At 67.3% G+C, this 111,231-nt stretch carries 117 protein-coding genes and 1 pseudogene (2 of these 118 only partly in view); 49 read left to right on the top strand and 69 right to left on the bottom strand.

The window, feature by feature from the left end; all coding sequences use genetic code 11:
• Window positions 1–306: the beginning of a protoporphyrinogen oxidase gene (locus tag AC1U2B_RS03055; RefSeq protein WP_480215609.1), read on the bottom strand. 1,056 nt of this gene lie to the left of the window's left edge; the window shows 306 of its 1,362 coding nt (coding positions 1–306); it begins with the start codon at window positions 304–306; its stop codon lies beyond the left edge, outside the window.
• An 8-nt stretch (window positions 307–314) separates the two neighbouring features.
• On the bottom strand, window positions 315–1,364 hold the full coding sequence (gene hemE, locus AC1U2B_RS03050) for a uroporphyrinogen decarboxylase (RefSeq protein ID WP_480215608.1): 1,050 nt from the start codon (window positions 1,362–1,364) through the stop codon (window positions 315–317).
• Between the two features lie 161 nt (window positions 1,365–1,525).
• Here hemE and AC1U2B_RS03045 point away from each other — a divergent pair, with 161 nt between their 5' ends.
• A complete protein-coding gene (locus tag AC1U2B_RS03045) occupies window positions 1,526–2,062 on the top strand; it encodes a DUF3000 domain-containing protein (protein WP_231575647.1) in 537 nt (178 codons plus the stop codon).
• A gap of 4 nt (window positions 2,063–2,066) precedes the next feature.
• Entirely contained in the window at window positions 2,067–3,314 is a 1,248-nt protein-coding gene (locus AC1U2B_RS03040; protein WP_480215607.1) for an HRDC domain-containing protein, read from the top strand.
• 152 nt (window positions 3,315–3,466) lie between these two features.
• On the opposite strand, the gene AC1U2B_RS03035 is transcribed toward AC1U2B_RS03040, so the two are convergent.
• Together AC1U2B_RS03035 and AC1U2B_RS03030 are read right to left on the bottom strand one after the other, a co-directional pair.
• Window positions 3,467–3,919 carry a lipoprotein LpqH gene (locus tag AC1U2B_RS03035; protein ID WP_480215606.1) on the bottom strand — a complete coding sequence of 151 codons (453 nt, stop codon included), beginning with the start codon at window positions 3,917–3,919 and terminating at the stop codon, window positions 3,467–3,469.
• 67 nt (window positions 3,920–3,986) lie between these two features.
• On the bottom strand, window positions 3,987–4,916 hold the full coding sequence (locus tag AC1U2B_RS03030; protein WP_480215605.1) for an alpha/beta fold hydrolase: 930 nt from the start codon (window positions 4,914–4,916) through the stop codon (window positions 3,987–3,989).
• Window positions 4,917–5,024: 108 nt separating this feature from the next.
• Here AC1U2B_RS03030 and AC1U2B_RS03025 point away from each other — a divergent pair, with 108 nt between their 5' ends.
• Window positions 5,025–5,882 (top strand): hypothetical protein, encoded by an 858-nt coding sequence (locus tag AC1U2B_RS03025; RefSeq protein ID WP_480215604.1) that lies wholly within the window; start codon window positions 5,025–5,027, stop codon window positions 5,880–5,882.
• 61 nt (window positions 5,883–5,943) lie between these two features.
• Complete coding sequence (locus AC1U2B_RS03020) at window positions 5,944–6,327, top strand: hypothetical protein (protein ID WP_480215603.1); 384 nt, start codon at window positions 5,944–5,946, stop codon at window positions 6,325–6,327.
• A 166-nt stretch (window positions 6,328–6,493) separates the two neighbouring features.
• Here AC1U2B_RS03020 and dxs read toward each other — a convergent pair whose 3' ends face one another.
• The 5 genes from dxs to AC1U2B_RS02995 form a co-directional block, all read right to left on the bottom strand.
• Window positions 6,494–8,392, bottom strand: a complete 1,899-nt coding sequence (gene dxs, locus AC1U2B_RS03015) for a 1-deoxy-D-xylulose-5-phosphate synthase (protein ID WP_480215602.1) — start codon at window positions 8,390–8,392, stop codon at window positions 6,494–6,496.
• A gap of 36 nt (window positions 8,393–8,428) precedes the next feature.
• Window positions 8,429–9,712: a Na+/H+ antiporter NhaA gene (nhaA, locus tag AC1U2B_RS03010; RefSeq protein ID WP_480215601.1), complete on the bottom strand. Its 1,284-nt coding sequence runs from the start codon at window positions 9,710–9,712 to the stop codon at window positions 8,429–8,431.
• A 105-nt stretch (window positions 9,713–9,817) separates the two neighbouring features.
• Complete coding sequence (locus AC1U2B_RS03005) at window positions 9,818–10,579, bottom strand: Rv2686c family ABC transporter permease subunit (protein WP_480215600.1); 762 nt, start codon at window positions 10,577–10,579, stop codon at window positions 9,818–9,820.
• Window positions 10,579–11,289: a fluoroquinolone export ABC transporter permease subunit gene (locus AC1U2B_RS03000; protein ID WP_480215599.1), complete on the bottom strand. Its 711-nt coding sequence runs from the start codon at window positions 11,287–11,289 to the stop codon at window positions 10,579–10,581. The genes AC1U2B_RS03005 and AC1U2B_RS03000 overlap by 1 nt, the downstream gene beginning before the upstream one ends.
• The gene (locus tag AC1U2B_RS02995) at window positions 11,286–12,167 is read right to left on the bottom strand and encodes an ABC transporter ATP-binding protein (RefSeq protein WP_480215598.1); all 882 of its coding nucleotides are present in this window, start codon (window positions 12,165–12,167) and stop codon (window positions 11,286–11,288) included. Before AC1U2B_RS02995 ends, AC1U2B_RS03000 begins: the two co-directional genes overlap by 4 nt.
• Window positions 12,168–12,343: 176 nt before the next feature.
• Here AC1U2B_RS02995 and AC1U2B_RS02990 point away from each other — a divergent pair, with 176 nt between their 5' ends.
• Window positions 12,344–12,727 (top strand): GbsR/MarR family transcriptional regulator, encoded by a 384-nt coding sequence (locus tag AC1U2B_RS02990; protein WP_480215752.1) that lies wholly within the window; start codon window positions 12,344–12,346, stop codon window positions 12,725–12,727.
• Between the two features lie 66 nt (window positions 12,728–12,793).
• Here AC1U2B_RS02990 and AC1U2B_RS02985 read toward each other — a convergent pair whose 3' ends face one another.
• A complete protein-coding gene (locus tag AC1U2B_RS02985) occupies window positions 12,794–13,990 on the bottom strand; it encodes a class I SAM-dependent RNA methyltransferase (RefSeq protein ID WP_480215597.1) in 1,197 nt (398 codons plus the stop codon).
• A 13-nt stretch (window positions 13,991–14,003) separates the two neighbouring features.
• Window positions 14,004–15,998, bottom strand: a complete 1,995-nt coding sequence (locus AC1U2B_RS02980) for an APC family permease (protein WP_043393871.1) — start codon at window positions 15,996–15,998, stop codon at window positions 14,004–14,006.
• A 105-nt stretch (window positions 15,999–16,103) separates the two neighbouring features.
• On the opposite strand from AC1U2B_RS02980, the gene AC1U2B_RS02975 reads away from it, so the two are divergent.
• Together AC1U2B_RS02975 and AC1U2B_RS02970 are read left to right on the top strand one after the other, a co-directional pair.
• Window positions 16,104–16,778: a potassium channel family protein gene (locus AC1U2B_RS02975; RefSeq protein ID WP_081936621.1), complete on the top strand. Its 675-nt coding sequence runs from the start codon at window positions 16,104–16,106 to the stop codon at window positions 16,776–16,778.
• Between the two features lie 9 nt (window positions 16,779–16,787).
• On the top strand, window positions 16,788–17,447 hold the full coding sequence (locus AC1U2B_RS02970) for a potassium channel family protein (protein WP_043393866.1): 660 nt from the start codon (window positions 16,788–16,790) through the stop codon (window positions 17,445–17,447).
• Here the strand turns inward: AC1U2B_RS02970 and AC1U2B_RS02965 are convergent.
• Window positions 17,444–18,103: a DUF3159 domain-containing protein gene (locus tag AC1U2B_RS02965; protein ID WP_480215751.1), complete on the bottom strand. Its 660-nt coding sequence runs from the start codon at window positions 18,101–18,103 to the stop codon at window positions 17,444–17,446. The two genes, AC1U2B_RS02970 and AC1U2B_RS02965, sit on opposite strands and share 4 nt — an antisense overlap.
• Window positions 18,104–18,156: 53 nt before the next feature.
• Complete coding sequence (locus AC1U2B_RS02960) at window positions 18,157–18,528, bottom strand: OB-fold nucleic acid binding domain-containing protein (RefSeq protein ID WP_043393862.1); 372 nt, start codon at window positions 18,526–18,528, stop codon at window positions 18,157–18,159.
• Window positions 18,529–18,713: 185 nt separating this feature from the next.
• On the opposite strand from AC1U2B_RS02960, the gene AC1U2B_RS02955 reads away from it, so the two are divergent.
• Window positions 18,714–19,424: an alpha/beta hydrolase gene (locus AC1U2B_RS02955; protein ID WP_480215596.1), complete on the top strand. Its 711-nt coding sequence runs from the start codon at window positions 18,714–18,716 to the stop codon at window positions 19,422–19,424.
• On the opposite strand, the gene AC1U2B_RS02950 is transcribed toward AC1U2B_RS02955, so the two are convergent.
• Together AC1U2B_RS02950 and dut are read right to left on the bottom strand one after the other, a co-directional pair.
• Entirely contained in the window at window positions 19,411–20,154 is a 744-nt protein-coding gene (locus tag AC1U2B_RS02950) for a DUF3710 domain-containing protein (RefSeq protein WP_480215595.1), read from the bottom strand. The two genes, AC1U2B_RS02955 and AC1U2B_RS02950, sit on opposite strands and share 14 nt — an antisense overlap.
• Entirely contained in the window at window positions 20,154–20,618 is a 465-nt protein-coding gene (gene dut, locus AC1U2B_RS02945; protein WP_043393860.1) for a dUTP diphosphatase, read from the bottom strand. Before dut ends, AC1U2B_RS02950 begins: the two co-directional genes overlap by 1 nt.
• 25 nt (window positions 20,619–20,643) lie before the next feature.
• Here dut and AC1U2B_RS02940 point away from each other — a divergent pair, with 25 nt between their 5' ends.
• Window positions 20,644–21,135 carry a DUF3093 domain-containing protein gene (locus tag AC1U2B_RS02940; protein WP_043394059.1) on the top strand — a complete coding sequence of 164 codons (492 nt, stop codon included), beginning with the start codon at window positions 20,644–20,646 and terminating at the stop codon, window positions 21,133–21,135.
• A gap of 92 nt (window positions 21,136–21,227) precedes the next feature.
• On the opposite strand, the gene AC1U2B_RS02935 is transcribed toward AC1U2B_RS02940, so the two are convergent.
• The gene (locus AC1U2B_RS02935) at window positions 21,228–21,530 is read right to left on the bottom strand and encodes a DUF4193 domain-containing protein (protein WP_029105318.1); all 303 of its coding nucleotides are present in this window, start codon (window positions 21,528–21,530) and stop codon (window positions 21,228–21,230) included.
• Between the two features lie 162 nt (window positions 21,531–21,692).
• Between AC1U2B_RS02935 and cei the strand changes: the two genes are divergently transcribed.
• On the top strand, window positions 21,693–22,343 hold the full coding sequence (gene cei, locus AC1U2B_RS02930; protein ID WP_071285299.1) for an envelope integrity protein Cei: 651 nt from the start codon (window positions 21,693–21,695) through the stop codon (window positions 22,341–22,343).
• 10 nt (window positions 22,344–22,353) lie between these two features.
• Here cei and AC1U2B_RS02925 read toward each other — a convergent pair whose 3' ends face one another.
• Window positions 22,354–23,205, bottom strand: a complete 852-nt coding sequence (locus AC1U2B_RS02925) for an inositol monophosphatase family protein (RefSeq protein ID WP_480215594.1) — start codon at window positions 23,203–23,205, stop codon at window positions 22,354–22,356.
• A gap of 71 nt (window positions 23,206–23,276) precedes the next feature.
• Between AC1U2B_RS02925 and ppgK the strand changes: the two genes are divergently transcribed.
• The 3 genes from ppgK (at window position 23,277) to AC1U2B_RS02910 (ending at window position 26,611) form a co-directional block, all read left to right on the top strand.
• Entirely contained in the window at window positions 23,277–24,065 is a 789-nt protein-coding gene (ppgK, locus tag AC1U2B_RS02920; protein ID WP_043394057.1) for a polyphosphate--glucose phosphotransferase, read from the top strand.
• Window positions 24,066–24,256: 191 nt separating this feature from the next.
• Window positions 24,257–25,678, top strand: coding sequence for an RNA polymerase sigma factor (locus AC1U2B_RS02915; RefSeq protein ID WP_480215593.1), 1,422 nt, complete (start codon window positions 24,257–24,259; stop codon window positions 25,676–25,678).
• Between the two features lie 429 nt (window positions 25,679–26,107).
• Entirely contained in the window at window positions 26,108–26,611 is a 504-nt protein-coding gene (locus AC1U2B_RS02910; protein WP_029118277.1) for a mycothiol transferase, read from the top strand.
• A gap of 55 nt (window positions 26,612–26,666) precedes the next feature.
• Here AC1U2B_RS02910 and AC1U2B_RS02905 read toward each other — a convergent pair whose 3' ends face one another.
• Complete coding sequence (locus AC1U2B_RS02905; protein ID WP_480215592.1) at window positions 26,667–28,253, bottom strand: histidine phosphatase family protein; 1,587 nt, start codon at window positions 28,251–28,253, stop codon at window positions 26,667–26,669.
• Between the two features lie 113 nt (window positions 28,254–28,366).
• Entirely contained in the window at window positions 28,367–28,750 is a 384-nt protein-coding gene (locus tag AC1U2B_RS02900; protein WP_480215591.1) for a DUF952 domain-containing protein, read from the bottom strand.
• A gap of 154 nt (window positions 28,751–28,904) precedes the next feature.
• Here AC1U2B_RS02900 and AC1U2B_RS02895 point away from each other — a divergent pair, with 154 nt between their 5' ends.
• Window positions 28,905–29,093 (top strand): DUF7455 domain-containing protein, encoded by a 189-nt coding sequence (locus AC1U2B_RS02895; protein WP_043393852.1) that lies wholly within the window; start codon window positions 28,905–28,907, stop codon window positions 29,091–29,093.
• A 63-nt stretch (window positions 29,094–29,156) separates the two neighbouring features.
• A complete protein-coding gene (locus AC1U2B_RS02890) occupies window positions 29,157–30,119 on the top strand; it encodes a YihY/virulence factor BrkB family protein (RefSeq protein ID WP_480215590.1) in 963 nt (320 codons plus the stop codon).
• 10 nt (window positions 30,120–30,129) lie between these two features.
• On the opposite strand, the gene AC1U2B_RS02885 is transcribed toward AC1U2B_RS02890, so the two are convergent.
• Window positions 30,130–30,366 (bottom strand): DUF3039 domain-containing protein, encoded by a 237-nt coding sequence (locus AC1U2B_RS02885; protein WP_029105322.1) that lies wholly within the window; start codon window positions 30,364–30,366, stop codon window positions 30,130–30,132.
• Between the two features lie 68 nt (window positions 30,367–30,434).
• Here AC1U2B_RS02885 and AC1U2B_RS02880 point away from each other — a divergent pair, with 68 nt between their 5' ends.
• The 3 genes from AC1U2B_RS02880 to AC1U2B_RS02870 all read left to right on the top strand — a co-directional run bounded on the left by AC1U2B_RS02880 (window position 30,435) and on the right by AC1U2B_RS02870 (window position 32,818).
• Window positions 30,435–30,812, top strand: coding sequence for a DUF3099 domain-containing protein (locus tag AC1U2B_RS02880; protein ID WP_480215589.1), 378 nt, complete (start codon window positions 30,435–30,437; stop codon window positions 30,810–30,812).
• A 168-nt stretch (window positions 30,813–30,980) separates the two neighbouring features.
• Window positions 30,981–31,940 carry a sigma-70 family RNA polymerase sigma factor gene (locus AC1U2B_RS02875; RefSeq protein ID WP_043393846.1) on the top strand — a complete coding sequence of 320 codons (960 nt, stop codon included), beginning with the start codon at window positions 30,981–30,983 and terminating at the stop codon, window positions 31,938–31,940.
• 188 nt (window positions 31,941–32,128) lie between these two features.
• Entirely contained in the window at window positions 32,129–32,818 is a 690-nt protein-coding gene (locus AC1U2B_RS02870) for an iron-dependent transcriptional repressor DtxR (protein ID WP_260939393.1), read from the top strand.
• Window positions 32,819–32,856: 38 nt separating this feature from the next.
• Here the strand turns inward: AC1U2B_RS02870 and AC1U2B_RS02865 are convergent, their stop codons facing one another.
• Window positions 32,857–33,921 (bottom strand): DUF4192 domain-containing protein, encoded by a 1,065-nt coding sequence (locus tag AC1U2B_RS02865; RefSeq protein WP_480215588.1) that lies wholly within the window; start codon window positions 33,919–33,921, stop codon window positions 32,857–32,859.
• Between the two features lie 171 nt (window positions 33,922–34,092).
• Here AC1U2B_RS02865 and sthA point away from each other — a divergent pair, with 171 nt between their 5' ends.
• Window positions 34,093–35,508 carry a Si-specific NAD(P)(+) transhydrogenase gene (sthA, locus tag AC1U2B_RS02860; RefSeq protein WP_043394046.1) on the top strand — a complete coding sequence of 472 codons (1,416 nt, stop codon included), beginning with the start codon at window positions 34,093–34,095 and terminating at the stop codon, window positions 35,506–35,508.
• Here the strand turns inward: sthA and AC1U2B_RS02855 are convergent.
• Window positions 35,505–36,305, bottom strand: coding sequence for a trypsin-like serine peptidase (locus tag AC1U2B_RS02855; RefSeq protein WP_480215587.1), 801 nt, complete (start codon window positions 36,303–36,305; stop codon window positions 35,505–35,507). The two genes, sthA and AC1U2B_RS02855, sit on opposite strands and share 4 nt — an antisense overlap.
• A gap of 244 nt (window positions 36,306–36,549) precedes the next feature.
• Here AC1U2B_RS02855 and AC1U2B_RS02850 point away from each other — a divergent pair, with 244 nt between their 5' ends.
• Window positions 36,550–37,491, top strand: coding sequence for a proteasome assembly chaperone family protein (locus tag AC1U2B_RS02850; protein ID WP_260939795.1), 942 nt, complete (start codon window positions 36,550–36,552; stop codon window positions 37,489–37,491).
• 41 nt (window positions 37,492–37,532) lie between these two features.
• Window positions 37,533–38,555, top strand: coding sequence for an alpha/beta fold hydrolase (locus AC1U2B_RS02845; RefSeq protein ID WP_260939401.1), 1,023 nt, complete (start codon window positions 37,533–37,535; stop codon window positions 38,553–38,555).
• A 6-nt stretch (window positions 38,556–38,561) separates the two neighbouring features.
• Here the strand turns inward: AC1U2B_RS02845 and nrdR are convergent, their stop codons facing one another.
• Together nrdR and AC1U2B_RS02835 are read right to left on the bottom strand one after the other, a co-directional pair.
• The gene (gene nrdR / locus AC1U2B_RS02840) at window positions 38,562–39,026 is read right to left on the bottom strand and encodes a transcriptional regulator NrdR (protein WP_043393836.1); all 465 of its coding nucleotides are present in this window, start codon (window positions 39,024–39,026) and stop codon (window positions 38,562–38,564) included.
• A gap of 111 nt (window positions 39,027–39,137) precedes the next feature.
• Complete coding sequence (locus AC1U2B_RS02835) at window positions 39,138–39,611, bottom strand: LysM peptidoglycan-binding domain-containing protein (RefSeq protein WP_260939404.1); 474 nt, start codon at window positions 39,609–39,611, stop codon at window positions 39,138–39,140.
• A gap of 251 nt (window positions 39,612–39,862) precedes the next feature.
• On the opposite strand from AC1U2B_RS02835, the gene lexA reads away from it, so the two are divergent.
• Window positions 39,863–40,552 carry a transcriptional repressor LexA gene (gene lexA / locus AC1U2B_RS02830; protein WP_260939405.1) on the top strand — a complete coding sequence of 230 codons (690 nt, stop codon included), beginning with the start codon at window positions 39,863–39,865 and terminating at the stop codon, window positions 40,550–40,552.
• 66 nt (window positions 40,553–40,618) lie between these two features.
• Here the strand turns inward: lexA and AC1U2B_RS02825 are convergent, their stop codons facing one another.
• From AC1U2B_RS02825 to AC1U2B_RS02815, 3 genes are all read right to left on the bottom strand, one after another.
• Window positions 40,619–42,856 carry an LGFP repeat-containing protein gene (locus AC1U2B_RS02825; RefSeq protein ID WP_480215586.1) on the bottom strand — a complete coding sequence of 746 codons (2,238 nt, stop codon included), beginning with the start codon at window positions 42,854–42,856 and terminating at the stop codon, window positions 40,619–40,621.
• Between the two features lie 174 nt (window positions 42,857–43,030).
• Entirely contained in the window at window positions 43,031–44,188 is a 1,158-nt protein-coding gene (locus AC1U2B_RS02820; protein ID WP_480215585.1) for an acyl-CoA dehydrogenase family protein, read from the bottom strand.
• A gap of 110 nt (window positions 44,189–44,298) precedes the next feature.
• Window positions 44,299–45,678 (bottom strand): DEAD/DEAH box helicase, encoded by a 1,380-nt coding sequence (locus AC1U2B_RS02815; RefSeq protein WP_043393830.1) that lies wholly within the window; start codon window positions 45,676–45,678, stop codon window positions 44,299–44,301.
• 409 nt (window positions 45,679–46,087) lie between these two features.
• On the opposite strand from AC1U2B_RS02815, the gene AC1U2B_RS02810 reads away from it, so the two are divergent.
• Complete coding sequence (locus tag AC1U2B_RS02810; protein WP_480215584.1) at window positions 46,088–47,707, top strand: PE-PPE domain-containing protein; 1,620 nt, start codon at window positions 46,088–46,090, stop codon at window positions 47,705–47,707.
• 1 nt (window position 47,708) lies between these two features.
• On the opposite strand, the gene hflX is transcribed toward AC1U2B_RS02810, so the two are convergent.
• From hflX to AC1U2B_RS02790, 4 genes are read right to left on the bottom strand one after another with little or no spacing between them, the layout of a single operon-like run.
• Complete coding sequence (hflX, locus tag AC1U2B_RS02805; protein ID WP_480215583.1) at window positions 47,709–49,121, bottom strand: GTPase HflX; 1,413 nt, start codon at window positions 49,119–49,121, stop codon at window positions 47,709–47,711.
• A 27-nt stretch (window positions 49,122–49,148) separates the two neighbouring features.
• A complete protein-coding gene (gene dapF / locus AC1U2B_RS02800) occupies window positions 49,149–50,039 on the bottom strand; it encodes a diaminopimelate epimerase (protein WP_480215582.1) in 891 nt (296 codons plus the stop codon).
• Window positions 50,040–50,043: 4 nt separating this feature from the next.
• Window positions 50,044–50,958: a tRNA (adenosine(37)-N6)-dimethylallyltransferase MiaA gene (gene miaA, locus AC1U2B_RS02795; RefSeq protein WP_480215581.1), complete on the bottom strand. Its 915-nt coding sequence runs from the start codon at window positions 50,956–50,958 to the stop codon at window positions 50,044–50,046.
• Window positions 50,955–51,650 (bottom strand): class III extradiol ring-cleavage dioxygenase family protein, encoded by a 696-nt coding sequence (locus AC1U2B_RS02790; RefSeq protein WP_480215580.1) that lies wholly within the window; start codon window positions 51,648–51,650, stop codon window positions 50,955–50,957. The genes miaA and AC1U2B_RS02790 overlap by 4 nt, the downstream gene beginning before the upstream one ends.
• A 142-nt stretch (window positions 51,651–51,792) precedes the next feature.
• Here AC1U2B_RS02790 and AC1U2B_RS02785 point away from each other — a divergent pair, with 142 nt between their 5' ends.
• Window positions 51,793–53,121: a DUF349 domain-containing protein gene (locus AC1U2B_RS02785; RefSeq protein WP_043394036.1), complete on the top strand. Its 1,329-nt coding sequence runs from the start codon at window positions 51,793–51,795 to the stop codon at window positions 53,119–53,121.
• On the opposite strand, the gene AC1U2B_RS02780 is transcribed toward AC1U2B_RS02785, so the two are convergent.
• Together AC1U2B_RS02780 and miaB are read right to left on the bottom strand one after the other, a co-directional pair.
• Complete coding sequence (locus AC1U2B_RS02780; protein ID WP_081936617.1) at window positions 53,111–53,707, bottom strand: Rv2732c family membrane protein; 597 nt, start codon at window positions 53,705–53,707, stop codon at window positions 53,111–53,113. The genes AC1U2B_RS02785 and AC1U2B_RS02780 overlap by 11 nt on opposite strands.
• Window positions 53,695–55,245, bottom strand: coding sequence for a tRNA (N6-isopentenyl adenosine(37)-C2)-methylthiotransferase MiaB (miaB, locus tag AC1U2B_RS02775; RefSeq protein WP_480215750.1), 1,551 nt, complete (start codon window positions 55,243–55,245; stop codon window positions 53,695–53,697). Before miaB ends, AC1U2B_RS02780 begins: the two co-directional genes overlap by 13 nt.
• 162 nt (window positions 55,246–55,407) lie before the next feature.
• Between miaB and AC1U2B_RS02770 the strand changes: the two genes are divergently transcribed.
• From AC1U2B_RS02770 to AC1U2B_RS02755, 4 genes and pseudogenes are all read left to right on the top strand, one after another.
• On the top strand, window positions 55,408–56,136 hold the full coding sequence (locus tag AC1U2B_RS02770) for an amino acid ABC transporter ATP-binding protein (protein ID WP_260939801.1): 729 nt from the start codon (window positions 55,408–55,410) through the stop codon (window positions 56,134–56,136).
• Between the two features lie 29 nt (window positions 56,137–56,165).
• Window positions 56,166–56,960: pseudogene (locus tag AC1U2B_RS02765) on the top strand (glutamate ABC transporter substrate-binding protein); the annotation flags it as partial.
• A gap of 39 nt (window positions 56,961–56,999) precedes the next feature.
• On the top strand, window positions 57,000–57,674 hold the full coding sequence (locus AC1U2B_RS02760) for an amino acid ABC transporter permease (protein WP_480215749.1): 675 nt from the start codon (window positions 57,000–57,002) through the stop codon (window positions 57,672–57,674).
• Window positions 57,674–58,555, top strand: a complete 882-nt coding sequence (locus tag AC1U2B_RS02755) for an amino acid ABC transporter permease (protein WP_480215579.1) — start codon at window positions 57,674–57,676, stop codon at window positions 58,553–58,555. Before AC1U2B_RS02760 ends, AC1U2B_RS02755 begins: the two co-directional genes overlap by 1 nt.
• Here AC1U2B_RS02755 and AC1U2B_RS02750 read toward each other — a convergent pair.
• Window positions 58,522–59,142, bottom strand: a complete 621-nt coding sequence (locus tag AC1U2B_RS02750; protein WP_480215578.1) for a TetR/AcrR family transcriptional regulator — start codon at window positions 59,140–59,142, stop codon at window positions 58,522–58,524. The genes AC1U2B_RS02755 and AC1U2B_RS02750 overlap by 34 nt on opposite strands.
• 119 nt (window positions 59,143–59,261) lie before the next feature.
• On the opposite strand from AC1U2B_RS02750, the gene AC1U2B_RS02745 reads away from it, so the two are divergent.
• Complete coding sequence (locus AC1U2B_RS02745) at window positions 59,262–60,017, top strand: 3-oxoacyl-ACP reductase family protein (RefSeq protein WP_071285277.1); 756 nt, start codon at window positions 59,262–59,264, stop codon at window positions 60,015–60,017.
• Window positions 60,018–60,203: 186 nt separating this feature from the next.
• On the top strand, window positions 60,204–61,079 hold the full coding sequence (locus AC1U2B_RS02740) for a hypothetical protein (RefSeq protein WP_480215577.1): 876 nt from the start codon (window positions 60,204–60,206) through the stop codon (window positions 61,077–61,079).
• On the opposite strand, the gene recX is transcribed toward AC1U2B_RS02740, so the two are convergent.
• The 5 genes from recX to AC1U2B_RS02715 form a co-directional block, all read right to left on the bottom strand.
• The gene (gene recX, locus AC1U2B_RS02735; protein ID WP_480215576.1) at window positions 61,076–61,609 is read right to left on the bottom strand and encodes a recombination regulator RecX; all 534 of its coding nucleotides are present in this window, start codon (window positions 61,607–61,609) and stop codon (window positions 61,076–61,078) included. The two genes, AC1U2B_RS02740 and recX, sit on opposite strands and share 4 nt — an antisense overlap.
• Window positions 61,578–62,630 carry a recombinase RecA gene (gene recA / locus AC1U2B_RS02730; protein WP_043393818.1) on the bottom strand — a complete coding sequence of 351 codons (1,053 nt, stop codon included), beginning with the start codon at window positions 62,628–62,630 and terminating at the stop codon, window positions 61,578–61,580. The genes recX and recA overlap by 32 nt, the downstream gene beginning before the upstream one ends.
• Before the next feature lie 201 nt (window positions 62,631–62,831).
• On the bottom strand, window positions 62,832–63,626 hold the full coding sequence (locus AC1U2B_RS02725; protein WP_480215575.1) for an SDR family NAD(P)-dependent oxidoreductase: 795 nt from the start codon (window positions 63,624–63,626) through the stop codon (window positions 62,832–62,834).
• 127 nt (window positions 63,627–63,753) lie between these two features.
• Window positions 63,754–63,948 (bottom strand): DUF3046 domain-containing protein, encoded by a 195-nt coding sequence (locus AC1U2B_RS02720; protein WP_043393813.1) that lies wholly within the window; start codon window positions 63,946–63,948, stop codon window positions 63,754–63,756.
• A 9-nt stretch (window positions 63,949–63,957) separates the two neighbouring features.
• Entirely contained in the window at window positions 63,958–65,133 is a 1,176-nt protein-coding gene (locus tag AC1U2B_RS02715) for a glycosyltransferase (RefSeq protein ID WP_480215574.1), read from the bottom strand.
• Between the two features lie 121 nt (window positions 65,134–65,254).
• Here AC1U2B_RS02715 and AC1U2B_RS02710 point away from each other — a divergent pair, with 121 nt between their 5' ends.
• Both AC1U2B_RS02710 and AC1U2B_RS02705 read left to right on the top strand, forming a co-directional pair.
• Window positions 65,255–65,692, top strand: a complete 438-nt coding sequence (locus AC1U2B_RS02710) for a limonene-1,2-epoxide hydrolase family protein (RefSeq protein ID WP_480215573.1) — start codon at window positions 65,255–65,257, stop codon at window positions 65,690–65,692.
• Between the two features lie 21 nt (window positions 65,693–65,713).
• Entirely contained in the window at window positions 65,714–66,157 is a 444-nt protein-coding gene (locus tag AC1U2B_RS02705; RefSeq protein ID WP_260939424.1) for a DUF5313 domain-containing protein, read from the top strand.
• A 3-nt stretch (window positions 66,158–66,160) separates the two neighbouring features.
• Here AC1U2B_RS02705 and pspM read toward each other — a convergent pair whose 3' ends face one another.
• The 4 genes from pspM to pgsA form a co-directional block, all read right to left on the bottom strand.
• Window positions 66,161–66,985, bottom strand: a complete 825-nt coding sequence (gene pspM, locus AC1U2B_RS02700) for a phage shock envelope stress response protein PspM (protein WP_480215572.1) — start codon at window positions 66,983–66,985, stop codon at window positions 66,161–66,163.
• Window positions 66,986–67,009: 24 nt separating this feature from the next.
• Window positions 67,010–67,819 (bottom strand): phage shock protein PspA, encoded by an 810-nt coding sequence (gene pspA, locus AC1U2B_RS02695; protein ID WP_020101883.1) that lies wholly within the window; start codon window positions 67,817–67,819, stop codon window positions 67,010–67,012.
• A gap of 153 nt (window positions 67,820–67,972) precedes the next feature.
• A complete protein-coding gene (gene clgR, locus AC1U2B_RS02690) occupies window positions 67,973–68,296 on the bottom strand; it encodes a transcriptional regulator ClgR (RefSeq protein WP_480215571.1) in 324 nt (107 codons plus the stop codon).
• A gap of 115 nt (window positions 68,297–68,411) precedes the next feature.
• Window positions 68,412–68,996: a CDP-diacylglycerol--glycerol-3-phosphate 3-phosphatidyltransferase gene (gene pgsA, locus AC1U2B_RS02685; protein ID WP_043394027.1), complete on the bottom strand. Its 585-nt coding sequence runs from the start codon at window positions 68,994–68,996 to the stop codon at window positions 68,412–68,414.
• A 55-nt stretch (window positions 68,997–69,051) separates the two neighbouring features.
• Here pgsA and AC1U2B_RS02680 point away from each other — a divergent pair, with 55 nt between their 5' ends.
• Complete coding sequence (locus AC1U2B_RS02680; RefSeq protein WP_043988194.1) at window positions 69,052–69,573, top strand: amino-acid N-acetyltransferase; 522 nt, start codon at window positions 69,052–69,054, stop codon at window positions 69,571–69,573.
• A 34-nt stretch (window positions 69,574–69,607) separates the two neighbouring features.
• Here the strand turns inward: AC1U2B_RS02680 and AC1U2B_RS02675 are convergent, their stop codons facing one another.
• Both AC1U2B_RS02675 and AC1U2B_RS02670 read right to left on the bottom strand, forming a co-directional pair.
• Complete coding sequence (locus AC1U2B_RS02675; RefSeq protein ID WP_480215570.1) at window positions 69,608–70,114, bottom strand: DUF4282 domain-containing protein; 507 nt, start codon at window positions 70,112–70,114, stop codon at window positions 69,608–69,610.
• A gap of 109 nt (window positions 70,115–70,223) precedes the next feature.
• Complete coding sequence (locus tag AC1U2B_RS02670; protein WP_480215569.1) at window positions 70,224–72,869, bottom strand: DNA translocase FtsK; 2,646 nt, start codon at window positions 72,867–72,869, stop codon at window positions 70,224–70,226.
• A gap of 181 nt (window positions 72,870–73,050) precedes the next feature.
• On the opposite strand from AC1U2B_RS02670, the gene AC1U2B_RS02665 reads away from it, so the two are divergent.
• Window positions 73,051–73,371, top strand: a complete 321-nt coding sequence (locus AC1U2B_RS02665; RefSeq protein WP_480215568.1) for a putative quinol monooxygenase — start codon at window positions 73,051–73,053, stop codon at window positions 73,369–73,371.
• Window positions 73,372–73,373: 2 nt separating this feature from the next.
• Window positions 73,374–74,192, top strand: a complete 819-nt coding sequence (locus AC1U2B_RS02660) for a mycofactocin-coupled SDR family oxidoreductase (protein ID WP_480215567.1) — start codon at window positions 73,374–73,376, stop codon at window positions 74,190–74,192.
• 86 nt (window positions 74,193–74,278) lie between these two features.
• Here the strand turns inward: AC1U2B_RS02660 and AC1U2B_RS02655 are convergent, their stop codons facing one another.
• Complete coding sequence (locus tag AC1U2B_RS02655) at window positions 74,279–74,749, bottom strand: hypothetical protein (RefSeq protein ID WP_480215566.1); 471 nt, start codon at window positions 74,747–74,749, stop codon at window positions 74,279–74,281.
• A 236-nt stretch (window positions 74,750–74,985) separates the two neighbouring features.
• Complete coding sequence (locus tag AC1U2B_RS02650; RefSeq protein ID WP_480215565.1) at window positions 74,986–75,615, bottom strand: hypothetical protein; 630 nt, start codon at window positions 75,613–75,615, stop codon at window positions 74,986–74,988.
• 488 nt (window positions 75,616–76,103) lie between these two features.
• Between AC1U2B_RS02650 and AC1U2B_RS02645 the strand changes: the two genes are divergently transcribed.
• A complete protein-coding gene (locus tag AC1U2B_RS02645; protein ID WP_480215564.1) occupies window positions 76,104–76,589 on the top strand; it encodes a helix-turn-helix domain-containing protein in 486 nt (161 codons plus the stop codon).
• Window positions 76,590–76,601: 12 nt separating this feature from the next.
• Window positions 76,602–77,978 carry an ABC1 kinase family protein gene (locus AC1U2B_RS02640; RefSeq protein ID WP_480215563.1) on the top strand — a complete coding sequence of 459 codons (1,377 nt, stop codon included), beginning with the start codon at window positions 76,602–76,604 and terminating at the stop codon, window positions 77,976–77,978.
• On the opposite strand, the gene AC1U2B_RS02635 is transcribed toward AC1U2B_RS02640, so the two are convergent.
• The 5 genes from AC1U2B_RS02635 to AC1U2B_RS02615 all read right to left on the bottom strand — a co-directional run bounded on the left by AC1U2B_RS02635 (window position 77,964) and on the right by AC1U2B_RS02615 (window position 82,782).
• Window positions 77,964–78,569 carry a TetR/AcrR family transcriptional regulator gene (locus tag AC1U2B_RS02635; RefSeq protein WP_480215562.1) on the bottom strand — a complete coding sequence of 202 codons (606 nt, stop codon included), beginning with the start codon at window positions 78,567–78,569 and terminating at the stop codon, window positions 77,964–77,966. The two genes, AC1U2B_RS02640 and AC1U2B_RS02635, sit on opposite strands and share 15 nt — an antisense overlap.
• On the bottom strand, window positions 78,562–79,260 hold the full coding sequence (locus AC1U2B_RS02630) for a TetR/AcrR family transcriptional regulator (RefSeq protein ID WP_480215561.1): 699 nt from the start codon (window positions 79,258–79,260) through the stop codon (window positions 78,562–78,564). Before AC1U2B_RS02630 ends, AC1U2B_RS02635 begins: the two co-directional genes overlap by 8 nt.
• Before the next feature lie 103 nt (window positions 79,261–79,363).
• Window positions 79,364–81,043 (bottom strand): ribonuclease J, encoded by a 1,680-nt coding sequence (locus AC1U2B_RS02625; RefSeq protein ID WP_480215560.1) that lies wholly within the window; start codon window positions 81,041–81,043, stop codon window positions 79,364–79,366.
• Entirely contained in the window at window positions 81,040–81,888 is an 849-nt protein-coding gene (gene dapA, locus AC1U2B_RS02620) for a 4-hydroxy-tetrahydrodipicolinate synthase (protein ID WP_260939805.1), read from the bottom strand. Before dapA ends, AC1U2B_RS02625 begins: the two co-directional genes overlap by 4 nt.
• Window positions 81,889–82,014: 126 nt before the next feature.
• Window positions 82,015–82,782: a FadR/GntR family transcriptional regulator gene (locus AC1U2B_RS02615; protein ID WP_480215559.1), complete on the bottom strand. Its 768-nt coding sequence runs from the start codon at window positions 82,780–82,782 to the stop codon at window positions 82,015–82,017.
• A 105-nt stretch (window positions 82,783–82,887) separates the two neighbouring features.
• Here AC1U2B_RS02615 and AC1U2B_RS02610 point away from each other — a divergent pair, with 105 nt between their 5' ends.
• The 4 genes from AC1U2B_RS02610 to AC1U2B_RS02595 all read left to right on the top strand — a co-directional run bounded on the left by AC1U2B_RS02610 (window position 82,888) and on the right by AC1U2B_RS02595 (window position 86,270).
• Window positions 82,888–83,805, top strand: a complete 918-nt coding sequence (locus AC1U2B_RS02610; RefSeq protein ID WP_480215558.1) for a proline iminopeptidase-family hydrolase — start codon at window positions 82,888–82,890, stop codon at window positions 83,803–83,805.
• Between the two features lie 28 nt (window positions 83,806–83,833).
• On the top strand, window positions 83,834–85,243 hold the full coding sequence (locus AC1U2B_RS02605; protein ID WP_480215557.1) for an APC family permease: 1,410 nt from the start codon (window positions 83,834–83,836) through the stop codon (window positions 85,241–85,243).
• Window positions 85,244–85,265: 22 nt separating this feature from the next.
• Window positions 85,266–85,664 carry a VOC family protein gene (locus AC1U2B_RS02600; protein WP_480215556.1) on the top strand — a complete coding sequence of 133 codons (399 nt, stop codon included), beginning with the start codon at window positions 85,266–85,268 and terminating at the stop codon, window positions 85,662–85,664.
• A gap of 201 nt (window positions 85,665–85,865) precedes the next feature.
• Complete coding sequence (locus AC1U2B_RS02595; RefSeq protein WP_480215555.1) at window positions 85,866–86,270, top strand: histone-like nucleoid-structuring protein Lsr2; 405 nt, start codon at window positions 85,866–85,868, stop codon at window positions 86,268–86,270.
• A gap of 6 nt (window positions 86,271–86,276) precedes the next feature.
• Here the strand turns inward: AC1U2B_RS02595 and AC1U2B_RS02590 are convergent, their stop codons facing one another.
• Window positions 86,277–87,512 carry a winged helix-turn-helix domain-containing protein gene (locus tag AC1U2B_RS02590; RefSeq protein WP_480215554.1) on the bottom strand — a complete coding sequence of 412 codons (1,236 nt, stop codon included), beginning with the start codon at window positions 87,510–87,512 and terminating at the stop codon, window positions 86,277–86,279.
• Between the two features lie 101 nt (window positions 87,513–87,613).
• Here AC1U2B_RS02590 and AC1U2B_RS02585 point away from each other — a divergent pair, with 101 nt between their 5' ends.
• Entirely contained in the window at window positions 87,614–89,647 is a 2,034-nt protein-coding gene (locus AC1U2B_RS02585; RefSeq protein ID WP_480215553.1) for a toprim domain-containing protein, read from the top strand.
• 12 nt (window positions 89,648–89,659) lie between these two features.
• Window positions 89,660–91,801 (top strand): DNA gyrase subunit A, encoded by a 2,142-nt coding sequence (locus AC1U2B_RS02580; RefSeq protein WP_071285243.1) that lies wholly within the window; start codon window positions 89,660–89,662, stop codon window positions 91,799–91,801.
• Window positions 91,802–91,822: 21 nt separating this feature from the next.
• On the opposite strand, the gene AC1U2B_RS02575 is transcribed toward AC1U2B_RS02580, so the two are convergent.
• The 3 genes from AC1U2B_RS02575 to AC1U2B_RS02565 form a co-directional block, all read right to left on the bottom strand.
• Window positions 91,823–92,626, bottom strand: a complete 804-nt coding sequence (locus tag AC1U2B_RS02575) for a transglutaminase-like domain-containing protein (protein ID WP_071285241.1) — start codon at window positions 92,624–92,626, stop codon at window positions 91,823–91,825.
• A 37-nt stretch (window positions 92,627–92,663) separates the two neighbouring features.
• Entirely contained in the window at window positions 92,664–93,128 is a 465-nt protein-coding gene (locus AC1U2B_RS02570) for a dihydrofolate reductase (protein ID WP_480215552.1), read from the bottom strand.
• 69 nt (window positions 93,129–93,197) lie between these two features.
• The gene (locus AC1U2B_RS02565) at window positions 93,198–93,998 is read right to left on the bottom strand and encodes a thymidylate synthase (RefSeq protein WP_071285237.1); all 801 of its coding nucleotides are present in this window, start codon (window positions 93,996–93,998) and stop codon (window positions 93,198–93,200) included.
• Between the two features lie 43 nt (window positions 93,999–94,041).
• Here AC1U2B_RS02565 and AC1U2B_RS02560 point away from each other — a divergent pair, with 43 nt between their 5' ends.
• Window positions 94,042–94,782: a dienelactone hydrolase family protein gene (locus AC1U2B_RS02560; protein WP_480215551.1), complete on the top strand. Its 741-nt coding sequence runs from the start codon at window positions 94,042–94,044 to the stop codon at window positions 94,780–94,782.
• Window positions 94,783–94,826: 44 nt separating this feature from the next.
• Complete coding sequence (locus AC1U2B_RS02555; RefSeq protein ID WP_043393772.1) at window positions 94,827–95,744, top strand: HpcH/HpaI aldolase/citrate lyase family protein; 918 nt, start codon at window positions 94,827–94,829, stop codon at window positions 95,742–95,744.
• On the opposite strand, the gene AC1U2B_RS02550 is transcribed toward AC1U2B_RS02555, so the two are convergent.
• The 4 genes from AC1U2B_RS02550 to dapB all read right to left on the bottom strand — a co-directional run bounded on the left by AC1U2B_RS02550 (window position 95,738) and on the right by dapB (window position 98,022).
• The gene (locus AC1U2B_RS02550; protein WP_480215550.1) at window positions 95,738–96,217 is read right to left on the bottom strand and encodes a hypothetical protein; all 480 of its coding nucleotides are present in this window, start codon (window positions 96,215–96,217) and stop codon (window positions 95,738–95,740) included. The two genes, AC1U2B_RS02555 and AC1U2B_RS02550, sit on opposite strands and share 7 nt — an antisense overlap.
• A gap of 143 nt (window positions 96,218–96,360) precedes the next feature.
• Window positions 96,361–96,810, bottom strand: a complete 450-nt coding sequence (locus tag AC1U2B_RS02545) for a flavodoxin family protein (protein ID WP_480215549.1) — start codon at window positions 96,808–96,810, stop codon at window positions 96,361–96,363.
• Complete coding sequence (locus AC1U2B_RS02540; RefSeq protein ID WP_071285229.1) at window positions 96,807–97,277, bottom strand: tetratricopeptide repeat protein; 471 nt, start codon at window positions 97,275–97,277, stop codon at window positions 96,807–96,809. Before AC1U2B_RS02540 ends, AC1U2B_RS02545 begins: the two co-directional genes overlap by 4 nt.
• 10 nt (window positions 97,278–97,287) lie before the next feature.
• Complete coding sequence (dapB, locus tag AC1U2B_RS02535; RefSeq protein ID WP_071285226.1) at window positions 97,288–98,022, bottom strand: 4-hydroxy-tetrahydrodipicolinate reductase; 735 nt, start codon at window positions 98,020–98,022, stop codon at window positions 97,288–97,290.
• Between the two features lie 36 nt (window positions 98,023–98,058).
• On the opposite strand from dapB, the gene AC1U2B_RS02530 reads away from it, so the two are divergent.
• Window positions 98,059–98,961 (top strand): NAD-dependent epimerase/dehydratase family protein, encoded by a 903-nt coding sequence (locus tag AC1U2B_RS02530; RefSeq protein WP_480215548.1) that lies wholly within the window; start codon window positions 98,059–98,061, stop codon window positions 98,959–98,961.
• Here the strand turns inward: AC1U2B_RS02530 and aldR are convergent, their stop codons facing one another.
• The gene (aldR, locus tag AC1U2B_RS02525; RefSeq protein WP_480215547.1) at window positions 98,962–99,486 is read right to left on the bottom strand and encodes an HTH-type transcriptional regulator AldR; all 525 of its coding nucleotides are present in this window, start codon (window positions 99,484–99,486) and stop codon (window positions 98,962–98,964) included. It abuts the gene before it with no gap.
• An 89-nt stretch (window positions 99,487–99,575) separates the two neighbouring features.
• Here aldR and ald point away from each other — a divergent pair, with 89 nt between their 5' ends.
• Together ald and AC1U2B_RS02515 are read left to right on the top strand one after the other, a co-directional pair.
• Window positions 99,576–100,682 (top strand): alanine dehydrogenase, encoded by a 1,107-nt coding sequence (gene ald, locus AC1U2B_RS02520; protein ID WP_260939485.1) that lies wholly within the window; start codon window positions 99,576–99,578, stop codon window positions 100,680–100,682.
• A 121-nt stretch (window positions 100,683–100,803) separates the two neighbouring features.
• Complete coding sequence (locus AC1U2B_RS02515; RefSeq protein ID WP_480215546.1) at window positions 100,804–101,343, top strand: DUF4334 domain-containing protein; 540 nt, start codon at window positions 100,804–100,806, stop codon at window positions 101,341–101,343.
• Between the two features lie 48 nt (window positions 101,344–101,391).
• Here the strand turns inward: AC1U2B_RS02515 and AC1U2B_RS02510 are convergent, their stop codons facing one another.
• The 4 genes from AC1U2B_RS02510 to AC1U2B_RS02495 form a co-directional block, all read right to left on the bottom strand.
• A complete protein-coding gene (locus tag AC1U2B_RS02510; protein WP_260939490.1) occupies window positions 101,392–102,744 on the bottom strand; it encodes a M16 family metallopeptidase in 1,353 nt (450 codons plus the stop codon).
• The gene (locus AC1U2B_RS02505; RefSeq protein ID WP_480215545.1) at window positions 102,722–105,010 is read right to left on the bottom strand and encodes a polyribonucleotide nucleotidyltransferase; all 2,289 of its coding nucleotides are present in this window, start codon (window positions 105,008–105,010) and stop codon (window positions 102,722–102,724) included. The genes AC1U2B_RS02510 and AC1U2B_RS02505 overlap by 23 nt, the downstream gene beginning before the upstream one ends.
• Before the next feature lie 331 nt (window positions 105,011–105,341).
• Window positions 105,342–105,611 (bottom strand): 30S ribosomal protein S15, encoded by a 270-nt coding sequence (gene rpsO / locus AC1U2B_RS02500; protein WP_043393753.1) that lies wholly within the window; start codon window positions 105,609–105,611, stop codon window positions 105,342–105,344.
• 92 nt (window positions 105,612–105,703) lie between these two features.
• Window positions 105,704–106,678 carry a bifunctional riboflavin kinase/FAD synthetase gene (locus tag AC1U2B_RS02495; protein WP_043393752.1) on the bottom strand — a complete coding sequence of 325 codons (975 nt, stop codon included), beginning with the start codon at window positions 106,676–106,678 and terminating at the stop codon, window positions 105,704–105,706.
• Window positions 106,679–106,758: 80 nt separating this feature from the next.
• On the opposite strand from AC1U2B_RS02495, the gene mntR reads away from it, so the two are divergent.
• Window positions 106,759–107,475 (top strand): manganese-binding transcriptional regulator MntR, encoded by a 717-nt coding sequence (gene mntR / locus AC1U2B_RS02490; RefSeq protein ID WP_480215544.1) that lies wholly within the window; start codon window positions 106,759–106,761, stop codon window positions 107,473–107,475.
• Window positions 107,476–107,573: 98 nt separating this feature from the next.
• Here the strand turns inward: mntR and AC1U2B_RS02485 are convergent, their stop codons facing one another.
• The 4 genes in view from AC1U2B_RS02485 to AC1U2B_RS02470 are tightly spaced (at most 10 nt apart) and all read right to left on the bottom strand, a layout consistent with a single transcriptional unit that may run on beyond the window.
• Window positions 107,574–109,097: an aldehyde dehydrogenase family protein gene (locus AC1U2B_RS02485; protein ID WP_480215543.1), complete on the bottom strand. Its 1,524-nt coding sequence runs from the start codon at window positions 109,095–109,097 to the stop codon at window positions 107,574–107,576.
• Window positions 109,094–109,936, bottom strand: coding sequence for an SDR family oxidoreductase (locus tag AC1U2B_RS02480; protein ID WP_480215542.1), 843 nt, complete (start codon window positions 109,934–109,936; stop codon window positions 109,094–109,096). The genes AC1U2B_RS02485 and AC1U2B_RS02480 overlap by 4 nt, the downstream gene beginning before the upstream one ends.
• 10 nt (window positions 109,937–109,946) lie before the next feature.
• On the bottom strand, window positions 109,947–111,026 hold the full coding sequence (locus AC1U2B_RS02475; RefSeq protein ID WP_480215541.1) for a CaiB/BaiF CoA transferase family protein: 1,080 nt from the start codon (window positions 111,024–111,026) through the stop codon (window positions 109,947–109,949).
• On the bottom strand, window positions 111,023–111,231 hold the 3' end of the coding sequence (locus tag AC1U2B_RS02470) for an acyl-CoA synthetase (protein ID WP_480215540.1). It continues 1,381 nt past the right edge of the window; 209 of the gene's 1,590 nt are visible here — the last part of the coding sequence; its start codon lies beyond the right edge, outside the window; the stop codon is at window positions 111,023–111,025. The genes AC1U2B_RS02475 and AC1U2B_RS02470 overlap by 4 nt, the downstream gene beginning before the upstream one ends.

Raw genomic sequence — 111,231 nt, 5'->3', positions numbered from 1 at the left:
CATGGTGCCGTCGGGCATCGGGTGCAGGCGGCCGCCGCTGCAGATCAGCGGGCGGACACCCGTGGTACCGATCTGCCGCAGGCCCAGTTCTTGCAGCAGTGACGTGACCTCGGGCCGGCGGGCCACGAAGGCCTCGGCGCCGACGTCCATGGACTGGCCGGCGAGCCGTTCGGTGCGGAGCACACCGCCCAGCCGGTCCGCCGGATCGAAGACGGTGATGCGTGCCGCCGGATCGGCCTGGCGCAGCCGGTACGCCGCGACCAGACCCGAAATGCCGCCGCCGACAACGCAATACGTCTTGCTCATCTACAGACTCACAGCGAGTGGGCCAGCGCCACCGCTTCGGTGACCACACCGGGATCGGTCGACGGCAGCACGCCGTGACCCAGGTTGAAGATGTGCCCGGCGGCACCAGCCTCCACGGCCCGGCGCCCGTCCGCGACGACCTGGCGGACGGCGTCGTCGACCACGCGCCAGCCGGCCAGCAGCACGACCGGATCGAGGTTGCCCTGCAGCGCCTTGCCCGGGCCGACCCGGCCCGCGGCATCGACGAGGTTCGTGCGCCAGTCGACGCCGACGACCGTCGCCCCGGCCTCGCCCATGGCACCCAGCAGCTCGGCGGTGCCGACGCCGAAGTGCGTCATCGGGACGCCTTCGTCTTTCAGCGAGGCGAAGATGCGGGAGCTGTGCGGGAACACGTAGTCCCGGTAGTCGGCAAGTGACAGGGTGCCGGCCCAGGAGTCGAACAGCTGGATAGCGTCGACGCCGGCGGTCAGCTGCGCGCGCAGGAACTCGATGGTGAGGTCGGTCAGCTTCTCCATCAGGTCGTGCCACGTCGCGGATTCGCCGAGCATCATGGCCTTGGTCTTCTCGTGGTTGCGGCTCGGACCGCCCTCCACGAGGTACGAGGCCAGCGTGAACGGTGCGCCCGCGAAACCGATCAGCGGCACGTCACCCAGTTCCTTGGTGAGCAGACCGATGGCCTCCGCGACCGGCGCCACCTGATGCGGTTCGAGCGGCTTGATGCCCTCGACGTCGTCCGGGGTGCGGATCGGGTTGGCGATCACCGGGCCGACGTCCGGCACGATGTCCAGATCGATCCCGGCGGCCTTGAGCGGCACCACGATGTCCGAGAACAAGATGGCGGCGTCGACGCCGTGACGGCGCACCGGCTGCATGGTGATCTCGCAGACCAGCTCGGGGTTGAAACACGCCGAGAGCATGGTGTGGGTGGCGCGCAGGGCGCGGTACTCGGGCAGGGACCGGCCGGCCTGCCGCATCATCCACACCGGGGTCCGGTCCGGGGTGCGGCCGTTGGCGGCAGCCAGATAGGGCGATTGCGGCAGTTCACGACGGGTGCTCATCACTGCTAATGCTGCCATGCCCGGATCGATCGCTTATACCCTGTCGTGCAGCCAAATGTCGGGCTATCGGCGCGCCTGCTTACGCGACCGGCCGGATCGGGCTAGCGTCCCAGAATGTGACCTCCGCCGAGCCGGCCCAGTTCCGCACTGCTGTTGCGGCAATGAACGCCGCCACCGTGCGCCAGGAGATCGAACTCGGCCCGATCCGTCCGCCGCAGCGGCTGGCTCCCTTCAGCTACGCGCTGGGCGCAGAGGTACGTCATCCTGACGCCTCCGTCGTCCCGGAGAGCTCGGAGGGCGATGCCTTCGGACGTCTGATCCTGCTGCACGATCCCGAAGGCGCTGAAGCATGGGACGGCACCATGCGTCTCGTTGCCTACATCCAGGCCGACCTGGACTCCACCGAAGCCGTCGACCCGTTGCTGCCCGAGGTGGCGTGGAGCTGGCTGGTCGATGCGCTCGAGTCGCACGCCGACGGCGTCACCGCATTGGGCGGCACCGTCACCGCGACGACGTCGGTGCGCTACGGCGACATCTCCGGCCCGCCGCGGGCCCACCAGCTCGAGCTGCGCGCGTCGTGGACCGCGACGTCACTGGAGCTGGGACCGCACGTGCAGGCTTTCTGCGAGGTGCTCGAACACGCCGCCGGCTTGCCGCCTGCCGGCGTGACCGATCTGGGTTCGCGCACGCGCGCGTGACCGCATGACTGAACCTGATCCTGACGGGACCGTCGCCGACGAAGTTGCCGACGATCCCGACGTCACTCCCCTGCTGGCGCCCGCCGACGGTGTGCCCGCTGTTGCCATCTATGCGAGCGACATCGCCCGGGCCGGCGAACTTTTGGCGTCCGGGCACGGCGCGTTCGCCATCGACGCCGAGCGCGCTTCTGGCTTCCGGTATTCCAACCGGGCCTACCTGATCCAGATTCGCCGCGCCGGTGCGGGCACGGTGCTGATCGACCCCGTCAGCCACGGCATCGACCCACTGAAGGCGCTGGCGCCGGTGGCCGAGGTCGTGAATTCCGACGAGTGGATTCTGCACGCGGCCGACCAGGATCTGCCATGCCTGGCCGAGCTGGGCATGACGCCGCCGTCGCTGTACGACACCGAATTGGGCGGCCGGCTGGCCGGCTATGACCGAGTCAACCTGGCGGCCATGGTGCAGCGGCTTCTTGGTCTGGGCTTGAAGAAGGGCCACGGCGCCGCCGACTGGTCCAAGCGCCCGTTGCCCGCGGACTGGCTGAACTACGCAGCGCTGGACGTCGAGGTGCTGCTGGAGTTGCGCGCCGCAGTGGCTGCGGAGCTGGAGTCGCAGGGCAAGACCGGATGGGCCGCACAGGAATTCGAGCACATGCGGACCGTCGAACCCAGCCCGACCCGGCGCGACCGGTGGCGGCGGACGTCGGGCATCCACAAGGTCCGCAACGGCCAGGCGCTGGCCGCGGTGCGCGAGCTGTGGCAGACCCGCGACTTGATCGCGCAGCGGCGCGATATCGCGCCCGGCCGCATCCTGCCCGACTCGGCGATCATCTCGGCCGCCGTCGCCAATCCCGACACCATCGAAAAGCTCACGGCGCTACCGATTTTCGGTGGCTCGCGGCAGAAGCGCAGTGCACAGGTGTGGCTCGACGCGCTGGCCCGGGCCCGCGAGGCCGATCCCCCGGCTTCGGAGCCGAACAACGGGCTGCCGCCACCGGCCCGGTGGTCGCGTCGCAAACCCGAGGCGTTCGAGCGGCTGGAAGCCTGCCGCGGCGGGCTCTCCGAACTGTCCGAAAAGGTTTCGGTGCCTTCCGAGAACTTGGTGACGCCGGAGACCGTGCGGCGGCTGTGCTGGGATTGGCAGCCCGTGACTGACGTCCCTGCTGCGGTCGAGGAGTTCCTGGCCGCGGCCGGCGCGCGGCCGTGGCAGCGCGAGCTCTGTGGCCCGGTCTTGGCTACTGCGTTGGGTTAGGTGTGCGTTCGCGCTGTATCCAGGGCGCAAAAGTCCGAGTAGATTGCGCCGCTGGCTCAGGATGAACGCGGTCCCACGCCGTCCTGCCATTGATCCTGTATCTCGGGCGCAAAAGTCCGACAAGGTCGCACCCCTGGCGCAGGCTCAACCAATCACGGGGCACCGATCGCCGGGACGGTGTCATGCGGATGCGCGTCCTGGTAGCCGGGGCAGGTGGTCTGGATTTTGAACGTATGCCATTGGGACTCACCCGGATTCGGCGGCATCCGCCCGCTGACGGTGTAGGTGTCGTCGACTTTGATTCCGGTGACCTCTTGCGGGTCGGCGATGAAACCCGTCACGTCGCCGTCGCGCAAGCCCACCTTCTGCACGACGACGCGGCCGACCTGGGTGAGCTGGATCCGAACCAGCTGACCCGTCTTGCCCTGGGCCAGGATGACCAAGCCGCCGCCGGCGAGTTGCCGGGTGCAGACCACCTTGCCGGTGTCGATCGTGTGCGCCTCGCCGTCGAACACGATCGACGTGACGGTCAGCGTGCCCGCGTCGCACGCACTGATCAACAGGACAGCGAGCAGCGCCACCAGATCCGGGCGGTGGACGCGCATGTCGCAAGTGAACCAGTTGGCTCTTACGTGCGCGTGCAAAGTGCGTGTCGTCGCCCTGGACGCCGGGTCAACGGTGGTCGATCGGCCGCCACAGCATCGGGGTGACGAACTCCAGGAAGTGCTTGAGTACCGCCTCGGGTGCCTCGATCTGCGGCCAGTGCGCGATGTCGTCGGCCAGCATCACCACGTCAGGGTTCGGGATGACCACGCGGTAGCGCTTGGCCATGTGGGCACCGGAGTTCGGGTCGGACGGGCCGTCGATCAGCCGCATCGGGATCGTCGTCTCACGCATGGCACGCACCCAGCGGTTGCGGTAGGTGTAGCGATCGTTGATGAAGCGTCCGACCTGGTGCATGACCTTCTTGCCGTCGTTGTAGTCGAGGATTTCGTGGAACTTGTCCATCAGTTCCTTCGACGGTTTCGTGTTGACGCCGAACATCTCGTTGATGGTCGGGTCGGCCAGCCGCCTCGACAACGGGGTGCCCTGCAACGGACTGATGATGTCGCCCAACGGAGTTCGCGACAACGCCTTCTGCAGCAGCCGCGGGGTGTACGACTCGACGAACAGTCCGCCGTTGAGCCAGGTGATCGATTCGATGTTCAGGCTGCCGTACGACTGATCGCCGAACCGGTTGCGGGCCAGCAGCTCCTGGCACACCGAGTCCCCGATGTCATGGGCCAGGATGTGGGCGGTCTGCACGCCGAGGTGAGCCAGTAGCGCCTCGTGCATATCGGCGTGGTCGTGCACCGAGTACTGGTAAGCGGACGGCTTGGCGGAGAAGCCCATGCCGATCATGTCCGGCGCGATCACCGTGAACTTGTCGATCAGCGTCGGCCAGATCAGCGACCAGTCCCAGGAATTGAACGGGTAGCCGTGGATGAGCAGCAGCACCGGACCAGTGCCGAGCTCCAGGCCGTCTTGACGGTAGAAGATGTCGAATCCGAGATAGTCGAAATACTGGCCGGCGGACTTCCAGGCTTCGAGTTCGGCATGCATGGGTTGAGCCTAGGCGTGCGGGGATGGTGACGCCCCAGCACCGCGTCAACGAGGCAAGTTGGCCCGCCGAACTACGATTGACAGCATCAATCAGAGAAGGACATCGGGATGATTCGGCTCCTCCTACCGCTCGTGGTCGTGACAGTCATCCTCGCCGTCGTCATGGTTGTCGGAGGCGCCGCATTCGGGGCGGCCTTCACCTCTTCTGCCGACCGGAAATTGCCGGGCCGGCCATCTCGTGGCTCTGTGATGACCAAGGCCTGGCTGGTGTCTTGCGTCGTCGTGATCGCGGTCGGCATCGCGACGGAGGGCATCGCACTCGTGCCCGCCCTTGGCATCGCGGCCATCGGGTTGTTGATCACGCACATCGTGATCGGCGGTCGGGCCGGCGCTCCGACCATGCGCGAACTGTCACCACAAGAAACCGAMCACGCCCGGCTTGCCGAAGAGTTCGGGGGCGACGGTGTCGCGATGCTCGACGGCGCGCAGGCAGCCATTGATCGGATCGAGCGTTCGGAAGCCGCAACCGGCGGCTGGCTCGGCAACGACCTCGACTTCACCAGCGACCTGACGGCGATCCGCGAAAATTGCCGAGCCACAATAGAACTCAACGGTCTGATCAAAGAGCTCAGCGACCTCGCCGACCCAGGGTCAGACGACCGAGCGATGCTGGACGACGCCCGGACGAAGGCACGGCAACTGGATGCCCGGTCCCGGCACCGGGTCAGCGATCTGCGGATGTGTGCCGACAAGGCCGAGGAAATCGACCAGTCGCTGCGCGATGATCGCGCGCGGGCGCAGCTCGCCGAAAAGCGCGACGACGTCCGCAGCCGCATGGCCGCCAAGCTGTACGGCATCGAGGCAGCGCCGTCGGAGGCGCCGTCGTCGTCGGTGGACAAGATCACCGCTCTTGCCGCGGCATACGCGGAGATCAGGGGCAAGGTCGATCGCGAGGACGGGGACTAGCGCCGTCGGCGTCTGATCCCGCCGTGATGAGCGATGAGTTGCAGAGAAAGCACCATTTCGAATGACCAATGAGCCCGAACAGCCAGTCTGCGACACGCCAACTCGCCCAGGGCTTTCGCGGCAGTGGGCCTGGTTCGGGGGAATCGTGGGCGTCCTAGGAGTTGCAGGTTTCGGCGTCGCATTCCTCCTGATGCTCCCGCTGGCGATGGCTACCGACGGCTGCCACGACGGCAGCACCGACTGGGTGTGCAAGCTGTCCGCGCGCGGTCAGAATTTCCTGATCGCGATTCCATGGATTTGTCTGATTGCGGGCCTCGTCGCCGCCGTGGTGACCGCAGCGTTGGCTGCGCGTCGACGATGGACTCCATTGATCGGCATTCCCGCCGGCGTCGCTGTCGCCTGGGCATTGGTCCCGATCGGCAAAGCGATCGCCCTCCACGTGTAGGTCGAGGTCGCCGCGAGCCTGACCTGGCGGCGGAAAATCGAGCCCAAGATCGCCGTGCAGTCCGGCTCGATGAACCACGTCCCCCTCAACGCCCGCGAGTGGCCCCAAAATGCCCGCGACACACCGCAATTGCGTGTGCAGACACGCACGCTCGCGAGTGGGGGGTTTACTGAGACGAGATGTCGACGGAGCTGCCGAGGGCGGCGACCCAGCCTGTGACCTGGCGGGCGACGTCCTGATCGGTCAGGCCGATCGACGTCAAGACCTCGCTGCGGGTGGCGTGCTCCTGGAACTCCTGGGGCACGCCGACGTCGCGGCACGGCACGTCGATCTCGGCGCGGCGCAACGATGCCGACACCGCGGAACCGATGCCGCCGGCGACGCCGTTGTCCTCGAGCGTGACGACGAGTTTGTGGGCCTTGGCCAGATCGGCGATGGCCGCCGGGACCGGCAGCACCCAGCGGGGGTCGACGACGGTCACACCGATGCCCTGCTTGCGCAGCCGGTCGGCCACCACCAGCGCCATGCGCGCGAACGCGCCGACCGCGACCAGCAGCACGTCGTCGGACAGGCCGTCCGCGGGCTCGGTCAGGATGTCGACGCCATGCTGGCGGCGCACCGCCGGAATGTCGTCGCCGACAGCGCCTTTCGGGAACCGAACAGCGGTCGGGCCATCGTCGACCGCCAGGGCCTCGCCGAGTTCCTCACGCAGACGAGCGGCGTCACGCGGTGCCGCAACCTGCATGCCGGGCACGATGCCGAGCATCGACATGTCCCACACGCCGTTGTGGCTGGCGCCGTCGTTGCCGGTGACGCCCGCACGGTCGAGCACCATGGTGACGGGCAACTTGTGCAGCGCCACGTCCATCATGATCTGGTCGAACGCCCGGTTCAGGAACGTCGAGTAGATGGCGACGACGGGGTGCATACCGCCCATCGCCAGACCCGCGGCCGACGTCATCGCATGCTGCTCGGCAATACCGACGTCGAAGAATCGGTCCGGGAAACGTTGCCGGAATGCTGCCAGGCCCGTCGGTCCTGGCATGGCCGCAGTGATCGCGACGATGTCGCGCTGCTTGGTGGCCTGCTTGATCAGCTCCTCGGAGAACACCGACGTCCAGCCGAGCACCGACTCAGCGGTGGACCGCCCGGTGTGCGGGTCGATGATGCCGGTCGAGTGCATCTGCTCGGCTTCGTCGTTCTCCGCGTGCGCATAACCCATGCCCTTGCGGGTGACGACGTGCACTATCACCGGCGCGTTGAACCCGCGGGCGTGCCGCAATGCGGCCTCGACGGCGTGCTCGTCATGACCGTCGATGGGCCCGACGTACTTGAGCCCCAGATCGGTGAACAGTGCCTGCGGTGCCAGCGCGTCCTTGATGCCGGCCTTGATGCTGTGCACGCACTGGTAACAGAACTCGCCGAGGACGGGCATGCCGCGCAGCGCGTTCTTGCCCCGCTCCAGAGCCTTCTCGTAAGCGGGCTGCAGGCGCAGCGCCGCGAAGTGGTCGGCCAGGCCGCCGATGGTCGGCGCGTAGCTGCGGCCGTTGTCGTTGACGACGATGACGATGGGCCGGTTCGCGGCGGCGATGTTGTTCAGCGCCTCCCAGCACATGCCGCCGGTGAGCGCACCGTCACCGACGACGGCGACGACGTGCCGGTTGCGGTAGCCGGACAGTTCGAAGGCCTTGGCCAGCCCGTCGGCGTAGGACAGCGCGGTGCTGGCGTGGCTGGACTCGACCCAGTCGTGTTCGCTCTCGGCGCGCGACGGATAGCCGGACAGGCCGCCCTTCATGCGCAACGTCTCGAAGTCGGGGCACCGGCCAGTCAGCATCTTGTGCACGTAGGCCTGGTGGCCGGTGTCGAAGATGATCGGATCGTGCGGCGAGTCGAAGACCCGGTGCAGCGCAAGCGTCAGCTCCACGACACCCAAGTTGGGGCCGAGATGCCCGCCGGTGGCGGCAACCTTGTGGACCAGGAACTCCCGGATTTCGGCGGCGAGTTCGGTCAACTGTGGCTGCGATAGGTGCGCCAGATCAGCGGGGCCGCGGACCTGTTCAAGCATTCCGACAGTCTACGCACGCACCACGGGTACAGCCGGTCAAGGCTGATAGATGTCCGGCACACCGTCGCCGTCGTCGTCGGCGGTCTCACGTTCGTGAATGCGGCGATAGGCGGCATTGCGGGACAGCAGCACCAGTGCCGCCAGCATCCCGGCGATCACCGAACCCGCGAGCACGCCGATCTTGGCGTCTGCGCCGGCGGCGGTACCGGCGCCGAACGCCAGCTCGCCGATCAGCAGTGAGACGGTGAAACCGATCCCGGCCAGCAGCGCCACCCCGGCGACGTCGAGCCAGCCGAGTCCCTCGTCGAGCTCGGCACCGGTGAACCGCGCCAGCAGGAATGTGGTGCTGAACACACCGATGGCTTTGCCGAACACCAGCCCCAGGAGGACGCCGGCGGTCACCGGATGGGTGATCGCGTCCGTCAGACCGGGCCAACCGCCGACGCTCACCCCCGCGGCGAAGAACGCGAACACCGGCACCGCCACCCCGGCGGACAACGGCCGCAGCGCGTGCTCGAACGCCTCGGCCGACGCGTGTCGGCCCAGGACTGGCACCCCGAAACCGAGCAGCACCCCGGCCACCGTGGCGTGGATGCCGCTCGCGTGCACCAGCGCCCAGGTCGCCGCGGCCAGCGGCAGCAGCAGCCACCAGTGCCGGATGCCGCGCTGCACGGCTGCGACGAACAGCCCGCCGGGAATGACGGCCAGCGCCAACGCGGCCGGGTTGAGGTGGTCGGTGTAGAAGCAGGCGATGACGATGATGGCCAGCAGGTCGTCGACCACCGCGAGCGTCAGCAGGAACGTGCGTAGCGCGGTGGGCAGGTGCGTCGATATGACAGCAAGCACCGCCAACGCGAAGGCGATGTCCGTGGCGATCGGCACCGCCCAGCCGTCCAGATTCTCCGGGTGCCCCAGCCACAGGTTCAGGCCGACGAAGATCCCGGCGGGCGCCAGCATGCCGCCGACGGCCGCGGCGATGGGCAGCGCGGCACGTGCCGGGTCACGCAGGTCGCCGGCGACGAATTCGCGTTTGAGTTCGACACCGACCACGAAGAAGAAGATCGCCAACAGCCCGTCGGCCGCCCAGGCCGACAGGCTGAGCCGCAGATGCCAGGACTGCGGACCGACCGCGAACTCGGACAGTGCGTGATAACTCTGCGCGGCAGGCGAATTCGCCCACACCAGGGCGACACCGGCAGCGAGCAACAGCAGGATGCCGCCGACGGTCTCCTTGCGCAGAATCTCCGCAAACCGCTGCGTCTCGGGCCAGGTGGCGCGGGTCAGCAGACGCCGGCGCGGCCCCTCATTGCGGTTGATCATCACGAGTCTCCTGGGCAGCGTTGAACGGCGCCGACCAGGCTTCCCGGCACACCTGACCGCAAACTTACCGCCTGGGCCCTCGCGGGCCGGCCGGCCCATCGCAATTCACTGGCTGCTTGCGTTCCGCGACAGGAATCTGCGGAACAGCGGCCAGGCGAGCGCGACGTTGTATGCGGCGCCACCGACGACGTACGGCCACCACACTCCGTGAGAACTGGCCACCCAGAATGCCTTCGCTGCCCAGAACGGCGGCAGCACCCCGGCCAGCAGGCCCCAGTCCGAGTCGATGAACCACGGCAGGCACGGCAGGCCCGCAATCAGCATCCCCAACCCGCGCACCGCGGCCAGGCCCTGAATCTTGTTCCCAGCCATGGCCAGAATCAGCAGCAGCGTGACCACCGCCGACATCCCGGCCAACACGCCGATCGGGATCAGCGCCGGAAGCAGACCTGGCTCCAGAATTCCGCTCAGAGAGAGCGTCACGATGACGTACACGGTAGTCACCACCATCACCGTGAATGCGCGGTAGCCGAAGAACGTCGACAACCGCACGGGAGTCACCCGCAACACGGTCAAGGTCCCGGCGTCGACTTCGTCGAGAACGAGGAAGGCCGCGAGCGCGCCGGCAATGATGATGCTGGTGAGCAGCAGGAAGGCCGTGAGAATCAGCGGGTAGTACGGGATGAGATCGAAACCGTTGCGGTGCAACAACATCGCAGTCACCCGCGGTGTCAGCACCGCGACACCGGTGGTCCAGATCACCGGGGCGAAGACGATCATCACCAGCAGCGGATCTCGGTAGGCACCACGAAGATCGTTGCGGCCGAACGCAATCAGCGCACGAACCGTCGCGTTACGGGGGGCCATCACATGCCACCCGATTTCGAGACGACGTAGCGATCGAAGAGCGCCCGTGCCGCCCAGAAGAGGGCCGCGATGCACACCACCGGATATCCGACCGCGTAGCCAACCTGCCACGGCGCGAGCTCTGCCTGCCCGAACGCCGCCCCGAACAGCATCAGCGGCCCCTGGGTGGGAAGCAGGTACAGCACCGGATTCGGCCAGAGTCCCGAATAGTGCAGGATCGGCAGGTTCAGCACCGCGAGCGGGACAGTTGCAGCGAGAAACCAGTCACTGACCGAGGCGAACGGCAGCGAGCTCGTGAACCCGACGAGCAGCATGAGGAGCGTACCGAGCACCACGCCCACGAGCAGCTCGACCGAAAGGCGGCCGAGACCATGCACGATGACGGTGACTGTGATGGCCACGAACAACGAAACCGCTAGCAGCACAATCAGTTTGGCCGACAGATACTCGTGGAATCGCAGCGGGGTGGAAAGCACCGCGCCGATGGTCCGCTCCTGCTTCTCGAAGAACACGGTGCCGGCGACAAAGAAGAACCCGATGATCGAGGTGTCCCCCAACAACACGTAGGGCTCGGCGACGGGACGCAGCGTCGCGGGCATCGGGAGCAGCACGGCCAGCCAGATCAGTCCGGAGAAGACCGCTGCGTACAGGAATCGCTGCCTGATCTGGAGCAACAACTCGAGGCGCACGGCACTGCGAAAGCGCTTCACAGCAGCTGCCTTCCGGTGACTTCGACGAAGACGTCGTCAAGACTCGCCTCGCGACTGTGAATGGTCGCAACCTGCCGGTCCCGTAGCACCGCGTGAAATCCGGGATCGTCGGCGAGCCCGTCCAGGCCGAAGTCCGCAGATTCCAACAGTCCGTTGTCGCCGCGGAACTCCACCCGCACCGACCGTCGACTCCGCGCGATCTTCAGTTCCGCCGGCGTGTCCATCGCCACGATGCGGCCATCGACCACGAATGCCACCCGGTCACACAATTCGTCAGCGGTCGCCATGTTGTGCGTGGTGAGGAACACCGTGCGACCCTGCGCCTTCAGCCGCATGACGATATCGCGCACCTTGCGGGCGTTGACGGGGTCGAGCCCGGATGTCGGTTCGTCGAGAAACAGCAGCTCCGGATCATTGAGAAGCGCTCGTGCGAACGTGAGCCGCATCTGCATGCCCTTGGAGTATCGACCGACCCGCGTTCCTGCGTCGTCGGCGAGTCCTACGGCGTCGAGCAGCTCCATGGGATCAGCGGTCGGTCCCGTGTACAGCGAGGCAAAGAACCGCAGATTCTCCAGGCCGGTCAGCTTCTGATAATGGTTCGGCAGTTCGAACGAGACCCCGATACGCTCGTAATAGTCCGGTCCCCAGTCCAGCGGGTCCCTGCCCCACACCGTCGCTTCGCCCCCGTGCCCACGCAGGAGCCCGATGAGCAGCTTCTGGGTGGTGGATTTCCCGGCCCCACTCGGCCCGAGAAATCCGAAGATCTCCCCTTCGCCAACGGTGAAATCCATGCCACGCACGGCGGGGTGGTCCGCCTTCGGATAGGCATAGGTAAGCCCGCGGACGCGGATGACCTCGGCCGCTGCTGTCTCCGCCATGTACGCCGTCCCCTTCGAGCCACATGCTCAACAATGTTCTCAGTTCAATCTATACTGAACTTTCAGAGAATATTGAAACTTCATATCTGGCAAGGAGTTCCGTGGCACCGGACAAGGACCTTCAAGACGTCGCCGAGCAGCTGGCCCTGGTCTTGACCAACCTTGGGTTGCAACGCATGACAGCCAGGGTTCTGGCGACGCTGCTGTTCACCGAACACGCCGCGATGACCAGCGCCGACCTCGGCGAACAGTTGCAGGCCAGCTCGGGCGCAATCTCAGGTGCACTGAAGATGCTGACCTCGGTCGGGCTGGCCGAGCGGTTCCCGGTACCCGGCAGCCGTCGCGATCACTATCGGTTGCGCGACGACGCCTGGGCGGTGCTGTTCACGGGCCAGAACGTCACGATTTCGGCGATGCAGGCGGCCGCTGACACTGGCATCGCCTCCACCTCCGCTGACAGCCTGGCCCGCCAACGACTCACTCAGATGCGCGATTTCTACGCATTCCTGCTGGCCGAGATCCCCGCCCTGCTCGAGCGTTGGCGCCAGCAATCCAGCTGACGCTTAGCACATCGGCACTCGCGAGCAGACGCAAAACTGCCCATTTCACTTGGCAAAGTGACAGTTTTACGTCTGCTCGCGGGTCAAAAGGGCCACACACTCGACATGGTGAGTCAACGGGAACGAATCGAAGACGCGCAGGTTCGTCACCTGGTAGCCGTGTCCGCGGTACAGGCCGATATCGCGCGCGAAAGAGGCTGCCTCACAACCGATGTGGATCACCCGCGGCACCCCGGCCGCGGCCAGCTGATCGATCACCTCGTGCCCGGCGCCGGTGCGCGGCGGGTCCAGCACGGCGACGTCGGCCGCGACCCGCTGCGTGCCGAGCGCGCGGCGCACCGAATCGGTCACCACCTCGACGCAACCCAGATCTCCCAGCGCGGCCCGGGCTGCGCGCGCCGATCCGCGTGAGGTGTCCACCGTCAGCACCCGGCCCGACTCCCCCACCGAACCGGCCAGCGCCGCGGCGAAAACGCCTGCGCCGCCGTACAAATCCCACGCCGTCTGTCCTTCGGACAGCTCGGCCCATTCGGCGACCAGCGCGCTGTAGGTGGTGGCGGCGTCGCGGTGGGACTGCCAGAAGGCCGTGACCGGGACGAGCCATTCCTGATCCCCGACGCGCTGCACGGCTTCGTACTCGCCCGAGACCACTTCGGTCATGCCGGCCTTGCTCTTCTTGCCGCCGCGCGGACCGGACCGCACGACGTGCCGCTGCCCGGCGTCGTCGAGCACCACGTGCAGGTGCGCACCGGGCGGTTGCAGCGGCAGCTCGTCCAGCATCCCGGCCGGCACCTGCGCGCATGACAGGTCGGTCACCAGCTCGTCGCTGTGGTACCGGTGGAATCCGGCCCGGCCGTCCGCGCCGACCTCCAGCCGCACCCGGGTGCGCCACCCGGTCGCGCCGACGGTGCCGACTTCCGCCGCGACGAGGTCACCGGCCTCGTGGCCGCCGAGCCGGGCCAGCTGATTGGCCACGACCTCGCCCTTGAGCCGACGCGCCGCGGCCGGATCGACGAAAGCCAGGTCGCAGCAACCGGATCCCTGCGCCCCGGCGATCGCGCACAACGAATCCACCCGGTCGGGAGACGCCTCGAGTACCTCGAGCACATCGGCGTGCCAGTACGACCCGCGTTCGGAGGTCACCTCCGCGCGCACCACCTCACCCGGCAGCGCGTGCCGGACGAAGATCACGCGGCCGTCGTGCCGCGCCACGCAGCTGCCACCGTTGGCCGGCGGGCCAACGGTCACTGTTACCTCAGTCATTCAATGATGCCGGTCATTCGATGATGCCCCGTCTCGTGTCGCCCGGCGCCGAACCCGGAGTCATGGTCACCTTCACGCGCTCCGACGAAGTCAGCTGCCACGGAACGGAAGTCACCATCACGTTGGGAATGAACAGCAGGCGGCCCTTGAGCCGCAGCGCGCTCTGATTGTGCAGGATGTGCTCCCACCAGTGGCCCACCACGTACTCCGGGATGAACACCGTCACGACGGTGCGCTTCGACTCGGCCGTGATGCGCTTGACGTAATCGAGGATGGGCCTGGTGATTTCGCGGTACGGCGAGGCGATGACCTTCAGCGGGACGGACACGTCACTGTCCTCCCATTTGTGCACCAGCTCGCGCGTCTCGGCGTCGTCGACGCTGACGGTGATGGCCTCCAGCACGTCCGGGCGGGTCGCCCTGGCGTAGGCCAGGGCCCGCAGCGTCGGCAGGTGCAGATTGGACACCAGCACCACGGCGTGGTTGCGGCTGGGCAGCACCACGTCCTCGTCCGGCCCCGACTGGGCACGCAGTTCCTTGGCGACGGTGTCGTAGTGCTTGTGGATCGCCTTCATCAAGACGAACAGCAGGCTCATGGCCAGGATCGCGATCCAGGCGCCGGCCATGAACTTCGTCACGATGACCACCAGCAGCACCGCGCCCGTGCAGAGGAAGCCGATGGTGTTGACGATCCGCGCGCGCTGCATGCGGCGCCGCTCGGAGCCGTCGGTCTCGGTGCTCAGCAGCCGGTTCCAGTGCCGCACCATGCCGATCTGGCTGAGGGTGAACGACACGAACACGCCGACGATGTACAGCTGGATCAGTGCGGTGACCTCGGCGTTGAACGCCACCACGAACGCGATGGCGGCGAACGCGAGGAACAGGATGCCGTTGGAGAACGCCAGCCGGTCACCGCGGGTGTGCAGCTGCCGCGGCAGGTAGCGGTCCTGGGCCAGGATCGAACCAAGCACCGGGAAACCGTTGAAGGCGGTGTTGGCGGCCAGGACCAGGATCAGACCCGTCACGCCCGCGATCAGGTAGAGGCCCACCGGGAAGCCCTGGAACACCGCCTCGGCCAGCTGCGTGATCACGGTCTTCTGGTGATAGCCCTCGGGCGCGCCCACCAACTGGTCGACGCTGTCGGCCATCTTCAGGCCGATCTGCTTCGCCAGCACGATGATGCCCATGAACAACGACACCGCGATGGCCCCGAGCAGCAGCAGTGTGGTTGCGGCGTTGCGCGACTTGGGCTTCTGGAAGGCGGGGACGCCGTTGCTGATCGCTTCCACACCCGTCAGGGCGGCACAGCCCGACGAGAACGCTCGGGCCACCAGGAACACCATCGCGAAACCCAGCACGTCGCCGTGCTCGGACTTGATGCTGAAGCCGGCCGACTCGGCCCGCAGCGGGTGGCCCAGCACGAAGATCTGGACGAAGCCCCACGCCAACATCAGGTACATGCCGATCATGAAGGCGTAGGTCGGAATCGCGAACGCGGTACCGGACTCCCGGATGCCGCGCAGGTTCAGCGACGCCAGGATCAGGATCGCCAGTACCGAGAACAGCACCTTGTTCTGGGCGATGAACGGCACGGCCGACCCGATATTGGACATCGCCGATGCCGTCGACACCGCGACCGTCAGTACGTAGTCGACCAACAGCGCGCTGGCCACCGTCAGTCCGGCGGTATGCCCGAGGTTGGTCGTCACCACCTCGTAGTCGCCGCCACCGGATGGATACGCGTGCACGTTCTGCCGATAACTGGCGATCACGATGAGCATGACCGCGGCGACCGCGAGACCGATCCACGGCGCCATCGAATAGGCCGACAGACCGGCAACCGACAGCACCAGGAAGATTTCCTCCGGCGCGTAGGCGACGGACGACAACGCATCCGACGCGAACACCGGAAGAGCGATACGTTTGGGCAGCAACGTGTGGGCGAGCTTGTCGCTTCGGAAGGGTCGGCCGATCACCAACCGTCGCGTAGCGGTCGAAAGCTTGGACACGAGAGCCAAGGGTAAGCCCCCGGGGCTCGGGTTGTAGCGTTCGGAGGCGAGCTGAGGCATGAAATTCGCTTCGGGGCCGGTTCCTGGCCCAGAAAGGATCGGCTGGTGCGAGTAGTCGTGATGGGCTGCGGCCGGGTTGGCGCATCGCTGGCAGACGGGTTGGCCCGCATCGGCCACGAGGTCGCCGTGATCGACCGAGATAAGACGGCCTTCCATCGGCTGTCCCCGGAATTTCCGGGAGAACGCGTGCTGGGCATGGGTTTTGACCGCGACGTGCTGGAGCGGGCCGGTATCGAAGAGGCCGGCGCGTTCGCCGCCGTGTCGTCCGGCGACAACTCGAACATCATCTCTGCGCGGGTCGCGCGCGAGACCTTCGGCGTGCAGCGCGTCGTCGCGCGCATCTACGACGCCAAGCGCGCGGCGGTGTACGAGCGGCTCGGCATCCCGACCATCGCGACGGTGCCGTGGACCACCGACCGGTTGCTGAATCTGCTCACCCGCGAGACCGAGACCACCAAGTGGCGCGATCCGTCGGGCAACGTCGGCGTCACCGAACTGTCCCTGCACGAGGAGTGGGTCGGCTTCCGCGTCACCGCGCTGGAAGCCGCGACCGGTGGCCGTGTCGCCTTCCTCATCCGGTTCGGCAGCGGTGTGCTGCCGGACGCCAAGACCGTCATCCAGGCCGGCGATCAGGTGTACATGGCCGCGGTGTCCGGCCGCGTCGCCGAAGCCATCGCCATCGCCTCACTGCCGCCCGGCGACGACGTCGAAAGCCACTAGGGAGCGCACATGAAGGTCGCAATCGCGGGCGCCGGCGCCGTCGGCCGCTCCATCGCGCGGGAACTGGTCGATCACCACGAGGTGACGCTGCTGGAGCGCAATCCGGATCACATCGACGTCGACGCCGTCCCCGCCGCGCAGTGGCGTCTGGGTGACGCGTGCGAGCTGTCGCTGCTCGAGTCCGTCAAACTGCACGAGTTCGACGTCGTCATCGCCGCCACCGGCGACGACAAGGCCAACGTCGTGGTCAGCCTGCTCGCCAAGACCGAGTTCGCGGTCCCCCGCGTCGTGGCCCGGGTCAACGACCCGCGCAACGAGTGGCTGTTCGACGACAGCTGGGGCGTCGACGTCGCGGTGTCCACGCCGCGCATGCTGGCGTCACTGGTCGAAGAAGCGGTGTCGGTGGGCGACCTGGTCCGCCTGATGAGTTTCCGTAAGGGCCAGGCCAACCTGGTCGAGATCACGCTGCCCGACGACACACCGTGGGGCGGCAAGGCGGTCAAGCGGCTGCAGCTGCCGCGCGACGCGACGTTGGTGACCATCCTGCGCGGCCCGCGCGTCATCGTGCCCGAGTCCGACGAGCCTCTCGAAGGCGGGGACGAACTGCTGTTCGTCGCGGTCGCCGAGGTCGAGCAGGAGCTGCGCAACCAGGTGCTGAATCCGAGCTAGTCCTCGGTGACGTGATGCTCGGCGTCCCGGAGGGCCTTCTGGGCCGTCCGGATGGCCAGGTAGGACGCCAGCGCGGCGACCGCGGTGAGCGGCCAGCCCATGGCGATCCGCGCCACGCCGAGCAGGCCGGTCTGGTCCTGCCCGTACAGGTGGTTCTGGACCAGGAACCGCGCCGCGAACACCAGCACCCAGACCGCGGTCGCGATGTCGAACGCGAGCACCGCACGCCGGATGTCACGCCAGCTGCGGTCATGCCCGGTGACCCAGCTCCAGCCGTACCCGACCAGTGGGCGGCGGATCACGATCGAGATGGCGAACACCCCGGCGTAGATCAGCGACGACCAGATGCCAAGCAGGAAATAGCCTTTCGAGGCGCCGATCAAGTAGGCGATCAACGCGCTGATCCCCACGCCGATGAAGCCCGACACCGCGGGCTGCACCGATTCGCGGCGCGCCAGCCGCCACACCAGGACCAGACCGGCGACACCGAGCGCTGAATAGATCGCGGCAGTCAGCCCGAAGAAGCTGGAGATCGGGACGAAGACGAGAACCGGCAGGGACGAATAGATGAGGCCACTGACGCCGCCCATCTGCTCCAGTAGGACGTGCGCCGTCAGCTTGGCGTCGCGGTCGTCCTCCTGGGCCTCAGCGATAATCTCGACGTCGGCTTCGGCCTGCTCGCTGTCCGCGGTCCCCTTGTCGGGGAAAGTCACTTCTGAATCTCGTAATGCGGGTTGTAGATCGCCTTGGCCCCGCTGTCCAATTTGCCCAGCCGTCCGTGCACCCGCAGGGTCCGCCCGGACTCGATGCCAGGGATGCGCCGCTGTCCCAACCAGACCAGCGTGACCGTGTCGGTGCCGTCGAACAGCTCGGCCCGTACACCACCAGAACAGCCCTTGCCGTTGGTCTCGACACACCGCAGCGTGCCGACCATCGTCACTTCTTGTCCGCGCGTACAGTCCACCGCCCGCATGGCGCCGGTGTTGAGGGCCTCGTCGTTCAGCTCCTGGACATCACTCTGTTCGAGGTCCTCGGTAAGCCGCCGGGTGAGCCGGCGCAAATAGCCTTCCGCCGTAGCCATGGTCTCTCCTGAGACTTGCTGCGAATCCACCGTGGACCCGCTATCTAACCAACGTCACGCTAGACCTCTTGGTTCCGATTCGCCATTTCGGCGCGGGATATATCTTCGTTATCCCGCTCACTGGACCGCACTTCCGGCGCGACCCCCTTGCGAGCGCCATTTCCACCGCCGGGCACCATCGAGGGATGACGGCCAACTTGCAAGGGATGACCGCGGTACTGCTGCCCGGCACGGGATCTGACGACGACTACATCCGCCGGGCGTTCGGTGGCGCCCTGCTCGAAGCAGGTGCCGTGGTGGTCGCGCCGCGACCGCTGCCGGGTGGCCTGATCGCCGGCTACCTCGAAGCGCTCGACGCCGCCGCGCAGCAGGGCCCGATCATGGTCGGCGGGGTGTCACTGGGCGCTGCGGTGGCGACGAGCTGGGCGCTGAACCACCCCGACCGGTGCATTGCCGTCCTGGCCGCACTGCCCGCCTGGACCGGCGAATCCGACGGCGCGCCCGCCGCACAAGCCGCCCGCTACTCCGCGCAGCAGCTGCGCGAGATCGGGCTGGATGCGGCCGTCGCCGGCATGCGCGCGGGCAGCCCGGCCTGGCTCGCGGACGAACTGACACGGTCATGGACAGCGCAATGGCCGGGGCTGCCGGACGCGATGGAAGAGGCGGCGGGTTACGGCGGGCCGACGCGTGCACAACTCGCTGAGCTACAGGTGCCGATGGGCGTGGCCGGGGCCGTGGACGACGCCGTCCACCCCGTTGCGGTCGCCGCGGAATGGGCCGTGGCCGCCCCCAGGGCCGCGCTGCGGACCGTCACCCTCGAAGCGATGGGTGTAGAGCCGACGGTGCTGGGCGACGCCTGCGTGGCCGCGCTGCGGGAGGCCGTCAGCCTCCTGTGATGGTGCCCATCTGCTGGGTGCGCAGCTGCTGCATGGCCGAGCCCTGCTCGCTGCGGCGGGCGTCCGGTTCACCTTCCGGCTGCTGTTGCATGTGCTGCTGCAGCTGCTCGAGCGCCTGCTGAGCCTGCTCCATCTGCTGCTGCGCCATCTGAGCGGCCGCCGCGCGCAGCTGCTCCAGCAGCGGCTCGGACAGCTGCACCGGCAGCGGGCTGCGGACTGCCAGCGGGGTATCACCGCGGCGAACCACGGTGTCCGCCAACGAGGTTCGGGCCTCGTCGGCGATGGCGTCGATGGTCTCCTCGGAGCCGACGACGACGCAACGCACCATCCACCGGTAGCCGTCGGCCCCGATGAAGCGCATCACGACCTGCCCCTGGCCGGGCTGCGGCACCGGCAGGCCCACGACCTCGCGGCCCCAGGGTCCGTCTTCGATCCGCGCCTGCGCGTTGTCGCCCCGGAGCGACTCCGCCAGCTCGGCGGCGATCTCGCGCCACAGGCCACCGGTCTTCGGCGCCGCGTACGCCGCGACGGAGAACCGGCCGTTGGGCGTCATGATCCAGACGGCATTCGGCACGCCCTGCTCATTGACCTCGACGTTGAGCTGCGAACCGTCGGGCACCGGGACCAGCACGCCACCCAGATCCAAGCGGGCCGCCTCGGCGTCGGCCGGGTCGTCGAAGTCCTCGATGTCGAAGGGGCCGTCTTCTTCGGAGTTGAATTCGAATGCCATCACAAACTCGCATGTCCGCCGGAGGAACCGTGGCCGCCCGCGCCACGTGAGGTGTCAGCCAGTCCGGCCTCGTCGAACGACGTGACCTCGACCAGCTCGGGCAGCTCGACCCGCTGCACCAGCAGCTGAGCGATCCGGTCGCCGCGCTGGACGGTGATGGGCTCACTGGGGTCGAGGTTGATCAGCGCCACCTTGATCTCGCCGCGATACCCGGCATCGACGGTGCCAGGCGCGTTGACGATCGAAAGCCCAACGCGGATAGCCAATCCCGAGCGCGGGTGGACCAGGCCGACCATGCCGTGCGGAATGGCGACGGCGATCCCCGTCGGCACCAACTCGCGCTGGCCGGGGGCCAGTTCGAGGTCGATTGCGCTGAACAGATCGACGCCGGCATCGCCGTCGTGAGCCCGGGCCGGCATCGGCAGATCCCGGTCCAGACGAACTACCGCCAGAGAGGTGGGCACGGTGCCACAGACTACCCTTGGCCGCGTGTCAGACACGCGAGCAGCCACCCAAACGGTCCGCTACCGAGAGCGGTTGACGGTGCCTTTGTGGTGGTGGTTACCGGGTTTCGGGCTGGCGGCCCTGATCGCGCTGGAAGTGGTGCAAGGCGTGTCGGGGGTGCCGACGTGGGCGCCGTTCGCCGTGCTGCTCCCGGTCGCCGCTGCGACGCTGGTGTGGATGGGGCGCATCGAGCTGCGCGTGGTGGGCACCGGAACCGGACCGGACGCCGAGACCGAGCTGTGGGTCGGCCCGGCGCACATCCCCACGAATGTCATCTCCCGGTCGGCCGAGGTGCCGCGTTCGGCGAAGTCGGCGGCCCTGGGCCGGCAGCTGGACCCCGCCGCGTACGTCGTACACCGCGCCTGGGTCGGGCCGCTGATCCTCGTCGTCCTCGACGATCCGGATGACCCCACGCCGTACTGGCTGGTGAGCACACGTCATCCGGACCGGGTGCTGGCGGCACTGCAGGGCCGCTGACCGGCCCGCAAGACGGCGAATGGCCGGTCCACGCTCGCAACTGATTCAGCTGCGGGTGTGGACCGGCCATTCGCCGTCCTGAGTGTGAATCCCTAGGCGGCGCAGTCAGTGCAGATCATCACGCCGTTCTTCTCGCTGGCGAGACGGCTGCGGTGTTGCACCAGGAAGCAGCTCGAGCAGGTGAACTCATCGGCCTGCTTGGGCACCACTCGGACCGAGAGTTCCTCGCCCGACAGGTCAGCGCCGGGCAACTCGAAGTTTTCAGCCGAGTCGGTTTCGTCGACGTCGACGACGGCGGACTGTGCCTCGTTGCGTCGTGCTTTGAGCTCCTCCAGAGAGTCCTCGGAAACCTCATCAGTCTCTGAACGCCGCGGGGCGTCGTAATCGGTAGCCATGGTCATCCCCTCCGTTACCTTGCAGCAGAGCTTTGTACCAGCGTCGAACGCTTCTACCAAATGATTCGTGCCCAGAAAGCGCGCCGATTATATGTGATTTGCATCACATGCGCCAGGGATGGTTCGTAATCACGCTGGCTGCGGGGCATCTACAGTGCACATGTGGTCGCTCAAATCACCGAGGGCACAGCCTTCGACAAGCACGGTCGGCCGTTCCGCCGCCGCAACTACGTGCCCGGTGCGGTGCTGTTCGCAGTGCTGGCCGTCGCGACGCTGATCGCCTGGCTCGTGGTCGCCAACCAGCCCGCCGAAATCCACCAGGCGATCACCTGCAATCCCCCACCGGCGCCGAGCGAGCCGAACCAGCCGAAGCTCGGCGACGAGGTCTCGCAGTCCTCGATGGTCAACGTGGTGCCGGCCAAGCTCGCCGACACCAAGATCAAGGTGCTCAACGCCAGCGGCCAGGGCGGCCAGGCCAGCGAGGTCGCCGGCGAGCTGCGCGACCTCGGGTTCGCTCAGCCGGCGGCGAGCAACGACCCCGTGTACGCCAGCACCCGCATGGAATGCCAGGGCCAGATCCGGTTCGGCCCGGCCGGCAAGTCCGCCGCCGCCGCGCTGTGGCTGGTCGCGCCCTGCACCCAGCTGTTCCAGGACCAGCGACCCGACGACTCCGTCGACCTGGCGATCGGCACCGAGTTCAACGAGCTCGCCCACAGCGACGACATCGAAGCCATGCTGGCCAGCCTGAAGCCGGACGCGACCCAGCCCGCCGACACCTCGCTGCTGCCGAAGATCCACAGCGGGACCTGCTAGCCGGGACCGGCTAGCAGTAGCCGACGCGCGCCAGCTGACCCGCCAGCGCCGCGGACACCCCGGGTGCCGCTGCGACGACGAGGTCGTCGTCTTCCGCACCGGGCGCGGGCAGCCGCACCACCGCGCCCGCCTCCTCGGCGATCAGGGCTGCGGCAGCCCAATCCCACACGTGCACACCGGATTCGAAGTACGCGTCGAGCTGTCCGGCGGCGACCATGCACAGGTCCAGGGCGCACGACCCGACACGTCGGATGTCCCGCACCTCGGCCAGCAGCTCGGCCACCGCACCGGCCTGACGGCGCCGACGCTCGCGCTCGTAGGCGAACCCGGTCGCCACCAGCGCCATGGGCAGTTCGTCGATGACGTTGCAGCGCAGAGCCGTTGACACCCCGTCCCGGATCACCACGGACCCGTGACCGCGCGCGGCGGAGAACACCTCGCCGGTGGCCGCGTTGGCCACCGCACCAGCCACCGACACGCCGTCGATCTGCACGCCGACGGACACCGCATAGGCGCCCAGCCCGTACATGAAGTTCACGGTGCCGTCGATGGGATCGAGCACCCACACCGGCACGCCCGCCGGAGCCTGCGCCGCGCCGCCTTCCTCCTCGCCCAGGATCGCGTCGTCCGGCCGCAACGCCGCCAGGCGCTCCCGCAGCAGCCGCTCGGTCTCGGTGTCCACCACGGTCACCGGATCGGTCGGACTGCTCTTGGTGCGCACCGCGCCGTCGCCCTGCGGGGCACCGGCGAAAACCTCGGTGCGCCGCCTGCGGACGAAGCCGGCGGCCTCGGTCACCAACTGCTCGGCGAGCGCTCGCAGCGCAGCAGGTGCGGTGCCACTTTCGGGTTCGCGTGCGGTCATGACACCTATCGCAGCACACGCGGTTAGGGTGTGGGTCGCGCCCTCTTGCCCACCCCCTCCAAGGAGTGCTGATGACCGAGACGCCCACCGGACCGACTGACGGCTCGCAGCATCGAGCGCTGGGTATCGACGTCGGCGGCAGTGGCGTCAAGGGCGGCATCGTCGACCTCGACACCGGGCAGCTGATCGGCGAGCGCTTCCGGCTCCCCACCCCGCAGCCGGCCACTCCCGAAGCCGTCTCCGAAACCGTCGCCGCGGTCGTGGCCGAGTTCGGCTGGACCGGACCGCTGGGCGTGACCTACCCGGGCGTGGTGACCGAGGGCATCGTGCGCACCGCGGCCAATGTCGACAGCAGCTGGATCGGCACCAACGTGCGGGACATGTTCGCATCGCGGTTGAACGGCCAGGACGTGACCGTGCTCAACGACGCGGACGCCGCCGGGCTGGCCGAGGAGAAGTTCGGCGCGGGACGCGAGGTGAGCGGGCTGGTCGTGTTGCTGACGTTCGGCACCGGCATCGGCTCGGCAGTGATCTACGACGGTGTGCTGTTGCCCAACACCGAGTTCGGGCACATCGAGGTCGGCGGCAAGGAAGCCGAGCACCGGGCCGCGTCGTCGGTCAAGGAACGCAAGGACTGGTCGTACGAGCGCTGGACCGAGGAGGTCACGAAGGTGCTGGTAGCGGTCGAGAACGCGATCTGGCCAGACCTTTTCATCGTCGGCGGCGGGATCAGCAAGAAGGCCGACAAGTGGGTGCCGCTGCTGAAGAACCGCACGCCCGTGGTCGCCGCGACGCTGCAGAATTCGGCCGGCATCGTCGGCGCCGCGATGGCCGCCGACGGCGCTCTGCATCACCACTAGCGGCCCTCCAACGCTCCGAGCCTGCCGCTGATACGGCTTCTGGGCACTATGTCGTTACAATGGTCAACGGCGGCCGCCTGAACGGATAGCGGCGAACATCCGATCGAAGATCGACGCCAATATTCGACAGCCGACGCTTTTCGGTGGCGCACGCCCACGCCACCGATGTACGAAAGACCGAAAGGGTGGCCGTGGTAGCGACCAAAACCAGCGAGACAGCCGACGAGCCGGTGAAGCGCACCACCAAAGCCCCCGCTAAGAAGGCCGCCGCCAAGGCTGCGCCGGCCAAGCGTGCTGCGAAGGCTCCCGCGAAGAAGGCCGCCGCGAAGGCTCCCGCCAAGCGCGGCCCGCGCAAGGCCGCCGATTCGACCAAGCCGGAAGACGGCGTCGGCACCGACGACGTGACCGACGTCGACGACCTCGCCGTCGAACCCGATGAGATCGACGTCGACGAGGCCGACCTGGAACTCGACGACGACCTCGAGGCCGACGACGAGGACGAAGCCGCAGAAGGTGACGCCGAGGGTGAAGCCACCGCGGAGGGCGCCAAGGCCGCTCCCAAGGCCGCCGAAGGCGACGAGTCCGACGACACCGCGGAGCCGTCCGAGAAGGACAAGGCTTCCGGCGACTTCGTCTGGGACGAGGAAGAGTCCGAGGCGCTGCGGCAGGCCCGCAAGGACGCCGAGCTCACCGCCTCCGCCGACTCCGTGCGTGCGTACCTCAAGCAGATCGGCAAGGTCGCGCTGCTCAACGCCGAGGAGGAGGTCGAGCTCGCCAAGCGCATCGAGGCCGGCCTGTACGCCACCCAGCTGATGTCCGAGCTGCTGGAGAAGGGCGAGAAGCTGCCCGCCGCGCAGCGTCGCGACATGCAGTGGATCTGCCGCGACGGCGACCGCGCCAAGAACCACCTGCTGGAAGCCAACCTGCGTCTGGTGGTGTCGCTGGCCAAGCGCTACACCGGCCGCGGCATGGCGTTCCTGGACCTGATCCAGGAAGGCAACCTGGGCCTGATCCGCGCGGTCGAGAAGTTCGACTACACCAAGGGCTACAAGTTCTCGACGTACGCGACCTGGTGGATCCGTCAGGCCATCACCCGCGCCATGGCCGACCAGGCCCGCACCATCCGTATCCCGGTGCACATGGTCGAGGTCATCAACAAGCTCGGCCGCATCCAGCGTGAGCTGCTGCAGGACCTGGGTCGCGAACCCACGCCCGAAGAGCTGGCCAAGGAAATGGACATCACGCCGGAGAAGGTGCTGGAGATCCAGCAGTATGCGCGTGAGCCCATCTCGCTGGACCAGACCATCGGCGACGAGGGCGACAGCCAGCTCGGTGACTTCATCGAGGACAGCGAAGCCGTGGTGGCCGTGGACGCCGTGTCGTTCACGCTGCTGCAGGATCAGCTGCAGTCGGTGCTCGAGACCCTGTCCGAGCGCGAGGCCGGCGTCGTCCGGCTGCGCTTCGGCCTCACCGACGGCCAGCCGCGCACGCTGGACGAGATCGGCCAGGTCTACGGCGTGACCCGCGAGCGCATCCGCCAGATCGAGTCCAAGACCATGAGCAAGCTGCGCCACCCGTCGCGCTCGCAGGTCCTGCGCGACTACCTGGACTAGTCCCCCAGATCGAACAGCTGCCCCGAAACTTCTGGTTTCGGGGCAGTTTTCGTCTGCTCGGCGAAGTTCAGCAGGGCACGCAGCGGTACCCGTTCCAAATCCAGCCTGCGCCGCAACCGTGGTCGCCTGTTTCGCCGCGACAGTTCATCGGTTGCGCGACGACCGTCGGCTGTGGACTGAACGTCGTTGTATCGGTTGAGCTTTGTGCCGCTTGCGCGAGAGGCATCGGACCGACGGGCGCGACCAACAGCGCCGCAGCGGCAACAGCCAGAACAGTTTTGGTGTGCATGAAAGCCTCCGGCGTCGGGGTCGATTGGATACGAACCGTCAAATTTTACGCTTGCGTCAGATTACTGACCAGAGGTCAGGCTCCCCCACTGCCCAAAAACCTGAGGCGGGGAAAACCCTGCATGTGAAAGGCTTTCGCGCATGCCAACCTCGGAGCATCCACTAGGCCAAGCGATGCTGGACGTCTCGTCCGAGTGCTTCGCAGCGATGGCTGACGTCCTCACCGCGCTCGGTGACGACCTCGCCAATCGCCGGCCGGACCTGCCCGGCGCGAACAGCTGCTATGCCATCGTCAACCACTGCATCGGGGTGGTCGACTACTGGGCGGGCTCTTTCATTGCCGGACAACGGATCCCGCGGGACCGCGACAGCGAGTTCACCGCCACCGGACGGGTCGACGAGCTGCTGGAACGGCTGACGGCGCTGCAGCAGCGCCTGCCCGGCTGGGTCGAGGTGGCCGTCACCGAAGGAATCCGGGACCGCTCGCTGGCCGACGGGATACGCGGCGGCACCACGCGCGCCGCGGTGCTGGCCACGGCCAGCCCGGAGTGGACGCTGCTGCACATCCTGCACGACATCGCGCAGCACGTCGGGCATCTGGAGATCACCCGAGACCTGCTGCTCTCCACGCGAACGGAGAGCTGACGCAAGTCGGCCCCCTGCTCCGCGGAGCAGGGGGCCGATCGCTCGACGGTAACCGTCAGTCGGTGCTTCCAGCGCCAGTGCCAGCGCCGGCCTTGGCAGATTCTGCCTTGGCCTTGGCTTCGGCCTTCTTGGCCTCAGCAGCAGCCTTCTTCTCCTCGGCCTTGGCCTTGGCGGCAGCCTTCTTCTCCTCAGCCGCAGCCTTCTTGGCGTCGGACTTGGCCTTGGCAGCGGCCTTCTTCTCCTCAGCCGCAGCCTTCTTGGCGTCAGCCTTGGCCTTGGCAGCGTCAGCCTTGGCCTGACCATCGGCCTTGGCGGCGTCGGCGTCAGCCTTGCCGTCATCAGCCTTGGTGGCGTCTGCGTCAGCCTTGGGCTCGTCGGCCTTGTTGGTCGACGCCGGAACGTCGGCAACCTTGGCCGGCGAGTCGCCGGCGGCAGCCGCAGCCGCGGTCTTGGCGGCAACCGGAGCCGGAGCCTTGAACGCAGCCGGCGAAACCGCCGCACCCGAAGTCGGGCTCGTGGTCTGAGCGCCTGCCGGAGCAGGAGCCGCCGGCGGGGTCAGGCGCTCCTTCAGGTTGTCGATGGCGTTGGTGACGCCGCCGATGACCTGTGCGTTGATGGCGCGGACGAACTTGGTCGTCGAGAACAGCGCGTCGGCCGCACCGCGGTTGATCGCGTTGAGGATCTGACCCACGTCACCGGTCTTGAACGCCGTCGCGACATCCTGAACCACGCCTCCGAGCTGACGAGACAGCGTGCGGACCTGGGTCAGCACGTTCTCGATCGGACCCTTCTGCATGCCCGCGATCTTGATGCCGTTCCACTCCACCAGGTTGTAGCCGTCGGTCGGGTTGCCCTCGACCACCACAACACCGGTGTTGCCCAACGGCGCCGTCGCGAACAGGTTGAGCTTCTGCTCCGGTGACAGATTCTTGGCGTTCATCAACGTCCAGAACATGATGGTGCCGCCGTGCGCGAACACCGCCGCGTTGCGATCGCCGTTGTTGTAGATCTGCTCCAGAGAGGCATCGACCCGAGCATCGAAGTCGTTGCCGTTCAGGCTCACCGGCTGGGCCGCTCCACCCGGAATGGTCCGAGACGGGTCGGTGTAGTTCGGGTTCGCCGGATCGAGGTATCCGAAGCTGACCGCGTGGGTCACCGGATCCACGTTGATCTTCAGACCCGACCAGGCCAGCGGGAACGAGATGTAGCCCAGGCCGGCCGCGCCGCGCTCCTGTCCGTTCTCGAACATGCCGGCTTCGATCTCGTGCACACCCGGCAACACCTGGATCGGCAGACCCAGGTACTGCGACATCGGTGTCGCCGTCAGCTGCGTCCGGACCATGTCCGAGGCGTAGATGGCGTCGAAGTTCCGGTCACCGAGTTTGGCCGCGATGTCCTTGGCCTGCTGCTGACCGTCAGCGGTCAACACCGGACCCGGAACCTGCGTATCGATGCGGTTCTCCGCATTCGCTGTCGACTGACCGTGCCGAATGAACGTGATGGTCATGTTCTCGGCCGCCCATGCCGGCAGCGCCGACATGACCAGAAGGGCACTGGCCGTCAGAGCGATGCCGAGTCCCTTCAGTCTCCGTGCGCGACGGCGCTTGCCGGTCGCGACTTCAGAATTTGTGTGGTTGATCATGTCCTCACCGTCTCGGGGATATTTACGCGCGCGATCGTGCCAATCCCGTGACCGTGATTCAGGCCACATTCCCGATCAGTGGACAGATTTCTCACACTGTCGTTCATTTGCCGTTAACCAAAACCATCCGTCGGAAAATTTGCCGGCAGGGCTGCAAAGCCCCCGTCGCCGCCGGGCCGGTAGGGCACAGTGCGGGTCACCGCCGCAGCGGGGAGCGGTCCGTACAGGTGCGGGAAGAGCATCGACTCCGGATCCGTCGGCACCCCGGGCTCCCAGCGAACCGGCGACCCCAGCAGTCCGGGATCACACACCAGCAGGATCAGATCGGACTGGCCGCGGTAGAGCCGGTTGGCCGGCAGGTGCACCTGCTCGGGCGCCGACAGGTGGACGAACCCGACCTCGTCGAGCGACGGCGGCCGCAGCTCGCCATCGAACTGAGCACCCGCCCAATCCGTTTCACTACATAGATGGACCAGGACGGCGGGCGACGGGATCATCCGGCCAGCCTGCCGCGCCTGCAACTCAGACGATAGGTGAGACACGACACACCCGTGAACACTCGGGGAACAACGCTGGAATCCAAATCGTCTGAGAGAGTAGAGATGTGTAACCGGCAAAGCGCCCAGGCGGCGACGAGCAGAAGGAGGAGCCATGAACGCAACTCTGACCGGCCCGACACTGACACGGGCCGACCGCTGTGACCGGTGCGGCGCTGCCGCCCGCGTTCGCGCTACCCTGCCGTCCGGCATGGAGCTTCTGTTCTGCCAACACCACGCCAACGAGCACGAATCCAAGTTGGTCGAGTTGGCCGCTGTGCTGGAGATCAGCAGCGAGGACTGAGTGACCCGCCGGTCAACTCAAATACGGTCCTGATGGGGTCTCTTCGGTAATGCTGGTCTGGTCATGAACGACCAGACGCCGCCGATCAAGCCGACACGTCATCACGTGTTACGGGTTATCCGACGTGCGCTGGCGAAAAGCTGGGACGACTCGATCTTCTCGGAGTCGGCGCAGGCGGCGTTCTGGTCGGCGCTGTCCCTACCGCCCTTGTTGTTGGGCATGTTGGGCAGCTTGGCGTACGTGGCGCCGTTGTTCGGTCCCGAGACGCTGCCGATGATCCAGGAACAGCTGATCGGGACGGCGAAGAACTTCTTCTCGCCGAACGTGATCAACGAGATCATCCAGCCGACCGTTCGCGACATCGCGGTCGGCGCCCGCGGCGAGGTGGTGTCCCTAGGGTTCGTCATCTCGCTGTGGGCGGGCTCGTCGGCGATCTCGGCGTTCGTCGACGCGGTTGTCGAGGCCCACGACCAGACGCCGCTGCGCCATCCGGTGCGGCAGCGGTTCTATGCCCTCGGGCTGTATCTGGTGATGCTGCTGTTCGTGATCGCGACCGCCCCGGTGGTCGCCATCGGGCCGATGAAAATCGCCCAGCACATCCCCGAGACCTGGTCCAACGCAATGAAGTACGGATACTGGCCGGTGCTGCTGCTTGGCATCGTGCTGGCCGTGACGGTGCTCTACCGGGTGTCGCTGCCCAAACCGCTGCCGACCCATCGGCTGCTGTTCGGCGCGGTGCTGGCCACCGTGGTCTTCGTGGTGGCGACGGTGGGACTGCGGTTCTATCTGACCTGGATCACCGAGACCGGCTACACCTACGGCGCGCTCGCCACACCCATCGCCTTCCTGCTGTTCGCGTTCGCACTCGGCTTCGCGATCATGCTGGGCGCCGAACTCAACGCCTCGATCGAAGAAGAGTGGCCGGCGCCGGACACCCATGCCCGGCGCCTGCGCGAATGGCTCGAGGAGAAGGCCGAGACCCTCACCAACGATCAGCCCGTAGAGCAGGCCGAGCCGCCGGCCTGACCGGCTACGGCTATTTCTTCATCTGTTCGTAGATGCGCTTGCAATCCGGGCACACCGGCGAACCCGGCTTCGGTGACTTGGTCACCGGGAACACCTCGCCGCACAGCGCGACGACATGGGTGCCCATGACCGCGCTCTCGGCGATCTTGTCCTTCTTGACGTAGTGGAAGTGCTTAGGTCGGTCGTCGTCCGTACCGTCGTCGACCTGTTCATCGGAATCGGTACGTTCGAGGGTGTCGGTCTGCATGGATTCATTGTGGCACTTCAGGCGAACCGGTCGCGGCGGCACTGAGCCAGATGTGGGACAGTAGAAGGATGAAACACGGCCCTGAGCTGAGTTTCGACGACGACGGTCGGCCGGTCCTCATCACTCGCGCAGCACCCGCCTACGAGGAGCAGCACCGCGCACGCGTCCGCCGCTATCTCACCATCATGTCGTTCCGCGTGCCGGCGCTGTTGCTAGCCGCCTGGGCCTACAGCATCTGGCACAACGGCCTGATCTCGCTGGCCATCCTCATCGCATCCATCCCCCTGCCCTGGATCGCGGTGCTCATCGCCAATGACCGGCCGCCGCGCAGTGCCCAGGAGCCGCGCCGCTACGACGCCGCCCGGCGGGCACCCATGTTCCCGACCGCTGAGCGCCCCGCCATCGAGGACCGGCACCCGGTCATCGACGGCGATATCGAGCCCTGACGCATACCTGAGTTTCCTTCTTTCTCCTTTCTAAGGACATTCTCAGGTCGAAGCGGAAAAACCGCAGGTCAAAGGCCATGAGCGGAGACGGCCTCGGGAACTTCTCCTACCGCTTCGGCGTTGAAGCAAGTGACAGTTCGAGAGCTGAGCACGAGCAGGAGGCCGCAAATGGCAAAAGCCACCACACGCCGTATCGATTCCGACCTTGACGCCCAGAGTCCCGCCGCGGACCTGGTGCGCGTGTACCTGAACGGCATCGGTAAGACCGCTCTGCTCAACGCCGAGGACGAGGTGGAACTGGCCAAGCGCATCGAGGCAGGCCTCTACGCAGCCCACCTGCTGGAGACCAAGAAGCGACTCGGCGACAACCGCAAGCGTGACCTGGCGGTCATCGTCCGCGACGGCGAGGCCGCGCGCCGGCACCTGCTCGAAGCCAACCTGCGCCTCGTGGTCTCGCTGGCCAAGCGCTACACCGGCCGCGGCATGCCGCTGCTGGACCTGATCCAGGAAGGCAACCTCGGCCTGATCCGGGCGATGGAGAAGTTCGACTACGCCAAGGGCTTCAAGTTCTCGACGTACGCCACCTGGTGGATTCGCCAGGCGATCACCCGCGGCATGGCCGACCAGAGCCGGACCATCCGGCTCCCCGTCCACCTGGTCGAGCAGGTCAACAAGCTCGCACGGATCAAGCGTGAGATGCATCAGAACCTGGGTCGTGAGGCCACCGACGAGGAACTGGCCGAAGAGTCCGGTATCCCCGTCGAGAAGATCAACGACCTGCTGGAGCACAGCCGCGATCCGGTGAGCCTGGACATGCCGGTCGGCACCGACGAGGAAGCGCCGCTCGGCGACTTCATCGAGGACTCGGAGGCGATGTCGGCCGAGAACGCCGTCATCTCCGAGCTGCTGCACACCGACATCCGGCACGTGCTCGCCACCTTGGACGAGCGTGAGCAGCAGGTGATCCGGCTGCGGTTCGGCCTGGACGACGGCCAGCCCCGCACCCTGGATCAGATCGGCAAGCTGTTCGGCCTGTCCCGTGAGCGGGTCCGGCAGATCGAGCGCGAAGTCATGTCGAAGCTCCGCAACGGTGAGCGCGCTGAGCGGCTGCGGGCCTACGCCAGCTGATCGGACCACACCCACAACTGCACACCCCCTGGTGCCCGCCGGATAACCCGGCGGGCACCGTTTTTGGTGGCCGGTCCGCCCGCTGGCGGTCGCCGCAGGAATCACACGGTCGGTCGGCCGTGGTGGATGCCTGTTGACCCGGCCAAACCGGTAAGCTGAGCACCGGCGGAGGCCCTGGAGGATTTGGCATGAACGATCTGATCGATACCACCGAGATGTACCTGCGGACGATCTACGACCTCGAAGAAGAGGGCGTGGTGCCGCTGCGTGCGCGCATTGCCGAACGACTCGAGCAGAGCGGCCCCACCGTCAGCCAGACGGTGTCGCGGATGGAGCGCGACGGACTGCTGCACGTCGCCGGTGATCGCCACCTGGAACTTACCGACAAGGGCCGCTCGCTGGCGGTGTCGGTGATGCGCAAGCACCGGCTCGCCGAACGGCTGCTGGTCGACGTCATCGGCCTGCCGTGGGAGGAAGTCCACGCCGAGGCATGCCGCTGGGAGCACGTCATGAGCGAGGACGTCGAACGCCGGCTGGTCCAGGTGCTCGACAACCCGACCACCTCCCCGTTCGGCAACCCGATCCCGGGTCTCGCCGAGCTCGGCGTCATCCCGTCCGGCGACACCGACGTCAGCCTGGTCCGGCTCACCGAACTGCCCACCGGATTCCCGGTCGCGGTGCGGGTGCGCCAGCTGACCGAACACGTCCAGGGCGACATCGAGCTGATCGCCCGGCTCAAAGACGCCGGCGTCGTGCCGAACGCGCGTGTCACGGTGCAGGCCACCGAGCATGGCAGCGTCATGATCGTCATCCCCGGACACGAGCAGGTCGAGTTGCCGCACCACATGGCCCACGCGGTCCGGGTCGAGAAGGTCTGAGGACCGACTCCCCCGTCGCTCCGCCCGCCGCGAACCGCTCACGCCGATCTGCCGAAGATGCTGCGCGGCGGCATCTGCACGCCGAGGCGCTCCGCCAGTTTGTACCCCGTGAGCGCGAGTTCACGGATGCGGTCCGGGCGCATGCCGGCCTGTAGCGCCGAGTCGAGCATGCCGGCCATCCGGTGCGCGCTGTCGACCTCCAGTGCCGCCTGCAGTGCCACCCCGGCAAGCGGTCCGTCACCGCGGGCATAGGCACTGAACGCCAGCAGTACCAGCGCCTCCACGCGCCACGGTGCGGGCAGGGTGCGGGTCAGCGACGCCCACACCGACTCGGCCGCGGCGGCGTGCTCGCCGACCGCCAACGCGTACAGCGTGTCCCGCACCCGCGAGTCCGCCACCGCACAGGCCAGGCGCACCGCATCGTCGTCGGGCAATGGCGTCCCCTCCGGCGAACCGGTGGCGCAGGCCACCGCATGCTCGACGTCGGCGCGCACCTCGGCATCGGGGCGGCCGCGGTAATCGACTGCGGCAGCCCGCTTTTCGATCACCGGCCGCAACGCCTCGGCGCGCCGTGCATCGGCGACGGCGACGACCTCGACGAGGTCCGCGCGCCGGGCGTAGAGGCGCCGGCCGTCGAGCACCGCGGCCATGGTGACCGGAGACGACTCGGGATCCTCGACGACGCCGGCGTTCCCGCAACCGTCAGCGCAGTGCCAGCGGCCGCCGGCCGCCACGCGGTCGACCACGTGCACCGCGAACAGCTCGATGCCGTGATCGGACAACGCTTCGCCGAGTTCGTGGCTCACGTCGCGGTACAGGTCCGCGCACATCGGGCAGTCGACGCTCTGTTCATCGACGATCACCGCGATGGCCGCGTCGGCGTCCGCCGCGGCGGCCATGTCGGACAGATGTCCGAGGGCGTCGGGCAGCGCGCTGAAGAATCCTTCGGACAGGTCCACGCGCAGGACCGCACCCATCTCACCACCGATGATGGTGACGAGCACCAGCGACTTCTCCGGCGCAAACCCCAGGACGGCGGGCACCGCCGCGATCAGGGCGCCGGGCCGGTTCAGTTGGAAATCGAATGAGCTGAAAGTTGTCATGCCCAGAAGGTCGCAGGGCGGGCCGTCAGGAATCGCCGGTCGATGCGGCCGGGCGGACGGGTCTGTGGATGAACTCGGATCTGTGGATAACCGGCGCCGACCGAGGTGTTTCCGCAAAGTTCGCCGACGATCGGGCTGCGTGATCGCCCGCACCGTGCCAACCTGGCTGTCATGGGTTCCACGCAGGAGTTCGACCTCGTCGTCATCGGATCCGGCCCGGGTGGGCAGAAGGCCGCCATCGCCGCCGCCAAGCTGGGAAAATCCGTCGCAGTGATCGAGCGCGGGCGCATGCTCGGCGGGGTTTGCGTGAATACCGGGACCATCCCGTCCAAGACGCTGCGCGAGGCAGTCGTCTATCTGACCGGGATGAGCCAGCGCGAACTGTACGGGTCCAGCTACCGCGTGAAGGAGCGGATCACCCCCGCCGATCTGCTGCGCCGGACCACCCACGTCATCGGCCGGGAACAAGACGTGGTCCGCAACCAGCTGCTGCGCAACGGGGTCGAGCTGTTCGAAGGGCACGGCCGATTCCTCGATGCGCACACCCTGGTCATCGAGGACCCCAGCCGCGACGAGAACGTCACCATCACCGCGCGATACGTCGTCATCGCGACCGGTACCAAGCCCGTACGCCCGGCCGGGGTGAAGTTCGACGAAGAGCGTGTCCTGGACTCCGACGGAATCCTGGACCTCAAAAGCCTGCCGCAATCGATGGTGGTGGTCGGCGCCGGAGTCATCGGCATCGAGTACGCGTCCATGTTCGCCGCGCTCGGCACCAAGGTCACCGTGATCGAGAAGCGTCCGACGATGCTGGACTTCTGCGATTCCGAGATCATCGAGTCCCTCAAGTTCCACCTGCGCGACCTTGCCGTGACGTTCCGGTTCGGCGAAGAGGTGACCGCGGTGGACGTGGGTCCCGCGGGTACCTTGACCACGCTCGCCAGCGGGAAGCAGATCCCCGCCGAGACAGTGATGTATTCGGCCGGCCGGCAGGGGCAGACCGAGCACCTCGACGTCGAACAGGCCGGCCTCGAGATCGACAGCCGCGGAAGGATTTTCGTCGACGACAACTACCAGACCAAGGTCGACCACATCTACGCCGTCGGTGACGTCATCGGCTTCCCCGCGCTGGCCGCGACCTCGATGGACCAGGGCCGGCTGGCGGCCTACCACGCCTTCGGCGAACCGTGTAAGGGCATGACCGAGCTGCAGCCGATCGGCATCTACTCCATTCCCGAGGTGTCATACGTCGGCGCCACCGAGGTCGATCTCACCGACGGCTCGGTCCCCTACGAGGTCGGGGTGTCGCGCTACCGGGAACTGGCCCGCGGGCAGATCGCCGGCGACTCGTACGGGATGCTCAAACTGCTGGTGTCGACCGAGGATCTCACCCTGCTCGGCGTGCACATCTTCGGTTCCAACGCCACCGAACTGGTCCACATCGGCCAGGCCGTGATGGGCTGCGGCGGCACCGTGGAGTACCTGGTCGACGCGGTCTTCAACTACCCGACCTTCTCCGAGGCCTACAAGGTCGCCGCCCTCGACGTGATGAACAAACTGCGGGCACTGAATCAGTTCAAGACTTAGGTGCTGCAGCCGTCGTCGGGGGCGCCGGTGGCCCGGTCTGCGGGGCCACCCTCCTGGGCGCGCTGATACAGCACCTGGATCTGCACGTCGAACGGCGACGAGTACGACAGCTCGTTGCCGCTGCAGCCACCGCCCTGCAGGCCGCCGACCACTCCCCTGATCTCTGCCGCCGACACCCACGGCGAGCCGCTCGTGCCGTCGACCAACCCGGGGCAGCGCACCGCCGGGAACCCGCGGTCCGGACGCGACGTCGGCCCACTGCAACTGACCTGCGCGCCGCCGTCACCGAGCGGGTATCCCGTCACCGTGATCGGAACGTCCGGCCCCGGCGCCGCGCCGAGCACGAAGCCGCCACCAGCGGCATGTTCCAACGTGTCGGTCGTGGCCGCACCGCCGTGGCTGACCCGGGCGATCGCGAAGTCCGCGGCCGGGTCCTGGCGTCGGACCCAGCGCGGGTCGAGGTACACCGCGTCGATGTGCCAGAAGTCCCCGGGGACGCCGCTGCGGTAACCGGGCGCGAACGTCGCGTCGAACGACGCATCCAGGCAGTGTGCTGCGGTGATGATCAGATTCCCGGCCAGCGAATCGAGCACCGCGCCGCTACACGTGTGCACCGAATCGCTCCCCAGGAACACCGCACCGACGCGCGGGTCCGGGCGGGGCCCTGGGACAGCGGCCGAACCCGCGGCGACCGCACCGACGTCACCGGTACGAGGGTCGGCCTTGATCGTGGGTGGGCTGCACGCAGTGGCCAGCAGCGCGACGAATGCGCTCACGACCAGCCGGGTGCCCAACATCTGACCGATCTTGCCCGATACCAACTGTCAGAGCAGCACCTGGTGCACCATGGCGAACTGCGGGGCGGCACCGGGAACAACGCGAGAATGCGCGACACTTGTAAGGAGACACATCCAGCGCGGTGTGGCACGCAGTACGGCAAGGAGTGTGAAGGTGAGCGAGCACGACGGGAACGCGCCCGACGCGGGCGGCCAGCGGCCCGACGACCGCCAGGGCCAGCAGTACCAGCCCGAGCAGAGCGGCATGTATGAGCTGGAGTTTCCCGCACCCCAACTGTCCGCCGCCGACGGCCGCGGACCGGTGATGGTGCACGCCCTCGAAGGCTTCTCCGACGCGGGCCACGCCATCCGGCTGGCCGCCGAGCACCTGAAGAACACGCTCGACACCGAGCTGGTCGCCTCGTTCGCCATCGACGAACTGCTGGACTACCGGTCGCGCCGCCCGCTCATGACGTTCACCACCGACCACTTCACCAAGTACGACGACCCCGAGCTGAACCTGTACGCGCTGCACGACACCGCCGGGACGCCGTTCCTGCTGCTCGCCGGCATGGAGCCGGACCTGCGCTGGGAGCGTTTCATCACGGCGGTGCGGCTGCTGTCCGAACGGCTCGGTGTCCGCCAGGTCATCGGGCTGGGCGCCATCCCGATGGCGGTCCCGCACACCCGGCCCGTCACCATGACCGCTCACGCGGGCAACAAGGAGCTCATCGCCGAACACACGCCGTGGGTGGGCGAGGTGCAGGTTCCGGCCAGTGTGTCGAACCTGTTGGAGTACAGGATGATTCAGCACGGCCATGAGGCTTTGGGTTTCACCGTGCATGTGCCGCACTACCTGGCGCAGACCGCGTATCCGCCGGCCGCCGAAGCTCTGCTGGGTGAGGTGTCCCGGATCGCGTCGCTGCAGATTCCGCTGCATGCGCTGTCGGAGGCGGGCGCCGAGGTGTACACCAAGATCAGCGAGCAGGTGGAGGCCAGCTCAGAAGTCGCTCAAGTGGTCAGTGCACTGGAACAACAGTACGATTCGTTCGTCGCTGCTCAGGAGAATCGGTCGTTGCTGGCACGTGACGAGGAACTACCCAGCGGCGACGAGCTCGGCGCCCAGTTCGAACAGTTCCTCGCCGAACAGTCGGGTGACGGTTTCACCGATCCCCGCCCCGGCGACGACGGCACCGCCGGCGACTGACCCACGCGGTCGGCCCGCCGACACGATGGGAAGGAGCGACGATGCCCGACGGAAAGCCCACCCTGCATTCTGTGCGTGACGTGACACCCCGCCTGGAATTCCGCACCATCCACGGCTACCGACGGGCATTTCGGGTGGCAGGCTCCGGCCCGGCGATCCTGCTGATCCACGGGATCGGCGACAACTCCACCACGTGGGAAACCGTGCAGAAGCGCCTGGCCCAGCGGTTCACCGTCATCGCCCCGGATCTGCTGGGACACGGCCAGTCGGACAAACCGCGCGCCGACTACTCGGTGGCGGCGTACGCCAACGGCATGCGGGACCTGCTCAGCGTGCTGGACATCGAACGGGTGACGGTCATCGGGCATTCGCTGGGCGGCGGCGTGGCCATGCAATTCGCCTACCAATTCCCGCAACTGATCGATCGTCTGGTGCTGGTGGGTGCCGGCGGTGTCACCCGCGACGTGAACATCGCACTGCGGGTCGCGTCGATGCCGTTGGGTACCGAGGCCCTGGCGTTGTTGCGAATTCCGTTGGTACTGCCCGCGCTTCAGCTCGCCGGGCGTCTCGGCGGCGCGGTACTCGGGTCGACCGGACTGGGTCACGATCTACCGAACATGCTGCGGATTCTCAACGATCTGCCCGAACCCCGGGCCTCATCGGCCTTCGGTCGGACCCTGCGCGCGGTCGTCGACTGGCGCGGCCAGGTGGTCACGATGTTGGACCGATGTTATTTGACCGAAGCCATTCCGGTGCAATTGGTTTGGGGCACGCACGACGCTGTCATCCCGGCCGCCCACGGAGAACTGGCGCACGCCGCGATGCCGGGTTCCCGGCTGGAGTTCTTCGACAACTCGGGACATTTCCCATTTCATGACGACCCCGATCGATTCGTGGAGCTCGTCGAGAATTTCATCGACACGACCGCGCCGTCGGTCTACGACCGCGATGCCCTGCGCGGCCTGCTGCAGGCCGGCGTCACAACAAAGACGATGGATGCCTCGTTCGACATGAAAGCCGCGGTGTTCGACGCACTGGAGACCGACGAACGCAGCGCGACCTAGCTGCCGTCAGCCCGGCGACGTCACGCCGCGGTGTGCGCGCAGCGCCTCGATTTCGCGCTCGAAGTCCTCGGCGGACGAGAACGAGCGGTACACCGACGCGAACCGTAGATAGGCGACCTCATCGAGGTCACGCAGAGGACCGAGGATCGCCAATCCGACCTCGTGGCTCGGCACTTCGGGAGATCCGGTGGCCCGCACCGCATCTTCGACCTTCTGCGCCAGTTGGTTCAGGGCATCGTCGTCGACCTGCCGACCCTGGCAGGCGCGCCGCACACCCTTGATCACCTTGTCCCGGCTGAACGGCTCGGTGACGCCGCTTCGTTTGACCACCGCGACCACGGCGGTCTCGACCGTGGTGAACCGGCGACCGCATTCCGGGCATGACCGGCGACGCCGAATCGCCTGCCCTTCATCAGCTTCTCGTGAATCGACCACACGCGAGTTCGGATGCCGGCAGAACGGACAGTGCATCACCGCTCCTTCGCCGCACCGACAATCGACCGTTTCGAACGGTCTCGAGCCTACCCGTGCCGCTCGGGCGCGGCCGGGCGCCGTGCCGATCAGGGTGCGCACGGGCTGACCTCAGCCGACCGGGGCGATCAGCGTCTGCCCGGCGTCCAGGGCGACCGAGGGCAGCTTGTTCAGTTCCTTGATGCGGTCGACGACGGCACTGACGGGCGCGTCGGGAGCCACCCGCCGGGCGACCTGCTGAATCGACTCACCGGTCTGCACCCGGACCACGGCGAGCTGCGCGGGCACCGATGCCGTCGATGCGGTCGGCTGGACAGCCTCCCCGAACTGCGCCACCAGGCCCAGCCACACCGTGATCCCCGCCGCGACCAGGGCCAGGATCACCGTGGTCAGCGGGGTGATCGGGTTGCTCCGATGCGAGGCGCGGGAGGTCAGCACGCCGGTACCGCGGTGCCGGAACGCCGCACCCGAGGGACGGGAACCGGCCGGCCGCAGCCGGGCCTGGCGGTGCCGATTCACATCTGCGCGCCGAGGCACGGCACGGACGACGACGTCGGTCGGGTATTCGCGGGTGATGGTGGTCATGTCGGTTCCTCTCGGGAGTTCGTACATAGGTTCGATAGCTCGTATGTTCGACTATATCGCCCAAACGTTCGAACGGTAGAACATGTGATCGAACTGTTGCGAACGATACGACCACCCACCGACAAGTTGCGTTCCGCTACTTCGGCCCCGCTTTCGCCACGTCACGACCAGATCTCGGGCGCGACACGCCGACCGACCCGATCTCGAACACATGTTTGATGAATCGTGTGCACTGGGCTAGATTCGTCCCTATGAGCGACAGCACCGAAACCCCGGACGCCCAGCCAGGCGGACGGTCCAGCAGCCTCACCGAACGTCAACGGACCATCCTCGACGTCATCCGCACCTCGGTGACCACGCGCGGCTACCCGCCCAGCATCCGGGAGATCGGCGACGCGGTCGGCCTGACCTCCACTTCCTCGGTGGCTCACCAACTGCGCACGCTGGAGAAGAAGGGCTATCTCCGGCGCGACCCGAACCGCCCGCGCGCCGTGGATGTCCGGGGCACCGACGAGACGAACGGCGCCACCGTCACCACCGATGTCGCCGGTTCGGACGCGCTGCCCGAACCGACCTTCGTCCCGGTGCTCGGCCGGATCGCGGCCGGCGGTCCGATCCTCGCCGAAGAGGCCGTCGAAGACGTCTTCCCGCTGCCCCGTGAACTCGTGGGCGAAGGCTCGTTGTTCCTGCTGAAGGTGGTCGGCGAGTCCATGATCGATGCCGCGATCTGCGATGGCGACTGGGTCGTCGTGCGGCAGCAGAACGTGGCCGACAACGGCGACATCGTGGCGGCGATGATCGACGGCGAAGCCACCGTGAAGACCTTCAAGCGCACCAAGGGCCAGGTGTGGCTGATGCCGCACAACCCGGCGTTCGATCCGATCCCGGGCAACGACGCGGTCGTCCTCGGCAAGGTCGTGACCGTCATCCGCAAGATCTGACGCCTGCCAGACCTATAGGTGAGCCCCGCTGCAGTCGCTCGCAGCGGGGCTCAGCCGTCGGTGCCGTCAGCCTCGGACGAATCCGTTGGTGACCGCGAATTCCTCACTGGCGAACCAGATTTCGACGTCGGCTTCGTCGTATCCGGGAGAGCCCGGCACCCAGTACAGACCTGACTTGGTGTTGGCCTTGATGCCATAACCGTCGGGCGGCTCCGCACCGGTCGCGACGCGGAACGACATCTGCGCGGTCTCGGGCTCTTCCGCCCCCAGCGCATGGTGCCGGCCACTGGCCGGACCGGCCGCCGCGGCGTCCTCCGCAGCCCTGTCGTCGGTAAGCGTGTCGTCCGCGGACGGCTCGGCCAAAGGTTCGTCTGCCGGCTCAGGTTCGAGTACCTGTTCCTCGGGCTCGTCGGCTTGCTCTTCGGCAGCCGGCGCAGCCCACACGCGGTCGCCGGGGTTCCGAGGCCGAAGGCCCGCGAAGCCCGCCAGCCCGGCCGCCGTCAGGCCCGCCGCCGCGCCACCACGACGCAATGCGTCCGGAAGCTGCACCGAGACCGTGGGCTCGTCGGCGGGCTCGTCGTCGCCGTGCGCCTCAGGCTCCGCCACCTCGTGGACCTCGTCAGCCGGCACGTCTTCGGGGGTCTCGACCTCTTCGGCGACCTCTGCCTCTGCAGCGGTCTCGGGCTCGCCCTCGGACACCTCGTCCGCAGGCTGCTCAGCCGTGAAATCGGGGTACACCGTCGGCGCGGTGTCGATGACATCCGGGTTGCTCTGGAAGGCCGGGCCGCCGTGCGGATTGTCGAACTGCTGGTCCTCGGCCGCGAATTCGTCGGCGTACTCCCCCTCGTCGGCCGGGGCGTACTCGCTGTCGACACCGCCGTCCGCGTACTGCGGGTCGCCGTACTCCCCGTCGCCGAACTCGTGGTCGTCGTAGTCGTACGCGTCTTGCTCGTCGAAGGCTTCCTGACCGGCGCGACGCCGACGCCGCAGCAGCGTCGCGATGACGATGCCGACCACCACCAGCAACAGCGGGATGATCGCCAGCAGCCACCACCAGTGGAACTGGTACCACTTGCCGGGCTGCTCGGACTGCGCGCTCACGCCGCCCGGCACGTCGGCGCTGGGCACCTGTAGACCGCTCAACTGCGACGCCAGCTCCGCCGGTTCAGTGCTGAACGACCGGCTGGACTTGTTCCACGAGATCGAGCCGCCCGTGAACTTCTGGCTGACGACGTCGCCGCTGACGGTTTGGTCGGCGGTCGGCGCGCCGAGCTTGCCGGCCGCACCGCCCAGCTTGTCCCACGCGGCGTTCACAGCGCCGCGGACGACGAAGGCGCCGTGGTCGGGCGTCCAGAAGATCGTCGGGTTGTCCGCGGCGGCGAACGTCGCGATCCGGCTCTTCGGCGATACGCCGCCGTCGGTCTCGTTGCTCGCCGGGAATCCGAGGTCGCCCTGCGGCCCACCGGCCGCGCGGTACTTGGCCAGCACGTCGCCGGTGACCGCGTGGGCACCGGTGGCCGGCGAATAGAAGATGGTGCCGCCGGCGAAGTTCTGCGCCACCCCGTCACCGACCTTGTACTGGGCACCCTGCTCGTCGCCGAGGGGACCCTGCGGCCCGCCGGCCGCCCGGCGCGCCGCGGCGATGGCCGACGTCGCATCACCCGGCACGTCCACCCCGGTCAGCTGGCCTGCCAGGTCAGCGGGCGTGGTGGTGAACGCCTTGGTCTTGGCGTTCCAACTCACCTCACCGCCGGTGAAGGGCTGCGAGACGACGTCGCCCTGCCAGGACTCGTCGGCGGTGGGCACGCCGAGGGTTCCCGCCGATCCGCCGAGCTTGTCCCAGGCGACGTTGATCGCACCGCGAACCACCCAGGCGCCGTTGTCGGGCGTCCAGAAGATGACCGGCTTGTCGGCCGCACTGAACGTGCTGTTCCGGCTGTCGGTGGCCTTCCCCGCGCCCTCGTCGATGGTCGGGAAACCGAGATCGCTGTCCGCGGCGCCGCCGAGCGCCTGATACTTGTCGAGAATTGCGCCGTAAATCAGATGGGCGCCGGTGCCCTCGGTGAAATAGATCTTTCCGCCCGCGAAGTTCTGCGCATAGCCTGCGCCGACCTGGTAGACGTCACCGTCTTTGGCGCCCAGCTCACCTGTGTCACCGCCCGCGGCATCCCACGTGTGGGATATCGCCGTGTCTGCGGCGTCGCTTTCCGGTGTCGCGATCGCCGTCGGAGCCATGAGCAATGCCACCGCGACGGAAAGGGCACCGACACCAGCCCATCCGCCACGGGTTCGCAGCCCGGTCATCGAATTCCTCCCGCGGTTGGCAAAACTCCGGATACAAATTCCGTCAGACAAACTCTCGTGATCGAGAGATTCTGTCAACTTTGCTTCAGTTCATGCCCATCGTGCGGGATATCCGGCGTTATCTGCCTAGTGTGTCGCGGTTCGATATGCGAATAAATTCGCATCGACAATTCGTTAAACGCCCAATCCGCGGCCGATGATCTCCTTCATGATCTCGGTGGTGCCGCCGTAGATGGTCTGGATCCGCGAGTCCAGGAATGCCCGCGCAATGGGATATTCACGCATATAGCCGTAGCCGCCGTGCAGCTGCAGGCATCGGTCGACCAGGCGGACCTGCGCCTCCGTCGAATACCATTTGGCCATCGCCGCCTGGTCGATTGTGAGCTTTCGATCGAGATGCAGGCGAATGAACTCGTCGACCATGATTCGCACCGCAGTGGCCTCGGTCGCCAGTACGGCCAACACGAATCGACTGTTCTGGAAGCTGCCGATCGGCTTGCCGAACGCTTTACGCTCCTTGGCGTATTGCAATGTCGATTCCAGCACGGCCTCCATGGCGGCGGCCGCCATCACCGCGATGGAAATGCGCTCCTGAGGCAGGTTCTGCATCAGATAGACGAATCCCATGCCCTCCGCCCCGAGCAGGTTCTCGACCGGAACTCTGACGTCGGTGAACGACAATTCCGCGGTGTCCTGCGCGTCGAGGCCGATCTTGTCGAGATGACGGCCGCGTTCGAAACCCGCCATGCCGCGCTCGACCATCAGCAGGCTGAAGCCCTGCGCGCCCTTGTCGGGGTCGGTGCAGGCCACCACGATCACGAGGTCGGCGTGAATACCGTTGGTGATGAACGTCTTCGAGCCGTTGAGCACGTAGTGATCGCCGTCTTTGACGGCGCGGGTCTTGATGCCCTGCAGGTCACTGCCGGTGCCCGGCTCGGTCATGGCGATGGCACAGATCAGTTCGCCGGTGCAGAACCCGGGCAACCAGCGCTGCTTCTGCTCTTCGTTGGCCAACTCCAGCAGGTACGGCGCGATGACGTCGTTCTGCAGCGTGAAACCCAGACCGCTGTGCCGTCCCGCCGCGGTTTCTTCGCTGACGATGACGTTGTAGCGGAAGTCCGGGTTGCCACCGCCGCCGTACTCCTCCGGCACTGCCATGCCGAGAAAGCCCTGCTTACCGGCCTCGCGCCAGACCTCGCGGTCGACGATCTTGGCCTTCTCCCATTCCTCGCGGTAGGGCTCGGCGTGCCGGTCAAGGAACGCGCGGTACGACTCCCGGAACAGTTCGTGCTCGGGTTCGAACAACGTGCGGTCGTACTTGATGACACCCATGCGAGACCTCCGGTACTGGATAAGTTTGGCAACAACTTATCCCAACCGGGCGGTTGGTTGTGAGGGGGACCACACCCGGCGCGCCGCCGGGTGTGGCTGGGTAGGTGCGGCTAGCGCGACTGCGAACGTCCCGACTGCGAACGACCCGACTGCGACCGTCCCGACTGGGTACGACCCGACTGCGACTGGGCGCGCCCGGGGGCCTGCAGACCGCCCGAACTGCGGCGGCGACGCTGCGCCTGACCCGCGGTCGCGGTCTTGGCCGGCCGGTTGCCGCCGCGGGGCGCGGGAGCTTCCTTGGGTGCCGGCGCGCGGTACGGCGCGATCTCGCCGACCAGAGCCTGCACCGGCGCCGAATCAGCCACGACTTCCTGCGGCCGGGCCGTGATGCCGGCCTTGCGCAGCAGCTGCTGGGCGTCCTTGCGCTGCTCCGGCAGGACGACGGTGACGACGTCACCGGCGCTGCCGGCGCGGGCGGTACGTCCCGAGCGGTGCAGGTAGGCCTTGTGCTCGGCCGGCGGGTCGACGTGGACGACGAGCTCGACCTCGTCGACGTGCACGCCGCGGGCCGCGATGTCGGTGGCGACGAGCACCCGCGCCTCTCCAGCGCTGAACGCTGCGAGGTTGCGGTCACGCGCCGGCTGGGACAGGTTGCCGTGCAGGTCGACCGACGGCACACCGGCCTCGGTGAGCTGCCGGGCCAGCTTGCGGGCCTGGTGCTTGGTACGCATGAACAGGATGCGCCGGCCGGTGCCGGACGCCAGCCGCTGCACCAGAGCGTTCTTCTCCGCGGCACCCGAGACGTGGAACACGTGGTGGGTCATGGCCGGCGGCGGCGCGTCGATCTCGTCGACCGAGTGGGTGATCGGGTTGGACAGGAAGCGGCGCACCAGCTTGTCGACGCCGTTGTCCAGGGTCGCGGAGAACAGCATGCGCTGCCCACCGGACGGGGTCGCCGCCAGAATGCGGGTGACGCCGGGCAGGAAGCCCAGGTCGGCCATGTGGTCGGCCTCGTCCAGGACGGTGACCTGGACGGCGTCCAAGGTGACCAGCTTCTGCTTCATGAGATCTTCGAGGCGGCCCGGGCACGCGATGACGATGTCGACGCCGCCGCGCAACGCGTCGACCTGGCGGTTCTGCGAGACGCCACCGAAAATGGTGGTCACCTTCAGCCCGAAGGCGCTGGCCAGCGGCTCGACAGTCGCGGCGATCTGGGAGGCCAGCTCGCGGGTCGGGGCCAGCACCAGACCGGTGGGACGCGACGGACGCCGCGAGACGCCGCTCAGCCGGGACACCAGCGGAATGGAGAAGGCCAGGGTCTTGCCACTGCCCGTACGGCCGCGGCCGAGGACGTCCCGGCCGGCCAAAGTGTCGGGCAGGGTGCTGACCTGGATCGGGAACGGCGCGGCGATGCCGCGGCCGGCGAGGGAGGCGACGAGCGCCTCGGGGACGCCGAGTTCAGCGAACGACGACGATTGTTCTTCAGACATGGATAAAGACAGCCTTTCCGGCACGGTAGGTCGACAATGCCGGCGGCAGTATCGGTCGCCGCGAGAAATGCTGGTGCAGAGGGAACTGAAGGCTCTCAGCCGTTCCACGACGTGATCAGCGGGCGTGTCCTGCATGGATGCGCAGCTGATGTTGGTCAAAGCTTAGTGCCGAACAGGGCGTATCGCTGACCACCGCACCCCATTCGGCCGTCCCGGGATCGAAAGACCTTGCCCCACAAGAGGTATCGCGATGGTGTGATTTCACCCACCACCATCGGAGCACCGAGCACGCAAAAATCGACACACCCGACAAATTTTCGGCAAACGCCGGGTACCGGTCCGGTCGCAGTGCGACGATGCGAAACAGGAGCCGATTATCGGGGTCGGCGACGTCCGAAAGGGGGCGAGGATGCGCACTTTCGGACGCACCATCCCCGCAGCGGTGGCCGTGATGCTGACGGTGCTGAGCACGGTTCTGCTTGGCGTGGTGTCGATGGTGACGGCCGCGTTCACGCTCGCCGCGACCGCGCTGATCGTCCCGGGCACCGGCACACCCAACGCCAACATCGTGGCGGGCTACAAGGAGAACGCGGACAACTACTACATCGCGCCGTTCAACCCGTTGTGCACGCAGCCGAGCTGCACGCTGACCGGTATCGACTACCCGGCCCAGTTCTGGCCGATTCCGTTGCCCGGCTGGGGTGGCCTGTCCGGCGCCAAATGGAACGTATCGACTGGTGAGGGCATCGCCAATCTGGACGCCGCCCTGACCGCCGCATTGCCCACCGCGACGCCGGCAAACCCCGTCATCATCTTCGGCTACTCGCAGGGCGGCAACATCGTCAGCCGCGAGAAGGCCACCCTGGGCGGCCTGACCCAGGCCCAGAAGGACGCGCTGTCGTTCGTCATGATCGGCAACACCAACCGGCCCAACGGTGGGCTGTTCGAGCGGCTGGCCTTCCTCGGCACGGTGCCGATCCTGGATGTGACGTTCGGCCTGCCCGCACCCACCAATACCGGCATCAAGACCACCGACATCGCGTTCGAGTACGACGGCGTCTCCGACTTCCCGCTGTACCCGATCAACCTGCTCGCCGACCTCAACGCCATCGCCGGATTCTGGTACACCCACGGCACCTACCTGGCGCCGAACGCCAACAGCGACGTCGGCGAGATTCCCGACCTCGAATACACGCCCGCCGAGCTGAACGCGGCCCTCACCGACCCGAAGAACCAGACCGTGTACGGCGACACCACCTACATCACCATCCCGACCAAGACCCTGCCGATCGTCCGGCCGTTCCTGGAATTCGGCGGCTTCACCCACACCAGCTTCATCATCAAGCCGATCGTCGATCTGGTCGCCCCGGTGCTGCGGGTACTCATCGACACCGGCTACGACCGCAGCCTGAGCCCCGGCGTCCCGGCGCCGTTCCGGTTGATCCCGCTGATCAACCCGGTCACGCTGACGGTGGACCTGATCAACGCGGCGGGCGAGGGCGTCAAGGCCGCGGTCAGCGACATCACCGGCGGCAAGGTGCAGTTGCCGATCGCCGCGACGCCCGTGCCGGCCCCGGCGACGGTCGCGGCCCGGAACGGGTCGAGCACGCCGAAGGCGGTGTCCGCCACCCCGACCGGTGACGCCAAGCTCGCGCTCGTGACGGCCCCGAAGCTGTCGACGACGGACACGACGGATCCGAAGGGCGCCGACGCCAAAGACGCCGATACCAAGACTCCGGATGTCAAGACACCCGACACCAAGACCCCGGACACCAAGACCCCGGACACCAAGACCCCGGACACCAAGGTCACCGACCCGAAGACCACCGACACCACCGACCCGAAGCAGGATCCGAAGCCCGGCACCGATTCGACCACCAAGGGCGGCCCGGCCAAGGACGGTCAGACCACGGCGACCGACAAGGCCAAGAAGCCGAAGAAGGACAAGAAGGCCCAGACCCCCAAGGCGCCCAAGCCCGCGAAGCCGGCCGCCGAGAAGGCCGACAAGCCGGCGAAGGCTGCCGCCTGACTCAGGCGGTGACGAACTCGCCGAGGCTGGCGGCCAGCGCCATCGGTACCCAGCCTTTGATCCGGGTGCCGTCGGCGGTGTGCTCGGTGGCCTCGACGCGGCCTTCCGCGTGGACGCGGGCAACGAGGTCGCCCCGGTCGTAGGGAATGGTCACGTCGACGGCGGCGTCGGTCGGCTCGACCAGTTCGCACATGCGCAGCCGCAGCCGGTCCAGACCCTCACCGGTGTGGGCCGAGACGAACACCGCATCCGGCAGGGCCCGCCGAAGATGGGCCAACGCCAGATCGCCGGCGGCGTCGATCTTGTTGACCACCAACAACTCTCGCGGTGCCGCGACGTCGTACTCGGCCACCACCTCGCCCACCACCTTGCGCACCGCGTTGATCTGCGCCAGCGGATCGGCGTCGGCGCCGTCGACGACGTGCACCAGCAGGTCCGCGTCGACGACCTCCTCCAGCGTCGAGCGGAACGCCTCGACCAGCTGGGTCGGCAGGTGCCGCACGAACCCGACGGTGTCGGTCAGGGTGAAGGGCCGGCCGTCGTCCAACTGGCCACGGCGCGTGGTGGGTTCGAGGGTGGCGAACAGGGCGTTCTGCACCAGCACCCCGGCGCCGGTGAGCGCGTTGAGCAGGCTGGATTTGCCGGCGTTGGTGTAGCCGACGATCGCGACCGACGGGGTGTCGCTGGCCCGGCGGCTGTGCCGCTGGGTGTCGCGAATCTTCTTCATGTCCTTGATCTCGCGGCGCAGCTTCGACATGCGCTCGCGGATCCGTCGCCGGTCGGTCTCGATCTTGGTTTCACCCGGGCCACGGGTACCCACACCGCCGCCGGCACCACCGGCGCGACCACCGGCCTGCCGGGACATCGACTCACCCCAACCACGCAGCCGCGGCAGCATGTACTCCATCTGGGCCAGCGACACCTGAGCCTTGCCCTCACGGCTGGTGGCGTGCTGGGCGAAGATATCGAGGATCAGCGCGGTGCGGTCGATGACCTTGACCTTCACCACCTTCTCCAGCGAGTTCAGCTGGGCGGGGCTCAGTTCACCGTCGCAGATGACGGTATCGGCGCCAGTGGCGAGCACGGTCTCGCGCAGCTCCAGGGCTTTCCCGGAGCCGATGTAGGTCGAGGCGTCCGGTTTGTCGCGGCGCTGGATCAGGCCCTCGAGCACCTCGGAGCCCGCCGTCTCGGCGAGGGCGGCCAACTCGGCCAGGCTGTTGTCCGCGTCGGCCGACGTCCCGTCGGTCCACACGCCGACCAGCACCACGCGTTCGAGGCGCAGCTGGCGGTATTCGACTTCGGAGATGTCGGCCAGTTCGGTCGACAGGCCGGCGACGCGGCGCAGTGCCGCACGATCTTCGAGCGCCAGTTCACCGACGCTGGGGGTGTTGTCGGGATCAAAAGGATAAGTCATAAGTAGTTATCGATGGTGCCCGCAAAGTCAGCGGGCCGCATCTGAATTTCCTTCATTCTCATGCCACCACTCGGCGGCCAGTTCACCGTGCGCCAACAACACCGACGGCCCGCGCAGGAAACTGGTGCTCTCGGTGATGGTCACGCTGACCTCGCCACCGGGAATCACCACCCGCAGACTGCCGGTGTCGGCGCCGGTGTGGTTCAGCGCCGCGAGCGTCGCGGCCACGGTTCCGGTTCCGCAGGAACGGGTTTCGCCGACCCCCCGCTCGTGCACCCGCATCGCCACCAAGCCCTCGACCGGCGCGGTCAGGATCTCGACGTTGACGCCCTCGGGGAACTGCTCGGCGTCGAAGGACACCGGGGCCGCGACATCCAGCGCGTTCAGGCCGGCCACGTTCAGCGACGGGTCGACGCAGGCCAGGTGCGGGTTGCCGACGTCGACGGCCAGGCCATCGAAGGTTCGTCCGGCGACGACCGCCTTGCCGTGGCCGAACGAACGGGCCTTGCCCATCTCGACGGTGACCTCGGCGTTGACCGCGTCGGCGGCGTGCAGCACCACCGGCCGCGGCCCGGCCAGCGAGCCGACGACGAATTCGTTGCGGTGCTCCAGCCCGGACGCCCGCAGGTAATGCGCGAAGACGCGGACGCCGTTGCCGCACATCTGCGCGATGGAGCCGTCGGCGTTGCGGTAGTCCATGTACCAGTCGTCGGCGGCGACCCCGTCGGGAAGCTGGTCGAACACGCCGGCGTTCTGCGCCGCCCCGGCCTTCGTCACGCGCAGCAGGCCGTCGGCCCCCAGTCCGCGGCGCCGGTCACACAGCGCGGCGACAATGGCGGAAGTGATCGGCAGCTGTGCCTCTATGTCGGGCAGGACCACAAAGTCGTTCTGGGTGCCATGCCCTTTGGAAAACCGCACACCCTCAGCGTACGTGGCGCCAGATCCGCGCGACTTCGGCCGCGTTCCCGTCCGCGTCGCCCGCCAGCCAGGTGATGCGGTGATCGCGGCGGAACCAGGACCGCTGCCGGCGGACATAGCGGCGCGTGCCGATGAACGTCCGCTCCTGCGCCTCGGCCATCGCGGCCTCGTCGCCGCCGGCGTCCAGCGCGGTGAGCACCTGCGCGTAGCCGAGGGCCCGGGCCGCCGTCACCCCGTCGCGCAGGCCGCGGGCCTGTAGGGCCACCACCTCGTCGACGAGCCCGGAGGCGAACATCAGGTCGGTGCGGCGCTGCAGCCGGTCGTCGAGAATCTCTGTGTCCCAATCCAATCCGACGATGAGGGTGTCCCAGCGCGGGGCGCCGATCTGCGGCGCCGACGCCGCGAAGGGCCGGCCGGTGATTTCGACGACCTCCAATGCCCGCACGATCCGCCGGCCGTCGGTGTTCAGGATCGACGCGGCGGCGTCGGGATCGACCCGCGCGAGCTCGCCGTGCAGGGCCGTGACACCGATCTCGGCCAGCCGGTCCTCCCACCGGGCCCGCACCGTCGGGTCGGTCGCCGGGAACGACCACTCGTCGAGCAGCGACTGGATGTACATCATCGACCCGCCGACGATCACCGGGACGGCGCCGCACGCGGCAATGGCCTCGATGTCGGCCGCCGCGGCCGCCTGGTAGTTCGCGACGGTCGCGATGTCGGTGACCTCGAGCACGTCGAGCTGGTGATGGACGATGCCGCGCCGCTCGGGCACCGTCAGCTTGGCGGTGCCGATGTCCATGCCCCGGTAGAGCTGCATGGCGTCGGCGTTCACGATCTCGCCGCCCAACTGTTCGGCCAGATCCAGCGCCAAGGCCGACTTGCCGGTGCCGGTGGGTCCGACGACCGCGATGGGCCTCACGCGGGCACCCAGGTGCCGACGAAGTAGCCGACGCCGTACGGCGCGCCGCGGTACAGCTCGGTCGCCTTCGGGTCCGCTCCGGCCAGCCCGGCGAGCGCCTGATACGCCACCCGGCCCAGCACGCCCGACAGCCCGGCGATCGCGGCCACATCGCCCGTGGCCAGTGCGTCGTCCCAGTGTGCTTGGCGCGCAACCGAATCGGGGTCGAAACCGCCGGGCGCCGCGGCGGTCAGGGTGTTCGCGCCATCGGCGACCACCAGCACCCCCACCGGATCGGTCGCGGCGTCCAACTCCTCACGCAGCTCGCGGCCGCGCTGCAGCGCGGCCTCGGGCGCCAGGTCGTCGGCGAGCACCCGCACGTCGACCGATGCTGCCGGGCTGACGCTCCCCCGCAGCCAGCCGGCGATCAGCGCGCACAACGGCAGTGGCCGCGGCTCGCCGGACGCGTCGGGTGCGAGCGTCACCCGGACGTCGGCGCCGTATCCGGCGAAGGTGCCGACCGCGTCAGCGGGCACGCGAGCGTCCTGCGGGCCGACGCCGACCGCCACCCAACGTGACGGCAGGATCTGCGCGGCAGACCGCACCGCGGCCGTCAGGCCGGCCAGTTCGACGGCGGCGTCGGAGGCCAGCTCAGGCACCAAAACGGGAGCCGACGGGACGATCGCGATATGTGTCAGGCCGGCGCTACGCACGCGTCCACGCTAACGAGTCCGGCAAACGCCTGCGCAGACGGCGCGTCGACCTGTTTGAATAGCGTGCGAGTACCAGATGACGGCGCCGCGTCGCGCGGCAGAAGCGTGGGTCACCCTGCGCGCGGGCATGAGGAGCACGAATATGACCACCACCGAACCCGGCAACACCCCCAAACCGACTCCTCGGCCCGGTCCGCCGCGCCCCGGTCCCCGGCCCAGCCCGAGCCCCAACCATCCCCCGGCGCCTGCCGCCGCCGCGCCGCCCACCTGCGATCCGCACCGGTTCGGCCGCGTCGACGACGACGGCACGGTGTGGCTGATCACTGCCGCCGGCGAGCGCAACATCGCCTCGTGGCAGGCCGGCGACGCCGAAGCCGCGTACGTCCACTTCGGCCGCCGGTACGACGATCTGAGCACCGAGGTCGCGCTGCTGGAGCACCGGCTCGGCAGCGGTAGCGGCGACGCCCGCAAGATCAAGGCCGCCGCCGCGACGCTGCTCGAATCCGTCCCGACCGCCGCGGTGCTGGGCGATGTCGATGCCCTGACCGCCCGGCTGACCGCCGTCGTCGAGCAGGCCGGCGCCAGCGCGCAGGAGGAGCGGGCCAAGCGCGACGAGCTCCGGGCCACCCAGACCGCCCGCAAGGAAACCCTGGCCGCCGAGGCCGAGGACATCGGCGCCAACTCCACCCAGTGGAAGGCCAGCGGTGATCGGCTGCGGGCGATCCTCGACGAGTGGCGCACCATCACCGGCCTGGACCGCAAGGTCGACGACGCGCTGTGGAAGCGCTACTCGGCGGCCCGCGAGGCGTTCAACCGCCGCCGGGGCTCGCACTTCGCCGAGCTGGATCGGGAGCGGGTCGGCGTGCGGCAGGCCAAGGAGGCGCTGTGTGAGCGCGCCGAGGCACTGTCCGGCTCCACGGACTGGGGTGCCACCGCCTCGACGTTCCGCGATCTGCTGACGGAGTGGAAGGCCGCGGGCCGCGCCGCCAAGGACGTCGACGACGCGCTGTGGAAGCGGTTCAAGGCTGCGCAGGACACGTTCTTCAGCGCCCGCAACGCGATCAACGCCGAGAAGGACGCCGAGTTCAACGCCAACGCCGATGCCAAGGCCGAGCTGCTGGTCGAGGCCGAGAAGATCGACATCAGCGATGTCGACGCGGCACGTGCGGCATTCCGGGCCATCGGCGACAAGTGGGACGCCATCGGCAAGGCATCGCGCGACCGCACCGCGGAGCTGGAGCGCCGGTTGCGGGTCGTCGAGAAGAAGATCCGCGATGCCGCGGAGAGCAACTGGACCGACCCCGAGGCGCAGGCCCGGGCCGACCAGTTCCGCGAGCGGGCCGAGCAGTTCGAGCGTCAGGCCGAGAAGGCCGAGGCCGCGGGCAAGGCCAAAGATGCCGAGAAGGCGCGGGCCAGTGCGGCGCAGTGGCGTGAGTGGGCCGACGCCGCCTCAGCGGCGATCAAGAAGTAGGTGAGTCCGGGCCGTCGAGCAGCCCGCGCTTCTGCTGCTCGACGGTCGCGTCGCGGCGCTGTGCCTCGGCGGCCAGCTGCACCGCGGTGCGTGACCACACCACGCGTGCCCAGTGGAACGTCAGCAGGATGACGGCGATCCACGCGAGGTAGAGCCCGAAACCGGGTCCCGGGTACGGGTGCACGACGGTGTTGCGCGACCAGATGGCGAGCATGCCGAGGAAACACGACACGGCGGAACCGGCCAGCGCGATCCAGGCCAGGCCCCAGCGCCGGGTCAGCAGCGCCAGCATCGAGAAACCGACGCTGAACACCAGGATCAGCCAGACGAACACCCGCGACGGCAGCAGAATCTTCGCGTCGAGAGCGACCTGATCGCCGAGCAAGACGTCGAATCCCTTGACGCCGCCGGTGTGCGGCAGCACGAACGACAGCAGGATCACGAAGACGCAGATCGCCACGACCATGGCGCGGCCGCCGGGATCGATTTCGCGGGCGATGCGCTGCTCGGCGGCGTCGATGTCGTCTTTGAACTCCTCGAACTCGCCGTTGGTGCCGTTGGGCTTGGTGTCGTTCATCGTGAACATCCCTGCTCTACGGGCGTGACGGGGGGCGCGCCGATCTGCGGCATGCCCAGCCCGACGCCGGTGGTGGGTTTGCGGCCCGCGGCGTGCGCGTCGCCCGCGCGGGTGCGGCGGTGGCCGGCGATCGGCGCATCGGCGATCAGGTGGTGCGGCGCGGCACCGGTGACGGTCGTGGTGACGATGTCGCCGGGCCGGATGTCGGCGTCGCCCGGGGTGAAGTGCACCAGCCGGCCGTCGCGGGCGCGGCCCGACATTCTCTCGGTGGCGGAATCTTTGCGGCCTTCGCCGGTGGCCACCAGCAGCTCGACCTCCCGGCCGACCTGCGCCAGGTTCTCCTCCCACGAGATGCGCTCCTGAAGCTCGATGAGCCGCATATAACGTTCGGAGACAACCTCTTTGGGCAGTTGGTCAGGCAGCTCGGCGGCCGGCGTGCCGGGCCGCTTGGAGTACTGGAACGTGAAGGCGCTGGAGAAGCGGGCGCGTTCGACGACGTCGAGGGTGGCCTGGAAGTCTTCTTCGGTCTCCCCCGGGAATCCGACGATGATGTCGGTGGTGATGGCCGCGTACGGGATCGCCGCGCGCACGCGCTCGATGATGCCGAGGTACTTCTCGGCGCGGTAGGAGCGGCGCATCGCCTTGAGGATGCGATCCGAGCCCGACTGCAGCGGCATGTGCAGCGTCGGGCAGACGTTCGGGGTGGCCGCCATGGCCTCGATGACGTCGTCGGTGAACTCGGCGGGGTGCGGCGAGGTGAACCGGACCCGCTCCAGGCCCTCGATGTCGCCGCAGGCACGCAGCAGTTTGGCGAACGCGCCGCGGTCCCGTTCGATGTCGGTCCAGGCCTCCGGGTCTTCACGCAAGCGCTCATCCGAAGCAAACGAGACGCCGTAGGCGTTGACGTTCTGGCCCAGCAGCGTGATCTCCAGGACACCCTGGTCCACCAGGGACTGCACCTCGGCGAGGATGTCGCCGGGACGCCGGTCGACCTCCTTGCCGCGCAGCGACGGCACGATGCAGAACGTACAGGTGTTGTTGCAGCCCACGGAGATGGAAACCCAAGCCGCATAAGATGATTCGCGCGTCGCGGGCAGCGCCGACGGAAACTCCTGGAGCGCCTCGACGATCTCCACCTGAGCTTCGCGGTTGTGCCGGGCGCGTTCCAGCAGCACCGGCAGCGAGCCGATGTTGTGCGTACCGAACACCACGTCGACCCACGGCGCCTTGCTCAGCACCGTGTCGCGGTCCTTCTGCGCCAGGCAGCCGCCGACCGCGATCTGCATGTTCGGGTCGCTCTGCTTGCGCGGCGCCAGGTGGCTGATGTTGCCGTAGAGCTTGTTGTCGGCGTTCTCCCGGACCGCGCAGGTGTTGAAGACCACGACGTCGGCGTCGTCGCCGTCGTCGGCGCGCCGGTAGCCGGCGTCTTCCAGCAGGCCGGCGAGCCGTTCGGAGTCGTGGACGTTCATCTGGCACCCGTAGGTGCGGACCTGATAGGTGCGCCCCGCGCCGGAACCCGTAGCGGACTCCGTGGCGTCAGCTTCCACGTCCGGAGTCGCTGTCGAAATCACCTGCCAATCGTACGGGCGGCGCGGTTTATACCAAATTTGCCGAGGGGTTTCCGGGTTTCTGTGACAGACCACGGTCCGCCGCTTACCTGGGTAGGGTCTGTGAGCATGGTCACCGGCGAGACGACACCTGCCACCCCGATGATCTCGGTCAAGGGGGTCAACAAGCACTTCGGTGCACTGCATGTGCTGAAGGACATCAATCTCGAAGTCCCTCGTGGCCAAGTGGTCGTGCTGCTCGGACCGTCAGGTTCGGGCAAGTCGACCTTGTGCCGCACCATCAACCGGCTGGAGACGATCGACTCGGGCACGATCCACATCGACGGAGACCTACTGCCCGAAGAGGGCCGCAAGCTCGCGACGCTGCGGTCCGAGGTCGGCATGGTGTTCCAGTCGTTCAACCTGTTCGCGCACAAGACAATTCTCGACAACGTCACCCTGGCGCCGATGAAGGTCCGCGGCAAGGCGAAGGACGAGGCCCGGACGAAGGGGCTGGAACTGCTGGAGCGCGTCGGGGTGGCCAACCAGGCCGACAAGTACCCGGCGCAGTTGTCGGGTGGGCAGCAGCAGCGCGTCGCGATCGCCCGGTCTCTGGCCATGGGCCCGAAGGTCATGCTGTTCGACGAACCCACCAGCGCGCTGGACCCCGAGATGGTCAACGAAGTGCTGTCGGTGATGACGTCCCTGGCGACCGAGGGCATGACCATGATCGTGGTCACACACGAGATGGGCTTCGCCCGCCGGGCGTCGAACCGGGTGGTGTTCATGGCCGACGGCACCATCGTCGAGGACGCCGAGCCCGACGAGTTCTTCACCGCACCAAAGTCCAACCGGGCCCGGGACTTCCTGGGCAAGATCCTGGACCACTGATCGTGGAACGATCGATTCGGCAGAGTTCGGTGACACGGGGATACCGCCGTCTCGCCGCCGTCACCGTCCTGATCCTGGCGCTGCTGACCCTGAGCGCCTGCGGCGCCAGCAGCAAGAAGATCACCATCGGCACCAAGTTCGACCAGCCCGGTCTGGCCGCGAAGAAGCCCGACGGCACCTTGGCCGGCTTCGACATCGACGTCGCGACCTACGTGGCCGGGCAGCTCGGCTACAAGCCCGACGACATCGAGTGGAAAGAAGCCCCGTCGGGTCAGCGCGAGAACCTGATCCAGAACCACCAGGTCGACTTCATCGCCGCGACGTACTCCATCACCGACGCCCGCAAGCAGAAGGTGTCGTTCGCCGGTCCGTACCTGGTCACCGGGCAGAGCCTGCTGGTGCGCGCCGACAACAACGAGATCACCAGCGTCGAATCACTGCAGAACCACAAGAAGCTCTGCTCGGTGTCGGGTTCGACTCCGGCGCAACGCATCAAGGACAAGTACCCGGGCGTGCAGCTGCAGCAGTACGACACCTACTCGGCCTGCCTGGAGGCCGTGAAGACCGGGGCCATCGATGCGCTCAGCACCGACGAGGTGATCCTGGCCGGGTACGCCGCCCAGACCCCGGCTGCGTTCAAGCTGATCGGCAAGCCCTTCTCGGTCGAGAAGTACGGCATCGGATTGCTCAAGGGCGACAAGGAATTACGCCAGAAGATCAACGACGCCATCGAGAAGATGCAGAAGTCCGGTGAGTGGCAGGCCGCGTTCGACCGCAATCTGGGCCCGGCCGGACTGTCCGCGCCGCCACCGCCCCCGTTGGACACCAACATCTATGGCGCCGGCGGGGCGAAGCGCGTCGATCTGTGGGGCACCTACGGCGGCAAGATCCTGAAGGCGTTCTGGACCACGATCCAGCTGACGCTGCTCGCCGCGGTCGGCGCGCTGATCCTGGGCACCGTGCTGGCCGCGATGCGCCTGTCGCCGGTGCCGGTGCTGCGCTGGCTGGGCACGACGTACGTCAACGTGGTCCGCAACACCCCACTGACGCTGATCATCCTGTTCTGTTCGTTCGGTATCGGGAACACCCTGCGGGTCACGTTGGTCGATTCCCATTCGCCGACGGCCGTGGTGGACAGCAACTTTCGGCTCGCGGCCCTCGGGTTGACGGTCTACACCGCGTCATTCGTGTGCGAGACATTGCGCTCGGGCATCAACACCGTGCCGCTGGGGCAGGCCGAGGCCGCCCGCTCGCTGGGGCTGAGTTTCGGGCAGAACCTGCGGTTGATCCTGCTGCCGCAGGCTTTTCGCGCGGTGATCAACCCGCTGGGTTCAGTGCTGATCGCCTTGGTGAAGAACACCACGATCGCGTCGGCCATCGGCGTGGCCGAGGCGGCGCTGCTGATGAAGGAGATGATCGAGAACACCGCGGCGCTGCTGGCGGTCGGCTCGATCTTCGCCGCTGGTTTCGTGGTCCTGACGTTGCCGTTGGGACTGTTGTTCGGTTGGTTGGGTAAGCGATACGCGGTGGTGCGGTAATGAGTACATCGTCCGTCCTCTACGACGCCCCGGGGCCGCGGGCGCAGCGGCGCAACCTGCTGTTCGCCGCCCTCATCGTCGCGCTGATCATCGCGATGGCCGGCTGGGTGCTGTGGCAGTTCGAGTCCAAAGGCCAGCTGACCGAAGCGAAGTGGCACCCGTTCCTGACCGCGAACCTGTGGACGACGTACGTGCTGCCGGGTGCCGTCGGCACCTTGACGGCGGCGGTGGTGTCGATCGTGCTGGCGCTCGTGCTGGGTCTGGCACTGGGCATGGGGCGGTTGTCGGAGGCCCGCGCGGTGCGATGGGTGTGCTCGGTCTTCGTCGAGTTCTTCCGGGCCGTCCCGGTGCTGATCATGATGTTGTTCGCGTATTTCCTGTTCGCGCTGTACGACGTCTTCCCATCGCGTCAGCTGGCGCTGGCCGGCGTGATCACGGGACTGACGCTGTACAACGGCGCGGTCATCGCGGAGATCGTGCGGGCCGGCGTGTACGCGCTGCCCCGCGGGCAGCGTGAGGCCGCCGTGGCGCTGGGCCTGCGGCCCAGTCAGACGTTGCGGCTGATCCTGCTTCCCCAGGCCGTGACGTCGATGCTGCCGGTGCTGGTGTCGCAGATGGTGGTGGTGCTCAAGGACACCGCGATCGGCTATCAGATCACGTTCGTCGAGATGGTCCGCCAGGGTACGAACATCGGTTCGGCGTACAGCAATTACATCCCCGCGCTGATCGTGATCGCGGTGCTGATGATCAGCCTCAACTTCGCGCTGTCGGCGCTGGCGACCCGCCTGGAAGCGCGGCTGCGGCAGTCGCGGCGTACCCCGGACCCACTGCCGGTGAACACCGGCATTCAGGAGGATGCGCCGGGCACCCCGCCGGTGTGAGGCGCTCCGGGCCAGGCGCGGAGCGCCTGATCGGCCACCGCGTGCAGTTCGTCGCCCTCGACGCCGCCGTTGGCCTGGACCGCCAGGCCCTGACTGACGGCGACGATCCAGCGCGCCACCAGCTGCGCGTCCGCCCCGGGCAGTTCGCCCATCAGCTGGGCAGCCGTGAAACGTTCGGCCAGTTCAGCGATTCCGTCTTCGCGCAGCTGGGCGAGCTCAGCGTGCAACTCGGCCGCCGCGTCGCCTGCGGCCAGGGCGCTCTGCACCAGCAGGCATCCGCGCGGACCCGCCGCCCCGGAAGACCCGTCGACAGCGCCGTGCACCATGGCATACGCGGTATCCCACGCGGTGGGCAGGGCCAGCGCGCGTTCGACGTAGCTGGCGGGACCTGCCTGGTAGCGCCGCACCGCGGCGCGGAAGAGCTCGGCCTTGGAACCGTATTCGTCATAGAGGCTGCGGCGGTTGACACCGGTCGCCGCCGTGAGATCGCTGATGGACACCCCGTCATAGCCGTGCTCCCAGAACAACCGCATCGCGGTGTCCAGGACACGCTCCGGGTCGAACGTGCGCGGTCTGCCGATCGCCATCAACCCTCCTGATGTGATCCGGGCCACAGTCCGGAATGCCACCCGGCCGTAGCGGCTTGTGCTGAACGTACTTAGTAACCGATCGGTTCGAAAGAATCATTCCACGACGGGGAGAACTCATGAGCACCACTTCGGAAGCCCCACTCGCCGGGCGACGCGCACTGGTCACCGGCGGTTCCCGCGGCATCGGCGCCGCGACCGTGCGCAGGCTCGCGGCGGACGGCGCGGCAGTCGCGTTCACCTACCAATCCTCGCCTGATGCCGCACAGGACCTGGTCGACGAACTCGAGGCGGCCGGCGCCAAGGTGGCCGCCATCAAAGCCGACAGCGCCGACGCGCTCGCCGTCGCCGCCGCGGTGGACGAAGCCGTCGAGCGACTCGGCGGACTGGACATCCTGGTCAACAACGCCGGCGTCGCGCAGGGAGCACCGATCGAGTCGTTCCCGCTGGAGGACTTCGACCGGATGCTGGCGATCAATGTGAAGGCCGTGTTCGCCGCCATACAGCGCGCCGTGCCGCACCTGGGCGCCGGGGGCCGGATCATCACCATTGGCTCCGTGAATGCCGACCGGGTGCCGACTGCCGGCTTCTCGGTGTATGCCCTCACCAAGGCCGCGGTCGCCGGGCTGACGCGAGGCCTGGTGCGCGAGCTCGGCCCCCGCGGCATCACCGTCAACACCATCCAGCCGGGGCCGGTCGCCACCGACATGAACCCCGACACCGGCGACTTCGCCGACGAGCTGCGCCCGCTCATCGCGGTCGGCCAGTACGGACAGCCTCGCGACATCGCGAGCGCCGTGGCCTACCTGGCCCACCCCGAGTCGGGGTTCGTCACGGGCGTCACCTGGAACATCGACGGCGGCTTCGTGATCTGACGCCGGACCGACCCGCCCGCAGGGTTCGCCTCGCGGTGAACCCTGCGGGTACGCACGTCGTGTCCCTAGTTGGAGGTTCACTCGATCCCGGGAGGCGTCATGAGTGTCGCGGTTCGTGCGTTTGCGGCAGTTCCAGCTCCAACCCAAACCGTCGCGGCACTGTGCACCGCGTGTTTGGTGCTCACGATGGCGCCGGCACCAGGGCACGCCACCATCCCGTCGGTGCCCGTTCTGACCGAACCGGGCATCTCGCTGACAGCGCAGCCGCTGCCGCTACCGCTCGATCTGCTCAACCAGCAGGTGGTGTTCAACGTCGGGCTGTTCGCCGATTGGATCACCACCGGCGCCGCACTGTTCCAACGCCAGACGCAGGTGCCGGGAAGTTTCGTGGCGGCCATCGGTAGTGGCACGCCGCCACTGACCGCCGCCGCACAAGCGCTGAGCGCGGTCGCCGACATCGAGTTCGAAGCCGGCCGCGATCTGATCGGGTTCGCCCAGGACATCGCGGTCTTCCAGCTCCAGTTCAGGGCGACCACACTGTCGGCGTTCCCGCCGTTCAACACGGGGCCTGGTCAGCAATTCGTGGTCGACACCACCGCATTCGGCCTCAACGTCACGCAGCAGATGGTGGACTTCGCCCGGGCGGTGATCACGTCGGTGGAACAGTTCACCCATAACGCACTGCACACCCCGCTGCCCGTCATGATGATCGCCGCGAAGCCATCGGCCGCCGTCGACATCCCGGACACCCCGGTCATCCCGAAGGCTCCAGTGACCCCGAAAAAGCCCACAGTGCAACAGGATTCGATCGTCTCGACGTTCATCCCGAAGCTGCCCAAGCCCCCGAAGTCGCCCAAGCAGCCCACGCAACTTCCGGACGCGACGACCGATAACGTCGTCCACCCGCCGGTCGGCCAGTTCTCGCCGCCGAAATTCTCGCCGCCGAAATTCTCGGCACCCAAGTTCTCGGTGCCGAAGTTCTCCATCCCGAAGTTCTCGGTGCCGAAGCTGTCGCCACCCAAGGTCAAGCACCCTGAGCCCAAGGGCTCGTCGAAGGACTAGACCGTGCGGCGCTGACGCTCCTGCGTGAGCTGGGTGTTCACCACATCGAAGGCCATGCCCTGGCTGTAGCCGCGACGTGCCAGCATCGCGACCAGCCGCCGAGTCACCTTCAGCTCGTCGTCGAGGCTTTCCCGTCGCAACTTGGTGGCGACGAGTTCCTCGGCGCGCACCCGCCACTCTCCCGCGTCGACGCTGTCGAGCGTCTCGGCGATCACGTCGGCGTCGATGCCCTTGGTCCGCAACTCAGAAGCCAAGGCGCGCTTGCCTTTTCCAGCGTTGGTGCGGCGTTCGCGCACCCACTGCTCGGCGAATGCCGCGTCGTCGACCAGACCTACCTCGGTGAGCCGGTCCAGTACTCGGGCGCTGATGTCCTCGGCGAAGCCGCGCTTGGTCAGCTGAGTTTCGAGTTCGGCCCGGCTGCGCGCCCGGGTGGTGAGCAGACGCAGACACACGTCCCGCGCCTGCTCCTCACGCCGCTGCGGCTGCGCCGGCTCCGCCTCAGAAGTCGACCGGGGCGGGAAGGACGTCATCGGCCGCACCATCGGTCACCACCGCACCGATACCGAGCTTCTCTTTGATCTTCTTCTCGATCTCGTTGGCGGCATCCGGGTTCTGCAGCAGGTAGTTGCGGGCGTTCTCCTTGCCCTGCCCCAGCTGTTCGCCGTCGTAGGTGAACCACGAACCGGACTTACGGATGAAGCCGTGCTCGACACCCATGTCGATGAGCGAGCCCTCCTTGGAGATGCCCTTGCCGTAGAGGATGTCGAATTCGGCCTGCTTGAACGGCGGCGCGACCTTGTTCTTGACGATCTTGGCCCGGGTACGGTTACCGACCGCATCGGTACCGTCCTTGAGCGTCTCGATCCGGCGCACATCGATACGCACCGAGGCGTAGAACTTCAAAGCCTTACCACCGGTGGTGGTTTCGGGCGAACCGAACATCACGCCGATCTTCTCGCGCAGCTGATTGATGAAGATGGCGGTGGTGCCGGAGTTGTTCAGTGCGCCGGTCATCTTGCGCAGCGCCTGGCTCATCAGGCGGGCCTGCAGACCGACGTGGCTGTCACCCATCTCGCCCTCGATCTCGGCGCGCGGCACCAGTGCGGCAACCGAGTCGATGACCAGGATGTCGATGGCGCCGGAACGCACCAGCATGTCGGCGATCTCCAGGGCCTGCTCACCGGTGTCGGGCTGAGAGACCAGCAGCGCGTCGGTGTCCACACCGAGCTTCTGGGCGTAGTCGGGATCCAGCGCGTGCTCGGCGTCGATGAACGCCGCGATGCCACCGGCGGCCTGAGCGTTGGCCACCGCGTGCAGGGCGACCGTGGTCTTACCCGAGGATTCCGGGCCGTAGATCTCGACGACGCGGCCGCGCGGCAGACCACCGATGCCGAGGGCGACATCCAGTGCGATGGACCCGGTCGGGATGACCGAAATCGGTTGGCGGGTCTCGTCTCCCAGCCGCATCACCGAGCCCTTGCCGAAGTTCTTGTCGATCTGTGCCAGCGCGAGTTCGAGTGCCTTCTCGCGATCTGGGGCCTGTGCTGCCATGGGTGATCTCCGTCCTCGTGGATGTCCGTTGATCGGGTTTCCGATCGGTTGGCCGTGACGCTAGATGAGGCCACCGACAAGTTCCGCGAACTGGGATCAGACTAGCGAACAGGTGTTCGACTGCAAGCAGACACGCCGATCAATGACCGAGGGCGCGGCGAGTGATTTCCGGCAACACCCAGGACGGCCCGTCGGCGGCAGTCACAGCGAACGCTGGCGCCGCAGGCCCAACGTCCTCATCAGGGACAGGGCGCGCAGGCCGGCGGCCGGCGCCACGTCGGTACTGCGCGCGATCACGCCGCGCCAGCGCGGCACCACGCGGAAAATCTGGTGGGAGTCCATCAACTCCACGGCTGCGGCCGCCACGTCATCGGCGGCCAGCGGCTTGGGACCCGAAAACAGCAGGGCCGCTCCGGGATCGTGGGTCGTGGCGGTGACCATCTCGGTGTTCACCACGTCGGGGCACAGCGCGCGGGCCCGGATCGGCAGGCCGGCGGTCTGCAGTTCGCCCTGCAACGAGGTGGTGTACGACAGCACGGCGGCCTTGCTCGCGGCATAGACCGCCAGTCCGGGCACCGGCGTCAGCGCCGAGATCGAGGCGATGTTGAGGATGACGCCGCCGCGCGCACCCATGGCATTGACCGCCGCCATGCAGCCGGCCATCATCCCGCGGACGTTGACGTCGAGGGTCTGGACGACGTGCTCGGCGGGCTGTTCCCAGCTGTTGCCCGCGTGCAGTACTCCGGCGTTGTTGACCCACACCGCGATCCGGCCCTGTTCGGCGGCGAGCGCCGCGATCCCCTGGTGACCCGCGACGTCCCGCACGTCCTGGGCCACGCCCCACGCCCCGCGCCCGACGGTCTCGGCGGCGCGCTGCGCGGCATCCCCGTCGACGTCGGTGATCAAGACGCGGTGCCCTTGGGCGGCAAGGGCTTTCGCGATGGCCAGGCCGATACCCCGACCGGCCCCGGTGACTACGGCAATGCTGGCGCTCATCAGTGTGATGTCGTCCTTCCATCGTGGGGTTCACCAGCGACGCTATCGGGGCAGGCCCGGCGAACACCATGTCGTCGGCCAACAAACACCGAAGCGCGAGCAGTGCCGCGGGACCAAAAAGCGCCGCTCACCACTGATCGCGCGGGACGTCGAAGTCCGCGCACAGGGCCCGCCAGACATCGCGGGGGTCGACGCCGGCTTCGATCGCCTGAGCCGGGGTGCGGCCACCGAGGACCGCCAGCACGTGGTCGTTCACCAACGCCGCACCGCGCGCCGTACCGAACTGGTCTTCGATCAGCAGGGTGAATTCGGTCAGTCGCACCGCACCAACCTACTCAGCGCCGACGCCCAGCGCCGCACGGCACACAGCCACCGGGTCGGCGACGTCCGCTCCGCTGTCACCAGCCCGCCCGGCCGCCTTCCGATAGGACGGCGTCGACAGCACCCGGCCGACGGTCGCCGCCAGCGACTCCGCGGTCAACGGCCGGATCAGCTCGCCACTGCCTTGTCGCACAATCCGATTGGCGATCTCCCACTGGTCTCCGCCACCGGGCACCACCACCAGCGGCACCCCGGCCAGCAGCGTCTTGGACACGATGCCGTGGCCGCTGCCGCAGATCATCACATCGGCCTGCTTCAGCAGTTCGTCCTGGCGGCCGAGCCCGACCGCCGCCCACGGAGGCACCGGCGCGTCGGCGCCGCGCAGCCGCGAGACGACGACGCGAGCACCGTCGGGCAGGGTCTGTCCGGGGATCAGCGCCGCCAGCGCGAGCTCATCGAGACCCTGCATCCCCGTGGTGGCCGTCGACGGCGCCACGACGACAACCGGGCCCGCGCCCGGCGGTACGTCCAGCACCGCTGTCGTCGGCTCGAAATGCAGCGGCCCTACGACGACGGCTTCGGCCGGCCAATCCGGTCGCGGCAGCTCGAGCTCGGGCAGAGTCGCGATCAACCGCCGCGCCGGCCCGGGATCGGTTGCGGGCAAGCCGATTCCGACGCGCGCCGTGGATCGCTGCCGATCCCCCTCGCGGATCGAGCGCGACGTGAAGAACCGTAGCGTCGCGTCCCGCAGCCGGCCGCGCAGGCCGACACCCGGCGCCAGGCCACTGCCCAACGGCGGCAACCCCTTCGACGGCAGGTACAGCGGGTGCGGAGTCAGCTCGACCCACGGCAGGCCCAGCAATTCAGCGGCCATGCCGCCGCACACCGTGATGACATCCGACACCACCAGATCGGGCGCCAGCTCACGCAGCAGGGGCACATTGAGCACCGCCATCCGCGCGGCACGCTCATGGATCTTGGCGCCCGAGTCGAGGTCGTCGTCGCCGTGCTCGGGGTCGAGCCCGAGCAGTTCCCGAGCGTCGACGCCGGCCGCCCGGGCGGTGTCGAGCCAGTGCCGGCCGGTCAGCAGCACCGGGCGGTCGCCGGCCGCCTGAAACCGAAGGCACAGGGCGATCGCCGGAAAGGCATGGCCGGGATCAGGCCCGGCAACCACGGCGACATGCATCGGGTCACCCTGTCACACCAGCACCTGGGCACCGCCGGGCAGGCGCACTGGGCCTGATGGCCGCACTCCTCAACGCGGCTCGTCCCTCGCCGCTTGATCGTCGCGCGGCTACGGTGGACGTATGACACAGACCACACCGGCAGTGACCCAGACCAATGCCGAGATCGTCGAAACGTTCCTCTACGCCCTGCAGGCCGAGGACATGGAGACGGCGGACAGCCTGCTCGACGACAACCTCGTCTACGAGAACGTCGGCCTGCCGACCATCCGCGGCCGCGCCCGCGCCATGAAGCTGTTCCGCCCCATGAAGAAGAGCCCGGTCAGTTTCGAGGTGAAGTTCCACCGCCTCGTCGGAGAGGGTTCCACCGTGCTCAACGAGCGCACCGATGCACTGGTCATCGGGCCCGTGCGCCTGCAGTTCTGGGTGTGCGGCGTGTTCGAGGTGCACGACGGCCGGATCACGCTGTGGCGCGACTACTTCGACATGTTCGACATGGTCAAGGCCACGGTGCGCGGTCTGCTCGGCGCCGCCATCCCGGCCCTGCGGCCGACTATGTAGCCACCGGTAAAATCGGCCACCATGGCCAACGAGAATCGCCCGAAGCCCAGCGCCTGGCAGTACATCAAGTACAGCTACGGCGGCCGGCTGCCCGACTCGATGCGGGCCTGGGTGACCGAAGATCTCATCGGCCAGGGCGCGACGCTGCGGGTGGTCATCCGCATGTTCGTCCCGGCGTTCCTGATCCTGATCCCGATCTGGTTCCTGCCCGAGCTGCTCGGCATCACGGGCGGCTCGGACCTGATCATCAGGCTCAGCGCGACGGTGCCCATCCTGATTCCGGTGATCTACTTCTCGCACGCGCTGAACAAGATCTGGCGCCGCCACATGCTGGTCAAGCACGGCATCGACCCGAAGCTGCTCGAAGAGTCGCTGCGCCAGAAGAACGCCCACATTCACGCGGCCTACGAGGAACGGTACGGCCGCCGGTCCGATGACGGTTCCGGCAGCTCCACCACGATCTGACCGTCAGGCGTGGCGCAGGCGTCCGAGTTCATCGAAGGCCTGCGCCCAGGCGCTGAGCCGGTCGGTCGCCGCGACGAGTTCACTGCGGTAACGCTGCTCGGACATCGACCGCGCCGACCCCGCACCGCTGTTCGCCGCTGACACCAATTGCGCTGCCGCGGTGGCGATGTCGGCGTACTGCCGCACGCCCGCATCGAGCTGGGCGGTGTAGGACTTGATGGTCGGCGCCAGATGCCCGCGGGACTGCGGCACCGAACCGGCCGCCCGTTCCATCGCGACCACTTCCCCGGCCGTACCGGCCAGCGCCGCGGCCGACACGTTGGCCGCGGCGGTCACTTCGGCGATCTCGGCGGCGGGCAGCAACTGGCCCCGCTGGATGACGCTCAGCAATGCGTACAACCCGCGCTCGGCCGACGCCAGCGTCTCCATCGGACGGCGCGCCGCCGAGCCCCTGGGCGGCAGCAGCCGCGAGGTCCGCGCCGGCGGCAGCGGTTCGCGGCGCAGCCATCGGTAACGCAGGAAGCACAGGGTGGCCAGGAACGCGGCACCACCGGCGATGGGGCCGGTGATGATCAGCACCCAGAACGGGGTGCTCCACGCGGCCAGCAGCGCCGTCAACCCGATCCAGAAGGCGCTGGCGCCGGCGAACAGCCAGCCCAGCCGCAGCGCCCAGCGCCGCTTGCGCAGCAGCCTGGCGCGCGGGTCGGCGGCCGCACCGAGGCGCTGGGCCACCAGGCCGGACAATTCGGCAGCGGTGTCGATGCTGCGTTGCAGGACCGCCTGCCAGCCCCGGGTCTCCCCTGGGCGGCCGGACGACTGGGCGTTCACCGCTGCCCCCTCACATCTCGAAATTTACTGCGACAGCGGGTTCTCCGGCGCCGGGTTGGCTGCCGGAGCTGCGGGAGTGGCAGGCGCTGCGGCACCGCCGGACGGCAGGGAGTTGCCCTGCATCGAGGCACGGATCTGCTCCAGGCGCGAATGCCCGGCCATCTGCACGCTGGCCTGCTGGACCTCCATCATGCGGCCCTGCACCGAGTTCTGAGCCAGCTCGGCCGAACCCATGGCGTTGGCGTAGCGACGCTCGATCTTGTCGCGCACCTCGTCGAGGCTCGGGGTGTTGCCCGGCGCGGCGATCTCGGTCATGGAGCGCAGCGAGGCGCTGACCTGCTCCTGCATCTTGGCCTGCTCGAGCTGCGACAGCAGCTTGGTGCGCTCGGCGATCTTCTGCTGCAGCACCATGGCGTTCTGCTCGACGGCCTTCTTGGCCTGGGTGGCGGCCTGCAGCGACTGGTCGTGCAGCGCCTTGAGGTCCTCGACGCTCTGCTCGGCGGTCACCAGCTGGGCCGCGAAGGCCTCGGCGGCGTTGTTGTACTCGGTGGCCTTGGCGACGTCACCGGCGCCAGTGGCCTGGTCGGCCAGGGTCAGGGCCTGGCGGACGTTGGCCTGCAGCTTCTCGATGTCGGCGAGCTGCCGGTTCAGGCGCATCTCGAGCTGACGCTGGTTGCCGATGACCGAGGCCGCCTGCTGCGTCAGGCCCTGGTGCTGGCGCTGGGCCTCTTCGATCGCCTGCTGAATCTGGACCTTCGGGTCGGCGTACTCGTCGACCTTGGAGCTGAACAGCGCCATGAGGTACTTCCAGGCTTTGACAAAGGGATTGGCCATGAGATCGGTCCGCCTTCGTGTCGTTCGTGATTCGGGATCGGTTATCAGGTTGCCGGCCGCGTAGGTGGCAGCGCGTCTACAGCCAACCTAGTAGGTATGGACAGCCGGACGCAGCCCGCATGCACTATTGCGGCGCGGCGAGTTCGACAGCGCTCAGGCCACGGCCATGGCGAGATGCTGCGGGATGACAACCTTGGTCGCGACGTCGATGTTGGCCACCGTGCGGTCGACCTCGGCGCGCTCGGTGTGCAGCATCTGCTCGGCGGCATCGGCCAGCACCTGCGACAGCGGCACCTCCAGGGCACCGCAGATGGCACCGAGCAGTTCGCTCGACGGTTCCTTGCGGCCCCGCTCCACCTCGGACAGGTAGCCCAGGCTCACCCGGGCACCGTCGGACACCTCGCGCAGTGTGCGTCCCTGACCGGTACGGGCCTGGCGCAGCACGTCGCCGATCACCTCACGCAACAATGTCGTCATCGCGTTTCCCCTTCAGCCTGAGTAACAGCCGCGCAGCCCGGCCGGACCACCCGTTCTACACGGTCTTGTAGGCACCAACGCGGCGACGCACCGCTTTGGTTCCCGATGCGGCGATTCAGGGGCGACGAAACGCGGAGACGACGTAGTCGATGCCCGTCAGCACGGTCAGCACCACCGCGGCCCACATGAAGACCCAGGCAGCGGTCAGCCACGGGGCGGGCCAGGCATGCAGTGGCAGGACGAACAAACCGATCGCCACCGCCTGCACCAGCGTCTTGAGCTTGCCGCCGCGGCTGGCGGGGATGACGCCGCGCCGGATCACCGCGAAGCGCAACAGTGTCACCGCAAGCTCACGGGTCAGGATCACAACCGTGATCCACCAGGGCAGGTCGCCGAGCATCGACAGCCCGATCAGCGCGGCCCCGATCAGGGCCTTGTCCGCAATGGGGTCGGCCAGCTTGCCGAACTCGGTGACCATGTCGAAGCTGCGGGCGATCTCGCCGTCGAACCGATCGGTGATGACGGCAACCGCGAACACGACGAAAGCCGCAATCCGCCAACGGGTTTCGTGCCCATCGCCGGCGAACAGGGCCGCCAGGAACACCGGCACCAGCACGATGCGCAGGCCGGTCAGCAGATTGGCGATGTTCGCCACGCCGGCACGCGAGGCGCGCGGATCGGTATCTGACTGGCCTGTCACCGACACAGGATATCCGGTCACCTACCGGGCGATACGCAGCCGATACCCTCCACGTGTGAGCGACGCACCGAAACCCACCACCACAGGGCTGGTGGTTCGCCGCGCCCGGACGTCCGACGTCCCCGGTATCAAGGCCCTCGTCGACATCTACGCGGGAAAGATCCTGCTCGAGAAGAACCTGGTGACCCTCTACGAGGCGGTCCAGGAATTCTGGGTGGCCGACCTCGATGGCGAGATCGTCGGCTGTGGCGCATTGCACGTGCTGTGGGCCGACCTCGGCGAGGTACGCACCGTCGCGGCCCACCCCAAGGTGCGCGGCATGGGCGTCGGGCACGCGGTGGTGGCACGGCTGCTCGACGTGGCCCGGGAGCTGGAGCTGCAGCGCGTCTTCGTGCTGACCTTCGAGATCGACTTCTTCAGCAAGCACGGCTTCGTGGAGATCGAGGGCACGCCCGTCACCGCCGAGGTGTACGAGGAGATGTGCCGGTCGTACGACACCGGTGTGGCGGAGTTCCTGGACCTGTCCTACGTCAAGCCGAACACCCTGGGCAACACCCGGATGCTGGTCACGCTGTGAGGCGGCCGCCGGTACGAGACGTGCTGAACAGCCGCTAGTCGGCGGTGTCGGTCAAGGCGGCCCGGCGCGCGACGATCCGGTCCCGCATGTCCATGATCGCGGCCCTCCGGCGGGACCGCCCGCCACGGCCGAACGACGGCAGCGTCGGGATCACGTCGATCTTGTCGGACACCCCGATCATCAGCTCGGCGATCTCCAGAACCAGCTCGTTGAGCTCGTCGACCTGCTGGCCCATCGCCATGAACGAACTCAGCGACTCCAGGACCACCCGCGCCACCAGCACGATCGCCACGCAGGTGACCGGGCCGGCAAGAAACAGCCAGAACACGCCGAGCAACGCAGACAGCTCGAACGCCACCACGGCGCCCGCCAGATACAGGACCACCGCACCGGCGATGACGAGCCCGTACAACAGCGGAACCACATGCTGCGCCGTCGATTTCCGGAATCCCAAGTCGGTGAACGCCGTCAGCGCGGGCCAGCTGCGACCACCGGATTCGAACTCTGCATCGAGCTCTTCGGCAGGCGAAATGTCAACCACGGCAAAGCCTCCTTAGGAGACCAGCCTCCCACAGTCGGCGCCGCCTGCCACCAATCGTCGGTGTTATCCGCACCGTCGGCCCGCAGTGGTGTGATCCTCGTAACACCGGTCAGAACCCGGGGTCGTCACCCGTCGATCCGTTGGCATCGGAGCCGCCCTGGATCAGCATCAGGGTGCCGGCCAGTTCGTCGGGCTTGACCAGGACCTCGCGGGCCTTGGAGCCCTCGGACGGTCCGACGATGCCGCGCGTCTCCATCAGGTCCATGAGGCGGCCGGCCTTGGCGAACCCGACCCGCAGCTTGCGCTGCAGCATCGAGGTCGACCCGAACTGGCTCGACACGACCAGTTCCACGGCCTGCAGGAAGACGTCCATGTCGTCGCCGATGTCACTGTCGATATCGCGCTTCTCGACGGTCTTGACCGTGACGCCGTCGATGAACTCGGGCTGGGCCTGCTGTTTGGTGAAGGCGACGACGGCCTGGATTTCGTCGTCGCTGACGTAGGCGCCCTGCACCCGGATGGGCTTGGGCGCTTCCGACGGCTGGAACAGTGCGTCACCCTTACCGGTGAGCTTCTCGGCGCCGATCTGGTCGAGGATGACGCGCGAGTTGGTCGCGTTGGTCACGCCGAATGCCATGCGGGACGGCACATTTGCCTTGATAAGACCGGTGACCACCGAGACCACCGGCTGCTGGGTCGCCAGCACCAGGTGGATGCCCGCGGCGCGGGCCTTCTGGGTGATGCGGACGATCGCGTCCTCGACGTCGCGCGGGGCCTGCATCATCAGGTCGGCCAGCTCGTCGACGACGCACAGGATGTACGGGTAGGTCTTGTAGACCCGCTCGCTGCCCAGCGGCGCGGTGATCTCGCCCGAGCGAACCTTCTTGTTGAAGTCGTCGATGTGCCGGACACCGCTGGCGCTCATGTCCTGGTAGCGCTGCTCCATCTCCTCGACCAGCCAGGCCAGCGCGGCGGCGGCCTTCTTCGGGTCGATGATCACGGGCGTGATGAGGTGCGGAATCCCTTGGTACGGCGGGAATTCCACCATCTTCGGGTCGACCAGGATCATCCGGACCTCGTCCGGCGTGGCCCGCTGCAGCAGCGACACCAGCATCGAGTTGATGAAGCTCGACTTACCCGAACCGGTGGAGCCGGCCACCAGCAGGTGCGGCATCTTGGCCAGGTTGTAGCTGATGAAGTGGCCTTCGACGTCCTTGCCGATGCCGAACACCATCGGGTGGTGATCCTTGCGGGTGGACGGTGCGTTCAGCACGTCCTTGAGCCGCACCATCTCCCGGTCGCTGTTGGGGACCTCGACACCGACCGCGGACTTGCCGGGGATCGGCGCCAACAGGCGGATGTGCTCGTTGGCCACCGCGTAGGCGAGGTTGCGCTGCAGCTGGGTGAACCGCTCGACGCGCACACCGGGCCCGAGTTCGATCTCGTACCGGGTGACGGTCGGGCCGCGCTGGAAACCGACGACGGTGGCGTCGATCTTGAACTGCTGCATCACTTCGGTGATCGCGTTCATGATGCGGTCGTTGTCGCGGCCGACCCGCTTCGGCGGGTCGCCGTCGGCCAGCAGCTCCAGCGGGGGCAGCGTGTAGTCGCCCTCGATGACGCGGTCGAGCGTCAGGCCGTCGTCCTTGTTCTTGTCGGCGGCCTGTTCCAGAGCCTTGGCCTTGGTGGGCACCGGGTCCGCGACGTTCTGGGCCTTGCGGCGGCGCGACGGCTTGGCCGCCGGCTCGGGCACGATCGGCGCCTCGTCGGCCGCGGGCTCGACCGGGTAATTGTCCATCGGCGTGCGGCCCAGCGGCCGCGTCATGGCCGCGGTGGTCTGGTCCGAACCGGGCCAGGCTTCGGGCTCGTCCCGCGAATAGGTCGGGTCGTCGTAGTAGCCGTCGGCGAAGTCATCGGCGAAATCGTCGACATAGCCGGCCGGAGCGTCGTACTCGTCGTCGTGGTCGCCGTGCAGGCGACCGGAGAACATGTAGCGCAACGTGTCCGGCAGTTCCCGGATGGTCGTGCCGGTGACCAGCAACAGGCCGAACAGCACGCCCATGATGAGCAACGGGGTGGCGATCCAGACGGTGAGCCCGTCGGACAGCGGCCCGCCGATGACGAAGCCGGCGAACCCGGCAGCGCCGCGGCGCTCCCCCGGCTCGGTGGGCGCACCGGCCCAGACGTGCCACAGGCCCAGCACCGGCAGCCCGATCATGGCGGCGCCGAGGATCAGCCGCGGGCGCGCGTCGGGGTTCGGATGGGTCCGCATCAGCGTGACGGCCAGCGCCAGCAGCAGGACCGGCAGCACCACGACCGCGGATCCGATGACCGTGCGGACGCCGTAGTCGATCCACGCACCGACCGGCCGGGCCGCGTCGAACCAGGAGCTCGCCGCGAGCAAGAACGCGACGCCCAGCAGCGCCAGCGCGATGCCGTCGCGGCGGTGTCCGGGCTCGAGTTCCCGGGCGCGGCCGACGCTGCGGGCGGTGGTTCCAGCGCCCTTCGCGAGCATCAACCAGCCCGCGCGGGCGCCACGACCCACTGCAGCACCGGCGGTAGCGACCGGAGATGGATGGGGTGCCGGTTTGCGGGCCGGCTTACGGGCGGGCGATTTCGGGGCCGGCGGACGTGCCGGCCGGCTCGACTTTGCACTGCCTGACTTCGATGAACGCGCCCCCGAACCGGCTGCGCCACGATTCGCCGACCCGGCCTTTGCCCGGTTAGCTGAGCTCGTTGCGGTCTTACTCGCCATGGCTGCCAGCCTAGTCGCATTCTCCCCATCTGCACCATCTGCCACACACGTAACGCTTAGGTCACGAGCTCGGCCGCATATCTGCTGGTCAACTACCCGTGGGAGCCACGTCACACCCGCCCAGAGCTCCGAGCTAACGTGGACACCTGTCTAGTTCAGCTATCTATCGAGGAGTTCGTTCATGCCCGTCGTTGTCGTCGCCACCATGAAGGCCAAGCCCGAGTCCGTCGATCAGGTCCGCGCCGCGTGCGTCGAGGCGGTCGACGCCGTCCACGCGGAACCGGGCTGTGAGCTCTACTCGCTGCACGAGGCCGACGGCGGCACCTTCGTCTTCGTCGAGCAGTGGGCCGACGCGGACGCCATCAAGACCCACAGCACCGCCCCGGCGATCGGCAAGCTGTTCGGCGCCATCGGCGAGCACCTCGACGGCGCACCCGACATCAAGATGCTCGCTCCCGTCGTCGCCGGCGATCCGGCCAAGGGCCAGCTGCGGGGTAAGTGACCGTGGGTGAGCTGAGCGGCAAGGTTGCCTTCATCACCGGTGCGGCCCGTGGCCAGGGCCGTGCGCATGCGGTGAAACTGTCGTCGATGGGTGCCGACATCATCGCCGTCGACCTGTGCGACCAGATCGCGTCGGTCCCCTACCCCATGGCCACTCCCGACGATCTGGCCGCGACGGTCAAGCTGGTCGAGGAGAACGGGGCCCGGATCGTCGCCGGCCAGGCCGACGTCCGCGACCGCGACGCCCTCAAGTCCGCGCTCAAGGCCGGCGTCGAGGAGCTCGGCGGCCGGCTGGACATCGTCATCGCCAATGCGGGCATCGCACCCATGGCGGGTGAAGACGCGTGGCAGGACGTCATCGACGTCAACCTGACCGGCGTCTTCCACACCCTCGACGTGGCCATGCGGCCCATGGTCAAGGCCGGCAACGGCGGCTCGATCGTGCTGATCAGTTCCGTCGCGGGTCTGGTCGGGCTGGCCTCGCCGATGGCCGGGTCGGTGGGCTACGCCGCTGCCAAGCACGGCATGGTCGGCCTGATGCGGGTGTACGCGAATCTGCTCGCCTCGCAGAACATCCGGGTCAACTCGATCCATCCGGCCGGGGTGGACACCCCGATGATCGACAACGACTTCACCCGGAAGTGGTTGAGCCAGTTGACCGCCGAGACCAAAGCCGGCCCCGACATGACGAACGCGTTGCCGGTGCAGGTCCTCGAAGCCGAGGACATCGCCAACACGGTGGCCTGGCTGGTGTCGGACGCCGGACGCTACATCACCGGCGTGACGCTGCCAGTGGATGCCGGCTTCGTCAACAAGCGCTGACGTGGCCCGTAATGTGGCGGCACAGACGACCTTTCGGCCGATTGCCACCTTCGAACAGCCGCGGTCCGTAGCGATCGGCAGCCGTTTTAGCCCGCATGAGAAATCAGCCGTGCGAGGTATCGCCGCTGCTCGAAAGTGAGTCGCTGCAGAGAATTCGCCAGTGCGCTCGCCTCTGTCCCGTCGTCAGGGATATCCCGCGGGTAGATCGCCAACACGGATCGGCCCGGCCCTTCCGGGATTTCGGCAATGAAGCCGCTCCGCGCCATCGGCTCCCCCAGCGCTGACAAGCGCCAGCCGCGGGCCTGCAGCGCCTCGGCCCACCAGTACGCCACCCGAACCGGGCGGGCTGGTTGGCTGATCAAGCCCGAAATGTGCGCCGAGTTTCGGGCCGCAGGCTGGGGCTGAATCAACAGACGCAGGTTCTGCAACAGCGCGAGCATACGGTTGGTGTCGTCGGCCCAATCGCCACTGTTGAGCTGGCATATGGCCGCAGCGAGCACACTTGGCAGATCAGTCGACTCGGCCAGGTCGTCGCCAGTGCAGCGGACGTGCACCACGCGGCGAGATGGCAGCCGCACAGTCACCACCGCCGCTGGGTCGCTCGGGCTGTAGGACACCGCCTGGAGTAGACAGCCTTGCTGCTGCAATGCCCGCGCCCACCAGTAGAGCGGACGTACCGCCGGAACTGGTTGCACTGCAGCAGAATTCAACGGCAATGCGGCGAAGCGTGGCGGGTACGCGCGACTGCGATTCAGCACTGGCATGCCGCGACCGACTTCGGCTCCAGCTCCGTTCACAGGGCGACGCCACGCCAGGCCGGCTCTGGTTCTTCGCCGGCACAGCGGGTCGGCACCGGCGGACCCTCTACGTGTGTCCGCGGGGTCCTGTCGCGACCTCGACGGCGCAATCGTTGAAGCCAGCTCCACCGCGGCATCGGGTATCCGAGCGCATGAACGAACCCGGTTTCGCCATGCAGCAGCACATTGACTTCACCTGTACCCGACACGGGATAACGACTCTCGGAATCGCCGAACTGAATGGTCTCGATCTCGCTGCCGAGAAAAACGCTGACCCGGACGATTTTCGGTGTACCGAACAGCAATTGACGAGTGCGATTATGGCGATCCCCCAAGGCCATGACCCCACTGGCGATGTCGAGCTGCCCGTCGAACGCCGGCACGCCGAGCCCACGACTGTCCGAGCCCGAGTACACCCTTACCCGCACCAACTTGCCGGCGAGGTCGCACTCGTGGATATCCATCGTGTGCACCCACAGCGCGCGGGCGGTACCACCATCGGCGTCGACATCCTGATGCACGTAGACACCCGAAAGACCGTTGGCGCCAACGTCTTCAATCACCACCACGCTGCCGTCAGGCGCAATCTCGGCCTCACATAGCAATCTGTTAGTTGTCGCCCCCACAGCCAAACCCCCTTGTGGCCACCGACACGGCAGCTGTTCCCCGGTTGCAATGTGCTTTTCAGGCCCGATGCCACGAAATCGGCGAGGCCCTGACGAATCAGCAACAGGTCATGTCAACTCTGCGCGTCGCCATGATCAATCACAGCAAACACATGACCAGGGGCTAGACACTGTGGTGAACACCCCACGGTCCACCATCCAACTCACCCCTCCCCTTGCGAAGACCGGCAGTCACTCCCCCAAGTCGACCAAACTTCGCGTTACGCAGCGAGAGTCGCATATATCGGACTGACGTGTCAACCCCACATTCATGATCACTCTCAGCGAAATTCGCTCCGGTGGGCTGGTCGAATCACGGGGGGCGAAGTAGCGAATATTGCTAGTCTGCCAACGCCCCGTAGAACGCTCCCCCAAGCGGCCATCGCCAGGCACTCAGTTCAGGCAGCTGCTCAGTGCGTCAGAACTTGCATCAACATTGGGGGAACGACATGAACAACAAGACACGTCCGCAGAAGTCCGCGGTGGACACAGCGGCGTTTGCCGATCGGCTCAACAGTCTTTTCACCGCCAGCTATCCACCCGGGCGGGGTCCGTACCGAAATAGCGAAGTGACCCAGGCGCTGGCTCGTCGCGGCGACGACCTGTCAGATCCTTACCTGTCACAGCTGCGCAGCGGCGTGCGTACCCGCCCGTCACCGGCAACCGTGCATCTGCTTGCCGAGTTCTTCGGGGTACGCGCCGAGTACCTCAACGGCGGCGACTCGGCCTACACACGTGCCCTCGAACGCGAATTGAACTGGCTGCGGCTCGCCCGCAACGAGTTTGTGCGTGAGGTGACCATTGCGCTTCTCACATTGCCACCGGGCGTCCGCGAGGTCCTGCTCGGGTCCACGAGTCCCCTTGCCAACCGGGGTGAGCGGCCAGTAGACCAACTACCAGGGATTCGACTCGACGTCGTATCCATCGATGTCTAGGCGGGGCCTCCAATGACACCCGGTGATCAACCCACCGATCGAGCGGCGCGCGGCGCTCGCGTCGGGCAGGTTGCCGCGCGGCTTGCGGCGCGCCGGACAACGAGCGCCATTCGCCAGCCCTTCTTGTCCGAGGCGCAGAAGGCTCAGGCCCGCGACGAACAGATGCTGCGCTTGGCCGATGATCTCGCCGACACCCTCGGCACCATGAAGGGCGCGGCGATGAAGCTCGGGCAGCTCCTTTCTCTGCTCAACTTCGGCCTCAGTTCGGCGCAAAGTCGGGACGAATTCTCCCGCCGGCTGTCACCGTTGTTCAGCCGTGCCCCTGCCGTCGACAACGCCGTGATGTTTCGGTTGATGGACACCGAGTGGGGTGCACTGCGCGACCGGGTACACACCATCGAACCTGAACCGGTGGCGACGGCGTCGCTGGGGCAGGTCTACCGCGCAATACTGACTGATGGACGTCAGGTGGCCGTCAAAGTCCAATATCCCTGGGCGCGTAGTGCGGTCCGCGCCGATCTGAAGAACCTGGCCTTGCTGGTTCGCCTACGGGCAAACGCATATCCGGTCCGGGGACTGAACGCAGTGGTAGCCGAGGTCAGCCGGCAGATCACGGCAGAACTCGACTACGGCTTGGAACTGGCCAACCACCGCGCTGTCTACGAGGCTCATCGCGATCACCCGGTATTCGTGATCCCCGAGCCGATCAACGAGTTGTGCACCGAGCGCATCTTGGTGACCGAGTACCTGGACGGCACCCAGTTGCACCACCTCGATGACATCGATCAGACGCTGCGCGACCACATCGGCGAGGCGGTCTTCCGTTTCTATTGCGCGAACATCTACACCAGCGGCGAATTCTGCGCCGACCCGCACCCAGGCAACATTCTGTGCCTGCCCGACCACCGGGTCGGTTTCGTCGATTTCGGCCTGTACATCCAGATGGACCGGAACGAGGTCGATCTCGAGCGGTCGGTGCTCGCCGCGGTCATGCGCGGCGATGCCGAGACTGCGCACCGACTCGCCCGCACGGCGGGATTCATCGTCGACGCCGAGGCGATGCCACCGGACATGGCATTGAGCTACATGCAGACCGTCGCCAGTTGGTATCTCACCCCGGGACTGGTTCAGGTCACCGACAAGGTCGCCTACAAGTCACTGTCGCAGGCGATGCTGCCCCAGTCTGAATTCCGGTCGGGCATCTTCAAGCAGCAAATGCGCAGCGCGCACGCGTTCTCGCGCCGGACCGAGATGAGCGTGTGCGCTCTGCTGGGCACACTCGAGGCGCGGGGCCGCTGGCGCGACATCGCCTCGGAATGGGGCCTGGGTACCGAACCCGCCACCGCGATGGGACGTGATATCGCGCGATGGCGTTCAGGTGCCCGGTAGAACGCGGCGCAGCCCACCGAGCAGAAACGCCGCGCACGCCCGCGCGACCTGCTCGGGGTCGACTTCAGCGCCGTCGCCGACCAGCATCGGAAACGTCGCCATCAGCACACACGACACCACGGACCGGCCGGCAATGCGCGCGTCGACATCGTCGCGAATCCACCCCTGCCGGCGTCCCACCTCCAGATACGCCGTCACTTGCGCACCGAAGCCGTCGTAGGCGTCCAATACCGCCTCATAGCCCTTCTCGTCGACGCCCGGCGCGGCGATCGCGGCGAACGAGACCATCTCCCGGTTCTTCGCGATGTAGGTCACGGCACCGCGCACCCGGTCGGTGAACTCAGCGATGTACTCGGTGCGGCAGCGGAACGTGGCCGGGGGGCGCGCGCGGGCGCGCGCGACCGAGAGTTCCTCGGCCATCCGAGTCTGAATCGACTCAAGGATGTCGCGCTTACTGCGGAAATAGTTGTAGAACGTGCCGTGACTGACACCGCACCGTGCGGTGATATCAGTGACGTCGACGTCGCGGTATCCGCGCTCGATGAACAATTCGACGGCGGCCGTGTACAGCTCGGTGGCTCTCTCAGGCATCGCGGGTTCGCTCACCAGTGGGTTCCTCGGTCAACAATCCATGTTCGGCGATAGCCGAGATCGACGACAGGAACGTCGCACGCGACTCGGCCGACGCATCCCCTTGGATAGCCATCAACAACCCAGGGCCGGACAATCCGAGCACCATCCGCCCGAGCAACGCCCAAGTGGGACGGTGTTCGGCCGAGGCGTAGTCGGGGTTGGCCGCCTCGAACAGCCGCGCGAACGCGACGTCCAGCGTCGACAAGAGCCCACTGACCCGGAGCCTCAATTCGAGATCGATGGCACTGCTTTCCACCGTGAGCAGCCGAACAATCGCCGCGTCTTCGTCGACCAGATCGAACAAGCGGGTCCCGAACACCGCGATCAGTTCCAGTGCCTGGTGATATTCGGTCAGGTCCAGGCTGGCCAACGAACCGATGCGTAGCGCCCGCGCAGCTTTGGTGACTGCGTAATCGAAAACATCGTCCAGCAAGTCCCGCTTGCTCGGGTAGTACCGGTACAAGGTGCCCTGCCCGACCTTGGCGTGGCGGGCGATATCCGACATCGTCGTTTGGTCGTAGCCACGATCGGCGAGCACCGCGTAGGCCGATCTCACGATCTCTTTGCGCCGGGCGGCCCGCAAACCGGCTTTGGCCGGACGGCCGCGTGCGCGGGGCTCGGAGGCCTGACCCCGACGCGGCAAAGACACCGGGCAGAGTCTAGTGGCCCGGCGCGACGCAGATGCGCCTTCCCCCCGCGGACGCCGGCCGAACCGATAACCCGCTCGTAGCCGCCGCTCGAACGTCGTGCGACTAGATCTCGAGGACGGTCGGCACGATCATCGGCTGGCGCCGATAGGTCTCGCCGACCCACTTGCCGACGGCCCGCCGCACCGCCTGGGCGATGCGTGCAGAGTCGGTGACCTGTTCGGAGACCAGGGTTTCCAGCGCGGCCTGCGCCTTCTCGGTAGCCGGATCGAGGGCCTTCGGGTCCTCGGAGAAACCGCGCGAGTGCAGGTGCACCGGAGCCACCGGCTTACCGGTCTCGCGGCTGAGCACGACGGTGACCGCGATGAAACCCGAAGTCAGCGTGAGCCTTTCGCCCAGGGTGGCATCACCGACGTCGCCGAGTACCAGACCGTCGACGAACACCTTGCCGACCGGCACCGCGCCGGCGATCCGGGCCTGCCCGCCCACCAGGTCGACGCTGACGCCGTTCTCGGCCAGCACGACGTTCTCCTCCGGCACGCCGGTGCGGATCGCGAGTTTGGCGTTGGCCCGCAGATGACGCCAGGTGCCGTGCACCGGCATCACGTTGCGCGGCCGCACGCCGCGGTACAGGAACAGCAGCTCGCCGGCAAAGGCGTGCCCGGAAACATGCACGCGCACTTGCTGATTGGTCACGACGCGGGCGCCGATCTTGGCCAGCGAGTCGATCACGCCGTAGACGGCTTCCTCGTTGCCGGGGATCAGCGAGCTGGACAGGATGATCAGGTCACCGGCGGTCAGGGTGATGCTGCGGTGCTCACCACGGGACATCCGGGACAGCGCCGCCATGGGCTCGCCCTGGGTGCCGGTGGTGATCAGCACCACCCGGTCGGCCGGCAGCAGTTCGGCGGCACCGATGTCGATGACGTCGTCGTCGGCGACGTTGAGGAAGCCGAGCTCCTTGGCGATGCCCATGTTGCGGACCATCGAGCGGCCGACGAACGACACCTTGCGGCCCAGGGCCACCGCGGCGTCGATGATCTGCTGCACGCGGTCGACGTTCGAGGCGAAGCAGGCCACGATGACGCGGCCGTCCGCGCCGCGGATCAGCCGGTGCAGGTTGGGACCGACCTCGCTCTCCGACGGACTGACCCCGGGAATCTCCGCGTTGGTCGAGTCGCACAGGAACAGGTCGACGCCCTGCTCGCCGAGGCGGGACATGCCGGGCAGGTCGGTGGGCCGGCCGTCCGGCGGCAGCTGGTCGAGCTTGATGTCGCCGGTGTGCAGCACCGTGCCGGCACCGGTGTGCACGGCGATGGCCAGGGCATCGGGAATCGAGTGGTTGACCGCGAAGTACTCGCACTCGAACACCCCGTGGGTGCTGCGCTGCCCCTCGGCGACGATCTGCATGTTCGGCTTGAGCCGGTGCTCACGGCACTTGGCAGCAACCAGCGCCAGCGTGAACCGCGACCCCACGACCGGGAGGTCGGGCCGCATCTTCAACAGATACGGAATGGCGCCGATGTGGTCCTCGTGCGCGTGGGTGAGGACCAGCGCTTCGATGTCGGCCAGCCGGCCCTCGATATGCCGAATGTCCGGCAGGATCAGGTCGACGGCGGGCTCGTCGTGCGTCGGGAACAGCACGCCGCAGTCGATGACGAGCAGCCGGCCCAGGTGCTCGAAAACGGTCATGTTGCGGCCGATTTCGCCGATGCCGCCCAGTGCTGTCACACGCAGGCCGCCCGGCTCCAAAGGGCCGGGCGGCGCGTAATCGGGTGTGGTCACGCAAGCACCGACGCTGCGCGCAGGTCCGCGGCGAGCGCAGTGAGCTGGTCGGCCGTGGCGGGTACCTGCGGCAGCCGCGGGTTTCCGACGTCCAAGCCCTGCAACCGCAGCGCTTCTTTACTCATCGTGACGCCCCCGAGCCGGTTCTGCGCATCGCTCAGCGGGCTGAGACCCACCTGGATCTTGCGGGCGGTGGCGATGTCGCCGGAGTTGAACGCCGACAACAGCGCGCGCAGCTCGGCGGCGGCGACGTGGCCCCACACACTGATGAACCCGGTGGCGCCCATCGCCAGCCACGGCAGGTTGAGCGCGTCGTCGCCGGAGTAGTAGGCCAGACCGGTCTCGGCCATGATCACCGCACCACCGTTGAGATCGCCCTTGGCGTCCTTGACGGCCACGATGTTCGGGTGCGGCGCCAGTGCGCGGATGGTGTCCCATTCGATCGGGATCGACGACCGCGGCGGGATGTCATAGAGGATCACCGGCAGTTCGGTGGCGTCGGCGACGGCGGTGAAGTGCGCGAACAGACCGGCCTGCGGCGGCCTCGAGTAGTACGGGGTCACCACCAGCAGGCCGTGCGCGCCTGCCGCGGCACAGGCCTTGGCCAGATGCACGCTGTGCGCGGTGTCGTAGCTACCGGCGCCCGCGATCACACGAGCGCGGTCGCCGACCTCTTCCAGAACCGCCTCGAGCAGGGCGACCTTCTCGTCGTCCGTGGTGGTCGGCGACTCCCCGGTGGTTCCGGACACGACCAGACCATCGCAACCCGAATCGACCAGATGCTTGGCCACCTTCTTCGCGCCAGTCAGATCAAGCGAGCCGTCCGGGCCGAACGGCGTCACCATGGCAGTCAGCACGGTGCCCAGGCGTGCGCTGACGTCGATTCCGGTGGTGGTCACGGGGGTCAGATTACCCGGTCGCGGGCGGACAGCCGCCCTCCGCTCCCCCGTGGGCGGCGCCGGCCCGTGAACTCAGTCGACGAGCATTCCAGCACGACGCATCGCCGCCGAGATGTTCTCGAAGTCAATGGCCACATGGGCTCGCGCCAGCGACTCGGCGTCATCTCCGTGGCCGTTCGCAATGGCGTCGACCAGCGTCGTGTGCTCACCGAGCGCCCGCTGTTCCATTTGCCGCATGGTGGCCGGCTCGCCCCACACGTGAGCCGGGGCGCCGATACTGATCGACGCTTCCAGGTCGAGCAGCACCTGTTTGAGGACGATGTTGTGAGCGGCGTCCATGATCGCCAGGTGCAGCGCGCTGTCAGCCTGCTGGGCGGCCAGGCCGCTGCCGGCGCGGCGGTAGTCCTCGAGGCGCTGCCGCAGGACGCCGATGTCAGCGTCGGTCCGCGATTCGGCCGCAGCCCGGCACACCGCACCGTGCATCCGGCAGATCGCGTCGCACCGGTCGCGGAGCTCGTCGACCCGCATTCGCAGCGTGCGTGCCACGGCCGCCGTGGACGAGTCCGGCCACTGCTGCAACACATACGAACCGCCGCCGCGACCCCGCCGCGTCTCCACCAGACCGCGCTCCACCAGCCGGGCCAGCGCCGCGCGCACCGTCATCCGGCCGACACGTAAAGAGGCGGCGAGCTCGCGTTCGGCGGGGAGCCGGGCGCCGGGCAGGTATTCGCCGATGGCGAGGGCGGTCACCAGCCGGTCGGTGATTTCGTCGACCCGCGAAGATGACTCGAGCTCGCGATCGAGTATGCCGGGAGCAGGCACACCGTTGACATGTGTCATCGCCGGATCGGCTCCCTTCCCTCGTCTCAGACAGTATCGGCATGGATTGTTAAGTTTCGATGAATGGTCTTGTGACGAGACCATTGAAGTCGCATGCTGGCCGCTATGCCAATCACGCACCGCACGGTTTCCTTCCGCGAACACGAGACCTGGGTCCAGATCACCACTCCCGAATCACCGGACCCGGCGCGGCTGCCGTTGTTCGTTCTGCACGGCGGGCCGGGCATGGCCCACAACTACGTGCGCAACATCGCCGAATTGGCCGACGAAACCGGTCGCACGGTCATCCACTACGACCAGCTCGGCTGCGGCAACAGCACGCACCTGCCCGATGCGCCCGCCACGTTCTGGACCCCCGATCTGTTCGTCGAGGAATTCCACACAGTGCGCAACGCCCTCGGCATCGACGAATACCACCTGCTGGGCCAGTCGTGGGGCGGCATGTTGGGCGCGGAGATCGCGGTGCGACAACCGTCCGGGCTCGCGTCGCTGGCGATCTGCAACTCCCCCGCATCGATGGAGCTGTGGATGGCCGGTTGCGCGGAACTGCGTGCGCAATTGCCACCGGAAATCCAGGCCGCGCTGACCCGCCACGAGGAGGCGGGCACCGTCACCGATCCGGAGTACCTCGAGGCCACGAACGTGTTCTATCTGCGCCACCTGTGCCGGCTGGTACCCATGCCGCAAGACCTGATCGACACCATCGACCAGATGGAGGCAGAGCCGACGGTCTACCACACGATGAACGGCCCCAACGAGTTTCATGTCGTCGGAACACTGAGCGGCTGGAGCGTCATCGACCGGCTCCCCGCGGTCACCGCGCCGACGCTGGTGATCGCCGGCGAATTCGACGAGGCCACCCCCACGGCGTGGCAGCCGTATGCCGACGACATCGACGGCGCCACAAGCCACGTATTCCCCGGCACCAGTCACTGCTCACACCTCGAGCAACCCACGGAATTCCGCGCCGTCGTCGCCGCCTTCCTCGCCAAACACGATCTGGCCGCCGCCGCCCGGGTCTGACCCCATCCCCCGACCCGACAGGATCTCCATGGCCACCACCGCCCGCATCGTCACAGGCGAAGCTCAGCGCACTCCCGAATCATTCGGCTACAAACAGGAACTCAATCGGTCCGTCTCCACCGTCGACCTCATCGTCTACGGGTTGGTGTTCATGGTCCCGATCGCGCCGTGGACGATCTTCGGCGTCGTTTACAACAGCGCCGGCGGCATGGTGCCCCTGGTGTATCTCATCGGCCTCATCGCCATGGTGTTCACCGCGACGGCGTACGCGCAGATGGCCAAGTCCTTTCCCCTTGCGGGATCGGTGTTCTCATATGTCGGCCGCGGAATCCATCCTGGCGCAGGCTTTTTCGCCGGCTGGGCGATTCTGCTGGACTACCTGCTGATACCGACACTGCTCTACGTGTTGGCCGCCGAATCGATGATCGGCTTGTTCCCGGGCACGCAGCGATGGATGTGGGCTCTCGTGTTCGTTCTGGTCAATACCGTGATCAACCTGCTGGGTATCAACTCGCTGAAAATGGCGAACCGGTTGTTCCTGGCACTGGAACTGGTCTTCGTGGTGATCTTCGTCGTGATCGCGGTGCGTGCCATCAACGGAGATTCGTTGCCCAACGTGCATTGGAGCACCACACCGATCTGGAACCCGGACACCGTCAGTGCACCGTTGATAGCCGCGGCGCTGTCGATCGCCGTGCTGAGTTTCCTTGGCTTCGACGGTATTTCGACGCTCGCCGAGGAATCCACGGGTAAGCGCAATCCAGCGGGCAAGGCGATGATCGGTGCGCTGTTCCTCGTGGCTTTCCTGTTCATCGGCCAGACCTGGCTGGCCAGCCTGCTGGCAGGCGGTCGTGCGTCGTTCAGCGACGACGAGGCGGGCAACGCGTTCTTCAAGTTGGTCGAAGCGGCATCCAGTACCGGATGGATGAACGCGTTCTTCGTGGTCAATGTGCTGGCGGTCGGCTTCGCCAATGCGATGGCCGCGCAAGCGGCGACCAGCCGGCTGCTGTATTCGATGAGCCGCGACCGCCAGTTGCCCGCGTTCCTGTCAACCATCAGTTCCCGCAAGGTGCCGATCGCGGCGATCCTGGTGGTCAGCGCGATCAGCGTGGTGCTGGTGCTGTTCTTCGTCGGTCAGATAGCGCTGATCTCGTCATTGGTGAACTTTGGTGCGCTGTTCGCTTTCTGCCTGCTGCATGTATCCGTCGTCTGGTATTACCTCGGCCGCCTGAAGTCGAAGAACTATCTGCTGCACCTCGTCATGCCCACGCTGGGCTTCTTGATCATCGGCTATGTGCTGTTCAACGCGGATTCGCTGGCGAAGATCGGCGGCATGGTGTGGCTGGGCATCGGCACGGTGGTCTTCTTGGTCAACAAGTTGCGCGGTCGCGGCGTGCCCGTGCTCGGCGAAGAATTGCAACGGGACGCTACCGGTTAGCACCCGGCGTTAGTGTCGGATCGTGCTCGGCCATCTCGGCGTCAACGTGCCCGATCTCGCGGCTGCGAAGAATTACTACGACGAATTCATGCCATTGGTAGGTTTTGAGCCATTCGTCGCCGCCGACGACCAGTTCGCCTTTCGCCCGGCCGGCGGCAAACATGGCACCTTCCTGTTTTTCTATCCGGCCGCCGAGCCCGGTGACTACTCCCGGAACCACACTGGGCTGCAACACCTCGCCTTTATGGTCAAGACCCGATCCGCGGTCGAGCGCGTCCATCGGTTCGTACAGCGGACCGGCGGCGAGGTGTTGCACAGGCCACAACCGTTCCCCCAATATCCGCCGCCCTACTTCGCGATGTTCTGGCTCGATCCGTTCGGCATGATGCTGGAAGTGGTCTGTCACCACGACGTGGACTGACGGCGCCAATATCCCGTGCGGTGCCGAATCATCTTGGCGCCGTGGTAATTACCGCATATTGATAATTCTCGATGCACAGCCGGATAGCCGTTCAAAAACATCCGAGTCGACCGCGGATTTCCGGGGTCAAGAGGTCGGGGGTGCCATCGTGAACTTTTGTCGTTACACTTCCGGCCGACCCCCGATAAAAGGAGAACATTCGTGGCCGAGCGCATTGTCGTCCAGCTTGTGGACGATATTAACGGCACTGAGATCACCGACGACTCCGGTGAACGGATTAACTTTTCAGTCCGTGGGGTTGATTACCAGATCGATCTTTCCGCTGCGAACGTGGCGAAATTCGAAAAGGCTTTGGCACCGTATCTGGACGCCGCCACCCGGGTCGGTGGCCGTCGCACCCGGACCCCGAAGGCCGCAGAGCCGAGCAGCCGGTCCGCCAAGGCAGGCGCGTCCCGCGGTCGCGGCAAGAAGGCCGCCGGCAAGGGCCTGACCTCGAAGGACGAGCTGACCGCCATCCGCGAGTGGGCGCAGCAGAACGGCTACGACGTCGCCTCCCGCGGCCGCATCAAGGCCGACATCGTCGAGGCGTACCACGCGGCCAACTAGGCCGAGCTAGACCTTCCGGCCCAATTCGGTCACCAGGTCGCCCCGTTCCCCAACGGTCACGTCGTCGACCCCGAGCCATGTCGCCATCGACCTGAGCTCCGGAACCAGCGCCGCGGCCACCCGGGTGCGGTCCTGGCCGTCTTCGGCGAACGCACCGACGACGTGCAACGCGTCGGCCGTGCGTTTGAGGTCGACCCGCCCCACGAGCTGGCCGTCGAGCAGGAAAGGCCAGACGTAGTAACCGAATTGGCGTTTGGCTGCCGGGGTGTAGATCTCGATCCGGTAATGGAAGCCGAACAGCCGCTCGACGCGGGGCCGGAAGAAGATCAGCGGATCGAACGGGCACAGTAGCGCCGTCCCCCGGTCGCGCCGCGGCACCGTCTGCCCGGCGCGCAGGTACGCCGGGGTGCCGTCGACAGTCACGGCCTCCAACTCGCCTTCGGCGACCAGCGCCGCCAGCGCCGGTTTCACCTGGCGCGCACCCAGCCGGAAATAGTCGCGGATGTCGGCCTCGGTGCCCACGCCCAGCGCCCCGGCCGCCTTGAGCACCAACTGCCGGACCGCCTCGTCGTCGGAGACCTCGCGGGCCAGCACCTCCGCCGGCAGCACCCGTTCGACCAGGTCGTAGTGCCGGGCGAAGCCGACTCGGGTGGCGGTGGTGAGCACACCCGACGACCACAGGGCCTCGGCCACCCACTTGGTGTCACTGCGGCCCCACCACGGCCCTTTGGCACCGCGCGGCTCGGCCTCGAGGTGGGCCTCGATCTGGCCCGCGGTCGACGGCCCGAGTTCGGCGATGGCGGCGACGATCTTCTCGGCCAAGTCGCCGTTGCGCTTGACGATTTCGGTGCCCCACCGACCGTGGGTGTACTCGCGCATACGCCAGCGCAGCAGCGGCCAGTCGTCGACCGGCAGCAACGCCGCCTCGTGCGCCCAATATTCGATGAACTGCCGCGGTGACCGCGCATTGTGGCTCCAGGCCAGCGCGTCGAGCGCGTCCCGGTCGTATGCCCCCAGCCTGCTGAACACCGGCGCATAGTGCGCCCGTACGCAGACCGACACCGAATCCAATTGCAGCACTTGTATTCTGGACATCAAACGTTTCAGGTGCGCACGGGTTACCGGACCGGACGGCTTGGGCTCGTAAAGGCCCTGGGCGGCGACGGCGATGCGACGGGCCTGGACCGTGGTGAGTTCTGCCACTGTCACATCGTGGCGCAGACCACCGACAAATTCGCGCATGGATCTGCAAGGTTGTCGGCTCCACCGCCTACCATTCCTGCGGCACACCCTGTATTGGGGCATGGGCGCTTCATGCCCGGCCCTGACGGAAAGGACCAGCAGTGAGCTACAACGCTGCGGACATCACCGAACTCGACGATGTTCAGCACACCCGCCTGCGACCGGCGGTCAACCTGGGCCTGGACGTGCTCAACACCGCCCTGCGCGAGCTGGTGGACAACGCGGTCGAAGAGGTCGCCGACCCCAGCCACGGCGGGTCGACCGTCACCATCACCCTGCACGCCGACGGATCGGTCAGCGTCGCCGACGACGGACGCGGCCTGCCCATCGACTCCGACCCGGTGACCGGCAAGAACGGCATCGTCAAGACCCTCGGGACGGCCCGGGCCGGTGGCAAGTTCTCCGCCCACACCGACGCCACCAGCACCGGAGCCGGCCTCAACGGCATCGGCGCCGCCGCCGCGGTGTTCATCTCCGCCCGCACCGATGTCACCGTCCGCCGCGCCGGCAAGACCTACCTGCAGAGCTTCGGCCACGGCTACCCCGGCACGTTCGAGGGGAAGGATTTCGACCCGAACGCCGAGTTCACCCGCGCGGACAACCAGAAACTGCGTGGCGCGGGCAACCGCAAACCCGACGCTCACGGCACCACCGTGCGCATCCTGTTCGACCCGGCCGTCGTACCGGACGCCGGCGTGGACATCGCCGAGGTCCTGCTGCGCGCGCACGCCGCGGCCCGGATGTGCCCCGGTGTGCACCTGTTGGTCGTCGACGAGGGCTGGCCCGGCGAGGAAGTCCCACCCGCGCTGCTGCAGCCGTTCGACGGCCCCTGGGGCACCGAGGCGCTGCTCGACCTCATGTGCACCTCCGCGGGCACTCCCCTGCCCGCGGTCCGCGCCGTCGTGGAGGGCCGCGGTGAGTACACCACCGGGCGCGGCCCCACGCCGTTCCGCTGGTCGCTGACCGCCGGACCGGCCGAACCGGCCACCGTGGCCGCGTTCTGCAACACCGTGCGCACCCCCGGCGGCGGGTCACACCTGACCGCCGCGATCAAGGGCCTGTCCGAAGCCCTGGCCGATCGCGCGTCCCGGATCCGGGACCTGGGTCTGGCCAAGGGTGAGGACGGCCCAGAACCTCAGGACTTCGCCGCGGTCACCGCGTTGGCCGTCGACACCCGCGCGCCGGACGTGGGCTGGGACTCGCAGGCCAAGACGGCGGTCTCATCGCGCTCGCTGAACGTCGCGATGGCCCCGGATGTGGCGCGCAGCGTCAACGTCTGGGCCGCGAGCCCCGCCAACGCCGACACGGTGTCGCTGTGGACCCGCCTCGCGCTGGAGTCGGCCCGGGCGCGGCGCAGCGCCGAGGGCGCCAAGGCGCGCTCCCGCGCGGCGTCGAAAGCCAAGGGGCTGGGCACGAACCTGTCGCTGCCGCCGAAGCTGCTGCCCAGCCGGGAGACCGGCCGCGGGTCGGGTGCCGAACTGTTCCTGTGTGAGGGCGATTCCGCGCTGGGCACCATCAAGGCGGCGCGCGACGCCACCTTCCAGGCGGCCTTCCCGCTGAAAGGCAAGCCGCCCAACGTCTACGGGTTCACGGTGAACAAGGCCCGGGTCAAGGACGAGTTCGATTCCATCGAGCGCATCCTGGGCTGCGGCGTGCGCGACAACTGCGACCCCGAGCAGTGCCGCTACGACCGGATCCTGTTCGCATCCGACGCCGACCCCGACGGCGGCAACATCAACTCGAGCCTGATCTCGATGTTCCTGGACTTCTACCGCCCGCTCGTCGCGGCCGGCATGGTCTATGTGACGCTGCCGCCGCTGTTCGTCGTCAAGGACGGACAGGAGCGCATCTACTGTCAGGACGAATCCGAGCGCGACACCGCCGTCGCCGAGTTGAAGGCCAGGTCCAAGCGCCGCGTGGAAGTGCAGCGCAACAAGGGTCTCGGTGAGATGGATGCCGACGACTTCTGGAACACCGTGCTCGATCCGCAGCGGCGCACCGTGATTCGGGTGCACCTCGACGACAGTGAGAAGAAGTTGCACCACACCCTGTTCGGCGGGCCGCCCGAGGGCCGGCGCAGCTGGATGGCCGAAGTGGCCGCCGTCGTCGACACCCTTGCGCTGGACCTGGACTAGAAGGACTCGACCGTGACCTCCCCCCTCGACCTTCCCGAGCAGAATCCGGACCTGGTCCTCGACCAGAGCGCCGACGATTACTGGAACCACTACCAGCTGACGTTCGCGCTCTACAGCGTCAGCGACCGCGCCATCCCGTCGGCGTTCGACGGCCTCAAGCCCGGCCAGCGCCGGCTGCTGTACCAGATGCACGACTCGAAACTGCTGCCCGGCAACAAGCCGCAGAAGTCCTCGAAGGTCTGCTCGGCCGTCACCGGCAACCTGCACCCGCACGGCGGCGCGTCGATGTACGGCGCCGCGGCGCTGATGGCCGCCGAGTTCCAGCGCGTGAAAGTCATTGACGGACAAGGCGCTTTCCCGCGCATCCAGGGCGACATCCCCGCCGCCGACCGGTACACCGAGATGCGGCTGTCGGCGCCCGGTGCGGCGCTGACCGCCGAACTCGACGACCATGCGGTCCCGATGGTGCCCACCTTCGACGGGGAATGGATCGAGCCCACGATGCTGCCGGCCCAGTGGCCGGTGCTGCTCTGCAACGGCGCCGTCGGCATCGCCGAAGGCTGGGCCACCAAGGTGCCTGCGCACAATCCGCGCGAGATCATGGCGGCCTGTCGGGCGCTGCTGAAGACCCCGAACATGACCGACGACCGGCTCGCCAAGCTGATCCCGGGCCCCGACTGGGGCTGCGGGTCGACGGTGGTCGGCAGCGCCGGCCTGCGCGAGTACCTCACCACCGGCCGGGGTGCACTCACGGTGCGCGGCACCTTGTCGGTCGACGGCAAGAACGTCGTCATCACCGAGCTGCCGCCCGGTGTCGCGAGCAACACTGTGCAGGACCGGATTCGGGCGCTGGTCGAATCCGGCGAGCTGGCCGGTGTCGCCGACATGTCCGACCTGACCGACCGTCGCAACGGGTTGCGCATCGTCGTCACCGCCAAGCGCGGCCACGCCGCTGAAACCATCCGCGACCAGCTGCTCGCGTTGACTCCGCTGGAGTCGACGTTCGCCGCCAGCCTGGTCGCGCTCGACGAGGATCGGGTGCCGCGCTGGTGGACGGTGCGCGAGCTGATCGGCGCATTCCTGCACCTGCGCGACTCCGTGGTGCTGCACCGCAGCCAGTATCGGCTGGAGAAGGTCACCGCCCGTAGGCATCTGGTGTCCGGGTTGATGAAGATCCATCTGGACATCGACGCCGCTGTCGCGGTCATCCGCGGCTCGGACACTGTGGACGACGCCCGGCGGGGACTGCAGGAACGGTTCAGCATCGATGAGGAGCAGGCCAATTACGTACTGGCCCTGCAGCTTCGGCGGCTGACGAAGCTCGACGTCATCGAGCTGCAGGCCGAGGCCGACAAGCTGGACGCCGAGTTCGCCGAGCTGACCGAGCTGGTGTCGAACCCGGACGCCCGGCGCGTGGTGATCGACAACGAGCTGAAGGAGACGGCGAAGCTGTTCGCCGGGCCGGAATTCGACCGCCGGACCGTCCTCGATCTCGAGGGCGTCCCGACGGCATCGGGCTCCGACGAGGACGGCTCCCGCGAACGAAAGGTCAACGCCAACTGGCGTCTTGACGATCGTGGCGTGTTCTCCGACACCCACGGCGACCTGCTCACCGCGGGCCTGGGGTGGGCGGTGTGGACCGACGGGCGCGTCAAGTTCACCAACGGCAACGGCCTGCCGTTCAAGACCCGCGACATCCCGGTGGCTCCGGACATCACCGGGCTGCTGCGCTCGGGTGTGCTGACGCCCGGCTACCACCTGGCGCTGGTGACGCGCCGCGGCAAGGTTCTGCGTATCGATCCGGCCTCGGTGAATCCGCAAGGCGCGGCGGGCAATGGCGTCGCCGGCGTGAAGCTGGCGGGCGAGGGCGACGAGGTCATCGCCGCGCTGCCGATCACCTGCGGGAACGGCGAGGCAATCCTGTCGACGTCCGAAAAGGGTTGGAAGGTAACCGAAGTCGCCGACATCCCGGTCAAGGGCCGCGGTGGCGCCGGCGTCGGGTTCCACCCGTTCACTGCCGGTGAGAGCATTCTCGTTACGGCGGCGGTCTCCCCCACCGGGTTCGTGCGCAACGGGAGAGCCGTGCGCGCCGAGAAGCGCGCGAAGGCGTCGGTGAAGGGATCGGGTTCGGACGTGTCGCCCGCGGGAGAGTAACCCGCGGGCTTGACCGAGCGGTCAGGTGATCGATACCAGGTCGTGGACCGAGTCGATGGGCAGATCGGTATCGGTGACGGCGGTGACCGCGACGCGGTTCAGGTTGATGGCACCGTTGTGGTTGTCCAAGAAGGCGATATCAGCGGCGTCGCGTCCGGTCGCGACGCGCACCATGGACTGCCGTGGAGCCAGTCCGGTCGCATCGACGACACGCCACTGGCCGTCGACGAGCGCTTCGGCAACGGAGTGGAAGTCCATTGGAACGCACCCGGGCGCATACACGGCCACCAGGCGAGCCGGGACTTTCGCGGCGCGCAGCAGCGCCACGACCAAATGGGCGTAGTCCCGACACACTCCTCGTCCGGCCAGCAGGGTGTCGACGGCGCCGTCGATGGGATCACTGGAGCCGGGGACGTATTGCAGCCGGTAGCCAACCCAGTAGCAGATTTTCTCCAACAGGGTTGCGGCGTCCGAATACTGGCCGAATTCTGCGGCGGCGAAGCCGTAGAGCCTGTCCGCTTCGGCGTACCGACTGGGCCGCAGATACATCGTCCTGTCGTAGTCCGAGACCGGAGCCGGGTCGCAGTGCCCGTCGATCGTCGCCGAGTAGTGGACGCTCAGGTTGCCCGGGGCCGCATCGAAGGTATGAATTCGTGTTCCGTGCGCCCCGCATATCTCGCGGGGCTGTATTGCGTTGCCGTTCAACACAAATGACATCGACTCCGCGACCGTGGCGCCGGGGTGTGGAGCGACCGCGATCTGAAACTCCAGCGTGGTCGGTTCGGTCACCTCGACGTCGAGTTCAGCACTGACCTGTCGCTTCATGTCACAGATGATGCCAGTACGCGCGACGGCCGGCAGGCTACGGCCGGCGCTGGTAGCTGCAGAACCGGTACCGCAAGCCGGTCTTGCTGGTCAGCCACTCCCCGCGCGTGACGGTCCAGCTGTCGTCCAGGGTCGGCGCGAACGCGTCACCGTCGGGCACGTCGACGTCGATCTCAGTGACCTCGCACTGCGTCGCGGAAGGCAACGCCAGCGCGTACAGCTGCGCGCCGCCGATGACCCAGCCGTCGACCTCGGCCGGCAGCGACGTGACCACCTCGGCACCGTCGGCGACGTATCCGCCGTCCCGACTGACGACGATGTTGCGGCGCCCGGGCAGTGGCCGGAACCTGGCCGGCAGCGACTCCCAGGTGAGCCTGCCCATCACGACCGTCTGCCCGAGCGTCAGCTCCTTGAACCGGGCCATGTCCTCGGGCAGCTGCCAGGGGATGTCATTGCCGCGGCCGATGACGCCGCCGTTGCCCTGGGCCCAGATCAGCTTCATGGCATCGGCCGAACGTGAAGTTGTTCGCGAAATTCGGCCGAAAACTCACCAGCTACTTCACGTTCGAGGTCAGACCGCAACGGGAGCCTTGATCGCCGGGTGCGGGTCGTAGTTGACGATCGCGATGTCCTCGTACTCGTAGTCGAAGATCGAATCCCGAGGCGCCAGAACCAGTTCCGGGTACGGCCGAGCCTCGCGGGACAGCTGCAGCTGCACCTGCTCGACGTGGTTGTCGTAGATGTGGCAGTCGCCACCGGTCCAGACGAACTCGCCGACCTCGAGGCCGGCCTGGGCGGCCATCATGTGCGTCAGCAGCGCGTAGGAGGCGATGTTGAACGGCACGCCGAGGAACAGGTCGGCGCTGCGCTGGTACAGCTGGCAGCTCAGCTTGCCGTCGGCGACGTAGAACTGGAACAGCGCGTGGCACGGCGGCAGGGCCATCTGGGCGATCTCGCCGACGTTCCAGGCCGAGACGATGTTCCGCCGGCTGTCCGGGTTGGTCTTGAGCATCTCGAGCGCCGCGCTGATCTGGTCGACGTGCTCGCCGGACGGCGTCGGCCAGGACCGCCACTGGACGCCGTACACGGGCCCGAGTTCGCCTGTCTCCGAAGCCCACTCGTCCCAGATGGTGACGCCACGCTCCTGCAGCCACCGCACGTTCGAGTCGCCGCGCAGGAACCACAGCAGCTCATAGATCACCGATTTGGTGTGCACCTTCTTGGTGGTCAGCAACGGGAAGCCGGCTGCCAGGTCGTAGCGCAGCTGGTGGCCGAACAGGCTGCGGGTGCCGGTCCCGGTGCGATCGGATTTCGGCGTGCCCTGCTCGAGCACCAGGCGCAGCAGGTCTTCATAGGGAGTCGGCACAGCCACGCTGCCAGCTTACGTGCGGCACCCCCGGAGTAGAACGGATGCCATGCCGATCACCAAGGACTCCATCACCACCGCCGACGGCAGCTGCGCCGTCACCGTCGCAACCCCCGAGGGCACCGGTCCGTGGCCCGCGGTGGTCATGTACCCGGATGCGGGCGGCCCGCGGCAGACCTTTGACGACATGGCCGCACGCCTGGCCGCACTGGGCTACGTGGTGCTGGTGCCGGACATCTACTACCGCGACGCCGGGTGGGCGCCGTTCGACATGGCCACCGCGTTTTCCGACGAGACCGAGCGGGCGCGGCTGTTCGGGATGATGCGCAAGGTCACGCAGGACATCATGGCCGCCGATGCTGCGGCATTCTTCGACTATCTGGCCGCCCGGCCCGAGGTCAGCGGCGACAAGTTCGGTACCACCGGCTACTGCATGGGCGGTCGGACGTCGGTCGTCGTCGCCGGCAAGCTGCCGGGCCGGGTCGCCGCGGCGATGTCATTCCACGGCGGCGGACTCGTCACCGACACCGACGACAGCCCGCACCTCAACGCCGGCCGGATCAGCGCGGTGGTCTACGTGGGCGCCGCCGAGAACGACGGATCCTTCACCGCCGAGCAGGGCGAGATTCTGGACCGCGCGCTGACCGACGCGGGCGTCGAGCACACCGTCGAGTTCTACCCCGCCGCGCACGGTTTCGCGGTGCCCGACAACGCCGGCGCCTACGACGAGGCCGCGGCGCAGCGGCACTGGGATGCCATGGAGCGAGTGTTCGGCGGGGCGCTGAAGTAACCCCCGGAGCTGGCCCAGCTCCCGCCGTGCGGGACGATTGACGTGTGTATGACCAGCCCAGCACCTACGAACCCGACGCCAACGAGCACGGATCCCGACTGGACCCGGTACTCGCGCGCAGCTGGCTGCTGGTCAACGGAGCGCAGTTCGACCGCTTCTCGCCGGCCACCCGGTCTCCCGCGGACATCGTCATCGTCGACATCGAGGATGCGGTAGCGCCCAAGGACAAGGACTCGGCGCGCGACAACGCGGCGCGCTGGCTCGGCGAGGGCAACACCGACTGGGTCCGCGTCAACGGGTTCGGCACCCCGTGGTGGGCCGACGACCTCGAGATGCTGTCGAAGACTTCGGTGGGCGGCATCATGCTGGCGATGGTCGAGTCCGTCGACCACGTCACCGAGACGGCCAAGCGGCTGCCCAACGTGCCGATCGTCGCGCTCGTCGAGACCGCCCGCGGCCTCGAGCGCATCACCGAGATCGCGTCGGCCAAGGGCACGTTCCGGCTGGCGTTCGGTATCGGTGACTTCCGCCGCGACACCGGCTTCGGCGACAACCCGGCGACACTGGCCTACGCCCGCTCGCGGTTCACCATCGCGGCCAAGGCGGCACATCTGCCCGGCGCCATCGACGGCCCGACCATCGGGTCCAGCAGCCGCAAGCTCAGCGAGGCCACCGCGGTGTCCATCGAGTTCGGCATGACCGGCAAGATCTGTCTGACCCCCGAGCAGTGCGGAACGGTCAACGAGGGCCTGTCCCCGTCACTGGATGAAATCGCTTGGGCGCAGGAGTTTTTCGCGGAGTTCGAGCGCGACGGTGGCGAAATCCGCAACGGCTCGGACCTGCCGCGCATCGCGCGCGCCAACAAGATCCTCGACCTGGCGAAGGCGTACGGCATTCATCCGTCGATGTTCGGCGACGACCCCGACCACGTGTCGGCGCCGTCGGACACCTACCACTACTGAGCGGCGTCCCCGGACTTCTTGTTGCGGCGCAGCACTGACGAAAACGCCCGGATGATGCCGCGCAGCGCGTACCAACCGGCCAGTGCGGTGAAGACGATCAGCGCGATGAACATCGGCAACCAACCGGTGCGGGAGTGCTTGAGGTTCCACCAGATGATGGTGAACAGCACCGCCAGGATGAAGACCAGGATGTCGCGCAGCCGGCCCTCGCGGTTGAACGCGTAACCGATCGCCGTCGACTTGAGCTGACGGCTGCGGTCGACAGCGGTGATCAGCTCGTCGATCCGCATGTCGATGGTTCGTTGCAGCTCGGCGCGGCGCTCGGTCTGCTCGGCCGGGATGCGGTCCAGCAGGTCCATGTCGGCCTTGATCGCGGCCCGCACGTCCGGTGGCTTCAGGTTGCCCGCGACGGCTCCGAGCAGCGCACCTCCGGCCAGCGGCGCGGCTCCCAATGCCAGGTCCGCTATTCCCATGGTCGGCTCCTCACCTATCGACGCAAACGTCAATCACCCTACGAGGTTTCCACAGTTGATCCTGCAACCAGGGCGCATTTGTTCGAGTGAGGTGCGCCGCAACGTCAGGGTCAACAGTTCTGTGCAGCCCTCGACCTCGGCGATCAGCCCATCAACGTCGCAGCGACCGTCGCCCCCAGGTTCCAGCACGCCTCCAGGTCGGCCTTGCTCGGCTTACCCGAAACCACCACGTACTCAGCCGCTTTCACCCAGCCCAGCCCGGTGGTGATCGATGTGACGGCCTTCTCCGCGCCTTCGGTGCCCTCGTTGCCGTGCAGCCAGAGGCCGAACGGCCGGCCGCGCGTCGCGTCCAGGCACGGGTAGTAGATCTGGTCGAACGCGTGCTTCAAAGCGCCCGACATGTAGCCCAGATTCGCGGGCGAGCCCAGCAGGTAGCCGTCGGCTTCCAGCACGTCGGCAGCCGACAGCGTCAGCGCCGGACGGCGCACCACGTCGACGCCTTCGATCTCGGGATCGGTCGCTCCGGCGAGCACCGCCTCGAACATCTCCTGGCAGTTCGGAGACGGGGTGTGGTGCACGACAAGGAGTTTCATCGTGAGGCTTGTTCCAGTCGGACGGCTTTGCGGATGGTCTCGCGGGCCCGGGTCCGGTCCCCCGCGTAGTCGTAGGCGCGGGCCAGCCGGTACCAGCCGCGCCAATCATCAGGCGCGGCCTCGACCTCGTCGCGCACCGACTCGAACAGCGCGTCGGCGGCGTCGCGCTCGATGCGACCCGACGGGCGTTTGGGCAGGTCACTGATGTCGAGCTCGACGCCTTCGTCGTGGGCCAGCCGCGCCAGCCGCTGGTGTGCGAAACCGGCCCGCAGTGTGGCGACCATGGCCCACAGGCCGATCAGCGGCAGCACGAAGATGCCGATGCCGAGCCCGATCGCCGCGGCCTCGCCCGACTGCATGAGGATGACGCCGGAGCGTCCGAGCATCACGAAGTAGACCACCAGCGCCACGCACAGGAATGCGACTACCAGCTGGATGCGGAATACCTGCGAGCTCGGTTTGGTCATCACCGGCCCGTCACAGCCCCATCAGGGTTTCGATGCCGATGGTCAGCCCCGGGTACTTGGCGACCTCGCGGACACCGAGCAGCACACCGGGCACGAACGACGTGCGGTCGATGCTGTCGTGCCGGATGGTCAGCGTTTCTCCCTGGGTGCCGAACAGCACTTCCTGGTGCGCCACCAGGCCACGCAGCCGCACCGAGTGCACGGGGATGCCGTCGACGTCAGCGCCACGTGCGCCCTCCAGGCCGGTGCTGGTGGCATCGGGGTTGGGCGGCAAGCCCTTTCGCGCCTCAGCGATCAGCTGCGCGGTGCGGGTGGCGGTGCCCGACGGGGCGTCGGCCTTGTAGGGGTGGTGCAGCTCGACGACCTCGACCGACTCGAAGAACGGGGCGGCCTGCTTGGCGAAATGCATGGACAGCACCGCGCCGATGGCGAAATTCGGGGCGATCAGCACCGCGACGCCGGGCTTGGCGGCAACCCACTCGCGAACCTGGGCGAGGCGCTCCTCGGTGAAGCCCGTGGTGCCGACGACAGCGTGAATGCCGTTGTCGATCAGGAACTTCAGGTTGCCCATCACGACGTCGGGGTGGGTGAAGTCGACGACGACCTCGGTGCCGCTGTCGGTGAACAGGCTCAACTCGTCACCGGCATCGACGCCGACGGTGAATGTCAGGTCATCGGCGGCTTCCACGCCCTCGACGATGGTTGCACCGACTTTGCCCTTGGCACCCAGAACTCCGACTCGCATGAGGTCAACCCTAGCGGCCGCCCTACTATCGGCCCCATGCGCGGCGCCAAGATCCTCATCACCGGAGTCACCGGCCAAGTGGCCACCCCGATCGCCACAGCCCTGGCGGTCGACAACGAGGTGTGGGGTGTCGCCCGGTTCAACGACCCACGCTCCCGAGGGGCCCTGGAACAGGCCGGGGTCCGCTGTGCGGCGGTCAACCTCGCAGTCGGTGACTTCAGCGCGCTGCCATCCGATTTCGATTACGTGATCAACCTGGCGGTGGCCAAGACCGGCCGATGGGACAAGGACCTGGCCGCCAACGCAGAGTCCGTGGGCCTGCTGATGGCGCACTGCCGCAAGGCGAAAGCGTTCCTGCACACGTCGTCGGCCGCGGTGTACGACCCGCCCGACGACGAGCCGCGCAGCGAATCAGCCGCACTGGGCGACAACCACAAGCACCTGTTCCCCACCTACTCGATCTCCAAGATCGCGGGCGAGACGGTCGTGCGCACCATGTCCCGCGCCCTCGGCCTGCCTGCTGTGATCGCCCGGTTCAACGTCCCCTACGGCGACAACGGTGGCTGGCCGTACTACCAGATGGAGATGATCCTGGCGGGCATCCCGATCCAGGTACCGCCGGGCGGCCCGGCCCGCTACAACCCGATCCACGAAGACGACATCCTGGCCACGCTGCCCAAGCTGCTGGACGCGGCGTCGGTGCCCGCCACCACGGTGAACTGGTGCGGCGATCAGACCGTCAGCCTGCAGGAATGGTGTGGCTACATCGGCGAACTCGTCGGCCGCGAACCGGTGTTCACCGAAGACCCTAATGCGCTGCGCGGCGGCCCGACGGACACCACGCGCATGCACGAACTGATCGGCGGCACCTCGGTGGACTGGCGCGACGGCATCCGCCGACTGGTGACCAAGTTCCACCCGGAACTGGTCAGCCGCTAGTCACAGCGGCGAGGCACCGCGCAGATGCTCGAAGATCAGCGAGGTCTGGGTGCCTGCCACGTCGGCGTCGGCGTTGAGGTGCTCCACCACGAACGCGCGCAGGTGCGCGGTGTCGCGGGCCGCGACGTGCAGGATGAAGTCGTCGGCGCCGGCCAGGAAGTAGACGTCCATCACCTGCGGCAACCTGCGCATGTGGGCGATGAAGTCGCGAATACGCGACCGGGCACCTGATTGCAGGCTGACGGAGATCATCGCCTGCAGGCCCAATCCGAGGGCGGCGGGGTCGATGTCGGCGTGGAACCCGCGGATCACCCCGAGCTCCTGCAACCGCCGAACCCGGCCGTGACAGGTCGATGCGGCGATCCCGACCAACTCGGCAAGTGCACTGTTGGGCATGCGCGCATCGGCGTGCAGAGCGGTCACGATCTGGCGGTCCACGTCATCGAGTTCGACGGGCTGAACATCCTTCGGCCGGGAGCTCGCTGGAACCTCCGTTTTCGAAGATCGTTCAGAATTGGGTGCCATGTCGAGAATTATAATCACAGATATTGCAGGTGAGTCGACGTTTATTCACACTTAGGGCATCACCTGATCCGCCCTGAGGAGAACCCCAGATGCACGTCGGTATCCCGACCGAAATCAAGAACAACGAGTACCGGGTGGCCATCACCCCGGCCGGCGTCGCCGAACTGGTCAAGCACGGCCATGAGGTGCTGATCCAGGCAGGAGCCGGCGAAGGCTCGGCGATCGCGGACAACGACTTCAAGGCTGCCGGCGCACAGATCGTCACCACCGCAGACCAGGTCTGGGCCGAGTCCGATCTGCTCCTCAAGGTCAAGGAGCCGATCGCCGCCGAGTACCACCGCATGCGCAAGGGCCAGACCCTGTTCACCTACCTGCACCTGGCCGCCTCGCGCGAATGCACCGACGCCCTGCTGGCGTCCGGCACCACCTCGATCGCCTACGAAACCGTCCAGACAGCCGACGGCCGCCTGCCCCTGCTCGCCCCGATGAGCGAGGTGGCAGGCAGGCTGTCGGCCCAGGTCGGCGCCTACCATCTGATGCGCAGCCACGGCGGCCGCGGCGTCCTGATGGGCGGCGTGCCGGGCGTTGCCCCCGCCAACGTCGTCGTCATCGGCGGCGGCACCGCGGGCTTCCACGCGGCGCAGATCGCCAGCGGCATGGGCGCACACGTCACGGTCTTCGACGTCAACCTGGACACCCTGCGCCGGATCGACGCCGAGTTCAACGGGCGAATCCACACCCGGTACTCCTCGAGCCTGGATCTGGAAGACGCCGTCAAGCAGGCCGACCTGGTCATCGGCGCGGTGCTGATCCCGGGCGCCAAAGCCCCGAAGCTCGTCACCAATTCGACTGTGGCCCACATGAAGTCAGGCTCCGTGCTGGTCGACATCGCGATCGATCAGGGCGGCTGCTTCGAGGACTCGAAGCCCACCACCCACGACGACCCGACCTTCGCCGTGCACGACTCGGTCTTCTACTGCGTGGCCAACATGCCCGGCGCCGTGCCGCGCACGTCGACCTATGCACTGACCAACGCGACCCTGCCGTACGTGCTCAAGCTCGCCGACCAGGGTTGGCAGGCGGCGTGCCGTGGCGACGCCGCGCTGGCCAAGGGCCTGTCGACGCACGATGGTCAGCTGCTGTGCGGCCAGGTCGCCGCGGACCTGGGCCTGCCGCTCGGCGACGTCGTGCTCTGACGCCCTGACACCCGAATCTCGATACCCATCGCCCGMCCGGCGCGCCTTCGCGCCGGCCGGGCGATGACTTTCAGACGGACCGGCACTGGATTTTTGACACGTGTCAAGTATCGTCGTGGGCATGCTCTTGCAGGAACTACTGCCCACTCCGCCGACGACGACGGACGCGGCCCTCGAGATCTTCGACGCCGCGCCGGCCGTCGAACCCGATTTCATGATCGGCACCTGGCACGGCGCGGAAGTGCCCACCGGGCACCCGATGGACGGGCTGCTGGAAACCAGCGGCTGGTGGGGCAAGCAGTTCGTCGACGCCGAGACCGTGCATCCGCTGCTGTTCCCGGATGCCTCAGGTCAAACGTTGTGGCCACTCAACCCGGCGCTGGCCTTCGCCGGCCTCGGCCTGGTGACCAAGGTGCCACTGCTACAACGAATTCCGGCCGCCAAGCCCATCGCCGCCCTGCGTCCGGTGCTGCAGGCCCGCTCGGCCAAGGCGCGGCTGCGCACCACGCGGTACCGCGGAGTCGACACCGCGACAATGGTTTACGACCAGCTGCCGATCAACGATGTGTTCCGCAAGCTGTCCGACGACGCGGTATTGGGGGCCATGGACTTCCGCGGCGAATCACAGCCGTACTTCTTCGTGCTGCGCCGGGAAAGGTGACCTGTGCACGTTTCGTATCGGCCGGCGATACGAAACGTGCACAAGTCGCTAGCCGATGGAGCGCAGCTGCTTCGGCAGTGAGCGCTTCGACCGGTGCGGGCCCAGCACCGCGGCGCCGAAGGGCCGCGTCAGCAGTTCGCGCGCAACGGTATTGACCTCTTCGAGCGTCACCGCTTCGATCGACGCGAGGGTGTCCGAGATCGACTTGTGGTTGCCGTAGTTCAGCTCGGCACGCCCGATGCGGTGCATCCGGGAACCGGAATCCTCCAGGCCCAGCACCAGACCACCGCGCATCGAGCCCTTGGCGATGCGCAACTCGTCGGCGGTGATGCCGTCGCGCGCAACATCTTCCAGCACGTCGGTGGTCACGCGGACCACCTCCTCGAAGCGGTCGGGCAGGCACGCCGAATACACCGACAGCGCACCGGCATCGGAGAACGTGTCGATCGTGGAGTACACCGAGTAGGCCAGCCCGCGGTTCTCCCGGATCTGTTGGAACAGCCGGGAACTCAGCCCGCCACCGAGTGCGGTGTTGAGCACCGACAGCGCCCACCGGTGCTCCCAGTTGCGACCCGGCGTACGCACACCCAGGTACATGTGCGCCTGCTCGGAGTCACGCTTGACGAACTGCAGCGTCGGCGTGCCAGGCACGCGGCCGGCACCCTTGCGCGGCGGCACCGGCTTGCGGCCACGCACGAGGTGCGGCCGAAAGTGCCTGCGCACCAACGACACCACCTGGTCGTGGTCGATGTTTCCGGCGACCGCGACCACCATCCGGTCCGGCGTGTACCGGCGGACGTGGAACGAGTGCAGCTGGTTCCGGGTCATCGACGCGATCGATTCGACACTGCCGATCACCGGCCGGCCCACGGGATGCGAGCCGAACATCGAGCCGAGGAAGACATCCGCGAGGGTGTCCTCGGGGTCGTCGTCGCGCATGGCGATCTCTTCGAGCACCACGTCGCGCTCCAGCTCGACATCCGCTGCGGCACAACGGCCGTTGAGCACGACGTCGGACACCAGGTCGATGGCCAGTTCGAGGTCGCTGTCCAGCACGTGCGCGTAGTAGCAGGTGTGCTCACGCGCGGTGAAGGCGTTCAGTTCCCCACCGACGGCATCCATGGCCTGCGCGATCTCGACGGCGGTGCGCGTCGGGGTCGACTTGAACAGCAGGTGTTCCAGGAAGTGCGCCGCGCCGGCCACACTCGGCCCTTCGTCGCGCGAGCCGACGTTGACCCACACTCCGATGGAAGCCGAATGAACGTGCGGCAGGTGTTCGGTGACGACGCGCAGCCCGCCGGGGAGATTGGTCTTGCGCACAGCGGCCGGGGCCTCCAGCGATGTCGCTGAAGAACCCCGGCCGTTACGCAGTGTCGATTTAGGAGTTTGCAGTCGCGGCATCTGCCGGCGCAGTCTCCGAATCGGATCCAGCTTCAGCGGGGGCCTCAGCCGCCGCCGCACCGTCTTCATCCACCAGGATCAGCGAAATCTTCTGACCCTTGCCACGGTTGTCCGCGGAGATGTCCGCGATCTCCACGCGCAGCTTGTCGCCGACGTTCACGACGTCCTCGACCTTCGCGACGCGCTTGCCCTTGCCGAGCTTGGAGATGTGCACCAGACCGTCACGGCCCGGCAGCAGCGAGACGAACGCACCGAAGTCCGTCGTCTTCACCACGGTGCCGAGGAACCGCTCACCGATCTTGGGCAGCTGCGGGTTGGCGATGGCGTTGATCTTGTCGATCGCCGCCTGCGCCGCCTCGCCGTTCGAGGCGCCGACGAACACGGTGCCGTCGTCCTCGATGGAGATGCTCGCACCGGTCTCCTCGGTGATCTGGTTGATCACCTTGCCCTTGGGCCCGATCACCTCACCGATCTTGTCGATCGGCACCTTGATGGTGGTGATGCGCGGCGCGTACGGGCTCATCTCGTCCGGCTCGTCGATGGCCTCGGCCATCACATCGAGGATGGTCAGACGCGCGTCCTTGGCCTGGGCCAGGGCACCGGCCAGCACCTTGGACGGGATGCCGTCCAGCTTGGTGTCCAGCTGCAGGGCGGTGACGAACTCCTTGGTGCCGGCGACCTTGAAGTCCATGTCGCCGAAGGCATCTTCGGCGCCCAGGATGTCGGTCAGCGCGACGTAGCGGGTCTCGCCGTCGACCTCGTCGGAGACCAGACCCATCGCGATACCGGCGACCGGGGCCTTCAGCGGCACACCGGCGTTCAGCAGGGCCAGGGTGGAGGCACAGACCGAACCCATCGAGGTGGAACCGTTGGAGCCCAACGCTTCCGAGACCTGGCGGATGGCGTACGGGAACTCCTCGATGCTCGGCAGCACCGGCATCAGGGCCCGCTCGGCCAGCGCGCCGTGGCCGATTTCCCGGCGCTTCGGCGAACCGACGCGGCCGGTCTCACCGGTCGAGAACGGCGGGAAGTTGTAGTGGTGCATGTAGCGCTTGCTGGTCTCGGGTCCCAGCGAGTCGATCTGCTGAGCCATCTTGACCATGTCCAGCGTGGTGACACCCATGATCTGGGTCTCGCCGCGCTCGAACAGCGCGCTGCCGTGCGCCCGCGGGATCACGGCGACCTCGGCCGACAGGGCCCGGATGTCGGTGATGCCACGGCCATCGATGCGGAAGTGGTCGGTCAGGATGCGCTGGCGAACCAGCTTCTTGGTCAGCGAGCGGAATGCCGCGCCGATCTCCTTCTCGCGGCCGGCGTAGGTATCGGAGTCCACAGTCAGGCGCTGCAGAACTTCCACCTTGATCTCGTCGGTGCGATCGTCGCGCTCCTGCTTGCCGGCGATGGTCAGCGCCTGAGCCAGCGCATCGCTGGCCACGGCGGCCACAGCCTGGAAGGCGTCGTCGGCGTAGTCGGGGAACACCGGGTACTCGGCGGTCTCCTTACCGGCGGCGTCGTGCAGCTCCTGCTGCGCCTTGCACAGAGCGGCGATGAACGGCTTCGCAGCCTCCAGGCCCTCGGCCACCACGGCCTCGGTCGGCGCACCCGCGCCACCGGCGATCAGGTCGATGACGTTGTCGGTGGCCTCGGCCTCGACCATCATGATCGCGACATCGCCGTCGACCACGCGGCCGGCGACGACCATGTCGAAGACAGCGGTCTCCAGCTGCTCGACGGTCGGGAAGGCAACCCACTGGCCCTCGATGAGGGCGACGCGGACGCCACCCACCGGGCCGGAGAACGGCAGGCCCGAGATCTGGGTCGACGCCGATGCGGCGTTGATCGCCAGCACGTCGTACAGATCCTTGGGGTCCAGGCTCAGGACGGTGACGACGACCTGGATCTCGTTACGCAGGCCGGAGACGAACGACGGGCGCAGCGGCCGGTCGATCAAACGGCAGGTCAGGATCGCGTCGGTGGAGGGCCGGCCCTCGCGGCGGAAGAACGAGCCGGGAATGCGGCCCGCGGCGTACATGCGCTCTTCGACGTCGATGGTCAACGGGAAGAAGTCGAAGTGGTCTTTGGGGTTCTTGCTGGCGGTGGTGGCGCTCAGCAGCATGGTCTCGTCGTCCAGGTAGGCGACGACGGAGCCGGCGGCCTGGCGAGCGAGCCGGCCGGTCTCGAAGCGGATGGTGCGGGTGCCGAAGCTCCCGTTGTCGATAACGGCGGTCGATTCGAATACGCCGTCTTCAATTTCAACTGCAGACATGGATGTCGCAATAACCTCTCTGGGGCCCGCCCTATGCGGGTTCCGTTTTTCTGGATCCTCTTTGTTACAGCTGTCGCATCGTCACACGCGAGCATCCAGAAAACCCGAAAACCATCCCGCAAACTGCTGACGGCCGTCGATCGAAGCGGCCGGGGCCATGCCCCGGCAGCCACTACCGAAGACCGCCCCACGAGGTTCAGGCGGACGCTGGTGTGACGTTCCGATGTTTTGAGCACTCGGGCCCAAAACAAATTCATGTTACTACCCGTACCAATGGCCATCGCCAGGCCTGCAGGAGCAGACCTGGCGATGGTGATGAATCAGTGGTGCGTCAGCGACGCAGACCCAGACGCTCGATCAGCGAGCGGTACCGCGCGACGTCGACCTGGGCGACGTACTTGAGCAACCGGCGGCGACGGCCGACCAGCAGCAGCAGGCCACGCCGGCTGTGGTGGTCATGCTTGTGCTGCTTGAGGTGCTCGGTCAGGTCCGAGATGCGCTTGGTCAGCAGGGCGACCTGAGCCTCCGGCGAACCGGTGTCGGTCTCATGCAGGCCGTACTGGCCCAGGATCTCTTTTTTCTGCTCGGTGGTGAGTGCCACGAAAACAACTCCATCAATTCGGTCCGCGAAGAACAATCAAGAGCGCGGCCGCCGCGAACTGCAGCACACGCGTCGGGAAGTCTAGCAGGGAGCTAGTGCGCAGCCAGAATCGTGCGAGCCCGCTGCGTATCGCGATCCATGGCCACGACCAGGTCATCCACCGAATCGAACTTCTCCTGGCCGCGGATGCGCGAGACGAAATCGACCGCCACGTGCTGGCCGTACAGGTCGGCCTCGGTGTCGAGCACGAAGGCCTCGACGGTGCGGGTGCGCCCGGAGAACGTCGGATTGGTGCCCACCGATACCGCGGCCTGGTAACGCTCCCCCGGCGTCACGGTGCCGACCGAGGGGCCGTGCCCGAGCACAGTGAACCAAGCGGCGTAGACGCCGTCGGCCGGGATCGCCGAGTGCATCGGCGGGGCAACGTTGGCGGTCGGGAAACCCAGGCCGCGGCCCCGGCCATCGCCGCGGACGACGACGCCTTCCACGCGGTGCGGGCGCCCCAGCGCTTCGGTCGCGGCCACCATGTCACCCGCGTCCACGCAGGACCGGATGTAGGTGGACGAGAACGTGACGGTCTCGGCGCGGTGATGCTCGGCCACCAGCGAGATGCCCTCGACGGCGAAACCGAACCGTTCCCCGGCCTTGCGCAGCAGCGGCACGTTGCCGCCGGCCTTCTTGCCGAAGGTGAAGTTCTCGCCGACCACGACCTCGAGGACGTGCAAGCGCTCGACGAGGAGCTCATGCACGTAGCGCTCGGGGGTCAGCTTCATGAAGTCGGTGGTGAACGGCATCACCAGGAACACATCGACGCCGAGTTCCTCGACCAGCTCGGCCCGGCGCGTCAGCGTCGTCAGCTGCGCGGGATGGCTGCCCGGTAGGACCACTTCCATCGGATGCGGATCGAACGTCATCAGCACCGTGGGCACGCCGCGGGATCGGCCGGCCTTGACGGCATGGCTGATCAGCTCCGCATGTCCACGATGTACGCCATCGAACACCCCGATGGTCACCACACATCGGCCCCAGTCCGTGGGGATCTCGTCCTGCCCACGCCAGCGCTGCACGCCCGCAAGCCTACGGCGCGCCGCTACGGCAGGCACCGTGAGATCCCCGGATCAGGTGACGATTGCCTAAACTTTGTGCTGTGAGTCCTGCAGAAGACGCTGGCAATCCGCCAGATCTATCCCCGGTCGCCCAGGACTACCTCAAAGTCATCTGGACCGCGCAGGAGTGGTCGCGGGAGAAAGTCAGCACAAAGATGCTGGCAGAACGCATCGGGGTGTCGGCGTCGACGGCGTCCGAATCGATCCGCAAGCTCGCCGACCAAGGCCTGGTGCACCACGAGAAGTACGGTGCCGTGACGCTGACCGACACCGGGCGCAGCGCGGCGCTGGCCATGGTCCGGCGGCACCGGTTGATGGAGACGTTCCTGGTGCGCGAGCTCGGCTACGGCTGGGACGAGGTGCACGACGAAGCCGAGGTGCTGGAGCACGCCGTGTCGGACCGGATGCTCGACCGCATCGACGCCAAGCTCGGCTTCCCGACCCGGGACCCGCACGGCGATCCGATCCCGGCGGCCGACGGCCGCGTGCCGACTCCCCCGGCCCGGCAGCTGTCGGCCTGCGCGGACGGCGACGCCGGCACGGTGGCCCGGATTTCCGATCACGACCCCGAGATGCTGCGGTACTTCGACAGCGTCGGGATCACGCTCGATTCCCACCTGCGCGTGGTGGCCCGGCGGGACTTCGCCGGGATGATCTCGGTGGCAGTCAGCGCCGCGGACGCTGCGGACGACGACGCGGATGCCACCACCGTCGACTTGGGGAACCCCGCGGCCGAAGCGATCTGGGTCGTCGCCTAACTCACGCCGAGCGGCCAGTTATCGCGCGCTTTTCGCGACCCCTGTGACATATGTGGCCACTCGCGCCCTGCCAATGAGCACAGCCGATACTGCAGGTGTCAGCCCAACCTGCGGAGCAGATCGCGGGCTCCGAGGATGCGCCCCACACGATGCACGATGGCCCCTCGAATTGAGGTGTAGGGATACCAGATGAATTCGCGCGCCGGTTGTACGCGAGCTGAGACGATGGCTTGCGGCCGCGAGTATTTGAGCACTGCGTCGGCACCGTTGCGGCGGCCCACCCCGGACTGCTTCCAACCGCCCTGCGGCAGCGACAGGGTGAACAGATTCCCGAAGACGTCGTTGATGTTCACGGCGCCGGCGTCGAGCCGGCGCGCGATCCGTTCCGCCCGAGCCCTGCTGCCGGAGAAGACCGTTGCCGACAAGCCATAATCGGAATCGTTGGCCAGCCGAACCGCTTCGTCTTCATCGCGCACCCTCATCACCGGCAGCGTCGGCCCGAACGTCTCGCGCTGCATGCAGAGCATGGTGTGGTCGACGTCGACGAGGAGCGTGGGCGGAAAGAACCCTGAACCCTCGAATGGTGCGCCGCCAACGAGAATTCTGGCGCCACGGGCCATCGCATCATCGACGTGTGCGGTCACGATGGCGAGCTGCTCTTCGGTGGCCAATGGGCCGACGTCGTAACGGAATTGCTGGTCGTCCTCGCCTACCCGCAGTGCGTTCATCTTCTCGACGACGATGCCGATGAACTCTTCGTAGGCGCCTTCTTCGACATAGACCCGTTCGACCGAGGTGCACATCTGACCCGAATTGGCCATGGCTCCCCACACTGCCGCGTTCGCGGCCCGCACCATGTCCGCGTCGTCGAGAACGATCATCGCGTCCTTGCCGCCAAGCTCCAGACCACACGGGATGAGTCGCTCTGCCGCCGCGTGGGCGATTGCCTTGCCCGTTCGCGTCGACCCGGTGAACTGGACGTAGTCAACGTGTTCGACGACCGCTGCCCCCGTCTCGCCGCCACCGGTGACACATCGGAGAACCGGCGGCGCCTCGACCGCTTTCCAGCCTTCCACTGCCGCGGCAACTGTGAGCGGCGTGTATTCCGAGGGCTTGACCACGACGGCCGCCCCGGCCAGTAATGCCGGTATCGCGTCCAGGATCGAAAGGCCGAGCGGGAAGTTCCACGGCGTGATCACCCCGACGACGGGGTATGGCCGTTGCACGACGAGCTGGCGTTTGGTCGCCGCGATCAATCCATGACGCGGCGGCGTCCGGTCCGCGAGCAGCCGGGGTGCGGTTCGCGCGTAATAGTTGATCGCATCCACGATGTACGGAATCTCGAGATTGGCCTCAGCCCATGGTTTGCCGGTCTCCAGCTGAAGCAACCGAGCGAGCCGAAATTCTTTGTCCAGCAGCCAGTCCCGAAACGCCAGCAGATGGCGGGCGCGCGCCTGCACCGGCAATTGCTCCCAGCCGCGTTGCGCGACACGCAGATCCACGACGATTTCGGCAATCGAGTTGGCATCCATCACCGGTACCGAGTCGACGACGCGGCCGTCGGCCGGTGACCAGACGGTGATGACCGTGGCAGTAGGCAACGATTTCAACCCTTCGGTCACTGCCGGAGTCTGCTGTGGTAGGCCGCGCGCAGTGCGGGGTCGGTGTGAGTGAACGTGGTGTCGAAATGGGCGGCGTGCGAGATCCAGTGCCGGGCTCCATCCGGAAGCGCGCCCATCATCTTGATCATCGCGCCAAGCGCCCGCGGCACGATTACTTTCGCTCTGCCGCGCACGACAGCCGCGACGATTGCCGCGGCGACATCGTCGGGCTCCACTTCACTGATGGGCTGAATCCAGCGCGGTGCGCTGTGGCCGGCTGACAGTTCGGTGTGCACGACGCCCGGGAGCACCGCGGTGACGGCTATACCGTCGTCGGCGAGCTCCAGGTGCAACGTCTCGGTGAATCCGACCACGGCGTGCTTGGTGGCGCAGTAGGTCGCCAGACCGGGGAATGCGCTGACTCCGGCCAGTGAGGCCACATTGACGATATGGCCGCCGCGCCCGCGCATCCGGTTTGCGGCCAGCTTCGACCCGTTCAACACGCCGCCCAGGTTGATGGCGACCATCCGGTCGGTCATCTCGTCGGTCTCGTCGGCGAACAGCCCCGTGGGCATGATGCCGGCGTTGTTGATCAAAACATCGACTGGGCCCAGCCGGCTCTCGACGTCGTCGAGGAAGTCCGAGAACGATGCTCGGCTCGTGACGTCCAGGTGCAGACCGCAGACCTGCTCACCGGTGGCCGCAAACTCAGCAGCCGTCTTCTCGGCCTGCTCGATGTCGATGTCGCCCAGGGCAACTCGCGCACCTGCGCGTAGGAAGGCCAAACCGGTCGCCCGTCCGATACCTCTCGCACCACCGGTGATCGCCACCACCTGGCCACGAATGTCTTTGTCTCTCATACTTTTTCCCTCACCATCGGTTTCGTGCATCTGCCATCGAAAGAACCTCGAGCGGCGCCGGCGTGTCGGGCCGCGTCCGGCTGAACCGTGGCGCCGGCGCCGGCTGACGCACACCGTCGACCTCGATGAACGCTTCCCTGGCGATGTGGTGCGGATGCCGGTGGGCCTCCCATGGCGACAGCACCGGTGCGACGCACGCATCGACGTCGGCGAACACCTCCGCCCATTCATCACGGGTCTTGGTGGCGAACTTCTCCGCCAGCGCCCCCCGCCACTGCGGCCAGGAACCCGGATGGAGCTGGAAATCGATATCCGCATCGTCCAGGCCCATTGTGGCGGTGAGGTTTTCGAAGAATGCGGGCTCGACAGCGCCAACCGCCACATACTCGTCGTCTGCAGTCTTGTACGTGTCGTAATAGGCGGCGCCGCCATCGACGATGTTCGTCCCCCGCTGCGGATTCCACATCTGCGCCTCGTACAGCCCGTGGATGAATGTCATCAGCAGGCTCGCACCGTCGACCATTGCCGCATCGACGATCTGGCCGGTTCCGCTTCGCTCCCGTTCGGCGAGCGCGGCCAGCACACCGACGACCAAGAGCATTCCGCCGCCCGCGAAATCGCCCACCAGGTTGGCCGGTGGCACGGGTGACTCGCCCTGCCTGCCGATGACATGCAAGGCCCCACTCAGTGCGATGTAGTTGATGTCGTGGCCGACGCGTGGCGCCAGCGGCCCGTCCTGTCCCCACCCGGTGAGGCGTCCGTAGATGAGTCGGCCATTGGCCGTGCGCAATTCATCCGGCCCGACACCGAGGCGTTCCGCCACACCCGGGCGAAAACCCTCCATGAATACATCGGCCTTGCCCGCCAGTTCGTACACCAACTGGCGACCGGACGGGTCCTTGAGGTCGACCTCAAGGCAGGCCTTGCCACGGTCGAGTGGGCCCGGAGGCGGAGTGGGCCTGGCCCCGCTGACCGGGTCGATCCGGACCACGTCCGCACCGAGGTCGGCCAACATCATTCCGGCAAATGGCACGGGCGCCAGGCCCGCCAGTTCGAGGACCCGGATGCCGGCGAGCGGGCCGGCCGTCATGACCGCTCACGTTGCAATTGGGCCTTGAGCACCTTGCCGGTCTCATTGCGGGGCAGGGTGTCGACGAAGACGACGTCGCGCGGCACTTTGTGCCGGGCCAGCTCGGCACGGACATAGCCCTTGACCTCGTCGACGTCGAGTTCGGCGCCGGGGCGGCGTACCACGAACGCGCACAACCGCTTTCCGAATTCCGTGTCGTCCACGC

It is taken from the genome of Mycolicibacterium sp. P4_G11 (genome assembly GCF_056555145.1).
The sequence above is the reverse complement of the archived record's forward strand: the minus strand, read 5'-3'. Positions and strand labels throughout refer to the sequence as shown.

Coding starts and splice junctions, on each gene's coding strand:
- hemE (WP_480215608.1), bottom strand. CDS start 1,364: ATGAGCACCCGTCGTGAACTGCCGCAATCGCCCTATCTGGCTGCCGCC.
- AC1U2B_RS03045 (WP_231575647.1), top strand. CDS start 1,526: ATGAACGCCGCCACCGTGCGCCAGGAGATCGAACTCGGCCCGATCCGT.
- AC1U2B_RS03040 (WP_480215607.1), top strand. CDS start 2,067: ATGACTGAACCTGATCCTGACGGGACCGTCGCCGACGAAGTTGCCGAC.
- AC1U2B_RS03035 (WP_480215606.1), bottom strand. CDS start 3,919: ATGCGCGTCCACCGCCCGGATCTGGTGGCGCTGCTCGCTGTCCTGTTG.
- AC1U2B_RS03030 (WP_480215605.1), bottom strand. CDS start 4,916: ATGCATGCCGAACTCGAAGCCTGGAAGTCCGCCGGCCAGTATTTCGAC.
- AC1U2B_RS03020 (WP_480215603.1), top strand. CDS start 5,944: ATGACCAATGAGCCCGAACAGCCAGTCTGCGACACGCCAACTCGCCCA.
- dxs (WP_480215602.1), bottom strand. CDS start 8,392: ATGCTTGAACAGGTCCGCGGCCCCGCTGATCTGGCGCACCTATCGCAG.
- nhaA (WP_480215601.1), bottom strand. CDS start 9,712: ATGATCAACCGCAATGAGGGGCCGCGCCGGCGTCTGCTGACCCGCGCC.
- AC1U2B_RS03005 (WP_480215600.1), bottom strand. CDS start 10,579: ATGGCCCCCCGTAACGCGACGGTTCGTGCGCTGATTGCGTTCGGCCGC.
- AC1U2B_RS02995 (WP_480215598.1), bottom strand. CDS start 12,167: ATGGCGGAGACAGCAGCGGCCGAGGTCATCCGCGTCCGCGGGCTTACC.
- AC1U2B_RS02990 (WP_480215752.1), top strand. CDS start 12,344: ATGACAGCCAGGGTTCTGGCGACGCTGCTGTTCACCGAACACGCCGCG.
- AC1U2B_RS02985 (WP_480215597.1), bottom strand. CDS start 13,990: ATGACTGAGGTAACAGTGACCGTTGGCCCGCCGGCCAACGGTGGCAGC.
- AC1U2B_RS02970 (WP_043393866.1), top strand. CDS start 16,788: ATGAAGGTCGCAATCGCGGGCGCCGGCGCCGTCGGCCGCTCCATCGCG.
- AC1U2B_RS02960 (WP_043393862.1), bottom strand. CDS start 18,528: ATGGCTACGGCGGAAGGCTATTTGCGCCGGCTCACCCGGCGGCTTACC.
- AC1U2B_RS02955 (WP_480215596.1), top strand. CDS start 18,714: ATGACGGCCAACTTGCAAGGGATGACCGCGGTACTGCTGCCCGGCACG.
- AC1U2B_RS02950 (WP_480215595.1), bottom strand. CDS start 20,154: ATGGCATTCGAATTCAACTCCGAAGAAGACGGCCCCTTCGACATCGAG.
- AC1U2B_RS02935 (WP_029105318.1), bottom strand. CDS start 21,530: ATGGCTACCGATTACGACGCCCCGCGGCGTTCAGAGACTGATGAGGTT.
- AC1U2B_RS02925 (WP_480215594.1), bottom strand. CDS start 23,205: ATGACCGCACGCGAACCCGAAAGTGGCACCGCACCTGCTGCGCTGCGA.
- ppgK (WP_043394057.1), top strand. CDS start 23,277: ATGACCGAGACGCCCACCGGACCGACTGACGGCTCGCAGCATCGAGCG.
- AC1U2B_RS02910 (WP_029118277.1), top strand. CDS start 26,108: ATGCCAACCTCGGAGCATCCACTAGGCCAAGCGATGCTGGACGTCTCG.
- AC1U2B_RS02905 (WP_480215592.1), bottom strand. CDS start 28,253: ATGATCAACCACACAAATTCTGAAGTCGCGACCGGCAAGCGCCGTCGC.
- AC1U2B_RS02900 (WP_480215591.1), bottom strand. CDS start 28,750: ATGATCCCGTCGCCCGCCGTCCTGGTCCATCTATGTAGTGAAACGGAT.
- AC1U2B_RS02895 (WP_043393852.1), top strand. CDS start 28,905: ATGAACGCAACTCTGACCGGCCCGACACTGACACGGGCCGACCGCTGT.
- AC1U2B_RS02890 (WP_480215590.1), top strand. CDS start 29,157: ATGAACGACCAGACGCCGCCGATCAAGCCGACACGTCATCACGTGTTA.
- AC1U2B_RS02885 (WP_029105322.1), bottom strand. CDS start 30,366: ATGCAGACCGACACCCTCGAACGTACCGATTCCGATGAACAGGTCGAC.
- AC1U2B_RS02880 (WP_480215589.1), top strand. CDS start 30,435: ATGAAACACGGCCCTGAGCTGAGTTTCGACGACGACGGTCGGCCGGTC.
- AC1U2B_RS02875 (WP_043393846.1), top strand. CDS start 30,981: ATGGCAAAAGCCACCACACGCCGTATCGATTCCGACCTTGACGCCCAG.
- AC1U2B_RS02870 (WP_260939393.1), top strand. CDS start 32,129: ATGAACGATCTGATCGATACCACCGAGATGTACCTGCGGACGATCTAC.
- AC1U2B_RS02865 (WP_480215588.1), bottom strand. CDS start 33,921: ATGACAACTTTCAGCTCATTCGATTTCCAACTGAACCGGCCCGGCGCC.
- sthA (WP_043394046.1), top strand. CDS start 34,093: ATGGGTTCCACGCAGGAGTTCGACCTCGTCGTCATCGGATCCGGCCCG.
- AC1U2B_RS02855 (WP_480215587.1), bottom strand. CDS start 36,305: ATGTTGGGCACCCGGCTGGTCGTGAGCGCATTCGTCGCGCTGCTGGCC.
- AC1U2B_RS02850 (WP_260939795.1), top strand. CDS start 36,550: ATGTATGAGCTGGAGTTTCCCGCACCCCAACTGTCCGCCGCCGACGGC.
- AC1U2B_RS02845 (WP_260939401.1), top strand. CDS start 37,533: ATGCCCGACGGAAAGCCCACCCTGCATTCTGTGCGTGACGTGACACCC.
- nrdR (WP_043393836.1), bottom strand. CDS start 39,026: ATGCACTGTCCGTTCTGCCGGCATCCGAACTCGCGTGTGGTCGATTCA.
- AC1U2B_RS02835 (WP_260939404.1), bottom strand. CDS start 39,611: ATGACCACCATCACCCGCGAATACCCGACCGACGTCGTCGTCCGTGCC.
- lexA (WP_260939405.1), top strand. CDS start 39,863: ATGAGCGACAGCACCGAAACCCCGGACGCCCAGCCAGGCGGACGGTCC.
- AC1U2B_RS02825 (WP_480215586.1), bottom strand. CDS start 42,856: ATGACCGGGCTGCGAACCCGTGGCGGATGGGCTGGTGTCGGTGCCCTT.
- AC1U2B_RS02820 (WP_480215585.1), bottom strand. CDS start 44,188: ATGGGTGTCATCAAGTACGACCGCACGTTGTTCGAACCCGAGCACGAA.
- AC1U2B_RS02815 (WP_043393830.1), bottom strand. CDS start 45,678: ATGTCTGAAGAACAATCGTCGTCGTTCGCTGAACTCGGCGTCCCCGAG.
- AC1U2B_RS02810 (WP_480215584.1), top strand. CDS start 46,088: ATGCGCACTTTCGGACGCACCATCCCCGCAGCGGTGGCCGTGATGCTG.
- hflX (WP_480215583.1), bottom strand. CDS start 49,121: ATGACTTATCCTTTTGATCCCGACAACACCCCCAGCGTCGGTGAACTG.
- AC1U2B_RS02785 (WP_043394036.1), top strand. CDS start 51,793: ATGACCACCACCGAACCCGGCAACACCCCCAAACCGACTCCTCGGCCC.
- AC1U2B_RS02780 (WP_081936617.1), bottom strand. CDS start 53,707: ATGTTCACGATGAACGACACCAAGCCCAACGGCACCAACGGCGAGTTC.
- AC1U2B_RS02770 (WP_260939801.1), top strand. CDS start 55,408: ATGATCTCGGTCAAGGGGGTCAACAAGCACTTCGGTGCACTGCATGTG.
- AC1U2B_RS02755 (WP_480215579.1), top strand. CDS start 57,674: ATGAGTACATCGTCCGTCCTCTACGACGCCCCGGGGCCGCGGGCGCAG.
- AC1U2B_RS02750 (WP_480215578.1), bottom strand. CDS start 59,142: ATGGCGATCGGCAGACCGCGCACGTTCGACCCGGAGCGTGTCCTGGAC.
- AC1U2B_RS02745 (WP_071285277.1), top strand. CDS start 59,262: ATGAGCACCACTTCGGAAGCCCCACTCGCCGGGCGACGCGCACTGGTC.
- AC1U2B_RS02740 (WP_480215577.1), top strand. CDS start 60,204: ATGGCGCCGGCACCAGGGCACGCCACCATCCCGTCGGTGCCCGTTCTG.
- recX (WP_480215576.1), bottom strand. CDS start 61,609: ATGACGTCCTTCCCGCCCCGGTCGACTTCTGAGGCGGAGCCGGCGCAG.
- recA (WP_043393818.1), bottom strand. CDS start 62,630: ATGGCAGCACAGGCCCCAGATCGCGAGAAGGCACTCGAACTCGCGCTG.
- AC1U2B_RS02725 (WP_480215575.1), bottom strand. CDS start 63,626: ATGAGCGCCAGCATTGCCGTAGTCACCGGGGCCGGTCGGGGTATCGGC.
- AC1U2B_RS02715 (WP_480215574.1), bottom strand. CDS start 65,133: ATGCATGTCGCCGTGGTTGCCGGGCCTGATCCCGGCCATGCCTTTCCG.
- AC1U2B_RS02710 (WP_480215573.1), top strand. CDS start 65,255: ATGACACAGACCACACCGGCAGTGACCCAGACCAATGCCGAGATCGTC.
- AC1U2B_RS02705 (WP_260939424.1), top strand. CDS start 65,714: ATGGCCAACGAGAATCGCCCGAAGCCCAGCGCCTGGCAGTACATCAAG.
- pspA (WP_020101883.1), bottom strand. CDS start 67,819: ATGGCCAATCCCTTTGTCAAAGCCTGGAAGTACCTCATGGCGCTGTTC.
- clgR (WP_480215571.1), bottom strand. CDS start 68,296: ATGACGACATTGTTGCGTGAGGTGATCGGCGACGTGCTGCGCCAGGCC.
- AC1U2B_RS02670 (WP_480215569.1), bottom strand. CDS start 72,869: ATGGCGAGTAAGACCGCAACGAGCTCAGCTAACCGGGCAAAGGCCGGG.
- AC1U2B_RS02665 (WP_480215568.1), top strand. CDS start 73,051: ATGCCCGTCGTTGTCGTCGCCACCATGAAGGCCAAGCCCGAGTCCGTC.
- AC1U2B_RS02645 (WP_480215564.1), top strand. CDS start 76,104: ATGAACAACAAGACACGTCCGCAGAAGTCCGCGGTGGACACAGCGGCG.
- AC1U2B_RS02640 (WP_480215563.1), top strand. CDS start 76,602: ATGACACCCGGTGATCAACCCACCGATCGAGCGGCGCGCGGCGCTCGC.
- AC1U2B_RS02635 (WP_480215562.1), bottom strand. CDS start 78,569: ATGCCTGAGAGAGCCACCGAGCTGTACACGGCCGCCGTCGAATTGTTC.
- dapA (WP_260939805.1), bottom strand. CDS start 81,888: ATGGTGACGCCGTTCGGCCCGGACGGCTCGCTTGATCTGACTGGCGCG.
- AC1U2B_RS02615 (WP_480215559.1), bottom strand. CDS start 82,782: ATGACACATGTCAACGGTGTGCCTGCTCCCGGCATACTCGATCGCGAG.
- AC1U2B_RS02610 (WP_480215558.1), top strand. CDS start 82,888: ATGCCAATCACGCACCGCACGGTTTCCTTCCGCGAACACGAGACCTGG.
- AC1U2B_RS02605 (WP_480215557.1), top strand. CDS start 83,834: ATGGCCACCACCGCCCGCATCGTCACAGGCGAAGCTCAGCGCACTCCC.
- AC1U2B_RS02590 (WP_480215554.1), bottom strand. CDS start 87,512: ATGCGCGAATTTGTCGGTGGTCTGCGCCACGATGTGACAGTGGCAGAA.
- AC1U2B_RS02575 (WP_071285241.1), bottom strand. CDS start 92,626: ATGAAGCGACAGGTCAGTGCTGAACTCGACGTCGAGGTGACCGAACCG.
- AC1U2B_RS02570 (WP_480215552.1), bottom strand. CDS start 93,128: ATGAAGCTGATCTGGGCCCAGGGCAACGGCGGCGTCATCGGCCGCGGC.
- AC1U2B_RS02560 (WP_480215551.1), top strand. CDS start 94,042: ATGCCGATCACCAAGGACTCCATCACCACCGCCGACGGCAGCTGCGCC.
- AC1U2B_RS02550 (WP_480215550.1), bottom strand. CDS start 96,217: ATGGGAATAGCGGACCTGGCATTGGGAGCCGCGCCGCTGGCCGGAGGT.
- AC1U2B_RS02545 (WP_480215549.1), bottom strand. CDS start 96,810: ATGAAACTCCTTGTCGTGCACCACACCCCGTCTCCGAACTGCCAGGAG.
- AC1U2B_RS02540 (WP_071285229.1), bottom strand. CDS start 97,277: ATGACCAAACCGAGCTCGCAGGTATTCCGCATCCAGCTGGTAGTCGCA.
- dapB (WP_071285226.1), bottom strand. CDS start 98,022: ATGCGAGTCGGAGTTCTGGGTGCCAAGGGCAAAGTCGGTGCAACCATC.
- AC1U2B_RS02530 (WP_480215548.1), top strand. CDS start 98,059: ATGCGCGGCGCCAAGATCCTCATCACCGGAGTCACCGGCCAAGTGGCC.
- aldR (WP_480215547.1), bottom strand. CDS start 99,486: ATGGCACCCAATTCTGAACGATCTTCGAAAACGGAGGTTCCAGCGAGC.
- ald (WP_260939485.1), top strand. CDS start 99,576: ATGCACGTCGGTATCCCGACCGAAATCAAGAACAACGAGTACCGGGTG.
- AC1U2B_RS02515 (WP_480215546.1), top strand. CDS start 100,804: ATGCTCTTGCAGGAACTACTGCCCACTCCGCCGACGACGACGGACGCG.
- AC1U2B_RS02510 (WP_260939490.1), bottom strand. CDS start 102,744: ATGCCGCGACTGCAAACTCCTAAATCGACACTGCGTAACGGCCGGGGT.
- AC1U2B_RS02505 (WP_480215545.1), bottom strand. CDS start 105,010: ATGTCTGCAGTTGAAATTGAAGACGGCGTATTCGAATCGACCGCCGTT.
- AC1U2B_RS02480 (WP_480215542.1), bottom strand. CDS start 109,936: ATGAGAGACAAAGACATTCGTGGCCAGGTGGTGGCGATCACCGGTGGT.
- AC1U2B_RS02475 (WP_480215541.1), bottom strand. CDS start 111,026: ATGACGGCCGGCCCGCTCGCCGGCATCCGGGTCCTCGAACTGGCGGGC.